General features: G+C 63.4%; 74 protein-coding genes and 1 tRNA gene. 41 read left to right on the forward strand and 34 right to left on the reverse strand.

Annotated features, from left to right (window positions below; all coding sequences use genetic code 11):
• From RT697_RS07835 to RT697_RS07845, 3 genes are all read right to left on the reverse strand, one after another.
• On the reverse strand, positions 1–1,172 hold a 1,172-nt coding region (locus RT697_RS07835), incomplete at its 3' end, for a WG repeat-containing protein (RefSeq protein WP_313697927.1).
• Positions 1,173–1,443: 271 nt separating this feature from the next.
• Positions 1,444–4,347: a WG repeat-containing protein gene (locus tag RT697_RS07840; protein WP_313697929.1), complete on the reverse strand. Its 2,904-nt coding sequence runs from the start codon at positions 4,345–4,347 to the stop codon at positions 1,444–1,446.
• A gap of 48 nt (positions 4,348–4,395) precedes the next feature.
• A complete protein-coding gene (locus tag RT697_RS07845; protein ID WP_313697931.1) occupies positions 4,396–6,459 on the reverse strand; it encodes a hypothetical protein in 2,064 nt (687 codons plus the stop codon).
• Here RT697_RS07845 and RT697_RS07850 point away from each other — a divergent pair.
• Positions 6,458–7,699 carry an MFS transporter gene (locus RT697_RS07850; RefSeq protein ID WP_313697933.1) on the forward strand — a complete coding sequence of 414 codons (1,242 nt, stop codon included), beginning with the start codon at positions 6,458–6,460 and terminating at the stop codon, positions 7,697–7,699. The two genes, RT697_RS07845 and RT697_RS07850, sit on opposite strands and share 2 nt — an antisense overlap.
• A gap of 15 nt (positions 7,700–7,714) precedes the next feature.
• On the opposite strand, the gene RT697_RS07855 is transcribed toward RT697_RS07850, so the two are convergent.
• Positions 7,715–8,095, reverse strand: coding sequence for a cupin domain-containing protein (locus tag RT697_RS07855; protein ID WP_313697934.1), 381 nt, complete (start codon positions 8,093–8,095; stop codon positions 7,715–7,717).
• Positions 8,096–8,200: 105 nt separating this feature from the next.
• Here RT697_RS07855 and RT697_RS07860 point away from each other — a divergent pair, with 105 nt between their 5' ends.
• Together RT697_RS07860 and RT697_RS07865 are read left to right on the forward strand one after the other, a co-directional pair.
• A complete protein-coding gene (locus RT697_RS07860; protein WP_105240860.1) occupies positions 8,201–8,434 on the forward strand; it encodes an Arm DNA-binding domain-containing protein in 234 nt (77 codons plus the stop codon).
• Positions 8,431–8,988, forward strand: coding sequence for an ureidoglycolate lyase (locus RT697_RS07865; RefSeq protein ID WP_313697936.1), 558 nt, complete (start codon positions 8,431–8,433; stop codon positions 8,986–8,988). Before RT697_RS07860 ends, RT697_RS07865 begins: the two co-directional genes overlap by 4 nt.
• A 7-nt stretch (positions 8,989–8,995) precedes the next feature.
• Here the strand turns inward: RT697_RS07865 and RT697_RS07870 are convergent, their stop codons facing one another.
• Positions 8,996–9,592, reverse strand: coding sequence for a hypothetical protein (locus RT697_RS07870; RefSeq protein WP_313697938.1), 597 nt, complete (start codon positions 9,590–9,592; stop codon positions 8,996–8,998).
• 150 nt (positions 9,593–9,742) lie between these two features.
• Here RT697_RS07870 and RT697_RS07875 point away from each other — a divergent pair, with 150 nt between their 5' ends.
• Entirely contained in the window at positions 9,743–10,840 is a 1,098-nt protein-coding gene (locus RT697_RS07875) for a DUF1254 domain-containing protein (RefSeq protein WP_313697939.1), read from the forward strand.
• An 11-nt stretch (positions 10,841–10,851) separates the two neighbouring features.
• Positions 10,852–11,778, forward strand: a complete 927-nt coding sequence (locus tag RT697_RS07880) for a LysR family transcriptional regulator (protein WP_313697941.1) — start codon at positions 10,852–10,854, stop codon at positions 11,776–11,778.
• A gap of 17 nt (positions 11,779–11,795) precedes the next feature.
• Here the strand turns inward: RT697_RS07880 and RT697_RS07885 are convergent, their stop codons facing one another.
• The 4 genes from RT697_RS07885 to RT697_RS07900 all read right to left on the reverse strand — a co-directional run bounded on the left by RT697_RS07885 (position 11,796) and on the right by RT697_RS07900 (position 15,310).
• The gene (locus RT697_RS07885) at positions 11,796–12,623 is read right to left on the reverse strand and encodes an SDR family oxidoreductase (protein WP_313697943.1); all 828 of its coding nucleotides are present in this window, start codon (positions 12,621–12,623) and stop codon (positions 11,796–11,798) included.
• Between the two features lie 4 nt (positions 12,624–12,627).
• Positions 12,628–13,827: an ABC transporter substrate-binding protein gene (locus RT697_RS07890; RefSeq protein ID WP_313697945.1), complete on the reverse strand. Its 1,200-nt coding sequence runs from the start codon at positions 13,825–13,827 to the stop codon at positions 12,628–12,630.
• A gap of 32 nt (positions 13,828–13,859) precedes the next feature.
• Positions 13,860–14,792 (reverse strand): 3-keto-5-aminohexanoate cleavage protein, encoded by a 933-nt coding sequence (locus RT697_RS07895; protein WP_313697947.1) that lies wholly within the window; start codon positions 14,790–14,792, stop codon positions 13,860–13,862.
• A 236-nt stretch (positions 14,793–15,028) separates the two neighbouring features.
• Complete coding sequence (locus RT697_RS07900) at positions 15,029–15,310, reverse strand: peptidylprolyl isomerase (protein WP_006385706.1); 282 nt, start codon at positions 15,308–15,310, stop codon at positions 15,029–15,031.
• A gap of 182 nt (positions 15,311–15,492) precedes the next feature.
• Here RT697_RS07900 and RT697_RS07905 point away from each other — a divergent pair, with 182 nt between their 5' ends.
• The 10 genes from RT697_RS07905 to RT697_RS07950 all read left to right on the forward strand — a co-directional run bounded on the left by RT697_RS07905 (position 15,493) and on the right by RT697_RS07950 (position 24,300).
• Positions 15,493–16,377: an HNH endonuclease gene (locus RT697_RS07905; RefSeq protein WP_313697949.1), complete on the forward strand. Its 885-nt coding sequence runs from the start codon at positions 15,493–15,495 to the stop codon at positions 16,375–16,377.
• 138 nt (positions 16,378–16,515) lie between these two features.
• Positions 16,516–17,436: a restriction endonuclease gene (locus RT697_RS07910; protein ID WP_313697950.1), complete on the forward strand. Its 921-nt coding sequence runs from the start codon at positions 16,516–16,518 to the stop codon at positions 17,434–17,436.
• Positions 17,437–17,710: 274 nt separating this feature from the next.
• A complete protein-coding gene (locus tag RT697_RS07915) occupies positions 17,711–18,448 on the forward strand; it encodes a FadR/GntR family transcriptional regulator (protein ID WP_313697952.1) in 738 nt (245 codons plus the stop codon).
• Positions 18,449–18,484: 36 nt separating this feature from the next.
• A complete protein-coding gene (locus RT697_RS07920; RefSeq protein WP_313697954.1) occupies positions 18,485–19,843 on the forward strand; it encodes a Rieske 2Fe-2S domain-containing protein in 1,359 nt (452 codons plus the stop codon).
• Positions 19,840–20,409 (forward strand): 3-phenylpropionate/cinnamic acid dioxygenase subunit beta, encoded by a 570-nt coding sequence (locus RT697_RS07925; RefSeq protein ID WP_313697956.1) that lies wholly within the window; start codon positions 19,840–19,842, stop codon positions 20,407–20,409. The genes RT697_RS07920 and RT697_RS07925 overlap by 4 nt, the downstream gene beginning before the upstream one ends.
• A 105-nt stretch (positions 20,410–20,514) precedes the next feature.
• Positions 20,515–21,507 (forward strand): tripartite tricarboxylate transporter substrate binding protein, encoded by a 993-nt coding sequence (locus tag RT697_RS07930; protein ID WP_313697958.1) that lies wholly within the window; start codon positions 20,515–20,517, stop codon positions 21,505–21,507.
• A gap of 5 nt (positions 21,508–21,512) precedes the next feature.
• Positions 21,513–22,706 carry an FAD-dependent oxidoreductase gene (locus RT697_RS07935; RefSeq protein ID WP_313697960.1) on the forward strand — a complete coding sequence of 398 codons (1,194 nt, stop codon included), beginning with the start codon at positions 21,513–21,515 and terminating at the stop codon, positions 22,704–22,706.
• 19 nt (positions 22,707–22,725) lie between these two features.
• Complete coding sequence (locus RT697_RS07940; protein WP_056324760.1) at positions 22,726–23,052, forward strand: 2Fe-2S iron-sulfur cluster-binding protein; 327 nt, start codon at positions 22,726–22,728, stop codon at positions 23,050–23,052.
• 44 nt (positions 23,053–23,096) lie between these two features.
• Positions 23,097–23,306: a hypothetical protein gene (locus RT697_RS07945; RefSeq protein WP_313697961.1), complete on the forward strand. Its 210-nt coding sequence runs from the start codon at positions 23,097–23,099 to the stop codon at positions 23,304–23,306.
• A 16-nt stretch (positions 23,307–23,322) separates the two neighbouring features.
• Complete coding sequence (locus RT697_RS07950) at positions 23,323–24,300, forward strand: D-glycerate dehydrogenase (protein WP_313697962.1); 978 nt, start codon at positions 23,323–23,325, stop codon at positions 24,298–24,300.
• A gap of 84 nt (positions 24,301–24,384) precedes the next feature.
• Here RT697_RS07950 and RT697_RS07955 read toward each other — a convergent pair whose 3' ends face one another.
• Together RT697_RS07955 and RT697_RS07960 are read right to left on the reverse strand one after the other, a co-directional pair.
• On the reverse strand, positions 24,385–25,377 hold the full coding sequence (locus tag RT697_RS07955) for a tripartite tricarboxylate transporter substrate binding protein (protein ID WP_313697964.1): 993 nt from the start codon (positions 25,375–25,377) through the stop codon (positions 24,385–24,387).
• 164 nt (positions 25,378–25,541) lie between these two features.
• Positions 25,542–26,558, reverse strand: coding sequence for an amino acid ABC transporter substrate-binding protein (locus tag RT697_RS07960; protein ID WP_191578642.1), 1,017 nt, complete (start codon positions 26,556–26,558; stop codon positions 25,542–25,544).
• A 144-nt stretch (positions 26,559–26,702) separates the two neighbouring features.
• On the opposite strand from RT697_RS07960, the gene RT697_RS07965 reads away from it, so the two are divergent.
• From RT697_RS07965 to RT697_RS07980, 4 genes are all read left to right on the forward strand, one after another.
• Positions 26,703–27,827, forward strand: coding sequence for an FUSC family protein (locus tag RT697_RS07965; protein WP_313697965.1), 1,125 nt, complete (start codon positions 26,703–26,705; stop codon positions 27,825–27,827).
• Positions 27,828–27,879: 52 nt separating this feature from the next.
• Positions 27,880–28,101: a hypothetical protein gene (locus RT697_RS07970; protein ID WP_313697966.1), complete on the forward strand. Its 222-nt coding sequence runs from the start codon at positions 27,880–27,882 to the stop codon at positions 28,099–28,101.
• A 123-nt stretch (positions 28,102–28,224) separates the two neighbouring features.
• Entirely contained in the window at positions 28,225–28,524 is a 300-nt protein-coding gene (locus tag RT697_RS07975; RefSeq protein ID WP_313697968.1) for a hypothetical protein, read from the forward strand.
• A gap of 46 nt (positions 28,525–28,570) precedes the next feature.
• Positions 28,571–29,548 carry a tripartite tricarboxylate transporter substrate binding protein gene (locus tag RT697_RS07980; protein ID WP_313697969.1) on the forward strand — a complete coding sequence of 326 codons (978 nt, stop codon included), beginning with the start codon at positions 28,571–28,573 and terminating at the stop codon, positions 29,546–29,548.
• 130 nt (positions 29,549–29,678) lie between these two features.
• On the opposite strand, the gene RT697_RS07985 is transcribed toward RT697_RS07980, so the two are convergent.
• Complete coding sequence (locus RT697_RS07985) at positions 29,679–30,674, reverse strand: LysR family transcriptional regulator (protein WP_313697970.1); 996 nt, start codon at positions 30,672–30,674, stop codon at positions 29,679–29,681.
• A gap of 199 nt (positions 30,675–30,873) precedes the next feature.
• Here RT697_RS07985 and RT697_RS07990 point away from each other — a divergent pair, with 199 nt between their 5' ends.
• The gene (locus RT697_RS07990) at positions 30,874–31,851 is read left to right on the forward strand and encodes a D-2-hydroxyacid dehydrogenase (protein ID WP_313697972.1); all 978 of its coding nucleotides are present in this window, start codon (positions 30,874–30,876) and stop codon (positions 31,849–31,851) included.
• Positions 31,852–31,906: 55 nt separating this feature from the next.
• Positions 31,907–33,109 (forward strand): pyridoxal phosphate-dependent aminotransferase, encoded by a 1,203-nt coding sequence (locus tag RT697_RS07995; RefSeq protein ID WP_313697973.1) that lies wholly within the window; start codon positions 31,907–31,909, stop codon positions 33,107–33,109.
• Positions 33,110–33,124: 15 nt separating this feature from the next.
• Here RT697_RS07995 and RT697_RS08000 read toward each other — a convergent pair whose 3' ends face one another.
• Positions 33,125–34,093: a LysR substrate-binding domain-containing protein gene (locus tag RT697_RS08000; protein ID WP_409517410.1), complete on the reverse strand. Its 969-nt coding sequence runs from the start codon at positions 34,091–34,093 to the stop codon at positions 33,125–33,127.
• Positions 34,094–34,269: 176 nt separating this feature from the next.
• Between RT697_RS08000 and RT697_RS08005 the strand changes: the two genes are divergently transcribed.
• The 4 genes from RT697_RS08005 (at position 34,270) to RT697_RS08020 (ending at position 41,242) form a co-directional block, all read left to right on the forward strand.
• Positions 34,270–35,499 carry an amidohydrolase family protein gene (locus RT697_RS08005; RefSeq protein WP_313697976.1) on the forward strand — a complete coding sequence of 410 codons (1,230 nt, stop codon included), beginning with the start codon at positions 34,270–34,272 and terminating at the stop codon, positions 35,497–35,499.
• A gap of 36 nt (positions 35,500–35,535) precedes the next feature.
• Positions 35,536–36,891, forward strand: coding sequence for an MFS transporter (locus RT697_RS08010; protein WP_313697977.1), 1,356 nt, complete (start codon positions 35,536–35,538; stop codon positions 36,889–36,891).
• Positions 36,888–37,433 (forward strand): GAF domain-containing protein, encoded by a 546-nt coding sequence (locus RT697_RS08015; protein WP_313697978.1) that lies wholly within the window; start codon positions 36,888–36,890, stop codon positions 37,431–37,433. The genes RT697_RS08010 and RT697_RS08015 overlap by 4 nt, the downstream gene beginning before the upstream one ends.
• 317 nt (positions 37,434–37,750) lie before the next feature.
• Positions 37,751–41,242 carry an autotransporter outer membrane beta-barrel domain-containing protein gene (locus RT697_RS08020; RefSeq protein ID WP_313697980.1) on the forward strand — a complete coding sequence of 1,164 codons (3,492 nt, stop codon included), beginning with the start codon at positions 37,751–37,753 and terminating at the stop codon, positions 41,240–41,242.
• Positions 41,243–41,325: 83 nt separating this feature from the next.
• Here the strand turns inward: RT697_RS08020 and RT697_RS08025 are convergent, their stop codons facing one another.
• Together RT697_RS08025 and RT697_RS08030 are read right to left on the reverse strand one after the other, a co-directional pair.
• Entirely contained in the window at positions 41,326–42,171 is an 846-nt protein-coding gene (locus tag RT697_RS08025) for a DMT family transporter (RefSeq protein WP_313697982.1), read from the reverse strand.
• Positions 42,172–42,213: 42 nt separating this feature from the next.
• The gene (locus RT697_RS08030; protein WP_313697983.1) at positions 42,214–43,107 is read right to left on the reverse strand and encodes a LysR family transcriptional regulator; all 894 of its coding nucleotides are present in this window, start codon (positions 43,105–43,107) and stop codon (positions 42,214–42,216) included.
• Between the two features lie 109 nt (positions 43,108–43,216).
• Here RT697_RS08030 and RT697_RS08035 point away from each other — a divergent pair, with 109 nt between their 5' ends.
• The 3 genes from RT697_RS08035 (at position 43,217) to RT697_RS08045 (ending at position 45,693) form a co-directional block, all read left to right on the forward strand.
• Positions 43,217–44,221, forward strand: coding sequence for a tripartite tricarboxylate transporter substrate binding protein (locus tag RT697_RS08035; protein WP_313697985.1), 1,005 nt, complete (start codon positions 43,217–43,219; stop codon positions 44,219–44,221).
• A 66-nt stretch (positions 44,222–44,287) separates the two neighbouring features.
• Entirely contained in the window at positions 44,288–45,007 is a 720-nt protein-coding gene (locus RT697_RS08040) for a PIG-L deacetylase family protein (protein ID WP_313697986.1), read from the forward strand.
• A complete protein-coding gene (locus tag RT697_RS08045) occupies positions 45,004–45,693 on the forward strand; it encodes a 4-carboxy-4-hydroxy-2-oxoadipate aldolase/oxaloacetate decarboxylase (protein ID WP_313697987.1) in 690 nt (229 codons plus the stop codon). The genes RT697_RS08040 and RT697_RS08045 overlap by 4 nt, the downstream gene beginning before the upstream one ends.
• 14 nt (positions 45,694–45,707) lie before the next feature.
• Here the strand turns inward: RT697_RS08045 and RT697_RS08050 are convergent, their stop codons facing one another.
• Positions 45,708–46,307 carry a hypothetical protein gene (locus RT697_RS08050; RefSeq protein WP_313697989.1) on the reverse strand — a complete coding sequence of 200 codons (600 nt, stop codon included), beginning with the start codon at positions 46,305–46,307 and terminating at the stop codon, positions 45,708–45,710.
• Positions 46,308–46,697: 390 nt separating this feature from the next.
• On the opposite strand from RT697_RS08050, the gene RT697_RS08055 reads away from it, so the two are divergent.
• Genes RT697_RS08055 through RT697_RS08065 form a run of 3 tightly spaced genes read left to right on the forward strand, consistent with a single transcriptional unit; the run spans position 46,698 to position 50,228 of the window.
• Complete coding sequence (locus RT697_RS08055; RefSeq protein ID WP_313697990.1) at positions 46,698–48,839, forward strand: TonB-dependent receptor; 2,142 nt, start codon at positions 46,698–46,700, stop codon at positions 48,837–48,839.
• Positions 48,840–48,849: 10 nt separating this feature from the next.
• Entirely contained in the window at positions 48,850–50,019 is a 1,170-nt protein-coding gene (locus RT697_RS08060; protein WP_313697992.1) for a PepSY domain-containing protein, read from the forward strand.
• Complete coding sequence (locus RT697_RS08065) at positions 50,016–50,228, forward strand: hypothetical protein (protein ID WP_313697994.1); 213 nt, start codon at positions 50,016–50,018, stop codon at positions 50,226–50,228. Before RT697_RS08060 ends, RT697_RS08065 begins: the two co-directional genes overlap by 4 nt.
• Before the next feature lie 28 nt (positions 50,229–50,256).
• Here RT697_RS08065 and RT697_RS08070 read toward each other — a convergent pair whose 3' ends face one another.
• The gene (locus RT697_RS08070) at positions 50,257–50,886 is read right to left on the reverse strand and encodes an HAD family hydrolase (RefSeq protein WP_313697996.1); all 630 of its coding nucleotides are present in this window, start codon (positions 50,884–50,886) and stop codon (positions 50,257–50,259) included.
• A 270-nt stretch (positions 50,887–51,156) separates the two neighbouring features.
• On the opposite strand from RT697_RS08070, the gene RT697_RS08075 reads away from it, so the two are divergent.
• From RT697_RS08075 to RT697_RS08085, 3 genes are all read left to right on the forward strand, one after another.
• Entirely contained in the window at positions 51,157–51,654 is a 498-nt protein-coding gene (locus RT697_RS08075) for an RNA polymerase sigma factor (RefSeq protein ID WP_313697997.1), read from the forward strand.
• Positions 51,655–51,793: 139 nt separating this feature from the next.
• On the forward strand, positions 51,794–52,903 hold the full coding sequence (locus RT697_RS08080; protein ID WP_313697999.1) for a FecR family protein: 1,110 nt from the start codon (positions 51,794–51,796) through the stop codon (positions 52,901–52,903).
• Between the two features lie 130 nt (positions 52,904–53,033).
• On the forward strand, positions 53,034–55,457 hold the full coding sequence (locus RT697_RS08085) for a TonB-dependent receptor (RefSeq protein ID WP_313698001.1): 2,424 nt from the start codon (positions 53,034–53,036) through the stop codon (positions 55,455–55,457).
• 48 nt (positions 55,458–55,505) lie between these two features.
• Here RT697_RS08085 and RT697_RS08090 read toward each other — a convergent pair whose 3' ends face one another.
• A complete protein-coding gene (locus RT697_RS08090; protein WP_313698003.1) occupies positions 55,506–57,653 on the reverse strand; it encodes a LamG-like jellyroll fold domain-containing protein in 2,148 nt (715 codons plus the stop codon).
• Between the two features lie 254 nt (positions 57,654–57,907).
• On the opposite strand from RT697_RS08090, the gene RT697_RS08095 reads away from it, so the two are divergent.
• Both RT697_RS08095 and RT697_RS08100 read left to right on the forward strand, forming a co-directional pair.
• Positions 57,908–58,924, forward strand: coding sequence for a hypothetical protein (locus RT697_RS08095; protein ID WP_313698005.1), 1,017 nt, complete (start codon positions 57,908–57,910; stop codon positions 58,922–58,924).
• Positions 58,921–59,460 carry a hypothetical protein gene (locus RT697_RS08100; RefSeq protein WP_313698006.1) on the forward strand — a complete coding sequence of 180 codons (540 nt, stop codon included), beginning with the start codon at positions 58,921–58,923 and terminating at the stop codon, positions 59,458–59,460. Before RT697_RS08095 ends, RT697_RS08100 begins: the two co-directional genes overlap by 4 nt.
• 177 nt (positions 59,461–59,637) lie before the next feature.
• Here the strand turns inward: RT697_RS08100 and RT697_RS08105 are convergent, their stop codons facing one another.
• The 3 genes from RT697_RS08105 to RT697_RS08115 all read right to left on the reverse strand — a co-directional run bounded on the left by RT697_RS08105 (position 59,638) and on the right by RT697_RS08115 (position 62,696).
• Positions 59,638–60,585: an Abi family protein gene (locus RT697_RS08105; RefSeq protein WP_313698008.1), complete on the reverse strand. Its 948-nt coding sequence runs from the start codon at positions 60,583–60,585 to the stop codon at positions 59,638–59,640.
• A gap of 467 nt (positions 60,586–61,052) precedes the next feature.
• Positions 61,053–61,137 (reverse strand) — tRNA-Leu (locus RT697_RS08110).
• Positions 61,138–61,292: 155 nt separating this feature from the next.
• Positions 61,293–62,696, reverse strand: a complete 1,404-nt coding sequence (locus tag RT697_RS08115) for a uracil-xanthine permease family protein (protein ID WP_313698010.1) — start codon at positions 62,694–62,696, stop codon at positions 61,293–61,295.
• A 207-nt stretch (positions 62,697–62,903) separates the two neighbouring features.
• On the opposite strand from RT697_RS08115, the gene htpG reads away from it, so the two are divergent.
• The 4 genes from htpG to RT697_RS08135 all read left to right on the forward strand — a co-directional run bounded on the left by htpG (position 62,904) and on the right by RT697_RS08135 (position 67,943).
• A complete protein-coding gene (gene htpG / locus RT697_RS08120; protein ID WP_175137927.1) occupies positions 62,904–64,802 on the forward strand; it encodes a molecular chaperone HtpG in 1,899 nt (632 codons plus the stop codon).
• Positions 64,803–65,037: 235 nt separating this feature from the next.
• On the forward strand, positions 65,038–65,289 hold the full coding sequence (locus RT697_RS08125) for a type II toxin-antitoxin system Y4mF family antitoxin (protein ID WP_313698012.1): 252 nt from the start codon (positions 65,038–65,040) through the stop codon (positions 65,287–65,289).
• Positions 65,286–66,551, forward strand: a complete 1,266-nt coding sequence (locus tag RT697_RS08130) for a type II toxin-antitoxin system HipA family toxin (RefSeq protein WP_313698013.1) — start codon at positions 65,286–65,288, stop codon at positions 66,549–66,551. The genes RT697_RS08125 and RT697_RS08130 overlap by 4 nt, the downstream gene beginning before the upstream one ends.
• 192 nt (positions 66,552–66,743) lie before the next feature.
• Positions 66,744–67,943 carry an MFS transporter gene (locus tag RT697_RS08135; RefSeq protein WP_313698014.1) on the forward strand — a complete coding sequence of 400 codons (1,200 nt, stop codon included), beginning with the start codon at positions 66,744–66,746 and terminating at the stop codon, positions 67,941–67,943.
• 91 nt (positions 67,944–68,034) lie between these two features.
• Here the strand turns inward: RT697_RS08135 and RT697_RS08140 are convergent, their stop codons facing one another.
• From RT697_RS08140 to RT697_RS08155, 4 genes are read right to left on the reverse strand one after another with little or no spacing between them, the layout of a single operon-like run.
• Positions 68,035–69,345, reverse strand: coding sequence for an MFS transporter (locus RT697_RS08140; RefSeq protein ID WP_313698015.1), 1,311 nt, complete (start codon positions 69,343–69,345; stop codon positions 68,035–68,037).
• A 26-nt stretch (positions 69,346–69,371) separates the two neighbouring features.
• Positions 69,372–70,520 (reverse strand): galactonate dehydratase, encoded by a 1,149-nt coding sequence (dgoD, locus tag RT697_RS08145; RefSeq protein WP_056559450.1) that lies wholly within the window; start codon positions 70,518–70,520, stop codon positions 69,372–69,374.
• Complete coding sequence (locus tag RT697_RS08150) at positions 70,517–71,170, reverse strand: 2-dehydro-3-deoxy-6-phosphogalactonate aldolase (RefSeq protein ID WP_313698017.1); 654 nt, start codon at positions 71,168–71,170, stop codon at positions 70,517–70,519. Before RT697_RS08150 ends, dgoD begins: the two co-directional genes overlap by 4 nt.
• Positions 71,171–71,179: 9 nt before the next feature.
• Positions 71,180–72,187: a 2-dehydro-3-deoxygalactonokinase gene (locus RT697_RS08155; RefSeq protein WP_313698019.1), complete on the reverse strand. Its 1,008-nt coding sequence runs from the start codon at positions 72,185–72,187 to the stop codon at positions 71,180–71,182.
• Positions 72,188–72,411: 224 nt separating this feature from the next.
• On the opposite strand from RT697_RS08155, the gene RT697_RS08160 reads away from it, so the two are divergent.
• The gene (locus tag RT697_RS08160) at positions 72,412–73,233 is read left to right on the forward strand and encodes an IclR family transcriptional regulator (protein ID WP_313698021.1); all 822 of its coding nucleotides are present in this window, start codon (positions 72,412–72,414) and stop codon (positions 73,231–73,233) included.
• A gap of 3 nt (positions 73,234–73,236) precedes the next feature.
• On the opposite strand, the gene RT697_RS08165 is transcribed toward RT697_RS08160, so the two are convergent.
• The 9 genes from RT697_RS08165 to RT697_RS08205 form a co-directional block, all read right to left on the reverse strand.
• Positions 73,237–73,527 carry a PAAR domain-containing protein gene (locus RT697_RS08165; protein ID WP_313698023.1) on the reverse strand — a complete coding sequence of 97 codons (291 nt, stop codon included), beginning with the start codon at positions 73,525–73,527 and terminating at the stop codon, positions 73,237–73,239.
• Positions 73,528–73,543: 16 nt separating this feature from the next.
• Positions 73,544–74,722 carry a type VI immunity family protein gene (locus tag RT697_RS08170; RefSeq protein WP_313698025.1) on the reverse strand — a complete coding sequence of 393 codons (1,179 nt, stop codon included), beginning with the start codon at positions 74,720–74,722 and terminating at the stop codon, positions 73,544–73,546.
• A complete protein-coding gene (locus RT697_RS08175; RefSeq protein ID WP_313698026.1) occupies positions 74,719–76,119 on the reverse strand; it encodes a hypothetical protein in 1,401 nt (466 codons plus the stop codon). The genes RT697_RS08170 and RT697_RS08175 overlap by 4 nt, the downstream gene beginning before the upstream one ends.
• 18 nt (positions 76,120–76,137) lie before the next feature.
• On the reverse strand, positions 76,138–77,316 hold the full coding sequence (locus tag RT697_RS08180) for a type VI immunity family protein (RefSeq protein WP_313698028.1): 1,179 nt from the start codon (positions 77,314–77,316) through the stop codon (positions 76,138–76,140).
• A complete protein-coding gene (locus tag RT697_RS08185) occupies positions 77,313–78,641 on the reverse strand; it encodes a hypothetical protein (RefSeq protein WP_313698030.1) in 1,329 nt (442 codons plus the stop codon). Before RT697_RS08185 ends, RT697_RS08180 begins: the two co-directional genes overlap by 4 nt.
• Positions 78,642–78,728: 87 nt before the next feature.
• The gene (locus RT697_RS08190) at positions 78,729–79,907 is read right to left on the reverse strand and encodes a type VI immunity family protein (RefSeq protein WP_313698032.1); all 1,179 of its coding nucleotides are present in this window, start codon (positions 79,905–79,907) and stop codon (positions 78,729–78,731) included.
• Positions 79,904–80,326: a hypothetical protein gene (locus tag RT697_RS08195; protein ID WP_313698033.1), complete on the reverse strand. Its 423-nt coding sequence runs from the start codon at positions 80,324–80,326 to the stop codon at positions 79,904–79,906. The genes RT697_RS08190 and RT697_RS08195 overlap by 4 nt, the downstream gene beginning before the upstream one ends.
• Positions 80,326–81,231 carry a hypothetical protein gene (locus RT697_RS08200; protein WP_313698035.1) on the reverse strand — a complete coding sequence of 302 codons (906 nt, stop codon included), beginning with the start codon at positions 81,229–81,231 and terminating at the stop codon, positions 80,326–80,328. Before RT697_RS08200 ends, RT697_RS08195 begins: the two co-directional genes overlap by 1 nt.
• A 15-nt stretch (positions 81,232–81,246) precedes the next feature.
• Positions 81,247–82,755 (reverse strand): DUF2345 domain-containing protein (locus tag RT697_RS08205; protein ID WP_313698037.1); only part of this gene is annotated, 1,509 nt, incomplete at its 5' end.

Below are 82,755 nucleotides of genomic sequence, written 5' to 3' on the forward strand. Positions count from 1 at the left end.
TGCACCGCGGCGGCCGCTGCGGCCGCGCGGGCCTCGTCTTCCGCGCTCATGTCGTCGCCGGCGGCGTCCAGGCCGGCAGCCGGTGCGCCTGCGGCAGGCACGCCATACACCCACGCGCGTCCTTGATGAATCTTGACCTCGCCATTGCGCAAGGCGATCAGCTGCAAACGGTCCTCGGGATCGATCAGCAGGGTCATGCCGGGTTCGGCGGCATAGCGCCAACCATCCTGCTTTTGCACGCCCATGTAGTCGCTCTTGAAGGCGTGCAGCGTTTCAAGCCTGCCATCCAGCAGCGATGTGCCGCCCTGGGCGGCGCGCACCAGCCACACGCCCGGCGCCAGCAATTCCACGCGTTCGTAACGCTGCGCCGACAGCGGCTCGCCGCGCGCGTCCACGAACTCCCAGGCGCGGTCCCGGTTCACGGCCAGCACGTCGCCATCGCGCAGCGGCGGGGCGAGGGAGCGCAGCACTTGCGGACTGATCGCCCATGCGCCGCTTTGGTCCAGCAATCCCCACCAGCCCCCATAGCGCGAGTCGCGCGTCTGCGCCGGCAGATAGTCGCCGGTCGGCTCGGCCAGGGCCATCACCCCGTCGGGCAGCGCGGCCGGTTTGCCCGTGGTCATGTTCACAAGGCGAGGCGGCGTTGGAAGCTCCATCGCCGCCAGCTTCTGGCCGGCTTCAAAACCCCGGGTGCGCGTGCCCAGCGGAAAGGTCTTCACGACCTTGCCCTGGCGGTCGATCAGCACGTCGTGGCCGTCCTCTTCCGCCAGCGCGGTGCCTTCGGCGTTGAACCCGGTGGCGTCGCTGAAGCGCGGAGGGATCACCCAGCGTCCGCGGCTGTCGATGTAACCCCACACATCATCCTGGCTGACGGCGGCCAGCCCGTTCTGAAAGGCGCCGGCTTCCGTGAAAGCCGGCGCAATGGCCATGACGCCTTGCTTGTCGATATAGCCCCAGGCCGCGGAGTCGCCATCGGCGGTACCCACGAAGACGGCGGCCAAGCCTTCCTGGAAAGGCCGATGGCAAGACATGCCGGCGCCTTCGCCGAAGTTGTTGTACGCGCATTGCTGCATCCCGCTGGGTTGCGCATGCGCATTGCCCGCCGCCAGCAGCGCCGTGCCAGCCAGCGCCGCAACGAGCGCCAGCGGCTTGAACAGGGACGCCGCCGTCATTGCTTGCGGGCGCGGGCGAGAACCGCGGAAACGAAAATGCCAGACCGGGCGTGCCACATGATTCGATGCCTGCCGAAATGAGGGGAAGGCAGCACTGTAACCAGGGGTACCCGGGGACGGATCGGGAGATGTAACTGTTGAAAACCAAGCGTTAGCAACACCTTGGGTTGCACGCGAAAAATTGACCAACATCCGGCAATAGCGCCTAACGTGCGATCTTTTGCTCATCTTTGAAGCGCATTTTGGGCGCTGAGCCGTCGACTGCTCCGCCTCACTTTTCTACCCTGCTTGCGGAGGGTGACGGGGGCTTGCAACCCTGAGGCATCCGCACCGGCCAGAGCCGCTGTCCGGACGCGCCATGCAACGTGCGCACGCCGCACTGAATCTGGACGTACGCGAGCGCTCGGCCAGTGGGATCGATGATCCGCGATTCATTCGCGGTCGATACCACGGCGCGCCGGTTCGTGAACCCGGATACCACCTGGTACTGGGCCGGGATGACGAACTGGCCGTTGTGGCCGACGAATCCGTAGCCGCCGTCTGCGTAAGCGGGAGCCAGGCCCTCGCGTTGCGCGCCCAGTTCCCTGAACGCCGGGCCGTTCACTTTGCCCTTCAGGTCAACCGCACGCTGCCCGTCGTCCGGCAAATCCGTGACGGCGCGTCCGCCAGAAAACCCTGAAGCATGACCCTCGACGCTGAGCACGGTTTTGCCGTTCAGGTCCGCATAGTTCGTGGTCTTCCAGCCATCCGTCCAAGTATGTCGGAGCAGCCATGCGGAGCCGGGCGGCCATCGCCATTGGTCGCCCGCCAGGGTGGCGAGCGTGTTGCCGCTGGCGTCCATCACGTGCGTGGTCTTTCCATCCAGACGCAGGGCTCGGGCTGGCGAACCTTGGAAGGGCGTCACCGATGCCGGCGAGGGCGCGATTTGCCAGTTGCCCTGTCCATCCAGAAAACCCTGGCGCCTGCCGCGAATAACGGTCATCCAGTTACCTTTGTGGAAAAAGCTGGCGTCTTGCATGTCGATAGCGCTAGAGCCGTCGGACGAAATGATCCATCCCTGGCGGCCGTTGCCGGCATCGATGGCGCCGCTGCGTGATCGGGTGACATCAAGCCTGGGCTCGAACGAGGTCAATGCCCTGCCGTCCGAGTTGAAGAATGCGGCGAAGCGCTCGTCTGGAACGTCATCCACCCGCGAAATCAGCCACAGGTTGGCGTTGACGCGCCTGGCGCTCCGATGGGTGGGCGGGACGACCCATTTGCCCTGCAGGTCAATGACGCCCAGACGGTCGGTCCCAAGCGACGCGACCGCCTGACCATCGCGGAAGTCGGCGATGCTGCGAAATTGGGGTGCTGCCAGCTCCTTGCCCGCCACAAAATCGTACAGACCCCACGGTTCGCCATGAGCGGAAGTTTTCAAGTAGCGCGCAACGCCTGGCCCCACCACTTGCGCGTCAAAGCTCTCGGGAAGATCGTAGGCGTTGCCGTTGATGTCGATCATCCGGGCCACGCCATTGCCATAAATCGGTGCGTAGCCGTGGCGGAACATGCCGATGTGCTGCTGTTCTTGCAGATCGAGGGGGTTGCCGCGCTCGTCGAGCAACACCATGCCTGTCGCCGTACTGGCGGCGTACCGCAATGGGAATGGCCCCCCGTGCGTTGCGTTGTCATCCTCCTCGTCGCGTAGCACGATCAGTTCGATCCACGACGGATTCATCACAAGGGAGCCGTCTCCGAGTATCAAGCCGACGCCATTGCCGGATCCCTCGCACTGGCAGGAATCGGGCATGGATTTCACGATGGCCAGGGGGGCGTCCGGCGCGATCGCAGGGAACGATTTGACGCGCATCGTCTGTGCGGCCTTGACGGCTGGCGGCGAGAACAAGGTCTTGCCGTCCTTGTCCACGACAGTGAGCAGCTTGTTTTGCGCATCGAATAGCCAGAGCCGGTCATGCCGCATCGACACGCTATGGACTTGGGGCACCCAGTCCGCGCCCGACCCCGCCTGCAGCCAGGCGCCCGTGGGCGTCAGCAATCCGGCATTCGATTCGTTACTGTCGACCAATAGCAGAAATCCATCCTCAACCAGGGAAACGCGCACATCCTGTCCCAGCGCAATCGGGGCGGCTTGGCCGGGCACGAGGGCCATGGTGTTGCCGCCAGCGACGTAGAGGATTGTGTCGGTATACAACTGCGAGGTTTCAGCGTCCTGCGGCGTCAATGTGGCGACTTCGACGCCGTCGCCATTGAGGACGGCGTGGCCGCTGCCATCTCGCAGCGTTGCCGACCAGAACGCGCTGCCCACCAGATTCATGCTGGTGTAACGGTGGTCCGCGCCTATCAGCTTGCCTTGGGCCGTCACCATCACCCAACCCTCAGGCCCGTAACCGACTGCCGGCCCATCGGCGTGGCGGACATCGAGCCTGCGATAAACGGGCTGGACAATCCAGTTCCAATCATCGTCGATGACGCCGTACGTGCCATGGCGGTTCGAGGCGACGTACAGGCCGTTTTTACCGAGAGGCCGTTCCTCGATGATGCCCTTTCCGCCGTAGTGGTGCTCGCCCGTAACCGAACGGTGCTCGGGTAGGTAATCGATCGTGGCTCGCGCGGGAACGCCGTCGGAAATATGCACGGAGTACACGACTTCCTCGAATGGAGATCCCACGGGATTGCCCTGCCGATCGATCAGTAGCAGTCGTCCGTCAAGGAGGGCCACCGCAAGTCCGACCTCCGTCATGTCCTCTAACGTGTCGAACCGCGGGCGTACCGCCATCCGGCCGTTCTTATCGATGAATCCCCATTTGCCCTGCCATCGCACGGCGGCCAGGCCGTGGCGGAAGTCGCTTACCGCCTCGAAGATCGGCCGGATCGCCACACGGCCCTTTTCGTCCAGGAATCCCCAGGCGTGAGGTGCCGTGGACCGGTCGACGGGCAGGCCGTCGGTGGTTTCGAGGGCTGACGGCAGCAGTACGGCCGCCCGGCCGCCGGCGATGTCGCGGATGCAGCCGTTGGCGTAGCCGGGACGCGAGGCGGCGTAGTCCAGGAAAAAAGCGGGCGTGAACTTGGGGTTGCCCAGGCAGCTTTCGCGGTGGGATTGCGCCTGCGAGGGTAGTGCGGCGCTCGTCGCGGCGAGGGCGGCGGCGATACGGATAGTCAGTTGAATACGGGACGTCATGTTCATTCTGCAGCGGCGTTGGAAGTCAGCGGTCCGAATTTTCATTTCTCACCGCACATCAGCGGCGCCGTGGCGCTTTTCGTACGACGTGTAGAACCAGTCGCCGAACTGTTCATGCGTTTTCGGTGCTCTGTCGGACACGTGCTTGGCACGCCCTTTCGAGTCCAGCAGCACTAGCGTGCCATCGGGTCGCCTTCCCAGAAAAAGTCCGTTCTTGAGCGCATCCGGCTTGTCGATGTAGGCTTCGCTGGCGCGACCGGTGCGAAGATTGACGAGGTGATACTCGGTGTCACGACCGTAGGGGCGCGTGCCCGCTGAAACGTGCACGCTGACCGACATCATTCCCTGGCCCAGATATTGCAATTTGTGGGAGTCGTGCGTGGCGGGAATCACCCAGCGGCCCTCGCGGTTGACGACGCCCCAGCGTCCTTTATGCCGTGCCATGGCCCAGTCGCCGTCAATGGCTTGAATGTCTTCATGCACGGGCTTGATAACCAACGCGCCCTTGCGTATGTCCCAGATCCCCCAACGTTTCAACCGGTTCTCGTCCGTCGCCCGAAAGCGAAGCAAATCGCCTTCGATGAAGGATTCGCCTTCCATGACCATCGCGGGAACTGCCACTTTTTCGCCGCGAGCATCGATCAGGACGGCCTTTACGGGTTTCCGCTGGTGCAGGAATGCCCACGTGTAGGATCCGCTAAATTTGTTCATGCCGCGGTACAGCGGCTGCACAGCCCAGGACCCGTCCGGCGCGATCGCGCCGACGTTCCGGTCCTTCGTTATCGCCAACAGCGGCATCGTGACTCTGTACGTTTCGATGCGATGCCATTCCTCGTTGGTGACAAGCATTCCCGCCGCGGTCAGCAAACTGATTGGCGTGTCGAAATTCTTGCCCTGAACGACCGCCAACGGCATGTCTTTGTCGGTCTGCCGGTCCCCATAGTCGGGGTAGATCATGTCGATCAGATTTCCGCGCAGGGCTGCCACGGTCGCGTCATCGAGCAATGCACGACCATCCCGGCCGTAGATCTGGAAGAGCGCCACTTCGCTTGCGTGATCGTTTTTGGCCGTGTCTGCGTCTGGCTCGGCGCCGTCAGGCGTTTGCACGATACTGCCGAACACCCACGCGTAACCCCGGTGGATTTTCACCCGGCCGTTTCGCAATGGCAGGACGTGGACGCTGCCGGCCGGGTTGGCGAGTACGGTTGATTCCTTGCCTTCGGTGTAATGCCAACCTTCGTCCTCGGTCATTCGGAATTGCGCCGCAGCCAGCGTATGGATCAGTTCGAGGTTTCCGTCGAGCAGCATGGGGGCGCCGGCGTCGGGGTGCGCCAACCACAGGCCGGGCGACAGCAGAGCGATGCGTCGGTACGGACCAGACGGCAGGACCTCTCCGCGCGTGTCGAAGAACTGCCAGTGACCCTCACGCTGGGCCGCCACGACGCTGCCAGATTGGATTGGGGGGTTTGCGGCGCGCAGCACCTGCGGCGTGATCGTCCATCCTTTCTCAACGTGCAGCAGTCCCCACCGACTGCGGTAGCCCGGCGCTGACGTGCAGCCTGGAAAGTGGCTGTCCCCGGCGGCCTGGGGCGCGGCCAACGCGACGACATCGTGCGGCAGCTTGGCGGACTTGCGGGTCGCGGTATTGAAGAGGTGCGGGGGAGCCCGCATGTCAGCGGGGGCGATTGGCATGCACCATTCGGCCGTCGCTTCCAAGGGCAGCATCGACAGACCCGCCAACGCCGAGGCGACCGTGAACGACTTGAACGCGCATCCGGACTGCACCGCGCGTTGTCGAATCGTGTCGGAAACACCAACTACACCTGCTTGGATGAAGCTGAACGCCATGAGTAAGCCCGCGAAATGAAGGAACAGCGGACTGTAATAACGGCTCGGGCTGCAGCCTTCGGGAATATGTAATGGCGCGACGCTGAAAATCGTGAAAAGTAAACCGAATAACGCTCTCGAAGCCAAACGTGCTACCGCGTAATCAGATTCCCCCCATGCATGCAACCGACAAAAAATAATCGGTTGAATCTCCCGCGCGCCGGTTCTGTAATACACCCACTGCCTGCCCCGACGGGGCGACGTTCCCTGCAAGAGGTTCGCCATGCCAACCCCCCAAAAAACCTCCCTGGACGCATCCCAGCTCTGGCTGCTGGTCCTCGCCGGCGGCGTCGTCATGGGCCTTGCCCTGGGCGTGCGCCATGTACAGGGCCTGTTTCTCCTGCCCGTCACGATGGACCGGGGCTGGAGCCGAGAAACCTTCGCCATCGCCCTGGCCGTGCAGAACCTGACGTGGGGCATCGTGCAGCCCTTTACCGGCATGATTGCCGACCGATATGGCTCGGCCAAGGTGATTGCCGGCGGGCTGGTGTTCTACGCGCTGGGCCTTGCCGGCATGGCGCATGCCACGACGCCCGCAGCCTTCATGTGGACGGCGGGCGTGTGCATCGGGATCGCGCTGTCCGGCACGGCGTTCGCGGCCATTTACGGCGCGCTCAGCCGCCTGGTGCCGCCGGAGCGCCGCAGCTGGGCGCTGGGCGTGGCCGGGGCGGTCGGCGGACTGGGACAGTTCACGATGGTGCCGGCGGCCCAATGGCTGATCGGCGGCTGGGGCTGGGTCGCGGCGTTGCTGGCGTTCGCGGTGGTGTTGATGATCTTGCTGCCGCTGGCGTTTCCGCTGCGCGAGCCCGCGAACCGCGTGCGCGATGCGGCCGCGCCCGATGCAAACCTGTCGCTGACGGACGCCATCCGCGAGGCCTTCACGCGCCCCGGCTTCTGGCTGCTGAATCTGGGGTTCCTGGCGTGCGGATTCCAGCTTGCGTTCATCGGCACCCACTTGCCCGCCTACCTGATGGACAAGGGCTTGCGCGCGTCGGACGCGGTGGCGGCGCTGGCCATCATTGCGCTCACCAACGTCATGGGCACGTATGTCTGCGGCATCCTGGGCGCGCATCATCGGCGCAAGTATCTGCTTGCGGGCATCTACCTGGTGCGGACCGCGGCCATTGCACTCTTCGTGCTCGTGCCGCTATCCACGTGGTCGGTCTACGCGTTCGCGGCCGTGATGGGATTTGTGTGGCTGGGCACGGTGCCGCTCACCAATGGCCTTATCTCGCAGGTGTTCGGCGTGCGCTACATCACGACGCTCTTCGGCTTCGTGTTCTTCGGCCATCAGGTCGGTTCGTTTCTAGGCGTGTGGCTGGGCGGCGTGGTGTTCGAGGCCACGCGTTCCTATGACCTGATCTGGCTGGGCGCGATGGCGCTGGGCGTGCTGTCGGCCGCCTTGCACTGGCCGATCGACGACCGCGAGATCCAGCGCGTGCGTCCGGCAGGCGCTGTCGGATAGCCAGTGGGGGCGCGGCTAAGCCAGCCGGTGCTGCGTGCCCGCGCCCATGGTGATGTGCAGCATCCGGCAGGGTTCCATGACCTTGACCGTGTGCCATGCGCCCTTGGGAATGACGTAGGCGTCGCCGGCCAGCATCTTTACGATCTGGATGCCGGTGGGCCATTCAAGGTGCAGTTCCGCCGCGCCGGCCATCAGGCGTACGATCTCGTCGGCGCCCGGGTGCATCTCCCATTGCGGCCAGTCCGCCGCGAACTCGTATTCGGACACCAGCCAGCCGCGCCCGTATTTTTCAAGGTCTACCGGGGATTGGGACCAGAATTCGTCGCCGCCCGTCACGGTGGCGGCGGCGCCGGAGGCGTCCAGGTACACATAGTGCGACGTCAGGTCGATAGCCATGTTGCGCGTCCTCGGGTGTGGGGATCAGGGCAGTGTATGTCAGCGCGCGGGCTGTCACATCGTTGCGTTTATCATGTCTGCCATCGGCAACAGGGAGAGCACGCGATGAGCAAGGGATTCGAAGGGGTGCGCCCCGCATCCGAATCGTCCATCGAGATCGGTTTCTTCTTTGACGGCCGGCATTGTGTCGAGCGTATCCGGGTCAAGCCCACCGCCGCCAACCTCAAGCGTGCCGCTGACCGGCGCGTTGCCATCCTGGAGGCCATTGCGCGCGGGGACTTCGACTACGACGCCGAATTCCCCAAACGCGGCGCTAAGCCATCACAGGGTCCCGCATGACGAGCAACACGCAGCTTGAAATCCACGATCTGTCGCCTGATGCCTTCAACGCCTACGGGTGGATGCTGGGCAAGCCCATGCCGGACGGCAACGGCGTCCCGCTGTACACGCACCCGGCCACCGACTTCTGGCACGAACACCTTTTCAACACCGGCGCAGGCGGCGACGCTGAATTGCTGTGGGTCAATTACCGCAGCCAGTCCTTCGAGGTCGCCAGCCTTGAAAAGCATCTGCTGACGCAGCAGGCAATCGTTCCGCTGACCGGCAGCATCATCCAGATCGTGGCGCGCAGCGCCGCCGACGGCACGCCGGACCTGTCCACGCTTGCGGCCTTTCATGTGGCGCAGGGGCAGGGCGTGTGCATGCGGCCGGGCTGCTGGCACGCCACCCGCGTGGCGGGCGACGAGGTGACCTGCATGATGCTGACGCGGCGCTCGACGACGGTTGATCTGATCCAGCATCTGACCACTGACGCCAACGCCACCGAAAGCGCCATCACCGCGATTCCGGCACGCCAACTGGACGTGCCTCAGGATCTGTTGCAAAGCGCCTGAGGCAGGGTCATTCCGCTTCGCTGCAGTCGTACCCCAGGCGCGCGAACAAGGGCCATTTGTTGCGATAGCTGTCCGTCCAGCACATGCCGAAAAATGCGGCGAGCGGCGCATCGATCCGTTGCACTGACACTTGCGCGGCGGCTGCGGCATCCTTTGGGCAAAAGGCCTGGCCCGGCGTCGGGTATAGCGCGCCGTCCCAGATCGGCTGGTCGCAATGCTCGCAGAAATTGGACCATTCGCCGGACCGGGCCGGGTTTTCGCGGTAGAACGGCGCGATCGTGCGCAGGGTCTGCACCACCTCGGGGGCGAGCGCCCGGGTCGACGAGATCATCGCCGGACCGGGCATCGCCTGCCATTGCGCCGGCCCAAACAGCCAGTCACGAAACGCCTGCGGATCCAGGCCGGGGCTGTCCGCGTCGTCCTCGTCCAGTTCCAGTTCGCCCTCGGTGCTTTCATGGCCGGGCGGCACGGCCAGCGCCGCCACGCGCGTCAGTTTGCCGCAGGCCGCGCAGGGGTGCTCGGCCTGCAGCACAAAGTACGACGACGCGCGAATATTGAAAGCCTCTCCGTCCGGACCGGTCGTGCTGGAGTCTTGCGTTGCCATGCTGCTGTGTCTTTCCTGTTGCGTCGGCACGGTGCGCCGTTTCTTTGATATGCGGGGGAAATATGCCAGAATCCCCGGGAATTCGAGCCTGGCGCAGTACACGCCGCCGTCACCGGGCGCCCGCGCCATCCCGTCATGCCGGAGCCCTGAATGCGCCACCGCCAGATTAGCACCGCATTTCGCCGCGCCACCTGCCGTCCGTTCATCGGCCTCGTTGCCGCCGTCGCATTGGCGGGCGCCATGGCCGGATGCACCTTCAGGTCACCCGACGCCGCTTCCGGCTCGCAGTGGGTCGGCATCGAAGGCGTCACGGCGCAACAGGCGCGCAGCATCGCCCGCGAATCGTACCTGTACGGCGCGCCCATGGTCGCCAGTTACCAGGCCATGTATGTCTACAGCATCGACAAGACCGGCGCGCAGTACAAAGGGCCGCTGAACACCATCAATCCCATGGGAACCGCAGCCGCCGCGGCGGCCGGGCTGGATCCCGCCTATCTGTATTCGTACGCGGCCCTGGACCTGCGCGCCGAACCCGTCGTGGTCACCGTGCCCCGCTTGGAAAAGCGGCGCGATGTCTCGTTGCAGGTGATGGATCTGTACATGCACCACATCGGCGACCTTGGCTCGCGCGGGTTGGGCGGCGGCGCTTTTCTGGTTGCAGGACCGTCCTGGAAGGGCAAGGTTCCGCCCGGCATCACGAAGGTGATTCGCTCCGAGACCGAACTTGCCACGCTGGTGGCCCGCACGCAGCGCTTCAATCCCGCCGACCATGACAACGCCAAGGGCATCCAGTCGCGCTTCAAGGTCCAGACCTTGTCCGCGTTCCGCAACCGGGCTGCGCCTGCCGCGCCCGCGCGGGTGGAATGGATGGCGCCGGTTCCGCGCGCGCAGATGTATTCGTCGCTCGAGTTCTATGACGAACTGGCCTTCCTGTTGCGGTTCGCACCCGCGCACAAGTCCGAGACGATGCTGCGCGAGCGCATCGACAGCCTGGGATTGCGGCCCGGCGAGACCTACGACACGGCGACGTTGAATCCCGCGTTGCGGCGCGCGCTGCAAGAAGGCATGCACGATGCCCAGAACGATATCGACAAGAACCGTGCGGCAAAGGGCGCCGATACGGCCGCGCTGTTTGGCGATCGGGAGTCGTTGAAGAACAACTACCTTTCGCGCGCGACCGGTGCGCAGATGGGGTTGTTTGCGTTCGGCGGCCTGAGCGCGCCTAAGACGCCGCCCAAGCCACGGTAGGCGCGCATCGCATGAAGCGCAACTTCAACATCCACGACCTGCGCATCTTCTACGCCGTGGTCATGACTGGCTCGACGCGGCAGGCGGCGCTTGCCATGCACCTGACGCAGCCGGCGATCAGCCACGCGATCTCACGCCTCGAAAGCGCGACGGGCGTTCAGCTGTTCGACCGGTCGCACAAGACCCTGCGTCCCACGGAGGCAGGGCAGTACCTCTACAGCGAGGCCAAGTTCGTGCTCGATGAACTCGTGCGCATCGACGAGGCCTTGCACAGCATCGAACAATTCGGCGGGCGCGGACTGCGCATTGCTTCGTCGCCCGCGTTGGCGTTGGGCTATGCGCCCGACGCAGTGCGCCGCTATCTGGACATCAATGGCACGCGACCGTTCTCCATCGACGTGGAGTCTTCGATGCAAGTCATCAGCGCGGTGGAGACGATGCGCGCCGATTTCGGCCTGGGCGCCGTCGGCCGCGACAGCACGCGGCTGACCTTCACGCCGTTCCTGCGCGCGGACGTCATGGCGATTGCCCACTGCGAACACCCGCTGGCCGGACGCGACGCCATCACGGTCCTGGATATTCCGCCGGACACCTACGTCAAGCCGTTGTGGTCCGACTACGTCGTGGCGCAGGGCGACATCGCCGACTCGCTGCTGCTGCGGTCCGGTATGCAGGCGCACATGTCGTTGCTGCCGGGCACGGTGCGCGCGGTCAAGGGCATCAGCCTGGTCAACGCGTTGTCCGCGTCGGATATCGTGGCGTCGTTTCCGGACCTGGTGGCGGTGCCGCTCGCCTCGCGGCAATGGTTCGACTTCCTGCTCATCACGCGCGCCGAATCGCGCAACAACGAGCTGACCGCGCGGCTGCTGGATGCCTTGAGATCCACGGCGCAGGCGCGGCGGCAGGGCGTCTATGCGGAGACGATCGCGCTGCTGTAGCGGCGATCGGCTCCCCTTCATTGCGCCGGCGGCTGCCACGGCAGCGATTGCAGATCGCCGTCGATGCTGATTGCCTGGCCGCTGACCATGGCCCCGAAGGGACTGGCCAGAAACAACGCCATGTTGGCGATGTCCGCGGCGCGCACGAACTGCCGCAGGCTCACGCCTGACAGCTCCAGCCGGGTCTGTTCCTCCACTGACAAACCCATGTTCTTAGCTCGAGCCGCAATCACGCGGTCGATGCGCGGTCCGGCCACCAGTCCCGGCAGCAGCGCATTGACCCGGATGTTCAGCGGCCCCAGCTCCATCGCAAGCGATCGGGTCAGCCCCACGACGCCCCACTTCGTGGCGGCATACGGCGTGCGCATTGGCAGGCCCATCCGGCCCGCCACCGAACTGATGTTGATGATGCTGCCGCCGCCAGCCTCGCGCAGCGCGGGCAGCGCATGCCGCACGGTGTGGAATTGCGAGGCCAGGTTGATGTCCAGCGTCGCGTCCAGCTCCGCTTCCGTGATGTCGGCGATCCCGGCCGTGGGGCCTGCGATGCCGGCGTTGTTCACCAGCACGTCAAGCCCGCCAAGCTGCGACAGCGCGGTCTGCATGTAGCGGTCGATCTCGGCGCGGCTGCTGACGTCCGCGCGCGCCCAGGGGTGACGGCAGGTGGCCAGGGCCTGTTCATCGACATCGCACAGATGCACGTGTGCGCCGCGTTCCGCAAAGGCGTCGGCGAGCGCAGCGCCGATCCCCGAGGCGCCGGCCGTGACGATGACGCGTATTCCGGACAGATCGACGGGCAGGGTGGTGATGACTTCGGGCGTGCTCATAGGGGTGTTGGATTGGTTCATGGCATCAGGGCTTCATCAAGCGGCAGGTCGATTCCGCGGGCGACGTGTACACCTGATCGCCCGGCACGCGCGCCACCAGCTTGTAGTAATCCCACGGCGCCTTCGATTCCGCCGGCGTCTTCACCTGCATCAGGAACATGTCGTGCACCATCAGTCCGTCCGCGCGAATCTTGCCGTCCTTGACGAAGAAGTCGTTCACCGGATTGGCCTTCAGCCACTTCATGATGGTGTCGCCGTCGGTGCTCTTGGTGGCTTCCACCGCTTTCAGATAGGTCGTCGCCGCGGAATAGTCGCCGGCCTGCAGCATCGAAGGCTTCTTCTTCATCACGGCCTCGAAGCGCGACGCCCATTTGCGCGACGCGTCGTCCTGATCCCAGTACCACGCCGTGGTCAGGTACATGTTCTGCGCCGCTTGCAGGCCCAGCGCATGCACGTCGGTGATCAGCACCAGCAGACCGGCGATCTTCATCTTGGGCGTCAGGCCGAACTCGTTGGCCGCCTTGACCGCATTGCTGGTGTCGCTGGCGGAATTGGCCAGCCCCAGCACCTGAGCGCCTGAGGCCTGCGCCTGCAGAATGAACGACGAGAAATCGGCCGTATTCAACGGATGCCGCACCCGGCCCTTGGCGTTGCCGCCGTCGTCCTGCACCACCTTCGAGGCGTCCCGCTCCAGCGCATGGCCAAACGCGTGGTCCACCGTCAAGAAAAACCAGTCCTTGTTGCCTTCCTTCATCATCGCGCGCGCCGTACCGCGCGCCAGCGATACCGTGTCGTAGACGTAATGCACCGTGTAGGGCGTGCACTGCGAATTCGTCAGTTCCGACGCGCCCGCGCTCACCACGAAGAACGGCGTCTTCTTCTCCTCGGCCACCTTCGCCATCGCCAGCGCCGCCGCCGAATTTGCGCCTGCGATCAGCATGTTCACGCCGCGCTGATCCAGCCATTCGCGGGCACGTGACGATGCAATATCCGCCCGGTTCTGATGGTCCGCGACCAGCACCTCCACCTTCTTGCCGGCCACCGTGCCGCCCAAGTCCGCGATCGCCATCTTGATCGCCTCGGCGCCGCCCGGTCCATCGGCGTCGGCCGACAGCCCCGACATATCCGTGATGAATCCGATTCGGATGACCCCGTCATCGGCTTGGGCCACGCCCGCCATACCCAACAGCGCGGCCAAGGCCGTCGCGTGCAACGTCTTTTTCATGTCTCGTCTCTCCACTGGATGGATGTGTATTTTCAGAACGCGACGTTGCCGCGTCCCTTCAGTTGCAGCGTCTCGCGCGCATCGTCAGGCGTCGCGATCTGCAAGCACAGATCTTCCAGAATGCGCCGGATGCGGCGCACCTGGTCTGCGTTGGACTGTGCCAGTTCGCCGGGACCGTCCCACAACGAATCCTCCAGTCCCACGCGCACGTTCCCGCCCATCGTGGCCGCCATCGTGGCCAGCGGCGTCTGCTTGCGCCCCGCGGCCAGCACCGACCAGATGTAATCGTCGCCAAACAAACGGTCTGCCGTGCGCTTCATCATCATCACGTCCTCGGGATGCGTGCCGATGCCGCCGCGGATGCCGAACACCGACTGGATCAGAAACGGCGGCTTGAGCAGCTTGCGGTCCACGAAATGCGCGGCGGTGTACAGGTGGCCGATGTCGTAGCACTCGATCTCGAAGCGCGTCCCGTTGTCGCTGCAAGACGTGAGGATGTGCTCGATGTCCTTGAACGTGTTGCGAAAGATCAGGTCATTGCTGCCTTCGAGATAAGGCCGTTCCCAGGCGTGCTTGAATTCCTTGAACCGTTCCAGCAGTTCATACATCCCGAAGTTCATCGACCCCATGTTCAGCGACGCCACCTCGGGCTTGAACCGCAGCGCCGGCGCCATGCGCTCGGCGATCGGCAGCACCGGCGAACCGCCGGTCGTGATGTTGACCACCACATCCGACGCCTCCTTGATGCGCGGCAGGAACTGCGCGTACAAGGCCGGATCCTGCGTAGGCTGGCCGGTGGCCGGCTGCCGCGCGTGCAGATGCACGATGGCCGCGCCCGCCGCGGCGGCATCCAGCGCGGACTGTGCGATCTGGTCGGGGGTGACGGGCAGATGGGGCGACATCGACGGCGTGTGGACCGAACCGGTGATGGCGCAGGTGATGATGACCTTCCTGGACTTTTTCATGGGCCTCTGGCGCGGTGTGATCGCGCTGTGGATTCTTGTGGCCCCGGCTGTCTCCTCCGGGTGTGGGCCATTCTGTCGCAGGCCTTCGGGTCCTGTCACCTGAACAGAAATTATCAATTGATAGGAAATCCGGTGCTGCGGTGCAGCGTGCGGGGTGCGCTGGCGCCAGGCGAAAAAAAGCCGCCGCCAGGATCGCTCCTGGCGGCGGCTTTTTGAACCGATATGGCTGCGGGACCTTAGTCCTTGCGGCTGGTCACTTCAACCAGGTGGTAGCCGAACTGGGTCTTCACCGGACCTTGCACTTCGCCGACCGGGGCGCTGAACACGACGGTGTCGAATTCCTTGACCATCTGGCCCGGGCCGAAGGTGCCCAGATTGCCACCGTCGCGGCTCGACGGGCAGCTCGAGTTTTCCTTGGCGAGCTGGGCGAAGTCAGCGCCATTCTCGATGGCGGTCTTGAGTTCGTTGGCCTTCGCTTCGGTGGAAACGAGGATGTGACGGGCGGAGGCTTGTGCCATGAGGGAACTCCTTGCAGACTGATTTGGGGAGGGGAGAGTAACGCATTTGGGCGTCCTGACTACGTTGCCATCATAAATCGGGTTCATGACGACGCCGGTCGATACTTCTACTTCTTGCACGAGCTTTCAATTGATTCTTAAGACTTCGCTACTATTACAAAAGATAACAATAGGAGCGAAGGATGAATTTCTGGTGGGTGAATCACAGCAAGTCTTACCGCGCTGAACTTGCGGGCGGATATATCTGGTGCCCGCAAGTTCATCCCGGAGATGTACAGCGGACACCGTGGCTCAACGTCGCAAGAGTTCTTCCGGGCGACATGATCATCTCCTACGCCAAGCAACACGTTCGAGCCGTTGGTATTGCGACATCGGCGGCGTTTGATTCGCCACCTAAGCCTGGGTACGCGGAGAACGGCTGGAAGGACTTGGGGTGGGAGGTAACAGTGAAGTGGGAGTTGTTGCCGTTACCCTTCTCGTTGAAGCCCTTCGTCGAGACCATCAGCTCATTCTTAGCTTCGAAGAACGCGCCTTTAAAGTCCAATGGCGATGCACAGTTGGCATACCTAACGTCAATCAGTAGACAGTTTGGGGACTGGCTAATTCGAAATGTAGGTGTAAACGAGGCTTTGGTCCTCGATATGTCCGTGGAAGCGGAGGTCAATGCCGAAGATGTTCCACCCACTCAAAAGGTCCGGTTGTACCAGGCTCGCTTAGGACAAGGCATTTATCGACGGGAAGTATTGCTGTTGGAACCCAGATGCCGGCTCACAGGGGTTTCCAATCCGAATTTCCTGATCGCAAGTCATATCAAGCCATGGCGGGATAGCTCTAACTCTGAGCGATTGGATGGGCACAATGGATTGATGCTGGCTCCGCACGTGGACCGACTTTTTGACCAAGGTTGGATTTCGTTCGAAGACTCTGGGAGGCTGTTGGCCGTCCCTGAAGTCGAGCCGATCATTACAGCGTGGGGACTCACTGCAAGATCAAACGTCGGCGTCTTTTCTCGCCAAACTTCGGGATACCTCAAGTTTCATCGAGATCAAGTATTCAGAGGCCACTAACCCCCCCTTGAAATTGCGAGAACCAGATCTGTAGGATGTGTAAGACGTCAGACGCTATTTCCCCATTTTCGCGCTCGTACCACGTGCAACTGGTTGGAGAAGTATCGAGATGACCGACTAAAAGCTAAAAGGGTTTTCATGTCTGTTCCAACCTATGATCAGTTTATTGAGCCGATCCTCCGCTTCCTCGCTTCTAAGCCGGACGGGTCTCCTACCCACGAGGTTCACGAAGCGGCGGCAGCGGCATTAGACCTAACAGCTGAGCAGAAGCAAAAGCTCATTAGTAGCGGACAGCCCACCTATAAGAACCGCGCGAATTGGGCGCACGATCGACTGAAGCGTGCGGGGCTTTCTACAAGCGAACGGCGTGGATATTGGAAGCTGACTGACAAGGGGCACGCGTTCGCCGGTGAGCACTCGACCCCGCTGTCTGGCGACACTGTTGCGCATTTGGCCGTTGATTATTTGGCCGTTAGATTAAAGGCAGGCGAAGGCTCAATTGGCACAGGGAATGCAGTTGACGACGACGTTGTCGACTCTCCTGTCACGATGAGTCCGGATGATCGTTTAGAACAAGCGCTAAAGGAGCTACGCGCGGCAACGGCGGCAAGTCTTATCGAACGTCTTCTTCAGGTATCCCCCACACGCTTCGAATTGATCGTGCTGGACGTGTTGCATAGTCTCGGTTATGGCGCCAGCAGAGACGATGTGCGACGCGTTGGTGGTTCAGGAGACGGGGGAATAGACGGTGTGATTGCCTTGGATAAATTAGGCTTGGACAAAGTGTACGTTCAAGCGAAACGCTGGCAGGGCTCGGTAGGCAGGGTCGAAGTGCAGAATTTTTATGGCGCGTTAGCGGGCCAAAAGGCAAAGCGCGGCGTGTTCATTACCACTTCTACTTTCAATTCGAATGCCATCGAATATGGCAAGTCTGTTGAAGGGATCGTTCTCGTCGATGGACTCGAGCTCGTCGGGCTCATGATGGACCATGAGGTGGGCGTCTCGTCTCGATCCCTCAAAATTCCGAAGTTGGACTCAGACTACTTCGACGACGATTGATCCCAAGTGGGGAGCAAGAGGCAGGCCCCCACGGCCACGTTGAAGAACGTGCCGGGAGCGGAAGGGAGGATCGTTCGCTCGCCGCCGAGGGAGCTGACGTTCGACGGTTTCCCACATCCGCACTTCCCCTAATACCTCCCCCATCCTTATACGATTATCGTATTTTCAACGCGCCCTCCCGGGGAGCGTCCACAGCCGAGGCAACGCGGGCTGGCAATGAGATGCACGTTTTCGGACGAGACTTCCTATGCCTGATTCAGCTTCCCGAGTACTGTTGAAAAGAGAGTCGGTCGCGCCGTTCTCGTCGGAGCCCAATCTGACGGACCGCGTCACCGAGATGCTGCTGGATGAGATTACCAGCGGCGACTACCAAGTTGGCGAGGTCTTGCCGCCTGAGCAGACCATCGCAAACCGGCTTGGCGTTTCGCGCACCGTGCTGCGCGAAGCGGTTTCCCGCCTGAAGGGCGATGGCATCGTACAAAGCAAGCAGGGCCGTGGGCTGACCGTCATGCAGACGGCGCGGCCGTCTGTGTTGCGCATGCAGGCGGCGGATATTGGCGATGCGGATCAGGTGTTGCGCATCGTGGAGTTGCGCCGGGGCTTCGAGATCGAGGCGGCGCCGCTGGCGGCGGCTCGGCGGGACGAGGACGATCTGGCCGCGATGCGGCTGGCGCTGCGCAAGATGGCCGACGCGATTGCGTCCGGCGACGTGGCGGTCGGGGTGGATGCCGACATGGAGTTCCACCGCTGCGTGGCGCGCGCCACGCGCAATGAACACTATCTGAATTTCTTCGATTTCCTGGCGGTGTTGCTCAAGAAGAACTTGCGCGTCTCGCGCTCGCGTTCGGCCAAGATCGCGGGGCGCGGGGCGCAGGCGCAGAAGGAGCATGAAGCGCTGTTTGCCGCCATTGAGAAAGGCGACGTGGAGTTGGCGCGGCAGCACGCGCGCATGCACGTCGACAACACGGAAGCACGTCTGCGTACAGCGGCGGCCACGGCGGACAAGCCGTAGGCGCCCATTAAGGGCATCCTCCAAGGGGAAGTGGTGATGGGTCAGAAGACGATCGATGAGTTGGTGCGCGCCGACGAGGGACTGGTCAGCCGGTCCATCTTCGTGGACGACGAGATCTTTCAGCAGGAGCTGAAGCAGATCTTCTCGCGAGCGTGGCTGTTTGTGGGGCACGAAAGCCTGGTCCCCAAGCCGGACGACTACTTTGTCTCGCGCATGGGCACGGAATCCGTGATCCTGACGCGCGACCGGCAGGGGCAGATCCAGGTCATGCTCAATAGCTGTGCGCATCGCGGCATGAAGCTGTGTCGCTATGACCACGGCAACAACCGGACCTTCACCTGTCCGTACCATGGCTGGAGTTTTTCCACCGACGGCAAGCTCGTGGAGCGGCCCGGCGAGCTGGTGGGCGTACCCGGCCACGCGACGCACTACAAGGGCGAGCTCGACAAAAAGCAGTGGGGCCTGAAGACGGTGGCGCAGGTGGTGAATTACAAGGGCGCCATCTGGGCAACGTGGGATCCCAACGCGCCGCCGTTCCTGGACTACATCGGCAATATGCGCCTGTACCTGGATGCGGCGCTGGATCATCGCAATGGCAGCCCGGGCGGCTCCGAGGTGATCGGCGGCGTGCAGAAGTGGCGCGTGAAGTGCAATTGGAAGTTCGCGCCCGAAAACTTCATTGGCGATCTGTACCACGACATCAGCCACCGCTCGGTGGACATCGTGGGCATCGGACCGGGTGGCGGAAAAGGCCGGCGTGATGCGTCGGCCACGCGCTCGGCGATCTGTTTTCCGGAGCTGGGGCACGGTCTTCTGGGCCGCTTGCCGTTCTACGAAGAAGGCCCCTACGCGCCGCAATACGGCCGCTATCCGGAGGTGGAAGCCTACTACCGCGAGATCCATGAACAGCGCGAACGCACGCTGGGTTCGGCGATGCGGGTGCAGACCAGCGTCGGCACGATCTTCCCGAACATGTCGTTCCACGGCCGCCAGCCGCGCACGCTGGCGGTGTTTCATCCGATCAGCTCGACCGAGATGGAAATGTGGCGCATGTATCTGGTGGACAAGGATGCGCCGGAAGCCGTCAAGGAAGCGGCGCGGCATTATTTCCTGCGCTATTCCGGGCCGGGCGGCATGACGGAATCGGACGACATGGAGAACTGGACCGGCGCCACCGAGGCCAGCATGGGTGCGATGGCGCGCGAGCTCTTCTTCAACTACCAGATGGGCGTGGGCCATCGGCAGGACGTGCCCGAGATTCCCGGCTGTGCGGTCAACGGGGAATACACCGAGGAAAACGCGCGGATCTACTACCGGCGCTGGGCGCAGTTCATGAACGGCCTGTCCTGGGACCAACTGATGGCGGGCGCGGCGCGCCTGGAGGAGGCGGCATGAACGCACCCATCGAGAACGCGCCGCCCGTGGCGCAGGACGACAGCGTGGACGACATGCTGCTGTGGTGGGAAGCGCAGCGCTTTCTGCACTACGAGGCCGATCTGCTGGACCACCGCGAGTTCGACAAGTGGCTCAGCCTCTTGGACGAGGCCATCATGTATCGCATGCCGCTGACGCGCAACGTTCGCCGCGACGCGATGGCGCAGGAATACTCGGGCAGGCAGGATGCCGCCTGGTTCGACGAAGGCATCGACACGCTGCGCCAGCGCGTCGCGCAGATCAAGACGGGCATTCACTGGGCCGAAGAGCCGGCCTCGCGCGTGTCCCATCTGGTGACCAACATCCGCGTGCTGGACGTGACGCCAGACGATAACGGCGGCGACCTGGTGCGCGTGCGGTCGCGCTTTCTGATCTACCAGAACCGCCTGCAATCCGAAGTGAATCTGTTCGTGGGCAAGCGCGAGGACGTGCTGCGCAGGCGCGACGGGCGCTTCACGATTCTGTCGCGGGAAATCCACCTGGACCAGAACGTTCTCTTATCGAAGGCGCTGACGATCTTCTTCTAGCGCGCCATTGCCGGAGCCGGCCCGTCTGCCGGCGTTCGATGGTTTTCCTTCCACTCGGGGCCTGACCGCCGACAGGACGCGCTCGCCCATACCTGGAGTTGCAGCATGCAAAGACGTACTGTACTGAAGGCCATTGCCGGCGCGGCCGCGATGACGGCGACGGGAATTTCGTGGGGCGCCGACGCGGCGTATCCCAGCAAGCCGATCCGCCTGATCGTGCCGTATCCGCCGGGCGGCGTCACGGACGTGGCGGGACGCCTGGCCGGCGAGATCCTCACCCGCAAGTTCGGCCAACCGGTGGTGGTGGAAAACCGGCCGGGCGCGAACGGCATGATCGGCAGCCAGCAGGTGGCGTCCGCACCGCCGGACGGCTATACGCTGCTGCTCAATGGCCTGGGCGGCATGGTGCTGCCGATGGCCACGGTGACCGGGCTGCCGCTGGACACGGCGCGCGCCTTCACGCCGATTGCGCAGATGGCAGAGTTCATCAACGTGCTGATCGTGCGCGCCGACTCGCCGATACGCAGCGTCGACGACCTGATCGCCACGGCGCGCAAGCGCAGCAAGGATGGTCTGAATTACGGATCGAACGGCATCGGCTCGTCGGTGCATCTGACCACGGCGTTCTTCGCGCAGCACACCGGCACCAACCTCTTGCACGTGCCGTACAAGGGCAGCGGCGAGATGCTGGTGGACGTGGTGAACGGCAACCTGGACTTCAGCTTCAGCAACCTGCCGCCGGTGATGGGCCTGATCCGCAAGGGCTCGATTCGTCCGATCGCGGTGACCAGCAGCTATCGCAGCAAGCAGTTGCCGGACGTGCCGACGATGGCCGAGCAGGGCGTGGCCGACTTTGATGTGACGAGCTGGCTGGGTGTGTATGGCCCCGCAGGCATGGCGCCGGACGTGGTGCAGAAAATCAGCGCGGCCTTGCAGGAAGGCATGGCGCAGCCGCAGTCGGTGGAAACCTTGACCGCCGCAGGCTTCGAGCCCAAGCCTCGAGGCGCCGACGCCTTCGCGGAGCTGAACCGGGCCGAGCTGACGCGGTGGAAGCAGGTGGCCACCAAGGCCAGCATTTCCCTGAAATTCGGAGCCTGAGCATCATGGAAACCTCATCTGCTCCGCAGCGTGTCCACACGGCCATCATCGGCGCGGGGCATGCGGGCGTGGAGTGTGCGTGGGCCTTGCGCGCCGCCGGCGTTGACGGCGATATCGCGCTCTTCGGCGCGGAAACGCATGCTCCCTATGAACGGCCGCCGCTTTCCAAGGCCCTGCTGACCGGCTCGACCAGCGCCGAGCGCATCGCGTTGCGCGCGGGCGCCGCCTACGAGAAGTCGCGAGTGATCGTGGTGGCGGGGGATCCGGTGGCCGCCATCGACACTGCGGCGCACACGCTGCGCACGGCGTCGGGCCGCGAGGTGGCCTATGATCACTGCGTGCTTGCCACCGGCGCCAGCGCGCGCGGCATTGCCGACGTGGCGGGCGAGCAGGTGTTTTCGGTGCGGGGCCTGGACGATGCGCATCGGCTGCGCGAGGCGCTGCGGCCGGGCATCCGGCTGCTCGTCGTGGGAGCGGGGTATCTGGGGCTGGAGGCGGCCTGCTCGGCGCGCAAGCTGGGCGCGGCGGTGCTGGTGCTGGAGCAGGGCGGCAACGTGATGGCGGGCAAGGTGTCCGAATCCACCGCCACGCGCATCGGCGACTTGCACCGCGAGGCCGGCATCGAGATCCGCCACGGCGCGGCGGTGCGGCGCTGGGAGCGCACGGCGACGGGTTGGCGCGCGCATCTGGCCAGCGGCGACCCCATCGACGCTGAACTCGTGCTGGTGTCCATCGGCGCGGTCGCCGAGACGGCGCTTGCCGAAGCCGCGGGCCTGATCTGCCTGGACGGCGTTGTCGTGGATGAATGCTGCCGGACCTCGGCGCCCGGCGTCTATGCCATTGGCGACTGTGCCAGCGCCTTTCGCGGCGAGCTGCAGCGTTATGCCCGCATCGAAAGCGTCCAGAACGCACTGGCGCAGGCACGCACGGCGGCGGCCGCCATCGCCGGCAAGACGCCGCCCGCCGCGCGTCCGCCCACCTTCTGGTCCGAACAGCAGGGCCGCCGTCTGCAGATGGCCGGACTGGTCGATCCGGCCGCGCCTTGCCGCGACGTGCTAGTGCCCACCGCCAATGGTTGGCTGGTCGAGCGCTATCAGCACGGCCGCTTGGCCGCGATCGAGGCGGTCGACAGCCCGGTGGAATTCATCAAGGGCGTGCCGCGCATCGGCGCGCCCGAAGCGGTTCCGGCCGCGGTGTAAACGAACCCTTGGAGACAACATGCCCGTTGCGATATTTGAATTGCCCGATGGCGCTGAACAGGTGCTGGACGTGCCCGACGACTGGTCGCTGATGGAAGCCGCGCGGCGCGATGGCCTGGAAGGCATCGTTGCCGAATGCGGTGGCGGCGCCATCTGCGGCACCTGCCATGTGCAGGTGGACGCGGACTGGCACGCGCGGCTGGAGCCGCCCGGCATGGCCGAGGAGGCGCTGCTGGAAGTCGTGCCGGAGCGCTGCCCGACCAGCCGCCTGTCCTGTCAGGTCATCATGACGCCCGAGCTGGACGGCATCCGCGTGCGCGTCCCGTCCTCGCAGCTTGAACTGTAGCCGCGGTGCCTGAACCGCAAGACGCGACCGCAAGGAGCAACCGCATGGCCGACAACAAATCCCTCAACCTCGTCGATCTGCAACCCGGCGTGCGCGTGCGCATGGCGGGCGGCGCGTTGGCCGAGATCGTCGAGAACCCGCAAGACGGCTTCTGGCTGATCGTCCGTTACCTGGACCATCCCGCCGAGCCCGCGCTGGTCGACGCCGGTGAGCAGCAGGTGTTTGCCACCGACGTCGAAGCCATCGAACCCTGACCCCACTGGAGCCACCATGAATCAAAAGCCCAAAGTCATCGTCTCCGCGCCCGTGCCGCCGGACCTGCGCGATCGCCTCGCCGAACGTTGTGAAATCGTCGAAGTGCCCACCGGACAGAATCCGGCCGAGGTGCTGGGCGCGGACGAGCGCGCGCAGATCGAAGGCATGGTGTGCACGGTGCGCACCAAGGTCGATCAGGCGTTGCTGGACGCCTTGCCCGCGCTGAAGGTCAGCTCGAACTTCGCCGTGGGGTTCGACAACGTCGACCTGGCGGCCGCCACGCGGCGCAAGGTGCTGATCTGCAATACGCCGGGCGTGCTGGATGGCGCGGTGGCTGACGTGACCATCGGCCTGGTGCTGTGCCTGTCGCGCAATCTGGTGGCGGGCGACGCCTTTGTGCGCAGCGGCGCGTGGACCAAAGGCGCCTTTCCGCTGACGCGCGACATCCGTGGCAAGACGCTGGGCCTCTTGGGCATGGGCCGCATCGGCCGTGTCGTGGCGCGCGCGGCGCAGGCCTTCGACATGAAGGTTATCTATCACAACCGCCGCGAAGATCCGCAGGCCGAAGGCCTGGCCACTTATGTGGATCGCGACGAACTCTTCAAGACGTCGGACGTGCTCAGCGTGCACATCCCACTGTCCGCCGAGACGCGCCACTCCGTCGGCAAGCGCGAGCTGGAACTGATGAAGCCCACGGCGTACCTCATCAACACCGCGCGCGGCCCGGTCATCGACGAGGCCGCTTTGGTCGAGGCGCTACGCGCCGGCACCATCGCGGGCGCGGGGCTGGACGTGATGGAGCAGGAACCGCTGCCGGCCGACAGCCCGCTGTGCGCCTTGCCGAACGTGGTGCTGCAGGCCCACGTGGGCAGCGCCACGCACGAAACGCGGCGCGCGATGATCGATCTGGCAGTGGCCAACCTGATGGATGCGCTAGGCGGCCAGAAGCCGCAGGCCATGGTCAACGCCGAGGTTTGGCAGGCGCGCGCCTGACGGCACTCCTGCGATAGATGCGGGCTTCGCCATTGTGAGGCTGGCGGGGGCGGGACCGGCGCAGGCAGCCGGTCCCGCCTTTCCCTATTTACCGCCGTAATCCACCACGATCCCCGCCTGTTGCGCGACCTCGCTCCAGCGCTTGAGCTCCGCCTTGGAGAACGCCTGGAACTGCGCGGCATTGCGCAGCTTCGGTTCGAAGCCCGCGCCGATAATGCGCGCCTGGTATTCAGGCGTCGCCAGCCCGGTGACGATGGTGTCGGACAGCTGGGCGATGATCGCCGGATCAACCTGGGCGGGCGCGTACATCCCCAGCCAGCTCGTGACGTCGAAGTCCTTCATGCCCTGTTCCTGCATCGTCGGCACGTTGGGCAACTGCCGCGCGCGGTAGGCGCTGGTCACCGCCAACGCCTTCAGGCGCTTGCCGTCCACCATGGGCAGCGTGGGCGGCAGGTTCATGAAACAGAGGTCCAGATCGCCATTGGCCGTGCCCACCAGCGCCTCGCTGGCGCCCTTGTACGGCACATGATCGAATTTCAGGCCCGTGCGCATGGCAAAGAGCTCGGCCGTCATCTGCGACGAGCTGCCGACGCCGTTGCTGCCGTACAGCGGCTTGCGTTTGGTGGCGCGCAGGTATTCGATCAGTTCGGGCACGGTGTTGGCGGGATGGTCCACACGCACGACAAGTGCGTTGACGAACTCGGCCACCTGGGCGATGGGAAGCAGTGCGGTAGGGATGTCGATGGGCAGCCCGCGCAGCGTGGCGGGCGGCAGCACGTTGTGACCGAGCCCCCCGGTTGTGAGGGTGTAGCCGTCCGGCTTGGAGGCGGCCGCGGCCTGCATGCCGATGACGCCACCGGCGCCGGCGCGGTTTTCGATCACCACGCTCTGGCCGTACTTGGCGAAGAGCAGGTCGCCGACCAGCCGGCCCGCAAGATCGGTGGCGCTGCCTGGGGTGGATGAGACGATGATCTTGATGACGCGGGACGGATACGGCCCGCTTTGTGCCCAGCTTGCGCCGGTCAGGTGCAGGCCAGCGGCGGCCCCCATCAGCTTCAACGCACTGCGACGTTTCATGACGACTTCCCCTTGGGTTATAGACCTACTGCTTCACGTGCTGCTCCAGAAATGTGACCCGACTTTGTACGATAAACATATTTCTCGTACGGTACGGGGCACACAAGAGCACGCAAATTGCGGCTAACCCTAGGGGAGTCGTTACGGGCCTTGCGGCCCGTTTTCTAGCGCACCGGCCAGCCGTACATCAGGCCGCCGTTGCGGTACGAGGCGTTAAGCCCGCGTTCCAGTTTCAGCGGGCTGTTGGGGCCCAGGTTCTTCTCGAAGCTTTCGCCGTAATTGCCGACGGTCTTGATGATGTTGTAGGCCCACTTGTCATCGACGCCCAGGTTCTTGCCCATGCCCGGCGTCACGCCCAGCAGGCGCTGGATGTTCGGGTTGGTGCTCTTCAGCATCTCGTCCACGTTCTTGGACGTGACGCCGTATTCCTCGGCTTCCAGCATGGCGTTCATGGTCCAGCGGACCAGGTTGAACCACTGTTCGTCGCCCTGGCGGACCATGGGGCCGAGCGGTTCCTTCGAGAAGTTCTCCGGCAGGATGTCGTACTTTTCCGGGTTCTCCAGGTTGCTGCGCGCGGCGGCGAGCTGCGACTTGTCGCCGGTGAACGCGTCGCAACGGCCCACGGCGAAGGCGCGGATGATCTCGTCCAGGCGCTCGACGACGACCGGCTTGAAGTTGACGTTCTGCGAGCGGAACCAGTCGGCCAGGTTCAATTCGGTGGTGGTGCCCGGCTGCACGCAGACGGTGGCGCCTTCCAGTTCCTTGGCGCTCTTCACGCCCAGGGACTTGTTCACCATGATGCCCTGGCTGTCGTAGTAGTTGACGCCCACGCCGATCAGGCCCAGCGTCGTGTCGCGCGTCAGCGTCAGGGTGGTGTTGCGGGTCAGCACGTCGACTTCGCCGGATTGCAGGGCGGTGAAGCGCTGCACGGCGCTGATCGCCTGGATCTTGGCCTTGGACGCGTCGCCGAACAGGGCGATGGCCAGCGCGCGGCACAGGTCCACATCCAGGCCGATCCAACCGCCCTTGCTGTCGTTCACGGAAAAGCCCGCGACGCCCGTGGATACGCCGCAGTGGACGAAGCCCTTGCTCTTGACCGCGTCGAAGGTCGCGCCCGCGTGGGCGGTCCAGGACGAAATGAACAAGGCGGTTCCTGCCGCAGCCAGTTTGAGTGCTTTCATGGTGTCTCCGCGCAGCGTTGCGCATGTTTATCGCTCAGCCGAAGGCTGAAGTGCGGCGCATAGTACCAGTGGGTCCGGGAGGGAGAATTGGGGAATTCCCCTTAAATCCGAGTGGCGGAATTTGATGAGGCATAGAATCGCCCTATGAAACGACATGAAGACCCCGCAGGGCCGGACGACCGCCCGAGGCGCCCCTTCGCCTTCGTCAAGGATCAGCTGCACGGCACGTGGTCCGAGCTGACCCGGGTCAACGCCAGCGACCGCCCCTGGGAAATGCCGCTGGCCGCCGCGCTGTCGTCGGGCCTGCCGCTGATGGTCGGTGCGTATTTCGGACGCATGGACTACGGGCTGATGTCCAGCCTGGGCGGCATGGTGTTCTTGAGCCTGCCCAACGCCTCGCTGCAGATCCGCATGATGATGCTGCTGGCCGCGTCGTTCGGCATGGTGGCCTGCTATGCGCTGGGCGCGCTGACGCAGTTCTGGCCGACGGCCACCATCGCGGCGCTGACGCTGATCGCAATGGTGGTGAACATGGTGTGCCGCTGCTATCGCCTGGGACCGCCGGGCAGCCTGTTCTTCATCATGGCCACGGCGATTGCCGCGTACACGCCCGGCAGCGTCCACGACGTTCCGCTGCGCGTGGGCATGGTGGCGCTGGGCTGCCTGGTCGCCTGCCTGGTGGCCTTTGCGTATTCGCTGCATATGACGCGCGTCGCGCCGCCGCCCGCGCCCATGGAACTGCCCAAGCCGACCTTCGATTTCGTGGTCTATGACTCCGTCATCATCGGCCTGTTCGTCGGCGTCTCGTTGCTGGTGGCGGAACTGCTGCAGCTTCAGCGGCCGTATTGGGTGCCGGTGAGCTGCCTGGCGATCATCCAGGGCGCCAGCCTGCGCGCGGCATGGAGCCGGCAGATGCACCGCATTCTCGGCACCGCGGTGGGGTTGTGCGTGGCATGGGCGTTGCTCAGCCTGCCGCTGAACGTCTGGACGCTGAGCCTGGTGATGATGGCGCTGTCCTTCGGCATCGAGACACTGGTGGTGCGGCACTACGCCAGCGCGGTCGTGCTGATCACGCCATTGACCATCTTCCTGGCCGAAGCGCCGCATCTGGGGCAGGGCTATCCCATCGACGTCATCGAGGCGCGTTTCGTGGACACGGTGCTGGGCGCCTTCATCGGCGTGCTGGGCGCGGTGCTGCTGCATAACCAGCGCATCCGCCCCGTGCTGTCGCGGTGGATGCGCGCCGTGCTGCCCCGCCGGGTGAATTGACGCCGCCGCGCCAACGCGGCAGCATGGGCTTTCCGCAACCCTGGAGGCACTCATGGATTGTTCTGTTGAAGGAAAGGTCGCGTTCGCCGACGGCCAGTCGTATCACTTCGCGACCGTGGACGCGGCGCTGGCATTCGCCGAATGCGTCAAAAGCAGCCAGAACCCCGCGCAGTGCGCCGCGACGCACGGCAGCACCAGTCAGGTCAAGCTTGAAGACGTGGCCGCGCAGGAAGACGCCGAGCGGCGCGAGCAGGATCCGGGCGCCGGCGCTTGATCGAGGGCCAGCGCCCGCCAATTGAATCCGGGACCATCGTGCCATCGCCCCGAGGCGCTCTACGACTTTGGTCGGATGGCCGCCCATGGGCGCACGCCTACCACCTTGCCGACACGCATCAGGATGCAGCAGGAACTCAGCAAGCTGCCTGGCGGATACAAAAGCAACATGCATCGCAAGGGGCACCAACCCTACGATCTGGCGCAGGCGAGCCAGCGCCAGGTCGTTAGGGCCGGTACCACGCTGGCGTTCTGGCTGGATGATGCCTGCAACTCGACCGGCGTTCCCCGGCACCACAAGAACCCCTTCCGAGGCTCTGGCATGATCCGAATCGAGAACATCCGGGCATACCCGGATATATTCGCGCGGACGATTAATACGCCGGAATTTCTCATTTGTTGCGCTCGTTGCCGCTCCCTATGATCGACAGGGTTGCTTCACCAGCAACCCAAAAATCAAGGGGAAAACAATGGGAAAGTGGAAACTGGCCGGCGCGGCGCTGGCTGTGATGTCCTGCGTGGCCGCAACGTCAAACGCTGACACCACGGCTTATCCAAAAGGGCCGGTCACGCTGGTCGTTCCGTTCGCGCCCGGCGGATCGACGGACGTGATCGGGCGGTTGCTGGCCGAGCGGCTGGCCGTCGCGCTCAAGCAACCGGTGGTCGTCGAGAACCGCTCGGGTGCGGGCGGCAATATCGGCGCGACCATGGTGGCCAAGTCCGCGCCCGACGGCCAGACGCTGCTTTTCGGCACGACGGGCATCATGGCTATCAACGAGTTCCTGTACAAGAACCCGGGATACAGGGCCGACCGGGACCTGAAGCCCGTGGCGTACACCGCATCCATCAGCAACGTGCTGATCGTGAACAACGACATGCCCGTCTCCAACGTGGCCGACCTGATCAAGCTGGCCAAGGCGAATCCCGGCAAGTATTCCTTCGCATCGTCGGGCGCTGGCAGCTCGACCCACCTGTCGGGCGAACTGTTCAAGAACATGGCGGGCGTGGACCTGATGCACGTGCCATACAAAGGTAGCGGCCAGGCGCTGGTGGACCTGGTCGGCGGGCAGATCAACATGATCTTCGACAACGCCCCATCGGCCGTGCCGCTGGCGCAATCCGGCAAGGTCAAGGCGCTGGCCGTCACCAGCGCCACGCCGCTATCGGTGCTGCCGGGCGTGCCGCCCCTGACCGAGGTGGGCCTGAAGGGCTACGAGTCCCTGTCCTGGACCGGCGTCGTCGCACCGGCCGGCACGCCGCAATCCGTGGTGGACCGGCTGAATAAGGAACTGAACGCGATTCTTGCCGACGAGGCCGTGCGCAAGAAATTGACGGAACTCGGCGCGCAGGCCACGGGCGGCACCCCGCAGGACTTCACCACGCACATCGAAGCGGAACGCGCCAAGTGGGGCAAGCTGGTGAAGGAAGCGAACATTGCCGTGCAGTAGCCAACGGCTTTGGTGTCAGACACCTGTGTAGGTAGGTGTCTGACACCCCTGAGGCAGCCGCGCATGATGTAGACCAACTCTCACGGGTGTCAGACACCGGCGGTGGAGTGCATGGGACTGTTTTGGGGGCTCAGACACCCGCAGCCGCCGCCTTCCTGGTCCTTTTCCCCAGCACCTTCACCCCCGCCGGCACCGGCTTTTCGTTGATCACGTCCCGCATGTACTGCAGGAACAGCTCCGAGCTCGCCGACAGCGATCGCAATTTCCGCGTAATCAGACAGACCTCTCGCGACAACCGGGGCGAACTCAATTCCCGGAACACGAACATCCCCGGTTCGCTCCCCCGCGTCTGCGGTGGCGCGATGGAGCTTGCCGCCAGCGCCGGCAGGATCGAATAGCGCCCGCCGCCGCGCAGCACGGCGTGCAGCGACGACGTCCGCGACACTTCATCGTGCTGCTGCTCAAAGAACCCCGGTTTGCCCGCATGCGCGCGCAGGAACGCCCCGATGCCCGTGTCCTCGGTAAACCCCACATACTCCGCCGGATCCAGGTCGGCCCATTTCAACGGCTTTGAGCCTTGCGCGTACGGATACGACGCCGCGCAGATCACGCCGTAGCGGTCCTCGAACAGCGGCGTGTAGACCAACTCGTCAAATCCGTGATGCGAGGTCGAGATCGCGAAATCGATGTCCCCGTTGGCGATCATCTTCTCGACCAGCTCCGAGCCGGCGTCGTGCAACGAAAATGTGATCTTGGGATAGGCCTGGCGGAACGCCGCAATGGCGTCGCCCAGAAAGTAGTTGGTGACCGACGCCACCACCGCGATCCGCACGTGTCCCTGGCGGCCCTGCGACAGCGCCTCCAGGTCGCTCAGCGCGCCGTCGAACTGGCTCAGGATGCGCTCGGCCTCGGCCTTGAAGCGCGCGGCCTCCGGCGTCATCACCACGCGGCGCGTGCTGCGATCGAACAGTTTGACGCCCACGGCGTCCTCAAACTGCTGGATCGTCGCCGTCAACGAGGACTGCGTCAGAAAGAGCTGCGACGCCGCCACGGTGAACGAGCCGGTGTTGGCCACCGCCACGAAACTGCGGAAGTGCCGCAGGGTGATGCTGCGTTTGGTCGACATGTTTCGCCACCGCTGGATATATTGGCAAAACCGAATAATAAGCAAAAACCAACAATTTGTAGTGAAGAAAACGGCAATCTAGAATTTCCCTCGACGCGGCGACCTGCCGCCGTCATCGCGTGCAACCGCGAGCAAACCGACATGCGCAGTGCAGGCATATCGCAGACCGAATCTTTCTTTCCGAAGTCAAGCAGCCCCAATGACGACATCACGACCACCCCTGCGCATCCTCATATCGGAACCGACGCTGAACCGGATCGGCGACGCGATCGCGCAGGTGCTGGACGGCCGCGCGTTCGAACCCGTCATCGCAGCGCAGACACACGGCAGCGAACCCGCCGACGTCGACATCGCGTTCATCTCGCGCGATGTGACCGGCCTGTCGACCAAGCACCGCGTCCTGGAGCCGCTGGAGGCCTTTTACGTCTCGCTGCGCCAGTCGCCGAAGCTGGCGTGGGTGCACGTGCATTCTGCGGGGGCGGACAGGCCGATCTTCGGCGAATTGAAGTCCCGTGGCGTGCGCGTCACCACCTCCACCGGCGCCAATGCGCAGGTGGTGGCCCAGACTGCGCTGGCCGGGATTCTGGCGCTGGCGCGCGAGTTTCCGCGCCTGTTCGACGCCCAGCGCGCGCAGACCTGGGCGCCGTTGATCGGCGACCGGATGCCGCGTGACCTGGCCGGGAAGACCGCCGTAATCGTGGGTTGGGGCCCGATCGGCCGCGAGCTGGGCGGATACCTCCGGATGCTGGGCCTGAACGTCATCGCCGTGCGCAGCGCAGCCGCGCCAACCGCCGACGGCGTGGAGACCTACGCATTCGAAGACCTGCCGCGCATCGCCGGCCGAGCAGACTGGCTGGTGTTGGCGTGCCCCTTGAGCGACCGCACGCGCGGCCTGGTGAATGCCGACGTGTTGCGGGCGCTGTCGCCGCACGCCCGGCTCATCAATGTCGCGCGCGGTGAAGTCGTCGCCGAAGCCGACCTGATCGCCGCGCTGCGCGCGAACGCGCTGGCCGGCGCCTATCTGGATGTGTTCGAGCACGAACCGCTGGATGCCGCCTCGCACCTCTGGACGTTGCCGAACGTCATCGCCACGCCGCATTCGGCGGGACATTCCGACGGCAATGAAGCGCGCGTGGACCGCATCTTCCTCGACTTCCTGCGCGATTGGCGGCAATGACGCCGACATGACCCCGCTCGCGATTTCACTCGGCCAGACCCTTTCAGGACCCCTCATGATCCAGACCGCCGCGCGCATCCAGCGCATCAAACCCTCGCCCAGTTCCATGGCTGGCCAGCGCGCACGCGAACTGCGCGCCACCGGCCGAGACATCGTCGCGCTGACGGCCGGCGAGCCCGACTTCGACACGCCCGCCAACGTCACCGAGGCCGTCGTGCGCGCGATGGCGCAGTCGCGCACCAAGTACACCGATGTGGGCGGCACGCCAGAACTGAAGGCCGCCATCCGCGAGAAGTTCCGCCGTGACAACGGCCTGGACTATGCCGCCAGCGAGATCATCGTCGGCAACGGCGGCAAGCAGATCATCTTCAACGCGCTGCTCGCCACGGTTGAAGAGGGCGACGAGGTGATCGTGCCCACGCCGTATTGGGTGTCATACCCGGACATCGTGCTGCTGGCGGGCGGCACGCCGGTCTTCGTGGCCTGCCCGCCCGCGCAGGGGTTCAAGCTGCAGCCCGCCGATCTCGACAAGGCCATCACCGCGCGCACGCGCTGGGTGATCCTGAACGGTCCCAACAACCCAAGCGGCGCGGCCTATTCGCGCGAGGAATTGCTGGCGCTGGCCGAGGTGCTGCGGCGTCACCCGCACGTCTGGCTGATGACCGACGACATCTACGAACACATCCTGTACGACGGCCGCCAGTTCGCCACCATGGCGCAGGTGGCGCCTGACCTGAAGCCGCGCACGCTCACCATCAACGGCGTGTCGAAGGCCTACGCCATGACGGGCTGGCGGATCGGCTACGGCGCGGCGCCGGCCGATCTGATCAAGGCGATGACCAAGCTGCAATCGCAGAGCACGTCCAACCCGTCCTCGATCAGCCAGGCGGCCGCGCAGGAAGCGCTGTCGGGACCGCAGGAATTCATGGCCGAGCGCACACGCATCTTCCAGGCGCGACGCGACATGATCGTCGCCAGCCTGAACCGGATCGACGGCATCACTTGCCATGTGCCTGAGGGCGCCTTTTACGTGTTTCCGTCGTGCGAAGGCCTGCTGGGCCGCACCACGCCCGCCGGCAAGCAACTGAAGACCGACGAGGACTTCATCATGTACTTGCTGGACGAGGAGAATCTGGCGGTGCTGCAGGGCGCGGCGTATGGGGTGTCGCCGTTCTTCCGGATCTCGTACGCGGCGTCGATGGATCAGCTGGAAGAGGGCTGCGCGCGCATCAGGCGGGCTTGCGCGAAGCTGGGGTGAACCGCAGGCCGGGCACTACCCGGCCGCCACGCAATACGGGCAATCGGTGGCGCACGGTTGTCCGTTGGCAGGAGTGCCAAGGTCCGGCTTTCCCGTTGTCTGCCCCGCGGGCTCCGTGCCGCCGCCATGAAAGCACTCATGCGCCAACCACTGGCTCAGCCGTTCGTAGCTTTCCATGTTGCTACGCCAGTTCGGTGCGCAAAGATAATAGCCAAGCGGGCTTTCAAAGGTGCGATCGAATATGTCGACCAACTGCCCCGTGGCCAATTCCTTCTCGATCAGGCAGTGCGGCATCAGCGCCACGCCAAAGCCGGACGACGCGGCCTGGATAATCATCGAAAACAGATTGAACCCGGGACCAAAACGGGCCCGGTCATAATCGCCCAGGTACGTCGAAAACCAATATTCCCAGGACAGCGGAATCTCGATGTGCTGCAGCAGCGTGCATTGTTTGATGTCTTCCAGGCTGCTGATCGGATGCTGATCCAGGTATTCCCGCGAGCAAACCAGGCGGGTTTCGCGCCCGGTCAGGTATTTGGCGGCGCCGTCGTGCCAGTCGCCGTATCCATATTGAATGGATGCGTCGAAGTCGAGTTCGGTGCTTTTGTAATCCGCGACGCTGTAGCGCACGAAGTTGATGGAGATATCTGGATTGACCTCGCGGAAGGTCTTCAAACGCGGAAACAGCCATTGCGCCGCAAAGGTCGGCGCGGCCGAGACATTCAGGGATTTTGCCGACTGCTGCGTCGCCATGACCTGCGACGTGGCGCTTTCCAGCGTATGCAGGGCCGGCCGGATCAGGCTGAGGTAGGTGGCGCCCATGCGGGTCAGCTGCAGCCCATTCGTTCCCCGAATAAACAGCGCGTGGCCAAGATAGCTTTCCAGCGTGGCGATATGCCGGCTGATGGCGCTTTGCGTGACGAACAGTTCCTTGCCCGCCTTCGAGAAAGACAGGTGCCGCGCGGCGGCGGAGAACGCGTTCAACTCGGAAAGGGTGGGGCAGCGGCGTCTCATAGGGGGGTATGAGTAAAGCTCATAAGGCTCTTCAAATTTGTGTCGAACGCATAGGGGGAGACCCGGTATCGGACCCCCGAATTGTACCGGTAGAGTTCGGCATGCCGTGATTTCCCGGCGTTTTGAACTGTTTATGTGGTCGATTTATGAATCCGGTTGTCATCAAGAATTGCAGGATCCTCAATACCCGAACCTTGGCCCTCGAAGCCGCCTCGACCGTCCTGGTCGAGGACGGGGTCATCACCCGCATCGGCGCCGACGCAACGGCGCCGGCGGATGCGCAGGTGGTGGACGCCAAGGGCATGACCTTGATGCCCGGCATGATCGACTGCCACGTGCACGTGGTGGCATCGTCGTTCAACCTGGGCCGCGTCGCGGCTCTGCCCAACGCGCTGGCGCTGCTGCGCGCGCTGCCCATCATGCAGGGCATGCTGGACCGCGGCTTCACCTCGGTGCGTGACGCCGGCGGCGCCGACTGGGCGCTGGCGCAGGCCGTGCTGGACGGCACCATCGACGGCCCCCGTTTGTTCTGCTCGGGCAAGGCCCTGTCGCAGACCGGCGGCCACGGCGACTTCCGCCAGCGCAACGACGAGCTGGATCCTTGCCCGTGCTCGGTCAAGATCGGCAACATCGGCCGCGTGGTCGACGGCGTCGACAACTGCCGCCTGGCCGTGCGCGAGGAAATCCTCAAGGGCGCCACGCAGATCAAGGTCATGGCGTCCGGCGGCGTGGCTTCGCCCAACGATCCCATCCAGAACCTGGGCTTCTCCGAGGCCGAACTGATCGCCATCGTGGAAGAGGCCAACAACGCCAACACCTACGTGATGGCCCACGCCTACACCCCGCGCGCCATCACGCGCGCCGTGCGCTGCGGCGTGCGCACCATCGAGCACGGCAACCTCGTCGACCACGAAGCCGCGCAGGTCATGAAGGAACACGGCGCCTACATGGTGCCCACGCTGATCACGTACGAAGGCCTGGCCAACGACGGCGAGCGCTACGGCCTGCCGCTGGACTCGGTCAGGAAGATCGCCACCGTGCGCACGCAAGGCCTGACCGCGCTGGAAATCCTGGACGAAGTCGGCGTGAAGATGGGCTACGGCAGCGACCTGCTGGGCGAAACCCACTACATGCAGTCCGACGAACTGGTGCTGCGCAGCCGCGTGCTGGGCAACGCCAAGGTCATCCAGCAGGCCACGCTCATCGGCGCCGAAATCCTGAACCAGGAAGGCCTGCTCGGTGAAGTGTGCGAAGGCGCCTACGCCGACCTGCTGCTGATCGACGGCAATCCGCTGGACGACATCGAACTGCTCACCAAGCCCGATTCGATCAAGCTCATCATGAACCGCGGCCTGCTGCACAAGAACGCCTGCTGACGTTCCTCCACTTCCTAACTCCGGGACTTCCCCACCATGTTTTCCGTATCCGACCGCCTGGAGCGGTTGCCCTTCAGCAGCTTTCATTTCCGGCTGCTGATGATCGGCGGCCTCGGGCTCGCCTTCGAAGCGCTGGACGCCGGCATCATCGCCTTCATCATCCCCTCGCTGCGCACGCAGTGGGGCCTGACCACCGGCCAGATCGGCTGGATCGCCAGCAGCACCTACGTCGGCTTCCTGGTCGGCGCGCTGTTCTCCGGCATCCTGGGCGACCGTTACGGCCGCAAGAAGATCATGATGTGGGCGCTGCTGCTGTTCTGCGTCGCCACGTTCTTCAACGCCTTTGCGCGCAACTATCACGAGTTCTACATCCTGCGCATGATCGCGGGCATCGGCATGGGCGCTGAAGGCGCCATCATCGCGCCGTACCTGGCCGAATTCGTCAGCAGCAAGTATCGCGGCCGCTTCACCGGCGCGCTGGCGGGCTTCTTCTCGTTTGGTTTCGTGATGTCGGCGCTCTTGGGCTACTTCATCGTGCCGATGAGCGAAGACGGCTGGCGCTGGATCATGATCATCGCCTCCGTGCCTGTCGTGTTCCTGCTGTGGTGGCGCAAGTCGCTGTTCGAATCGCCGCGCTGGCTTGAACACACCGGCCAGACCGCTGAAGCCAACCGCATCTGCGAGGCGATTGAAGCCGAAGTCCTGAAAAGCACCGGCCGCCCGCTGCCCACGCCCGTTGCCACGCGCAAGGCCACTGCCACTAGCGCGCCGCAGCAGACCGCGATGGCCAAGCTGGCGCAGCTGTTCTCGCAGGAATACCTGGGCACGACCGTGCTGGTGTGGGTGTTCTGGATCACCGTGCTGTTCTGCTATTACGCCTTCCTGGTGTGGATTCCCAGCCTGCTGGTCGAGCGCGGCTTCACCATCACCAAGAGCTTCTCGTACACCATCCTGATCTACCTGTCGCAGATCCCCGGCTACTTCTCTGCCGCGTACTTCAACGACAAGATCGGCCGCAAGTACACCATCCTGGCCTACATGCTGCTGTCGTGCCTGTCCGCGCTGGGCCTGGCGCTGGCAACCGGCGAGCAACAGATCATCATGCTGAGCATGCTGCTGTCCTTCGGCATGAATGGCGTGATTGCCGGCCAATACACGTACACCGCCGAAATCTATCCCACGTCGATCCGTGCGACCGGCATGGGCGCGGCCTCGGCCTTCGCCCGCATCGGCTCCATCGCATCGCCGACCATCGTCGGCGTCGCCTACCCGGTCCTGGGTTTTGCCGGCGTGTTCGCCATGATGACCGCCATCCTGCTGGTCGGCGGCCTGGGCATCCTGTTCTACGGCAAGAACACGCGTGGCGTCGTGCTCGAGGAGATCAACGCATGACGAAGGCCTCCGCATTCCGGCCGCTGGCCGGCCACGCCCGCGATCTGGCGCTGGCTGCGGACCGGCAGGCGCAGTGGGGCGTGATCTCCGATCTGCTTCAAGCCTGCTTTGGCCACAAGCTGTTCACCGCGTTGCTGTACCTGCAGGATCATCGTCTGATGAAGCGTCTGCATACGTCGGACGAAAGCATCAGCCCGCTCGGCGGCTTCAAGGCCACCGGCAACGGTCCGTGGTCCCGGCTGGTGCTGGAAGAAGGCCGCCTGTACGTCGCCAGCAACGAAGACGACGTGCGTACCGTGTTCTCCGAGGCCCCGATGCTGATCGAGCGCGGGCTGCAGTCGGCCTTCAACATTCCGGTGCGGCATGAGGGGCGTGTGATCGGCTCGCTGAACATGCTGGCCGGGCGTCATGCCTATGACGACATCGATCCGGACCTCGCGGCAGTTGTTGCCGGGCTGTGCGCGCCGGTCTTCATCGAAGAGATGAAGGACGCGGCGTCCGCGGCAGCTAGCGTGGACCGGTCTGCGCTGGATAGCGTGTGATGGTTTGAATTTGAGTATCCGTCCCGGTGCGGGACTGGGTTTGCGGGCCGCTTGCCGGAGTGGCTCGTTTTTTTTTGGGATTGCCTCGCGTGGCGATCCCTTTTTTTTGCGCATTGTTGCGGGTATTGGTCCGAATTGTTGCGTGTCACTGCATTTTTGCAAGGGGTGGAATCGGTTTTAGAAATCTTTCGATGTGCGGGGGTGCGCAGCGTCAAGAGAATGGTCGCTTTTTTTCGTGGCGGTTCGGCGTTGCTGCACTTGGCTGGCATCTAGCTTTTTGGCATCTCCGAGGCCGCGCACGGGTTACGGAGCTTGCGATGCATTTCCCCCTTTCCCCGGTTGTCGCGGCGATTCTCGCCGCCACGATCCCGGCCTTTCCCTTGATGGTGCTGGCGGCGCCGATGCCGCCGATCCTCATTGATGACCCGGAAGGCAACACGTCGATGGAGGTGTTCCCCGGAGCGAGCATTACCGTCAGCTCCGGAGACGCAATCCGCGTCAACAACCACGGCAACAGCGTCTTCGTAAACGGCATCACTGTGACCGCAGAGGCAGACGCCGGAGGTGCGCATGCCCAAGGCGGTGGCTCGATCACGATCACGGACAGTACGATCCAGACGCAAGCCGGGGCTGCGTTGTCCGCGTCCCAGGAAAACAGTTTCGTCCACGCCGACTTCTCCCTCCTCTCCTCGGAGGCAACGACCCTGCTCGCGACCGATGGGGGCCGCATCGAACTGGTTGGCGGAACCGTGTCGGGATCGGGCGGTTTCCAGGGAACCGTCCGGGCTTCCGACGGGGGCGTCATCACGGCAAGTGACCTGGAGATCAAGAGTATTGATCGCAATGGCGTCAACAACTATGGCGTGCGCGTCCAGTCAGGCGGGCGCGTCGAACTGTCCAACGTCATTGTGTCCAGCGTGGATGACATGGGCGCGGCGACGGGGGCGGACCTTTCGGTGCAAGAAGGCACGCTGTTGCTGACCGATAGTCACGTCAAGGCAGGAAACACGGAAAACGCCACGGCGGCAACCATGCATATCTCGCAAAATGCCATCGTCACCGTTCAAGGAAGCACCATTGAAGGCCAGATATCCGTTATCGACGGTTCCAACCTGACCATGACGGATACGGTGGTTGCCGGTCCGCATGCGGTGGGCTTCGGCGTGCTCTTGTATAACGAGGCGACGCAAACCGGTGTGTCTTCGGCGTCTTTGACGAACGTGACAATCGGCAGCGAAGCTGTCGCGGTCAACGAGGGCGTCACGGTGATGAACAACCATGTGATGACGGGACAGAACCTGGACATCCGTGCGGACTTGTATGCGATCCGAAGCCGCAATGGGGCGGTACAGATTGAAGGCGGTACCTTACGCGGAAGACGGGCCGGCCTGTATGCGCACTCGACCGATAACACGGCGACAACAACGATCGACGCGGTGGGAACGCATATCCTGGCCGAAGCCACGAATGCGGTAGGCGTGAATGCCAACCATCGCGGCACGCAAGTGACATTGGACGGCGTTACCGTGGACGTGTCCGGCAGCGCGCGAACTGCGCTTCGGGCAACCGACGAGGCACGCATCGACGCGGTCAATTCACAGTTGAACGGGCAATCCACAGGCTCGATCGGCGTGCATATGCTTGGCAACATCGGCGCCGGCGACACGGCGGTTTCGCTGAGCGACACGCAAGTCATCATGACGGGTCAGAACGCAAACGGCGCGCAGAGCGAGCGCTACGAGCCGCAGGGCGCCAACTCGCTCGTATTGTCGGACGGCAGCGACCTTCAAACCCACGACGGTGTGGGGTTTCTCGTCAGGGGCGGTGATCACGACATCACCGTCCAGAACGCCACCGTGGTGGCCCGAGCCGGTGGCGACGAAGCCAGCGGCATCCTGCTTGGAACGCAGGCGACGCCCAACGCGGGAATCGTCCCCGGGCAACCATACCAGACGCAACGCGTCACCCTGAACGCCACAGGCGCGCTCATGACGGGCGACGTGTTGACCTCCGACAGCGGCCGCGTCGACATCGGCTTGGCGACCGGCAGCGAGTGGACCGGCGCGGTTCGCGTGGGGCAGGGTTCGGTGGACAGCGTCTCGATAGACGGTAGCAGCGTCTGGAACATGCGCGGCGATTCGGCCGTGAAAACCCTGACCAACGCGGGCGTCGTGCGGTTCGTGTCTCCCGGTGCGCAATCCGGATTCAAGACGCTTACCGTCGCCGACTACATCGGCGGCGGCACCTTGGTCATGAATACCCACCTGGGCGACGATACGTCTCTGACCGACCGGCTCGTCGTGGACGGCGGAGCGGTCACGGGCACCACCGGGCTGCGTGTCTTGAACGCCGGCGGCGCAGGCGCGTTGACCACGCAAGGCATCCGGCTCGTGCAGGCGACCAACGGGGCCACGATTTCAGGCGATTCTTTCTATCTGGATGCGAACTCGTCCGGCTACAGGCCCTCAACCGCCAGCCTCGGTTTGAATGGCTACGACTATTTCCTCGTCCAGGGCGGCATTGGCGGCGTGGCGTCCGATTGGTATCTGACGTCAACGACGCCGCCGGAAGAAGGCGGCGCCACGGACCCGGGCGGTCAGACGCCGCCCGGCAGTGGCGTTGAGACACCTCCCGGCAGCGGCATTGAAACGCCTCCGGGCAGTGGCACCGAGACGCCGCCGGGCAGCGGCACTGAAACGCCTCCCGGCAGCGGTACTGAGACACCGCCGGGCAGCGGTACTGAAACGCCTCCCGGCAGTGGCACCGAAACGCCTCCCGGCAGTGGCGGTGGCACTACCGTTCCTGCCCCGGGCGAGCTGCAGAATGTCTCACCGGAGAGCGGTGCGCACATCGGCAACCAGTTCGCAGCGACCCGTATGTTCGTACATCGCCTCGCGGACCGAACCGTGGCGCAAACGTCGGCCGGCCAATCTGCGCCCGCTAGTGCGGCGTCCCGGCAGTTGTGGGCACGTACCGAGGGCGCGCGGCATACCGGCATGAAACTTCAGCAAGGCCAGGTAAGCATCGACACCGACACCGCCATGCTGCAAATGGGCGCCGACCTCGTGAGCACGCGACTGGGTCAGCAAGGCGTCCTCAAGGCAGGCGTCATGGCCGGTGCGGGCGATGCGCGCACGAACGCCACTTCCCACCTCATCCACCCGAGCACCGGCACGGCGATGCATGTCGATGCCCGAGGCAAGGTCACCGGGTATTCGGTGGGCATCTATGCCACCGCTTACGCCGACGATGCCACCCGCTTGGGTGCGTACGCCGATTCGTGGTTGCAGTTCGGACGCTACTCCAACGAGATCAACAGCGAACTGGGCTCGGCGCGATATCGTTCGAACACCTGGACTGCGTCGGTGGAAGCGGGATATGCGCTCAAGCCCTTCGCCGTCGATTCCGCGTTGGGCGCGATGGTCGTCGTGCCGCAAGCGCAACTGGCCTACACGCGCTACAACGCCCAGGACGCTGTGCTGCCCAGCATGACGCTGAAAAACTCGCCCGCCAGTTCAGTCAGTTCGCGCGTGGGTGTCCGCGCTTACCCGCTTGGCAACGACGCCGCCACGACCTTGGTGCGGCCTTTCGTGGAAGCCAATTGGCTGCATAACTCGGGCAGCGCGAAAGCCAACGTGGGCGCATCGACCTTCCAGGCAACGCCGATGCGCGACGCCGCTGAATTGCGAATCGGCGTGGCAGGCAATGTCCGCGAGTCGTTGCAGGTTAGCGGAGAGCTGTTCGGCCAAGCTGGAAATGGCGGTCAGCGGGGCTACGGCGGCATGCTGAATGTCGGGTATCGCTGGTAGCCACAAGCCGTGCAGGCCAGGTCCTACGGACCGTCGTTTATAGCCGGGGCCGTCTGCTGTCCCTCGTCACACACCCCGGCGATTCACGCCGCGCGCTTGTTGAAGATCACCAGCGACACGCCCGCCAGCACCAGCGCCGACGCCGCGACCAGCAGCGCCGTCAACGGCTCATCCAGTAGCAGCGTCCCGCCTAGCGCCGCCAGCACCGGCACGCTGAGCTGCACGGTGGCGGCGCGCGTCACGTTCAGCTGCTTGAGCGCCGCGTACCAGAGGATGTAGCCGAGCCCCGAAGTCACCGCGCCCGACGCCACCGCGTAGCCCGCGCCGGCGGCGTCGATCCGGACGTGTGACGCGACGAACTGCGCCAGCAGCAACGCCAGCGCGACCGGCGCCGCGCGAATGAAGTTTCCGGCCGTCGCGGCGGCCGGATTCTTCGCGCCCCGGCCCAGCAGCGAATAGATGCTCCACGCCACGCCGGACAGGATCATCAGGAATCCGTAGAACGCCGGCGGCGCGTCCGCGCTGGGCAGCATCAACGCCACCAGCCCGGTCACCGCCAACGCCATGCCCGCGCATTGCAGCGGCGACAACCGCTCGCCAATCGCCAGGCCGTACAGGATCATGCTGATCTGAATCGCGCCAAACAGCAGCAATGCGCCCGTGCCAGCCGGAATGTGCGTGTAGGCATAAGAGAACGCCATCGCGTACGCCAGCAACGCCAGCGCGCCCGCCCAAGTGCCTTCCAATCGCGTGGACTGCCGCCGCAGCGCCAGCACCAGCCACAGCATCAACGCGCCCGACACGATGCGGATGGCGACGAAGGTCGTGGGGTCGATGGCCGTCTGCTTGAGCGCAATCCGGCACAGGAGCGAATTGCCAGCAAAGGCCAGCATGGCGAAAAGGGTGAGCGCGAAGAGGCGGAAGGTCATGGCGGGCCTTTCAATGACCGCTGCAAATCTGCCTTGCGCCGATTACGGCGTGGCCCGGGCGGTCTCGCGGAACCGCTGCACCAGCGGGGAGCCGTCTTCCGAACGATACGCCAGCAGGACCTGGCTTTGGGCGTCCGGCGTATCCAGTTCGCGATAGGCCACGCCCGGAATGCCCGTCTTCATATACGTATCGGGCAGGACCGAAATGCCCATCCCCGCCGCGACCAGCCCGATGATGGTCGCGCCTTCGCGCGCCTCCTGGCCGACTTGCGGGGCGAAGCCCGCCCGGCTGGCCAGCACGCCCACGTGGTCGAACAGGCCGCAGCCCAGCCCGCGCGGGAACAGGATGAAGGATTCGTCCGCCAGGTCCGTCATCGACAGCGGCGTGTTGCGGCGCGCCAGCGGATGCGATTGCGGCAGGGCGGCCATCAGCCGGTCGGTCCACAGCGGCAGCGTTGCGATGTTGGGCGGCGGCACGAACAGGATGGATGGCCGCAGAAATCCCACGTCGATGTCCTTGGAAGCGAGCGCGCGCAATTGCTGGCCCGTCGATTGATGGCTCAGGTCCACGCCCACGCCGGGAAAGTCCGTGCGAAAGGCATGCACGATGCGGGGAAAGGCGTCGAACATCGGCACCGAAGCCGTGAACGCCACGCGAATCTCGCCCGTTTCTCCCAGCGCCGACTGCCGGACGACTTCGCCGGCGCGTTCCAGGTGGGCCAGCGCGCGGCGCGCCTGGTCCAGGAATAGCGCGCCCGCCTGCGTCAATTCCACGCTGCGGCTCGTGCGCGTCAGGAGCGGCGCGCCGAGTTCTTCTTCCAGTGCCTTGATCTGCAGGCTGAGCGGCGGCTGGCTGACGTGCAGCCGGCGCGCGGCTTGGCTGAAGCTCAGTTCCTCGGCGACGGCGACGAAGTAACGCAGTTGGCGGAAATCCATATTGATTTGGAAAGCAAATAGATGGTCGTGGAAAACGGTATTGGACGATATGAGTGTACGCCCGCATCATGCCGCCATACCAACACGTATAACGACACAGGAGACAACCATGACGGCATTCAAGCCCTTCCGATCCCGCCGCACGTCTGCCGCCGCCGCAGGCGTGGGCGCACTGATCGCCGCCATGCTGGCGCCGCTGCCGGCCTCCGCGCAGGCCAACTACCCCGACAAGCCGATCCGCATCGTGGTGCCGTATGCCGCCGGCGGTGGCGTGGACATCGTCACCCGCCTCGTCAGCCAGAAAATGGGTGATGCGCTGAAGCAGACGATCATCGTCGAAAACCGGCCCGGCGCGGCTACCAATATCGGCATGGACACCGTGGCGCGCGCCCCGGCGGACGGCTACACGCTGCTGACCGCGTCGAACACGCTGGCTGCGAATGGTGCGCTGTTCTCCAAACTGACCTTCGACCCGGCGCATGACTTCACACCCGTGGGCGCCATCGGTTACGCGCCGCTGGCCGTGGTGGTGCCGGTCGAGTCGTCGTTCAAGACCTTGAAGGATCTGACGGACTATGGCCGCGCACATCCCGACAAGCTGACCTACGCGTCGGCCGGCAACGGCAGCTCCGGTCATCTGGCCAGCGAACTGCTCAAGCGCGAGAGCGGCATGAAGGCGCTGCATGTGCCGTACAAGGGCGGTTCACCCGCGGTGACGGACCTGTTGGGACAGCGCATCTCCTTCATGTCCATCAACCCGCTGGAAGTCGTCTCGCACGTGAAGGCGGGCAAACTGCGCGCATTGGCCGTGCTGGACGACGAGCCGGCAAGCATGCTGCCCGAGGTGCCCACGGTGGTCTCGCAAGGCCTGCCGGGCGCGATGGCCACGGTGTGGTGGGGTTTGATCGGCCCCAAGGATTTGCCGCCCGAGGTCACGGAAAAGCTGAACGCCGCGCTGCAAACCGCATTGAAGGATCCTGCCGTGAAGCAGCGCTTCGGCGAGATGGGCGCGGTCGTCACGCCCGGTACGGACAAACAGTTCGGCCAATTCGTCGCGGCGGAAACCACCAAGTGGACCAAGGTCATCAAGGACGCGGGCATCAAGGCTGATTGACCGCGCTCGCGCTGGTACGGGTCCGCAGGGCGGATCCGGCCGGCAAACATGCATAGAGGAACTGAAATGGAACGGCAAAAGAACGGGCTGGTGGTCAGCGCGCACTCCGCGGACTTCGTCTGGCGCGCGGGCGGCGCCATCGCCCTGTACGCCAAGCGCGGCTGGAAAATGACCGTGGTCTGCCTGTCGTTCGGCGAACGCGGGGAATCCGCCAAGCTGTGGAAGCAGCCGGGCATGACGCTGGAGCGGGTCAAGGCCGACCGCCGCGACGAAGCGCGTCTGGCGGCCGACATCCTTGGCGCGGATATTCGCTTCATGGACTGCGGCGACTATCCGCTGCGCGTGTCGGACGAGGCGCTTTTTGAACTGGTGGATGTGTACCGCGAACTGCAGCCGGAATTCGTGCTGACGCACTCGCAGAAGGACCCCTACAACTTCGATCATCCGCTTGCCACGCACGTCGCACAGGAAGCCCGCGTGATTGCGCAGGCGCACGGGCATCATCCCGAACAAAAGGTGCTGGGCGCGCCGCCCGTTTTCCTGTTCGAGCCGCATCAGCCCGAGCAGTGCGAGTGGAAGCCCGAAGTGCTGCTGGACATCTCCGAGGTCTGGGACCAGAAGCGCCGCGCCTTCGAAACCATGGCCGCGCAGGAACACCTGTGGGAGTACTACACCCGCGTCGCCTTGCAGCGCGGCGTGCAGGCATCGCGCAACTCGAACCTGAAGATCAAATACGCGGAAGGCTACCAGCGCGTGTTCCCGCAAGTCACCGGAGAGCTGGCATGAGCATCGCCGTCAGGAACATCGACCGCGCCGACAGCACGGTCATCGCGCGCCTGGCGTCGGCCGGCGTCGCCACCGCGCACGAAGCGCAGCAGCGCACCGGCCTGCTGCAACCCTACCTGCGGCCCGTTTACGCCGGCGCATCCATCGCAGGCAGCGCCGTCACGGTGCTGGCGCAGCCGGGCGACAACTGGATGCTGCACGTCGCGATCGAACTCTGCCGGCCGGGGGATATCGTCGTCGTGGCCTGCGCATCGTCGAGCGAGGACGGCATGTTCGGAGAACTGCTGGCCACCTCGATGCGCACGCGCGGCGTGCGGGGACTGGTCATCGACGCAGGCTGTCGCGATGTCGCGGCGCTGAAGGACATGCAGTTTCCGGTGTGGTCCAAGTGCGTGTCCGCCAAAGGCACGGTCAAGGCGACGCCAGGTTCGGTGAACGTGCCGGTCGTGTGCGCGGGGGCGCTTGTGCAGCCCGGAGACGTCGTCATTGCCGACGATGACGGCGTGTGCGTCGTGCCGCGCGAACGTGCGGCGCAGGTCGCCCACGCCTGCGATGCGCGCTTGGTCAACGAGACGGCCAAGCGCAAGCGCTTGGCCGCCGGGGAACTGGGGCTGGATATCTACGGCATGCGGGAGAAGCTGGCCGCCGCGGGACTGGTGTATGTGGACAGCCACCCCGGGGTCTGAAACGCAGACGCCACCTACCGCGTCGTGCAGCTCACCGCATTGCCATACCGGTAGCAGTCCGTGGTGGTGGGCCGCGGGTTCATATACGGCCTCATCAGCATCATGTTCTGATCGCGCTGCGCCTGCTGCTGCGCGGCGATCTGCTGAGCCTTGTCCAGCTCTGCCTGCACGGTCTTCTGCGACTCGGTCAGCAGTTTCGCGGCCTTCGTGTTGTAGTCGCCGAAGGTGATCTTCTTTGCCCACAACTGCGCCCGCAGCGATTTGCTGTCGGTCTGCAGGATGTCGAAGAGCGCGACAACGCTGCCCGTCGTGTAGGTCTTCAGGTACGTGCGGCGCATTTCGAAGCACTGCGCCATCACCGGGTCGAAATCGCTGATGGCCTGCTGCTGCGCCGGCGTGGCCAGGCTGGAATCGGCCAGCTGCGCCAATGTCGCGTCCGGCGCCTTCACCGGCAGTTTCGTCCGAAGGGGATCGAGCCGGATATCGGCCCATGCATTGGTGCAAAAGGCCTCGACGTTATCGGAATCCACTTTCTGCTGGTTGACGCGTTGGCCCTCAGGAAACGCGCACCCGCCCAGAATGCCAGCCATGAACAGCGCGGCAATTGCTCTCATTCTTACCAATCCGTTAAATACCTGCGCCTGTCGAACACGCCCTTGCGTGGGTGTCTTGGCGACATCGCAAAGGGGATTCAAATCGTCGCGTCATCCGGGCGCTCGGATGACGCAACGGTGTGGATCATAGGCGATCTCTCCAGAACGGCTGGGCAGAAGCCTGAAACGCCGGCCTCGAGCGACGGATGAGGCCATTTGGATGATTTTTGCTGCCGCCCTGTGCGCCGGAGCCCTCATCTGATGCGCCAACGCCACATCCAGACAAACCCCGTAGCGATATCGAATAAGAATGCTTATCATGCGCGTTTTACATAAAAGAACGCATGGGGTGGGGTTGTGGGTAAAGCATCGAAAGGCCGTCAAGGCAGGCAGAAGGGCGTCGCCCTGGCCGTGAAACAAGCGTTGGCGGGCAGCGCCGCTTTATATGCCGCGTCGGTATCGGCGCAGGCGCAGCCGGCGGCGCCGGCTCCGATCACCGTCCTGCCCACCGTCACGGTGACCAGCGCACCCGTCGCCCTCGGCGAGGCGCCCGCGCCCATCGCCGGCGGCCTGATCGGCGGCGGCGCCCGCATGGGCATCCTGGGCAACACGTCCGTCATGGACACGCCCTTCAGCGTCACCAGCTATACCGCCCAGACCATCGAGAACGAGCAGGCGCGATCCGTGGCCGACGTCGCCACCATGGATCCGTCCGTGCGTATGAGCAGCGCACGCTCGAACATCAACGAAGACCTCACCATCCGCGGCTTCAATGTCCCGACCGCGGACTTCGCGTTCAACGGCATGTTCGGGCTGACGCCGTATTGGCGCGCACCGGTCGAAACCCTGGAGCGCGTGGAGATCATCAAGGGCCCTTCCGCGGCGCTCTTCGGCATGACGCCGGGCGGCAGCGTGGGCGGCGTGGTCAACCTGGTGCCCAAGCGCGCCACCGATGAACCCATCACCCGGCTCACCGGCTCGGTCATGTCGGACTCCGTCTTCGGTGTGCATGCCGACGTCGGCCGCCGCTTCGGCGAGGGCAACGCATTCGGCATCCGCGTGAACGGCATGCTGCGCGACGGCGACACCCCCATCAAGGACCAGTCCACGCGCGAAGCGCTGGGCTCGGTCGCGCTGGACTATCGCGGTCAGAAACTGCGCTCGTCCCTGGACCTGATCTGGCAGAAAGAACGCATCGACAACGTCGTGCGCCAGTTCCAGCTTGGCGCCGACCTGACCTCGATTCCCGAGGCGCCCGCCAACAAGAATCCGTATCCCGGGCTGGGTTGGAGCGACGGCCGCAACACCGCCGGCGTCTTCAAGATTGAATACGACATCACGGACTACCTGACTGCCTATGCGGGCTACGGCCAGCGCAAGCTGGACTGGGACGCCTTTGCTGCAAACCCCGTGCTGCAGAATTCGCAGGGCGACTACTCCTTTTTCGGCGGCTGGCAACGGATGACGGTGGACAGCAAGTCCACCGAGGCCGGCCTGCGCAGCAATTTCAAGACCGGCCCCGTGAGCCACAAGGTCGCCTTCAGCTACACGCTGCTGGACCAGAAGTCCGACCTGGGCTTCAACACCGGTTTCCCGCCCGGCAACTCCAACATCTACGCGGGCAACGTCTTCGATACGCCGTCCATCTCTGGCGTCAGCAATCCGCTGAACCGTTATCAGAGCGTCAAACTGACCAGCTACGCGCTGGCCGACACCCTGGGCTTCATGGACGACCGGCTGCAACTGACGCTGGGGGCGCGCCGCCAGAACGTGCAGGGGCAGAACTACAACTTCACCAACGGCGAGCCCAGCGGCCCGCGCTATGACAAGAGCGCGACCACGCCGCTGGCCGGTGTCGTCTTCAAGGTCCGGCCGGACCTGTCGGTCTATGCCAGCTACGTCGAGGGCCTGTCCCAGGGCGACACCGCGCCCACCAGCGCGGCCATCACCAATCCGGGCGAAACGCTCTCACCGTTCAAGTCCAAGCAGAAGGAAATCGGCGTCAAGTACAACCTGAACGACGACATGCTGGCCACCGTCGCGCTGTTTGAGCTGACGCGGCCCAGCTCCGGCATTTCGGGCAACACGTTCGGCGAATTCGGCGAACAGCGCAACCGCGGCGTCGAAGCCAGCTTTGCCGGCGAAGTCACCAAGGGCGTGCGCCTGTTGGGCGGCATCAGCTACATCGACGCCGTCATCAACAAGGCCACCACGCCCGACCTGCAGGGCAACAAGGCCATCGGCGTGCCGGACTGGCAGTTCAACCTGGGCGCCGAGTGGGACACCCCCTTCGTCCCGGGCTTGACGGTGCTGGGCCGCGTCATCTACACCGACAGGACCTATGCCAACGCCGACAACAGCCTGTCGGTGCCAAGCTGGACCCGCGTCGACGCCGGCGCCCGCTACGAAACCAAGATCAGCGGCACCCCCGTCACCTTCCGCTTCAACGTCGAGAACCTGTTCAACCGGAACTACTGGGGCACCGCCACGGCCGGTTATCTGTTCGTAGGCTCGCCGCGCACCTACACGCTCTCGACCAGCATCGCCTTCTAAGGAGGCCGAGATGTCCACGCAAGCCTGGTCCTGGATACACAAGTGGAGCAGTCTGGTCTGCACGGTCTTTATGCTGCTGCTGTGCCTGACCGGACTGCCCCTGATCTTTCATGAAGAGATCGAGCACCTGTCTGGCGTGGTCGAAGCGCCGCCCATGCCCGCCGGCACGCCCAACGCCAGCATGGACCAGATCGCCCAGACCGCGCTGGAGCGTCGCCCGGGCGAAGTCATCCGCTACATGTTCTGGGATCAGGATGAGCATCCCGACATCACGTACGTGTCGATGGCCAGCGCCGTCGACGCACCGCCCGAGGAAAACAACGCCGTCGTCATCGACTCGCGCACGGCCAAGGTCCTGGACGAGCCGGCAACCGACGAAGGCTTCATGTACGTCATGCTCAAGCTGCATACGGACATGTTCGCCGGCCTGCCGGGCATGCTGTTTCTGGGCGCGATGGGCCTGTTGATGGTGGTCGCCATCGTGTCCGGCGTGGTGTTGTACTCCCCCTTCATGCGACGCCTGAAGTTCGGCGCGCTGCGCACCCAGCGCAGCACCCGCGTCAAATGGCTGGACTGGCACAACCTGCTCGGCATCGTCACCGTCGTCTGGCTGCTTGTCGTCGGCATCACCGGCAGCATCAACACCTTGAACCGCGTCGTGCTCAGCCTCTGGCAGATGGATCAGATGGCGGAGATGACCGCGCCATTCCGCGGCCTGCCGCCCGTCACACAGCCTGCGCATCTGGAAGACTCCATCCGCACCGCGCGTGACGCCGTGCCGGACATGGCGGTAAGTCTGGTGGCGTTTCCGGGGACGATGTTCTCCAGCCCGCATCACTACACGTTCTTCATGAAGGGCAATACGCCGGTGACCTCTCGGCTGCTCAAGCCCGCGCTGGTGGACGCGACGAATGGAAAGCTGACCGACACGCGCGACATGCCGTGGTACGTGAAGACCTTGTTCCTGTCGCAGCCGCTGCATTTTGGGGATTACGGAGGTTTGCCGTTGAAGATCCTCTGGGCGGTGCTGGATATCTTCGCGATCGTGGTGCTGGGTAGCGGGCTGTATTTGTGGTTGCGCAAGCCCAAGGCGGCGACGGCTGCCAAGCCCTTGGCGGATGATGCCGCCGAAACCGCCACTGCGCTGCGCCAAAGCGACCGTCAGGAGGCCGCGCAATGAACAAGACGAGCGAACCGCGCAGCGCGCGCACCGAGAACCTGCAGTCGGCGGGCGAGGTGTTCCACATGCCGATCTGGCTGGGCTTGGCGTCGGTGGTTGGGTTGGTGTCGGCGCTGCTTGGGGACGGGGTTTGGGACGGGGTGTCCTGGTTGGCGATCTTTGCGCCGATCGGGGCGGTGTGGTGGGCTTGGCGGGGGCGGGGCGGATGAAGTCTCTTTCATCGCGCCGCCGGCCTTGTCAGTGGCGCGCGGCCATCAGCGTAAGCACATCGCTCAGTGATCGCACGGACTCCGCGCAATTCGATGTGGCCGCGTGCCTGTCCAAGTGATATCCATGCATGCCGAATTTCCGAGGCCCGATCATGTCGGCCTCGATGGTGTCGCCGATCATCAGGACTTCATCGGGCCGGCACGCAATGCCATCACAAAGGTATTGGTAGATCTCGGCTTGCGGCTTCACGGCGCCGGCTTCGTACGACCACGCGCAGAAGTCCGGCTCGATGGGCAGCAAATCCAGCACCGGCGGCCCATACGGCGCTGCCAGGTTGGAGCAGAGCGCCACCTTGATGCCGCGCGCCTTCAATGCAAGCAGGGTGGGCGTGGCATCCGCGAAAAGCGAGATCGATTGAATTTCTTCACGCAATTCGGCTTCCAGGGCGTTCAGGTCCGCGTCGCTCACGACTCCCCCAAACAGGCTGGCCGCCTGTCGCAGGTCGATCGCATTGCTCATCGCCCGAATGCCGTCGTCGCGTTGCCGCGGGCGGCCCGCCTCGTGCAGCAGGCGGACCAGCTTGCGGAACGGCCGGGTCGGCCGTTCGATGTGGACCAAGGTTCCAAATACGTCGAATGCCACGGCCTTGATTGCCATTGATACTCCCGCTCGCCAAAGAGGCCATCCACTGTTCGGTCGGCCATCGGGGCCAACTTCGTTGCGAGGGATTCTAGCGGCTAAGTCTTGCCGCATTCCGTGGGGCTAGCGGGCGGATCGTTGTTTTTACATGAGAATTATTATCATTTGTTCGATATAATCATTGATCGTCCGTTCGTCCCCTCCCTATCGCGCCACCGATTCAGCCGCAGAACATTGCCGCAATGCGCACGACGCGTAACGTCGTTTATTCAAGACCATGACTGAACCGTGTTAGCCCGCTATTACGGAGACCTGCTGAACTTCTGCATGCGGAAGGTGCGAGACCGCGACACGGCCGCTGACCTGGCGCAGGAAAGTTATGCGCGCGTGCTGTCCATGCAGCAGGCCGGGCGAGTGATCCGGGAACCTGCGGCCTTGCTCAGGCAGGTGGCGCTGAACGCCAAGATCGACCTGGACCGCCGTGCCGCCATTCGTCAGCACGACGACATCCATGCCCTGAGCGATGCGGACCACCCCATTGCTCCCCAGTGCCTCCAACCTGAAGAGGCCTATGTCGTGCATCAGACCGTTCAGGCATACCTCGACACCATTGAGGCGTTGCCCCCGCGATGCCGCGAGGCGTATTCCATGTACCTTTTCGATGAATTGCCCTACAAGGAAATCGCCGAACGCATGGGGGTATCCCTGAGCCTGGTGGACCGCTACATCAAGCGCGGCAAACTCGCCTGCATGGCCCGCAGGGAGGCGCTTCGCAATGACGAATGAAAACCGGCAATATTCGGGGCATCCCTTTTTCTGCCGAGGTGTGGTTTTGCCCCCCCTCGTGCGTCTTTACCAATAAATGAGCCGCTTTTCTTCAACATCCTCCCGCACTGTTTCAGCCTCGTTTGACGAGGCTGCGGAGATGCGCGAGCTTGACGAGTTCTTTCGCCAGCAAGACCCCGTGAATGTGGCTGCGGTGGATTGGCACTCCCGCCGGGAACAGGGCCTGACTGCTGACGAGCAACAAGAATTCCGGCAATGGCTGGCCGCCAGCCCTAGCCATGCCGCCGCCTATCAAGAGCTGGATCACAGCGTGGGGGCGCTGCGCGCCGTCTCGGCGGAAGACGCCGCGCGGGTCCTTGCGGGCCATTCGGCAACGTCGACCGACGAGACGGTGCAGCCAGATCCAATCTCGAAATCGGGCGCCGGACCCAAGCGCGCGAGCGGGTGGGCCAGTCGGTGGGCCAGCCACTGGTCCTCGTTCGTCGCCCCTCGGCCGCGCCGGGCCTGGCTGGCCTTCTGTTGCGTGGCCGTTCTGACGGCAGGCATAGGCTGGCATCAATGGGACCAGCGCATTTTCTCTCACAGCTATGTGATCGAGCGTGGGCAGCGCCAGACCGTGACGTTGCCCGATGGCTCCGAATTGGCTTTCGACGCCGAGACGCAGGCGCAAGTCGTCTTGTTTCACGACCGCCGCGAAGTGCGCATCACGGAGGGGCAGATCATGTTCTCGGTCGCGCCGGACAGCACGAAACCTTTTCAGGTTCTGGCTGGGCCTGCGCGCGTCACCGTGGTGGGCACGCGCTTCTCGGTGCGGTATCGCCTTGACGGCATGGATACGAATACCGTCAACGTCGCAGTGGAAAAGGGCCATGTGAGGGTGGCGGACACCCACGGCCTGCTGCCTGATGGTTCAACGGCAGAGGTCGATCTGGTGGCCGGCCAGGGGCTTACCGTGTCGGCGGATGGCGCGATCGGGAAGGTCTCGAAGGTGGCGCCAGGCAGCATCGCGCCGTGGCGTAAAGGCCTGGTGCACTTCGAAAACACCTCGTTGAGCAATGCCCTGCTGGAACTGGAGCGCTACGGCGCCACCGGGCTGACGATCAGCGATCCCGTCGTGGCAGCGATGCCCATCGGCGGCAGTTTCCAGATCGGACGCCCCGAGGCGTTCGCCCAGATGATCGTACAGATCCTTCCCGTCAAGCTGGTCAAAGGCGACGGCGGCAAGACAGAGATCGCCCGCGCGCAATAAGTCCGGCGAGGCCCACGGGGACGCCTGAAAAAAGTTTGCGCGACGAGGTGTAGATTTCACCGGGCTGGTGCGTCTTTATGGGTAGTGAGTTTGATTGTTATTCATTACTCGATTCGTAAAGGACGCCTCCATGCGGCTGACGCACCCTCGCTTTCATCCCGTTCCCTTTGTCCTGGCCATCGCCATGGCATTCGCTGCGCCGGGGATCACTCTGGCGCAGGCCGCTTCCAGCGGCTCCAAACCTGTCTCCCTCTCCATCGCTGCCCAGCCGCTCGGCTCGGCGCTGAACGAACTTTCGGCGGCCACAGGCACGCCCATCGGGTTTTCGCCGGCGCTTGTCGAAGGCAGGACGGCACGCGCGGTCCACGGCAATCTCACTGTGTTGCAGGCGGTAGGTCAAATGCTTGCCGGCAGCGGGCTGGTTGCCGTGCAGGAAGCAGGCGGCATCATCATTAAGGCGGCTGGGTCGACCGGAGGCGTGACAACCCTGGATACCGTGACGGTGGTCGCCCAGGCCGACCGTGGCAATGGCCTGCCCGAAGTCTATGCCGGCGGGCAGGTCGCGCGCGGCGGGCGGCTTGGCATGCTCGGCAACAAGGACGTGATGGATACGCCCTTCAACATTACCAACTACACGGCTCAGTTGATCGAGGATCAGCAGGCGGAAACGGTGTTGGATGTGTTGAGGAACGAGCCCTCGATCCGGCAAACGGCGCCGGCAGGAAATCCGGCCGAAGCGTCCTTCAAGATTCGCGGCTTCAGCCTCACTCCCGGCTCGGTCACCTTCGATGGGTTGCACGGCATGGCGCCGGACACGGGAAACCTGTCGGTGGAGTTTGCCGAACGGGTAGAGGTCATCAAGGGACCGGCCGCCCTGCTTTACGGCATGTCGCCCAGCGGCGCGGTGGGCGGTTCCGTCAATCTCGTGCCCAAGCGGGCGGGTGACGTGCCCTTGACACGCCTGACGCTGGGTGTGGAAGGGAAGGATCTGTGGAGGGCCCAGGTGGACACGGGGCGCCGTTTTGGCGCCAACAATGAATGGGGCCTGCGTTTCAACGGCCGCTACAAAGATGGCGACAAGTATGTCGATGGCGCGAGGAACGGAGGCAACCTCGGCGCTCTGGCGCTGGACTACCGTGGCGAGCGTCTGCGCCTGACGCTGGACGCCTATCGGCTGGAGGAAAAGCAGCGCGGCGGCGGCACGATTGCCATCTACCGCTTCGACGGCGGGCTGACGTCCATGCCCGCTCCCCCCGACGCCCGCACCAATATGTATCCCGGCTCCCCCGAGAGCAAAGAGACGACGGAAGCCGTCATCCTCGGCGGCGAGTACGACTTCAACGACCACTGGACCGGCTTCGCCAAGGTCGGCGCACAGCGCTCGGAGTTTGACGGCCCCATCAACGGATGGCTCACAGACATTCAAGCCAATGGCGATGCGACGGTGACCACCGACCAGAGCGCCTCCTTCGCCAAGACAAAAAGCGCCGAAACGGGCCTGCGCGGCCAGTTCCACACGGGGCCGGTCAGTCATTTCGTGGCGCTGAGCGCGTCCTATCTGAATCGCGAGAACGGCAGTGCGCTGGCATTCATGCCGTTCGACCAGCCGTCCAATATCTACAACCCGTCGCGTCTCGTCTGGCCTGATGCGCCGGGCAGCCCCCCGAAGGCTTCGGAAAGCACCCTCAGCGGCGTTGCTCTCGCCGACACGCTGGGCTTCATGGATGACCGCGTTCTGCTGACGCTGGGCATCCGGCGGCAGAACGTGAAGTCGAGGAACTTCGACGACACCACCGGCGCCGAGAATTCAAGCTACGACGCCAGCGCCTGGACGCCGATGGCCGGGCTGGTCGTCAAGCCAACCGAGGATCTGTCGCTGTATGCCAATTACATCCAGGGCTTGTCGCCGGGCACGACGGTCGGCGACACCTATCAAAACGCGGGCGAGGTCTTCCCGCCCTACAAGACTGACCAGGTCGAAGTGGGCGCCAAGCTACAGACGGGCAGCTTCACCAACACCATCAGCCTGTTCCAGATAGCCAAGCCCAGCACGACGGCCGACTACAGCACCACGCCGCTGCCCACGCTGCGCCTGGACGGCGAACAGCGTAACCGGGGCGTCGAGTGGACGATTTTCGGGGAACTGACACACGGCCTGCGCATGCTGGGCGGTGTGACCTACCTGCAAAGCACGCTGACCCAGACGCAGGACGGCCTGCAGAATGGAAACCGGGCGGCCGGCTCGCCGCCGTGGGCCGCCAACCTGGGGCTGGATTGGGACGTGCCGGGCGTGCCCGGTCTGGCCTTGAACGGCCGCGTTATCTATACCAGCTCGCAGTACGTGAACAGCGACAACACGTTGAAGATGCCGTCGTGGACCCGACTGGACCTGGGCGCGCGCTATGCGACCAAACTTGGCGGCCAGCGCGTGGTGTTCCGCGCGGGCGTGGACAATGTGTTCAACCGGAACTACTGGGAAAGCGTCTGGAACGACAACGCCGTCAACCTGGGTGCGCCGCGCACGTTCCGACTGTCAGCCAGCATCGATTTCTGACACGCGCAGACGCGCCGCCGCCGGACCGGCCGGCGGCGCGTGCGCCGATTAACGCCGGCGCGCGGTCAGCCAGTCGATCGGCTGAAGGGCGTGATCGACGATACGGACTTCACCGACGCTGCCGAAGAACCCATCAGCCCGCGCGCCATCCCACGAACCGGCGCCGACGATCCACGGCATGTTGGCCGCCAGCGTCGCCAGTCCGCGAGCGCCCGAGGTATTACGCAGCACCGGCGCGCCTTCCACGTACAGGATGGTTTCGTGCGTCGTGTCGTCGTTCACCACGGCAACGTGCATCCACTTGTCGGGGATGATCTCGCCCGACCAGTTCGCCTTGGGACCACGCGTTCCGGTGTCGTCCGGCACCACTTCCCACTGGATCTCGCGCAGGCTCGACACGGCGAACAGCAACGGCGGGGATTCGGGGTCTCCGCCCGAGAAGCCCGCCAGATCGCCGCGCTTGCCGTCGCGCGTCATGATGTTCATCCACGCGTGCTTGGACGCAACCCAGTCACGGTCGATCTTGATGAACGCTTCCACGGTGTAGCCATTGGGTGCGGTTTGACCGTTGATGATGGCTGCCGCATCCGTCGTGAAGTAGCTCATGCGCGCCGTGTTCTTGTCGGTGTTCAGGAAACGCACCGAGCCGGGGGCGGCCGACAGGTAATGGTGATCGTCGGACCAGACCACGTCGCCCAACTGCGCACCGGCCACGCCGTCAATGTTCAGCGCGGCGCGGCGCATCGGATTCAGACCGGTACGGTCGGCGATCACCTCGCCCACCGGCACGGCCTGCCCATTGGCGCCGCCAAAGAAGCGCCAGTGCGCCAGCGTGCCCGACACCTGCGGATAGTCTTCCGCATCGGCGGCAGGCTTTTGCTCGGCGGCGACCGGATCCGTGTAGTTCGCCAGGATCAACGCGCGGGCCTGGTCGATCAGCGCGGTGTGCGACGGCGTGGCCGCCTTGAATTCCTTGTTGAAGCCGCCAAAGCGCTTCGCAAAATCCATCTTGATGGTGAACTGCTCGTTCGCGCCGGTCAGAATTGCCTGGTCAAACGTGTTGAGCGTGTTCTTCGGTTTCTGCGGCACCCACGGCGAGAACGACAGCACGCGGATCTCGTTGTTGCTCAGGTCGAATTCGTACAGACGCATCAGGCCGTTCCCGCCCTGATAAGCCATCTGGTAGTCCACCACCATTTCCTCGACGGGGTTGCCAAACGCATTGGTCTTGGTCAGATGCGCGGCGCCGTGATAGTGGCCGTTCAACGTCATGAAGATCTGATCGTTGTCGCGGATCAGCTTGTCCCACAGCATCAGGCCGTAGGGCACTTCCAGCGGCGTGACGCCATCCTTGTCGATGTTCAGCAACTGGTGGTTGACCAGAATCACCGGCAGCGTCGGGTTCGTGCGAATGACTTGGTTGGCCCAGGTCAATGCGTCATCGGAGATGCGCCACGACAGCGACAGCACCATGAACTTCTGGCCCTCGGCTTCGAACACGTGATACTCGTGGAAGCCGCTGGGGTCGCGGCCGCCAAACGTGGCCTGGTTCTTGGCGCGATCGGCGCTGAAGGTCTTCAGATAAGGCTCATTGGCCAGATTGCGCTGCGCATCTGTGGCGCTGCCCTGGCTACTGGCGTCGACGTAGTCACGGTCCAGGATCACGTCGTGGTTGCCGGCCAGGATCGAGTACGGGACCTTGGCGTCTTCCAAAATCGCCATGGCCGCATCGGCCACCTTCCACTGGTCGGGCTTGCCCTGTTGATCGACGACGTCGCCCAGGTGGATCAGGAACGGGATGCCGAGCGTTTTGGAATGATCGGCCACCCACTGCGTCTGCGCCTTGAACGGCTCGCTGCCGTACTTGCGCATGAACTGCTGGTTTTCGTCGTCGGTCGCGTAGCGCGAGTAGAACTGCGTGTCGGGCAGCACTGCTACAGCGAAGCTGGAGATGTTGACGGGTTGGGGTTGCGGTTCGGGTTGGGGCTGAGGTTGCGTTCCGGGCGTTTCCGGCGACGCGGTGTCGTCATCGTCGTCGCTGGAGCAGGCAGACAGCAGCAACGACCCGCCGACCGGCAGGAACGTGGCGCCGAAACCGGCCTTGAGCAGACTGCGACGGCGCGGATCCGCCTCCGTCGGCAATGCCGCGAGTTTGTTGGCAACCTCAAGTTTGCCGTCGTGCTTGTCGTTCGCCATCTGTGCTGCCCTTCAGAAAAAGCGGGAAGCTTAGGTAGGGCGGATGACGGGATGATGAAAGTTGGCGGGCGAATTTTCGTGGGAGGACTCAGGCGTCTGTGATTGCTTTGCGACTGCCAATGCAAGCCGCTTGAGATCGCTCGCCCACGGAATACGCTAAATAGGGTATGGATTGCCCCACCTCGCTTAATTATCTTTCGCTCCTATGTACAGGCTCGAAGCGCAGAGACGAAGCGCAAGACTGGCGGACGATCATGACGCAAGAATGCAAGGTGCATGTGGTGAATCGCTGGTGGCGGGGGCTTTGGGCGCTGGCTTTGCTGGGCTGCACGCTTGGAGGCTGTACTGCTCTGCCGGATACGCGCGGCTTTACGGTGGCCACCATCCAACTCAAGGAGGCGATGGGAACAACCGGCGAGGTGGTTAAAGCGGAGGTCGCGTCCGCGAGCAGCGCCGGCGCTGTACCACGCGACGACGACTCGATCAAGAAATTGGACGCCGCGTGGTCGGCAACCATGAGGTCGCTGGATGCGATGGTCGCCTACGCCAAATCCATCGAAGAGATTGTTGACGCGGGCAATAGAGGGGCCGAGAGCGCAAGAGACGTGGCGGATTCTGTCAAGCGTCTGCTAGACACAGTCAGCATTGATGTGGCGACGAGCGCTAGCGCGGAAGTTGTGGGTGTCGCGACAGACACCATTGCTTTTGTCTATGGGGAATATGCCAAGCACGTCGCTGCACAGTCCCTCGAGGAAGCATTAGCTAATTTTGGTCCTTCGATGGTCCGGATCTCCGCCTTGATTAATGCGCAGGTCACAGATGCACGGCGTCTGTTCGTTCTGCAAATCGAGTTCCAGGTTCATCACCTGAATAAACCCGAATTGTATGGAGAATGGATCGCGCTAAACGATGAACTCAGTAAGCTGCAGGACAGCGCCACGCTGCAATTGTTCGCGTTGATCTCGGAAGGGCCAGCGAGACAGCCAGCCAAGATCAACGAGCTGAAAGCCCAGCTCGCCCAACTGGACATCGTCCACCAGAATTTCGCCCCGCATATAGCTGAGTACAACGAGAAGCTCAAAGCGATTCGGCAACGCGAGAAGGCTGGGCTGTCGATAATTGGGGCTGCCGAGAATGCGCTCGCCATCTGGGGGGCGACGCAGTTGCAGTTGGCAAAAGCGGTGAAGGAACGCAAACCTGTCAATTTGGATTCGCTCATCGCGGCGGTCGCCGAAGTCAGGACCCTTACGCAAAGGTGGCGTGAACTATGAGCAAGATCATTGGATTCGAGGCATGTAATGCAGAGCTGAAGAAACTGCTTGACGATGTTGCTCAGCAGATTATTGCTGCTAAAGACAAGGGCGCGGCAGTGCTTGATGCGGAGGTGATTAAACAGTCGAAAAGACTCGTGGACTTTACGAATCAGACTCGGCCCAAGAACATCTCCGATAAGGAGGAAGTGGAGAGCATCAGACGCATTGACGAGCAAGCGGAAGCAGCACGACAAAAGCTGATTGGAAAAGCCGCTGCAGAAATTATCAACGGTATGCATGGCCGGATTGCGGCGCTGAACCAGCTCGAGAAGACGGTAAAGCAGCAAACCGCTGAAAACGAGCATAACGCCAAGCGGATCCGCTTGATCCCGGTACGCAATGCAATTGACGCCGTCACCGAAACGATTGACGCCTTCAAGAAGGCCAGAGACGCATTGGCCGACGACAACCCGAACGAAGCGAACGTCAAAGCGAAAATCGACGCCTTCCTGCGTGCGATCAGCGCGGTGGAGAAGGCCGCCCAGGAGCTATAGCGTCGCGTTGCGACCCGGTGGTTCCCATTCGCGGTGCGGTGAACACTTGAGCATGGTCGAGGTGTCCGACACCGGCACTTATGCCACTGTTTAGAGTATTACGCGCGGCCGAAAATGGATTGTGTCGATCTGGTCGACGCTGGCGAAAGTGGCTTCGATATTCTGCGCTTGACGTCGTTAAGTAGTCTGCGGCGCAAGCAGCAAACCTGCCTGTGCAAACGGCTCGCGCGGTAGCGAGGACATGCCGCGGTCGAAACCCATGGCATAACGGTCGCAACCAGGAAGTTGTGGCCACGCCTCAATCAGCGCTGCAACTTGGTCGAGCCACTGCGAGTTGGGCCCAATCTGCTTGATCAAGAACCAGATCACAGCGATAAGGCCGAAAAGGCGGCCGCGCGCGTGGTCGGACAGTGTGAGCACATTGAAATAGGGGTGAGGAAGGTGCGCGAGAGTGTTGCTGGATGACTGGTTCCAAACTCGTGCGTGATGCGCACATCGGTTCCGCAAAGTGTTGATCTGCTGCAACCAGTCCTTCAGAACCAGGCTGTTTGCAACCCCTAGTCGATTTGAAATTCGCTGTCTGTGCTTTCCGCGAAGCATCTCGAAGTACTTGGATAGGAGACCAAAGTCCCAGGCTTCGACCGCGACCCAGAACGGAATGGCTCTCCTATTTTCGCGATGCCATACGATGCAGTCTTCCCGGGATCGGTTGAGTTGCGAGCGCTGGCGTTCAGACCATTCTCGCCATTGGTTGCGGACCCTACCTTTGTGCGCATAGTCGGCACAGGCGCGGGGCATGATGAAGCGATCCTGTTCGTACGCCATTGGATCGTGGAAACCGACCTCGTGGGCAATTACCGACCGAAGGTGCACTTCAATCCGCTCGATAGCGTCGAGCGCAAGAAGTCTTAGACGCTTATCGAAAAGGTATAGGTTGAAGACATCGTGGAATGCAGTGCCTGGCAAGAAGCGATCTGCGCGCAACGGCCGGCCTGCGTGACCGGTAACTTGTTGCCCGTGCTGATCTCTGCACGGTACCCGGCACGGATACCAATATCCGCTCAGCCGGTAATAGCCGACCTGGGAGAGTTTCCGTTGAGTGCGGCCTGCGTCACCAATGTCCATGCCGCGCTCTGCAAGCACGCTCGCGAGTTCGACGTACGTCTTATGCGGTTTTGGCGGTGCCGTCTGAACCAAGGCAATGCCTCAGAAATGAGAAGGCCCAAACATGCAGCCGGACAAGCCGACTGCAGAGGTTTGGGCGCGATTGCAGTGATTGTTGTCTCTATCGTCGGTAGGGGTCAAGCGTTTGGCCGGATCTCAGTTGGGTAGGTCGCCAAAACAAGACGAGTCTGACGAGAAACTGGGACGTCGTCCCTTTCGTGCCTTGTACAGAGCTCAAGTTCGGATCTCGGCGCGGTCAACGGACGAGCCACATCGACTCGGCGATATACGCGGGGCGACGCTGTTATGCAGACACAGGCCGAAAGCGGACTGAACCGTCAGCAAGGGCGGCCCTGCAGGGGGAAAACACGACTTTGGGGGGGGCGCAGAGATGAGCGCTTTTAACGCGTCACCGCACATGGAATTCGTGGTGCCCGGGGCCGGAATCGAACCGGCACGCCTTGCGGCGGGGGATTTTGAGTCCCCTGCGTCTACCAATTTCACCACCCGGGCTAGGGGGTCGCGAGCGCGTCCAGGTGACGGCTGCGGGAGATGCGAAGACCGCGATTATATGCGGTCTTTCTCATCTTGTCAGGCGACGGCCGGGCGGGCCTGCCGTCCAAGGGGCAGGCCGGGGCTGCTAAACCCCGACCGCACCCCCAAAATCCTCACTTCTTCTCGGGCAAGAACCAGTTCATCACCAGCGCGCAGATACCGCCGGTTGCCACGCCCGATTCCAGCACGCTCTTCACCGAGTGCGGCAGGTGCGACAGAATTTCCGGCACCTGCGACACGCCCAGGCCCAGCGCCAGGGACACGGCAATGATAAGCAGCGCGCGGCGATCCAGCTGGATGCCCGCCAGGATGTTGATCCCGGAAGCGGCCACCGCGCCAAACATCACCATCGCAGCGCCACCCAGGACGGGCTCAGGCACGGCTTGCAGGACACCCGCAACGACCGGGAACAGTCCCAGCAGGATCAGCATCCCGGCGATCCACACGCCAACATGGCGGCTGGCGATGCCAGTCAGCTGAATGACGCCGTTGTTCTGGGCAAACACCGAGCTGGGGAACGTATTGAACACGCCAGCCAGCAGCGAATTCGCGCCATTGACCAGCACGCCGCCCTTGATGCGCTGCATCCAGAGTGGACCTTCAACCGGCTGCTTCGACACCTTGCTGGTGGCCGTGACGTCCCCAATCGCTTCCAGGGACGTGACCAGGTAGATGATCAGCATCGGCACGAACAGGGCCCACGAGAAGCCCAGGCCGAAGTGCAGCGGAACCGGAACCTGGAAGACGGCGGCCTCGCGGGCGCCGGTGAAATCCAGGCGTCCCATATAGGCGGCGGCGATGTAGCCGACCGCCAGCGCCAAGACCAGGGCCGTGCTGCGAATCCACACGACCGGCACGCGGTTGAGCAGGATGATAGTGCCCAGGACGAGGCCGGACAGGGTCAGGTTCTCGGCGCTGGCAAAGGTGCCGTTGGCCATCGCGCCAAAGCCGCCGCCCATGCTGATGAGGCCGACCTTGATGAGGGTCAGGCCGATCAGCAGCACGACGATGCCGGTGACGAGCGGGGTAATCAGGCGTTTGACGAAGGGCAGGATGCGGCTGATGCCCATCTCAACAAAGGACCCGGCGATGACGACGCCGAAGATCGCGGCCATGACGGCTTCGACCGGGGTGCCTTGCTTGACCATGACCGAGCCGCCGGCGATCAGCGGGCCGACAAAGTTGAAGCTGGTGCCCTGCACGATGAGCAATCCCGCGCCCAGGGGGCCGAAGCGCTTGCACTGGACGTAGGTGGCGATGCCGGAGATCACCAGCGACATGGAGACGATCAGCGTGGTGTCGCGGCTGCTGACGCCCAGGGCCTGGCAGATGAGCAGGCCGGGGGTGACGATGGGGACCAGGATGGCCAGCAGGTGCTGCAGGGCGGCGACGAAGGCGACGGGAGGCGCGGGGCGGTCGTCGGGGCCGTAGACCAGGTCGTGGCTGGTGTCGGCGTCATCGGAGGAGCCGGGGTTGGCTTTGCTGGGTGCGGGTTGGGTCAGGGAGGCGGGTTGCATGGCGGGAGGGCCGGCCGGGGAGGGGTAGGTGAGAAAAGTGCGGGATTTTACCGGGGACAGCCGCCTGTCAGGTTGCTTCTCCGCCACCCGGTCTTGAAAAGTTCCCATTGGCCCCCACATCAGTAGGGTTTCCCGGCGGCCGCGCGGGCGCATTGCCCCAGCCGACCGATATTTGTCCCTAATTTATTTTCCGAGCTACGTAGAACCATGAGCCAAACCGCCACGAATTCCGCGTCCGAAACCCTGGGGTTCCAGGCCGAGGTGAAGCAACTGCTTCATCTGATGATCCATTCGCTGTACAGCAACAAGGAAATCTTCCTGCGCGAGCTGGTGTCGAACGCGTCGGACGCCTGCGACAAGCTGCGCTTCGAAGCCATCGACCAGCCGGAACTCCTGGAAGGCAACGGCGAACTGGCCATCACGGTCAGCTATGACAAGGCCGCCCGCACCATCACGATCTCCGACAACGGCATCGGCCTGTCGCGCGAAGAGGCGGTGGCCAACCTGGGCACGATCGCCCGCTCCGGCACGCGCGAGTTCTTCTCGCAGCTGACCGGCGACAAGCAAAAGGATGCGCAGCTCATCGGCCAATTCGGCGTGGGCTTTTATTCGTCGTTCATCGTGGCGGACAAGGTGACGGTGGTGAGCCGCCGCGCCGGTTCCACGGACGCGATCCAATGGGAATCCGACGGTCAGGGCGAGTTCACGATTGCCGCCGCTGAAAAGGCCAGCCGCGGCACGGACGTGACGCTGCACCTGCGCGCGGACGAGGACGAACTCCTGAACGGCTGGAAACTGCGCGAGATCCTGCGCCGCTATTCCGACCACATCTCGCTGCCGATCCGCATGGCCAAGGAAGAGTGGGATCAAGAGAAGGGCGAGCAGGTCAAGACCGACGAACTGGAAACGGTGAACCAGGCGAACGCGCTGTGGGCCCGCAACAAGTCCGAGGTGACGGAAGAGCAGTACCGCGAGTTCTACAAGACGGTCTCGCACGACTACGACGATCCGCTGGCGTGGACGCACAACCGCGTCGAAGGCCGCAGCGAGTACACGCAGCTTCTGTACGTGCCCAAGCACGCGCCCATGGACATGTGGGACCGCGACGGCCGCCACGGCGTGAAGCTGTACGTGAAGCGCGTCTTCATCATGGACGACGCCGACCAGCTCCTGCCGTCGTACCTGCGCTTCGTGCGCGGCGTGATCGATTCCGCGGACCTGCCGCTGAACGTATCGCGCGAGATCCTGCAGGAAAGCCGCGATGTGCGCGCCATCCGCGAGGGTTCGGCCAAGCGCATCCTGTCGCTGCTGGAAGACCTGGCCGAGAACAAGCCGGAAGACTACGCGACGTTCTGGTCGGAATTCGGCCAGGTGCTGAAGGAAGGCGCGGGCGAGGATTCGGCAAATCTGGAGCGCATCGCCAAGCTGATGCGTTTTGCGTCGACGAATTCCGGCGATCAGGCGCAGACGGTGTCGTTTGCCGACTACGTGTCGCGCATGAAGGAAGGCCAGGACAAGATCTACTACGTCACGGCGGACACGTTCGCCGCGGCCAGCAACAGCCCGCACCTTGAGATCTTCCGCAAGAAGGGCATCGAAGTCTTGCTGCTGTCCGATCGCGTCGACGAGTGGATGCTGTCGTACCTGCGCGAATTTGACGGCAAGTCGCTGGTGTCGGTGGCCAAGGGCGGCCTCGACTTGGCGGAACTGGCCGACGAGGAAGAAAAGAAGCACCAGGCCGAAGTGGCCGAAGACTTCAAGCCGCTGGTCGAGCGCCTGCAAAAGACGCTGGAAGACCAGGTCAAGGAAGTGCGCGTGACGTTGCGTCTGGTGGATTCGCCGGCGTGCGTGGTGGTGGGTCAGAACGAACTCAGCCCGCACTTGTTGCGCATGCTGAAGGCTGCGGGGCAGGAAGCGCCGAATGTTAAGCCGGTGCTGGAGATCAACCCCGAGCATCCGTTGCTGGCGCGTATTCGTGCGGCTGAAGATGGCGAGTTCGATCAGTGGGCGCGTTTGCTGCTCGATCAGGCGCTGCTGGCTGAGGGCGCGCAGATTGCGGACCCGGCGGCGTTCGTGAAGCGGTTGAATGCGCTGCTGCTGAAGTAAGCGGCGGGTTGTGTGAAGAGGGGCGTCCTTGAGGACGCCCTTTTTCGTTGGCTCCCGGATTCCCGAGCGGGAATTTATTCCGGTAAACCATGCGTTAGAAGCCAAATTATTACCGATCGGTAATATGCGCTGGTTTTGTTCCAATGTTTGCCGAAAAATTCCCGATCGGGAATATTTCGATGCCAATCTCCCAAAATCTGGCTAAACTTCCCGAACGGTAAAAACGGAGGTCGCTATGGGATCAAAAGTCGACGCCTTTCCAGTAACGGTGCAGTCATCGTCCGAGTTGGGCGAATTGGTGAAAACCGTCCGGCGTTCTCAAGGTTTGCTGCAAGCGGATCTGGCCGGGTTATCCGGTACGGGCAATCGCTTCGTGGTGGATCTCGAGCGGGGCAAGCCCACGCTGCAATTGCAGAAGGTGCTGGATACGCTGGACCTGCTCGGCCTGGAAGTGCAGATCGTGCCCAAGCGCGCGAGGCTCCCATGATCAAGGCGGACGCACTCGATCTCTATCAGGATGGCCACAAAGTCGGGCGGCTGTTCGATGAGCAGCCGTTGCGCTTTGTTTATGACGACGCATGGCTGAGCCATCGGGACGCGCGTCCGATCTCGCCATCGATACCGCTTCTGCATGGCGACCAATCAAGCGAAGCCGTTCACGCCTTCTTCGAAAACCTGCTGCCCGAAGGTCACGTGCGCAAGTTCCTGCAGGCCAGCCGGCATGCGACGACGGTGTTCGGACTGCTGCGCAGCGTGGGCGGCGACACCGCCAGCGGGTTGACGATATTGCCGCAAGGGGAAGCGCCCAAGCCCGCTCATTATCGGCCCGTCACTTGGACGGACATTGCCGCGCGCCTGAAGCAAACGGGCGTGCCGGCGCTGGTAGCCGAGAACGAGGAAGGAACCCGGATTTCGCTGGCCGGTGCGCAAGACAAACTTCTGCTGACCGTATTGCCCGACGGATCGCCCGCGCTGCCCGAAGGCGCGGCGCCGTCCACGCACATCCTCAAGCCGGATATCCGCGGACTGGATGGTGTGTGGGCATCGGCGCTGAACGAGACGCTGGTCATGCAACTGGCGGCAAGACTTGGCTTGGGGGTGGCGCAAGCCGGTTATCAACCGGACACACGCGCATGTCTGATTCAGCGCTATGACCGTGTACCGGATGGACAAGGCGGCTTGCAACGGTTGCATCAACTGGATCTATGCCAGCTGGCGGGCAAGCCCTCGAACGTGAAGTACGAATCGGATGGTGGTCCGACGTTGGCGGATTGCCGCAAGCTGCTGGCAGCCACGGGTGTCGGGGGCTCGGACGTAAAGCGTTTTCTGCAGTGGATTCTGTTCAATCTGATGGTGGGCAACAACGACAGCCATGCGAAGAATTTGTCGGTGCTCCTGAACGACGACGGGAAGTACGTCCTGGCGCCGTTCTATGACCTGATGTGCACGGCTATTTATCCGGGGTTGAGCGCGCGATTCGCGTTTGCCATTGGCGGGGAAGACAAACCGGGCGCCATTGGCAAGGGGCAACTGGATGCCATGGCGATCGAGCTGGGTTTCAATCCGCGCTATGTCGCTACGGTGGCGAAATCTCTTGTTGGAGCATTGCCGGATGCGATGGCGCAGGTAAAGGCCGGCTTGTGGGACGTGGCACGGTTGGGCACCGAACGGACGCTTCTGGAGCGACTGGCGCAATGGATCACATCGAACACGCGCAGGCACGCAAAGCGCTGGGGACTGCAAACCTGAAGACGCGTCCGAGGGCGGATCGTGCCCCAACGGATTAATGACCTGAAGTCAAAAGTGTTTGCCCGCCAAATGGCTTTTTCTGCAAGTATCCGGCCGTCATACTGCAGCCCTGTCTATCCGATGCGCCGGCCATGTCAGGCCGGGCGCGCCCCGGGAGCTCCCCGCCGGCGCCATCGAACCCAAGGAACTTGCATGAATCCCCAAGAAACCCAGCCGGTGAAGGCCGGCCCGCCGTTGTTGGCGCTCGCCGTCGGTGCATTTGGCATCGGCGTGACCGAGTTTTCTCCCATGGGCCTGTTGCCCGTCATCGCCGAGGGGGTGAACGTGTCCATCCCCAGCGCCGGCATGCTGGTCAGCGCCTACGCGATCGGCGTGATGGTCGGCGCGCCGCTGATGACGTTGGCGTTCTCGCGCTGGTCGCGGCGCAAGGCGCTGATCCTGTTGATGGCGATCTTCACCATCGGCAACATCCTGTCGGCGCTGTCGCCCAACTACACGACGCTGCTGCTGGCCCGCCTGGTGACCAGCCTGAACCATGGCGCGTTCTTTGGCCTGGGCTCGCTGGTGGCCGCGAGCGTGGTTCCGCGTCACAAGCAGGCCAGTGCGGTGGCGACGATGTTCATGGGCCTGACCATTGCCAACGTGGGCGGCGTGCCGGCTGCGACGTGGCTGGGTCAGACGATCGGCTGGCGGATGTCGTTCTTTGCGACGGCGGTGCTGGGCCTGATTGCAATGCTGTCGCTGTGGTTCGCGCTGCCGGCGGGCGAGGCGGGCCGGCGTCCCAACGTGCGTCATGAACTGGCCGTGCTGCGCAGCCCTGCGGTATTGCTGGCGCTGTTGACGACGGTGCTGGGCGCGGGCGCGATGTTCACGCTGTACACGTACATCGCCCCGACGCTGGCCGAAATTACCGGCGCGTCCCCGGCGTTCGTGACGGGCATGCTGGTGCTGATCGGCCTGGGCTTTACGTTGGGCAATGGCGTCGGCGGACGCATGGCCGACCGCTCGCTGGACGGCACGCTGATTTTCTTCCTGGTGCTGGTCATCGTGGACCTGCTGGCATTCCCGTGGCTGGCGTCCACGCCGGTCGGCGCGGCAGTAGCGCTGCTGATCTTCGGCGTCGCGACGTTCGCGGTGGTGCCGCCCCTGCAAATGGGCGTGATGCGCGCCGCGACCGATGCGCCGGGGCTGGCCTCGTCGATGAACGTGGGCGCGTTCAACCTGGGCAACGCGGTGGGCGCGGCGGCCGGGGGCGCGGTGATCTCGGCGGGCATGGGCTACGCGGCGGTGCCGATTGCCGGCGCGGTGATCGCGACGGCGGGACTGGGGCTGGTGCTGGTGCAGCGCGCCGGGAACGTGCGCCGGCGCAAGCTGGCGGTGCAGGGCTGCTGAGGCTCGGCCTGCGATTCGCCCCACATGAAAAAAGGGCGTCCCGCAGGACGCCCCTTCATTCAAAGCCGGAGTTCAAATCCAGGCCAAGCCATCAAGCCTCGATCCGCTCCACCTTCCCAACTAGCAGGATGTACGACAGCGCGCCCAGCAACGCCAGCGACGACACGTACACAATCGCCGGCGCAAAGCTGTCCTTGGACACCAGCAAGCCAATCACGATGGGCGTGCAGATCGACGACAGGTTGCCGACGAAGTTGAACACGCCGCCGGTCAGGCCCAGGAGGCGAACCGGCGCCAGCGTGGATACCAGCGACCACGTGATCGACGCCAGGCCGTTGCCAAAGAACGCCACGGCGAGGAAGAAGATGACCCACGGCGTGGAGTCCGTGAAGTTCGCGCCGATCATGGACGTGGAGATCAGCAGGCCCAGGATGATGGGCAGCTTGCGCGCCAGGCCGACGGTGGCGCCGCGGCGGATCAGGAAGTCGGACAGCACGCCCGAGCACAGCACGCCGATGAAGGCGGCCAGAAAGGGCACGGACGCCAGGAAGCCGGACTTGATGAAGTCCATGCCGCGGTACTTGACCAGGTACGTGGGGAACCAGGTCAGGAAGAACCACAGCGTGGAGGTCAGGCAGAACTGGCCGAGGTACACGCCCCACAGCTTGCGCTTGCTCATGACCAGGCCCAGGTCGTTCCAGTTGAACGGGGCCTTCTTTTCGCGCACGCGCGTGTCCAGGTCGACGACGCCGCCGCCTTGCTGGATCAGTTCGATCTCCGCTGCGTTGGCGCCCTTGAACTGGCGCGGCTCGCGGTAGATCATGAACCACAGCACGCCCCAGATGATGCCCAGGAGGCCGGTGCTGACGAACACCATGTGCCAGCCGTAGTGGTGCTGCAGCCAGGCCAGCACGGGCGTCAGGAACGCCAGGCCGACGAACTGGCCCGACGTGTAGAAGCCGATCGCGGTGGCGCGTTCGCGTTCCGGGAACCAGGTGGTGACGACGCGGTTGTTGATGGGGTAGGCCGGGGCTTCCAGCGCGCCCACGGCCAGGCGCAGGACGAACAGGATGACGAAGCTGCCGGCAAAGCCCATGAAGAACGTGGCCGCGGACCACAGGATCAGCGCGGCGGCGTACAGCACGCGGGGTGACACGCGGTCCACCAGCCAGCCGCCGGGGATCTGCATGGCGGCGTAGGTCCAGCCGAAGGCCGACAGGATCAGGCCTTCATGCCAGGTGTCCAGGCCGAACTCGTCCTTCAGGGCGGGCGCGGCGATGGACAGGTTGCTGCGGTCAAGGTAGTTGATGACGACGGTGATGAACAGCATCACCATGATGATGTAGCGGCTGCGGGTGGGGCGCTGAGCGCTCTGCAGGCCGGCTTGGGCGGCGGTGGACAATGGTGTCTCCTCTCTCTTTTATCGGCTTACCATTCGGCGAAGCTGCCATCGGCGTGACGCCAGATGGGATTGCGCCAGCGGTGGCCCACTGCCGCGCGTTCTTTGACGTATTCCTCGTTCACTTCGATGCCCAGGCCCGGCCCTTGCGGGATCGCGACCATGCCGTCCTCGTAGGCGAAGACCTCGCGGTTGCTGACATAGTCGAGCAGGTCGTTGGCGGCGTTGTAATGGATGCCCAGGCTCTGTTCCTGGATGAACGCGTTGTAGCAGCCGGCGTCGATCTGCAGGCAGGTGGCCAGCGCGATGGGGCCGAGCGGGCAGTGCAGGGCCAGCGCGACGTCATAGGCTTCGGCCATCGCGGCGATCTTGCGCGTTTCGGTGATGCCGCCGGCGTGCGACGGGTCGGGCTGGATGATGTCGACGTAGCCTTCGGACAGCACACGCTTGAAGTCCCAGCGCGAGAACAGGCGTTCGCCCAGCGCGATCGGCGTGGACGTCAGCGGCGCAAGTTCCTTCAGCGCTTCGTAGTGTTCGCTCAGCACGGGTTCTTCGATGAACATGAGCTTGAACGGATCAAGTTCCTTCATCAGCACCTTGGCCATGGGCTTGTGCACGCGGCCGTGGAAGTCGACGCCGATGCCCACGTTGGGGCCGACGGCGTCGCGCACGGCGGCGACGTTCTCCAGGCATTTTTCAACCTTGTCGAACGAGTCGATGTACTGCAGCTCTTCGGTGCCGTTCATCTTGACGGCGGTGAAGCCGCGCTCGACGGCGCTCTTGGCGGCCGCGGCGGTGTCGGCGGGACGGTCGCCGCCGATCCACGAGTACACGCGGATGCGGTCGCGCACGTTGCCGCCCAGCAGTTGCGACACGGGCACGCCAAGGTGCTTGCCCTTGATGTCCCACAGCGCCTGGTCGATGCCGGCCAGCGCGCTCATGTGGATGGCGCCGCCGCGGTAGAAGCCGCCGCGGTACAGGACCGTCCAGTGGTCTTCGATGTTGCGGGGATCCTTGCCGATCAGGTAGTCGGACAGTTCTTCGACGGCGGCGGCAACGGAGTGCGCGCGGCCTTCGACGACGGGTTCGCCCCAGCCGACGATGCCTTCGTCCGTTTCAATCTTCAGGAAGCACCACCGGGGCGGCACGATGTAGGTGGTGAGCTTGGTGATCTTCATGCTTGTGTCTCCTGGGCAGGATAGGCGCGTTGCCAGGCCGCGACGAATGCGCGTGCGTTCTGGCCGGTTGCTTCGGCCGACAGGCCGGGTTTGTACAAGGCGGAGCCCAGGCCGAAGCCGCTGGCGCCCGCCTGGGCGTAATTCGAAAGGTTGTCGGGCGTGATGCCGCCCACGGGAACCAGTGCGATCGGCAGGCGCATCACCGCGCGCCAGGCCTTGAGCACGGCCGGGCCGAGCTGCTCGGCCGGAAACATCTTCAACACGTCGGCGCCCGCAGCCAGCGCGGCAAAGGCTTCGGTGGGCGTGGCGACGCCAGGGCACGACGCCATGCCCAGCTTCTTGGCTTGGCGGATGACGGCCGGGTCGCTGTGCGGCATGACGATGAGTTCGCCGCCGGCCTGCTGGACGCGCGCGCAGTCGTCGGGATTGAGGACGGTGCCGGCGCCGATGAGGCAGTCGGTGGGCAGCGCGGCGCGCATGGCGCGGATGCTGTCCAGCGGATCCGGAGAATTCAGCGGCACTTCGATCAGGCGGAAGCCTGCGTCGTACAGCGCTTGCCCGACGGACTCGGCTTCGGCAGGGGTGATGCCGCGCAGGATGGCGATCAGGCCGCAGTGGGCCATGGCGGTTTGCAGACCGGGATGGTTCATCGAAGATTCCTAGGCGGAGAGCGGGGTGGAAGAGGAGACGAGCCCGGCGCAGATGGCCAGATGCCACAGGCCGCGCTCGGTGGCGTTCTGCGCCTGCTCGGGCGTGCCCAGTCCGTAATGCTGCATGGCCAGGATGTAGCGCTTGCACAGCGCGGGCTCGCCGCACAGCACGATGCGGGGCAGTTCGCCCTGCTGGCGCAGCATTTCGGCCAGCGCGGCGACTTCATGGCCGATCAAGAGGCCCGACAGGTAGTCGGCCTGCGATTCAGGCGCGAGTTCGCCGGTCAGGCCCAGCGCGCGCGTGCTGAAGATGGTGGACATCACGCCGGCCCGGCCGGCGGGCGCGCCCGCAACCTTGACGCCGCGTTCGAAGGCGGCCATGTCGGCATTGGGGGCGTCGGCCATCGTGCGGCCGAGGATGGTGTGGCCACGCAGCGCCGCGTAGACCTCGCCGGTCATGAAAGTGTCGAAGTGGGTGACGCGGCCGCGGCGCGCGTTGACCCATTTGGAGTGCGTGCCGGGCAACCCGATGAGCACGCTGTCGGCGTTGGCGCTGGCCTCGTCGGCCATTACGCCGAAGACCTGGGTCTCTTCGCCGCGCATCACGTTGGGCAGGCCGTGGCGCTGGATGAGGCCGGGCACGATGTGAACGGGGGTGCCGCCGGGGCGCTCCACCACCGTCAGCAGCGTGCCGATGCGTTCCAGGTCGACGGGTACGTCCAGGTAGGCCGCTTCCTTCCAACCCTGCGCGCTGCCGACCATGCCGCAGGCGATGACGGGCAGGGCGGGTTCCGCGCGCAGCCAGTCGCCGCATGCCTGTTCAAAAGCGAGTTCAAAGCCGGACAACGTGGTGGTGGCGGCGCCGTCCTGCAGCGGCTGCGGCAGGCGCATGATGCCCCAGGGCAGATGGCGCGTATCGAGCGTGCGGCCCGTGGCATCCAGGCGGTAGGCGCGCAGTGAAGAGGTGCCCCAATCCAGCGCGATGAGAGCCGCACGGGCGGGCGATCCGGTATTCATCAGAGTCTGTCTCGTCTCTGTCCGCGCATCCGGCTGCCGGCATGGCGCCGTGATGGCGCGTGGGACTAGCGGAGAGGGCGCGGACCTTGTTGTCTGAAATCTGCCGTGTGCGCGCGGAAGACGCGCAGCGCACGATGGCAAAAATTCTAGTTCAGCGCTTGAAAAATCTCAAAATATAGAATTAAATCCCACATACAGGGAATATTCCGCCACCGCACCGCAACATGACCGCCACTACGCTGCCCCCCGAGAAACCGTCCGCGCTTGACCCCGATGCCGCGGCACCCGCAGGCACGCAGACACTGATGCGCGGTCTTGCCGTCGTGCAGGCCGTGGCCGATGGCGCACGCGACTTGAAGGAAATCTGCGCCCGCATCGGCGTGGCGCGCAGCACCACGCACCGGCTGGCAAGCTGCCTGGTGCAAGAGCGCTATCTGCGCGCGTTGCCGGGTGTGGGTTACGTGCTGGGACCCAAGCTGATCGAGCTGGGTTTCCAGGCGCGCGAGGCCTTTCCGCTGGCGACGCTGGCGCGTCCCTATCTGGACAGCCTGGCCGACATGACCGGCGACACGATTCATCTGGCAGTGCGCGACAACAACGACGTGCTGTACCTGGAAAAAATCCCGGGCAAGAAGGGATTGGAAATGCGATCGCGGGTGGGCCACCGCATGCCGCTCGCCGCGACCGGCGTGGGCAAGGCGTTGCTGCTGGACGCGGACGAGCCGCAGTGGAAGGCGCTGCATCGCGTCGGCGCACCGGTGTCGTCGCGCGCACTCGGCGGACAGCAAGGCTGGGAGGCATTCCGCGACCGCATGCGCGATTACGCGTCGCAGGGCTACGCGTTCGACCTGGAAGACAACGAGCCGTCGATCCGCTGCGTGGCGGCGCCCGTGCGCGACGCCTCCAGCGGCATCGTCGCCGCCATCAGCGTGTCGAGCACCGTGCCTTATATGTCGCTGGAGCGCATGCGCGAGATGGTGCCGGTGGTGCAGGGTGCCGCTGCGGGGATATCGGCCGAGATGGGATGGAAGGTTGAGCGGAGTTGAGGGCTACTCAGGGTGATGATCCCGGACCGCGTGACCTTCGACCCGCGCTTTCGAGCCGCTGGCGAGCAGACGGGCGCCGCACGCCGTCTTCATGCCGTGCAGCGCAACCGGGACGCCATCGACTTTGTACGTAGGGCTTCCCTCCACGATGGGGAAGACGCCCTTGCACTTGGGGCATGAGACTTGATGGCCGACGCCGGCCATGGGTCTGCCGTTGAGGTTGGTGTGCGGGAACCCCTCCAGCACCGACCCGCCGTGGTCGGTGCTGTCGTCTTTGCGGATGATTTCTGGCATTTGTTTGGAGCCTGCGTTATAGCGCTTTGACCAGACGCCAGGTAACCACCTGCCCGTTCACGTGCGGCAAGATCTCGTTGTGCATGAACGTCTGTCTTCCCTGTGACGGATCCTCCTCGCAGATCCAGATGCCAGGCCATGGGCAAGGTGTGCCCGAGGGCATGCGCAGGAAGTGACGCTCCTCTGCTTTGACGTTGCCCGCCTCGTCGATTACGGCCTTGATTTCCTGCGGCGTATCGAAGCGGCGCAGCCAGAGGTTGCTGGTCAGCGGATTGAAGCGGACCTCGCCGGCGATGGAGCCGTAGTGCAGTGATCTGATGTCTTGCACGCGCAATGAACGGATGGCCTTGTTGACCTTTACGTACAGCTCGGGGGTGGGGTCTGTCTCGGCTTTGCCGAGTGCGGGCCAATCGCCTGCACGGATGGCGGTGCCCCATTCGTAAGGGAGGAGCGCGATGCGTTTGTCGTTGAGCTTGGTCTTCAATTCTTCCGGCGTGCCCAACGTGGCGATCCAGTGATGGGCTAGGAACGTGTACCAGTTGAGATTCTTGTAGCCCTCGCGCAAGTTCTTCTTTCCGGTCGGTCCACAGACGTCTACCCCTCGATATGCCCAGGCTGTCTCGTGTTCGAGAGTTTGGTAGTCCTCCCAATCGTGGCACTCCTGAATCCCAAGTCCTGCCGCACCATGAAGAGGACGAAGCAATGCACAGCACTGCAACAAGAAATCCTCGAATCGAGCTTTCCCTTCGCCCGCAAGCTCTTCTATAGGCAAATACACCCTTACCGTGGTGAGAGGTTTGTGAACTTGCTCATACCATCCGGCAGGAGAATAGACCCCAAACATATAGTCACTGACATGCCCCAGACTTAACTTGGACATGCATTTGAACTCGACGACTCCCATGGGACTGGTGTCCACGATGTAGTCTCGATAGGCCACAAAGTCCATTTTGGCAAAAGGTCGGACGATCATGCGCTTATCTTCGCGATAACCGCCCTTGAGTTTGTCTCCATAGATCTCGTAGTAGAGCGAGAATGCCTCCGCGATGCCTTTGCGGCGAACCGGCAGATAGGCGTCAACGAGATGAAAGATTGCAACGATCCCGACCTGCTGGACGAGTGATGTGTTGTCGGCCTCATCTGCAAAGGTGAAGTACCAGCGTTCGGCGTCGAACTCCTTAAAGAAATCGGTCATTTTTTCGTCTCCGGCGCGTCGGGCCAGAACAGATACAGCTGTTCTGTGCGCGGTTGGTGTCGTTGGCTGGCTTCCCATTCCTGATAGGCCTGCCATTGGCGTTGAAACTCGGGAGTTAGTACAGGCGCGGAACTGCCGTCTTCGGATTGTGCATATGCCACAGCGGCTCCTGTTGAACCAGTTCCTCCGATGAGACGGCCCCAGCCGACTAGGCGGCCGTAGTGCACCACTCTTGGACCTGCGCTGGCGGTCAGCGTTGAACCGGGGATCGCTGCACTGCCTCCAGCGACCGCTGCCATGCCGGCGCCGATACCTGCCGCGCCTGCAAATAAGAACGGGGCGACAAGCGAAATCTCGATTTGCGCTCGCGCCTGCGCGGCCCGCCCATTGGCCTCTCGGATGTCGGGGCCGGCGCTCATCACTGGGGTTCCCGGTGGCGGCGGACTGACTTCAAGAACCTGCCGAGCAGCTTGGTGTTCGGCATCGATCAGCCCAACGACCAACCCGTGTGGATCGGCCGAAGCTCTCAAGGGGAGCGACATGACTTGCGACACGGGTTTATAGACCGGTTCGTTCTCGGCAGCGGTCATCCACTCGCGACGCTGACGCCTGTCGGCTCCGTTGCACCGGTCGGTATGGAGGAGGCGAAATTTTTCGCTATGGCCTGCGATGTACTCGTAAGCAAACTTCTGTTCTTTTGTCAGCGAGTCCGATCCGAACTTCATTTCAATAACGCTGGCCAGATTCGGCTGACTGTATTGCGGCGCACCTCCCAACGTGTGGTTGATGACCCGAACAACGTCGGGAATCCGCATCGGGCTTGTCGGCGGTTTCTGAATATCCCGCCAAATTCCGGTTTCGACATCCGAAGGTAACGGCACCGGAATTATTTGCTCTAGCTCCTTCAGCCCCAACAGGTCCACCACGACCTCAAGACTGCTGTACTGTGGAAACAGCCGACTGCTGATCCGCTTGTATTGAGACAACGGGAACGAACTAGGCCGATGCGGTTGCCTTTTGCTCATGATCGGCGCCGGAGGCGTCTTCGTCATGTCGTAGCCGACTTCGGCGCAGTACGGCCAGCGATACTCAAATAGCTCGTTGTCCGCCCGGATCATCAACGCGACTGTGCGTTGGTACATGGGCGCTTCATCGCTGGCACGCCGGTACGGATTGGCGCTGGCATAGCGTGCCTTCTCGCATAGGTACCAGAGATCAAGCGGATTGGTCACGGGCAGCACTTGGCCCGATGCGTCAGGTTTGGTCGAGCCCCGGGCGCTTCCGCCGGGATTCTTTGGCCCGGGGCGTACAGATTGGGTGGCCATGGTTAAGCCTTCCTTCTTCTTGGGGTTGCTGATGAGTTGCACAGGGCTATGTTTGTCGGTGCGCTTACGCACGGACGTGTAGATGGGTCCCTACAACGCTTTGACCAGACGCCAGGTGACCACCTGCCCGTTCACGTCCGGCAAGATCTCGTTGTGCATGAACGTCTGTCTTCCTTGTGACGGATCCTCCTCGCAGATCCAGATGCCAGGCCATGGACAAGGTGTGCCCGAGGGCATGCGCAGGAAGTGACGCTCCTCTGCTTTGACGTTGCCCGCCTCGTCGATTACGGCCTTGATTTCCTGCGGCGTATCGAAGCGGCGCAGCCAGAGGTTGCTGGTCAGCGGGTTAAAGCGAACCTCGCCGGCGATGGAGCCGTAGTGCAGCGATCCGATGTCTTGCACGCGCAATGATCGGATGGCGTTGTTGACCTTCACATACAGTTCGGGAACGGGGTCTGTTTCGGCTTTTCCGAGTGCAGGCCAATCACCTGCGCGGATGGCGGTTCCCCATTTGTAGGGAAGGAGCGCGATGCGATCGTCATTGAGCTTGGCCTTCAATTCTTCCGGCGTGCCCAACGTGGCAATCCAGTGGTGGGCCAGGAAGGTGTACCAGTTGAGATTGGAGTAGCCTTCGCGCCATGCTTCGTTTCCTGTCGGACTGCACACATCCACTCCCCTGTATGCCCAAGCTGTTTCGTATTCGATGGTCTGGTAGTCCTCCCAATCGTGGCATCCTTGAATGCCCAACCCGGCCGCGCCATGAAGAGGGCGAAGCAGCGCACAACATTGCAGTAGGAACCTTTCGAGCTTTTGCTTGCCTTCCCCTGCAAGTTCTTCAATTGGCAGATAAATGCGAACGGTGGTGAGTGCTTTGTGTATCTGCTCGATCCAACCGGCTGGAGAGTAGACGCCGAACATATAGTCGCTGACATGTCCGAGGCTCAATCTGGACATGCAATCGAATTCGACGACCTTCATCGGACTGGTGTTCACGATGTAGTCTCGATAGGCTTCAAAGCCCATTTTGGCGAAGGGTCGGACGATCATGCGCTTATCTTCGCGATAACCGCCCTTGAGCTTGTCTCCATAGAGTTCGTGGTAAAGCGAGAATGCCTCCGCGATGCCTTTGCGGCGAACTGGTAAATAGGCGTCCACGAGATGAAAGACTGCAACGATCCCGACTTGCTGGACGAGTAATGTGTTGTCGTCCTCATCGGCGAAGGTGAAGTACCACCGTTCGGCGTCGAACTCATTGAAGAAATCGGTCATTTTTTCGTCTCCGGCGCGTCGGGCCAGAACAGATAAAGCTGTTCCGTGCGCGGCTGGTATCGTTGGCTGACTTCCCATTCCTGATAGGCCTGCCATTGGCGTTGAAGTTCGGGAATCAGTACAGGTGCGGAGCTGCCGTCTTCTGATTGTGCATATGCCACAGCGGCTCCTGCTGAACCAGTTCCTCCCATGAGACGGCCCCAGCCGACAAGGCGGCCGTAGTGCACCACTCTTGGGCCCGCTCTTGCAGTCAGCGTTGAGCCGGGGATCGCTGCACTGCCTCCAGCGACCGTTGCCATGCCGGCGCCGATACCTGCTGCGCCTACAAATAGGAACGGCGCGGCAAGCGCTATCTCGATTTGCGCTCGCGCCTGAGCGGCCCGCCTATTGGCCTCTCGAATGTCGGGGCCGGCTCTCATCACTGGGTTTCCTGGAGGCGGCGGACTGATTTCAAGGATTTGCCGTGCAGCTTGGTGTTCGGCATCAATCAGCCCGACGACCAACCCGTGTGGATCGGCCGAAGCTCTTAAGGGGAGCGACATGACTTGTGACACGGGTCTATAGACCGGTTCGTTCTGGGCAGCGGTCATCCATTCGCGACGCTGGTGCCTGTCGGCTGTATTGCATCGTTCGGTATGAAGCAATCGAAACTTGAGTCTGTCGCCGGCGATTCTTTCGTAGGCCCATTTCTGATCTTTAGAGAGTGAATCCGCGCCGAATTTCATCTCGATCACACTTGCCAGATTGGACTGACTGTATTGAGGTTCTCCCCCCAATGCGTGGTTGATGATCCTGATGACATCGGGAATTCGCAACGGGCTTTCTCTTCTTACATGAATATCTTGCCAAATCCCTTCCTCGATGTTCGACGGCAACGGCACCGGAAGCATCTCTTCGAGCTCTTCCAAACTTAGTAGGTCCACCACAACCTCAAGACTGCTGTACTGCGGAAATTGCCGGCTGCTGATGCGCTTGTATTGGGAAAGCGGAAAGGAACTCGGCCGATGCGGATGTTTCCTGCTCATGATCGGCGCCGGGGGCGTCTTCGTCATGTCATAGCCAACCTCGGCACAGTACGGCCAGCGATACTCAAATAGCTCGTTATCCGCCCGAATCATCAACGCGACTGTGCGTTGGTACATGGGCGCTTCATCGCTGGCACGCTGGTACGGATTGGCGCTGGCATAACGTGCCTTCTCGCATAGGTACCAAAGGTCAAGCGGATTGGTCACGGGCAGCACCTGGCCCGATGCGTCAGGTTTGGTCGAGCCTCGGGCGCTTCCGCCGGGATTCTTTGGCCCGGTACGTACGTTCTGGGTGGCCATGGTTCAGCCTTCCTCCTTGATGGGATTGCGGATGAATCGGGGGATGTGTGAGTCGGTGCGCGTACGCCTGGACCTATAGCTGTATCCCTACCACGCTTTGACCAGACGCCAGGTGACCACCTGCCCGTTCACGTCCGGCAAGATCTCGTTGTGCATGAACGTCTGTCTTCCTTGTGACGGATCCTCCTCGCAGATCCAGATGCCAGGCCATGGACAAGGTGTGCCCGAGGGCATGCGCAGGAAGTGACGCTCCTCTGCTTTGACGTTGCCCGCCTCGTCGATCACGGCCTTGATTTCCTGCGGCGTATCGAAGCGTCGCAGCCAGAGGTTGCTGGTCAGCGGATTGAAGCGAACCTCGCCTGCGATGGAGCCGTAGTGCAGTGATCCGATGTCTTGCACGCGCAATGAACGGATGGCGTTGTTGACCTTTACGTACAGTTCGGGAGCGGGGTCTGTCTCGGCTTTGCCGAGTGCAGGCCAATCACCTGCGCGGATGGCGGTTCCCCATTTGTAGGGGAGGAGCGCGATCCGTTCGTCGTTCAGTTTGGCCTTCAACTCTTCGGGCGTGCCTAGGGTGGCAATCCAGTGATGGGCCAGGAAGGTGTACCAGTTGAGATTTTTGTAGCCCTCGCGCAAGTTTTTCTTTTCGGACGGTCCACATAGATCTACTCCTCTGTATGCCCACGCAGTCTCGTGTTCAAGGGTTTGATAGTCCTCCCAATCGTGGCATTCCTGAATCCCGAGTCCGGCAGCGCCATGGAGAGGACGAAGCAATTCGCAGCACTTCAATAGGAAGCTCTCGAATCGTGCTCTCCCTTCGCCAACAAGTTCTTCCACCGGTAGGTAGACCCGTACAGTCGTAAGCCTTTTATGGACTTGCTCATACCAGCCGGCGGGAGAGAAAACACCAAACATGTAATCGCTCGCGTGCCCCAAGCTGAGCGTGGACATGCAGTCGAACTCGATGACATCCATCGGGCTGGTATCCGCGACGTAGTCCCTATAAGATTCGAAGCCCATCTTGGAGAACGGGCGAACTATCATGCGCTTATCTGCGCGGTATCCACCTTTGAGCTTGTCGCCATAGAGTTCATAGTAGAGAGAAAACGCCTCCGCGATGCCTTTGCGGCGAACCGGTAGATAGGCGTCGACAAGATGAAAAACTGCAACGATCCCGACCTGTTGAACGATGAGTGTGTTGTCGTCTTCATCTGCAAAGGTGAAGTACCAGCGTTCGGCGTCGAACTCCTTAAAGAAATCGGTCATTTTTTCGTCTCCGGCGCGTCGGGCCAGAACAGATACAGCTGTTCTGTGCGCGGTTGGTGTCGTTGGCTGGCTTCCCATTCCTGATAGGCCTGCCATTGGCGTTGAATTTCGGGATTCTGTACGGGCGCGGAGCTGCCGTCTTCTGATTGTGCATAGGCCAGTGCGGCTCCTGCTGAACCAGTCCCTCCGATGAGACGGCTCCAGCTGACAAGGCGGCCGTAGTGCACCACTCTTGGGCCAGCGCTTGCAGTCAGCGTTAAACCGGGGATCGCTGCACTGCCTCCAGCAACCGTTGCCGCGCCGGCGCCGATACCTGCCGCGCCTACGAATAAGAACGGGGCGGCAAGCGAAAGCTCGATCTGCGCTCGCGCCTGAGCGGCCTGCCCATTGGCCTCTCGGATGTCGGGGCCGGCGCTCATCACTGGGGTTCCCGGAGGCGGCGGACTGACTTCAAGAACCTGCCGTGCAGCGCGATGCTCGGCATGATTAGTCCAACCACCAAGCCGTGTGGATTGGCCGAAGCGCGCGAGGGGAGCGACATGACCTGGGACACGGGTTTGTAGACTGGTTCGCTCTGTGCTGCGGTCATCCACTCTCGACGTTGGCGCCGATCTGCTCTGTCGCACCGATCGGTATTGAGCAGGCGAAATCTGTCGCTTTTCCCGGCAATGTCCTCATAAGCTGCCTTTTGCTCTGTTGACAGAGCATCTCTTCCAAACTTCATTTCAATCACACCAGCGAGATTAGGCTGACTGTATTGACGCTCGCCTCCCATCGTGTGGTCGATGACACGCACAACGTCAGGGATCCGCAAGGGGCGTTGCTGGACTACCTGGATATCCTGCCAAATTCCGTTTTCGGCATCTGGGGGCAGCGGCACCGGAATCATTTCCTCAAGCTCATCCAGTCCCAAAATGTCCACCACAACCTCAACGCTGCTGTACTGCGGAAACTGTCGGCTACTGATCCGCTTGTACTGAGACAGCGGAAAGGAACTCGGCCGATGCGGCTGCTTCTTGCTCATGATCGGCGCCGGTGGCGTCTTCGTCATGTCGTAGCCGACTTCGGCGCAGTAAGGCCACCGATACTCAAAGAGTTCGTTATCCGCCCGGATCATCAGCGCAACTGTGCGTTGATACATGGGCGCTTCATCGTTGGCACGCCGGTACGGATTAGCGCTGGCATAGCGCGCTTTCTCGCACAGGTACCAAAGGTCAAGGGGATTAGTGACGGGCAGCACCTGGCCCGACGCGTCAGGTTTGGTTGAGCCCCGACTACTCCCTCCCGGATTCTTCGGCCCGGGACGTACATTTTGGGTGGCCATGATTCAGCCTGTCTCCTATTTGGGATTGCGAAGAAAATCCAGCGAATAGCTCCCACCACCATCCCAATAGCTGGCGTCCAGATGCAAGAGATCATCAGGGTCCGGCATTGCCGAGACTTCCAAAGGTTCTCTTGCGTCGCTGGTGACGACCTGCGTCCGGCCCTGCGCATCGGTTCGTCCGCGTACGATGTCTCCGCTGGCGCGGACGATCTCGTAGGCGTGATCCGGCAGAGCTTTGTTCGTGCTTGCGTCGCGCAGCACGAAGAACTCTTTAAAAGGGCCAGGCAGGCCAGAGAATTGGCCCAGCGTGGGCACCATCGTTCCCGGCCCCGTGAAGTTGTGGCCCGTTGCCTTGACGGTGAAGGCGCCGGGCATCCCCATTTCGATGTTGCCGCCGGCCATCTTGATATACGCGCCGCCACACAACAGGGTGATGTGCGCTTCAGCGGAGACCGTGACATGGTTGTTGTTGGCGCGAACCTCCACGCTCTTGTCGGCGTCGAGATGGATGTTGTTGTGTTGCGCCTGCAAGCGCAGCTGGCCGGTATGCGCGATGTGGCGCATGTCTCCCCGTTGCGCGAACGTGCCCAGGCCGTTGCCGGCGTTGACGACCACGCGTTCACCAGCCGTCAACTGGAGGTTTGCGTGGGCGACTGCATCAAATTGTTCGCCCGCGCCTAATGCAATGGAGAAGGGGGTTCCGGCAGCAATACCGGCGGGAGCAGACAGCGCCATGACGGGCGCCGCGCCTTCGCCGGTCCCGCTGCTCTGGTCGTTGGCGCCATGGCCCAGCTCTCGCACCAACGTGGTCAGGTCGCGGCGCGGCTCGGCGTCGTGAGGGGTTCCTTGATGGTCGCCGGCGTAATTACCCAGGCTGCGGGCGAGTTGTAGCGCTGCCTCCAGGACGGCCACGATTTCTGCGCGATCGAGTTGGCCACCCTGGGCGTTGGTTTGTGTCTCCGTGGTCAACAGCAGGCCTTGCGCCGCGCGCAGCGTTCCGTGCAAATCCGTGCGCAGCTCGAAGCCTTCGCCGCGCGGCGCGCCGCCCTTGGGACGCGGATGGGTCAGATAACCCAGGTGCAGGTGGCTGGCGCCATGATCGTTCATCAGTGCGGCGCTGATCTGAGATGGCGTATCGTCCAGCCGCAGTTCACTGGCTCGGTTGCCTTTGTGCTCCTTGCTCTTGATCGTTGCCAGGTCTTTGAACTTCGGCAGTTCGTAGGGCGGCAACTGCAGGCGGTTGTAGACGCGGCCGGTGATTACGGGTTGGTCCGGGTCCCCGTCGAAATGCGAGACGATTACTTCCTGGCCGATGCGAGGGATGGCCATGTGGCCCCAGGTGGCGCCGGCGATGTTCTGCGATACACGGATCCAGCAGGAGCTGTGTTCATCCTGCCTGCCTTCACGGTCCCAGGGGAATTGGACCTTTACGCGTCCGTATTCGTCGGTAAAGATCTCTTGATTGGGCGGCCCGACGACCACGGCATTCTGTGGCCCGTCGATGCGGGGTTTGGGCAGCGGCTC

It is taken from the genome of Achromobacter sp., from assembly GCF_032113835.1.
GTDB lineage: Bacteria > Pseudomonadota > Gammaproteobacteria > Burkholderiales > Burkholderiaceae_B > Achromobacter.

Bases quoted from the DNA above. Each gene is read 5' to 3' on its own strand.
- RT697_RS07925 (WP_313697956.1), top strand. From the start codon at position 19,840: ATGAACGCACCCATCGAGAACGCGCCGCCCGTGGCGCAGGACGACAGC.
- RT697_RS08095 (WP_313698005.1), top strand. From the start codon at position 57,908: ATGACGCAAGAATGCAAGGTGCATGTGGTGAATCGCTGGTGGCGGGGG.
- RT697_RS08160 (WP_313698021.1), top strand. From the start codon at position 72,412: ATGACCGCCACTACGCTGCCCCCCGAGAAACCGTCCGCGCTTGACCCC.
- RT697_RS08015 (WP_313697978.1), top strand. From the start codon at position 36,888: ATGACGAAGGCCTCCGCATTCCGGCCGCTGGCCGGCCACGCCCGCGAT.
- RT697_RS07905 (WP_313697949.1), top strand. From the start codon at position 15,493: ATGAATTTCTGGTGGGTGAATCACAGCAAGTCTTACCGCGCTGAACTT.
- RT697_RS07995 (WP_313697973.1), top strand. From the start codon at position 31,907: ATGATCCAGACCGCCGCGCGCATCCAGCGCATCAAACCCTCGCCCAGT.
- RT697_RS07945 (WP_313697961.1), top strand. From the start codon at position 23,097: ATGGCCGACAACAAATCCCTCAACCTCGTCGATCTGCAACCCGGCGTG.
- RT697_RS07920 (WP_313697954.1), top strand. From the start codon at position 18,485: ATGGGTCAGAAGACGATCGATGAGTTGGTGCGCGCCGACGAGGGACTG.
- RT697_RS07875 (WP_313697939.1), top strand. From the start codon at position 9,743: ATGCGCCACCGCCAGATTAGCACCGCATTTCGCCGCGCCACCTGCCGT.
- RT697_RS07950 (WP_313697962.1), top strand. From the start codon at position 23,323: ATGAATCAAAAGCCCAAAGTCATCGTCTCCGCGCCCGTGCCGCCGGAC.
- RT697_RS08190 (WP_313698032.1), bottom strand. From the start codon at position 79,907: ATGACCGATTTCTTTAAGGAGTTCGACGCCGAACGCTGGTACTTCACC.
- RT697_RS07980 (WP_313697969.1), top strand. From the start codon at position 28,571: ATGGGAAAGTGGAAACTGGCCGGCGCGGCGCTGGCTGTGATGTCCTGC.
- RT697_RS07965 (WP_313697965.1), top strand. From the start codon at position 26,703: ATGAAACGACATGAAGACCCCGCAGGGCCGGACGACCGCCCGAGGCGC.
- RT697_RS08135 (WP_313698014.1), top strand. From the start codon at position 66,744: ATGAATCCCCAAGAAACCCAGCCGGTGAAGGCCGGCCCGCCGTTGTTG.
- RT697_RS08105 (WP_313698008.1), bottom strand. From the start codon at position 60,585: ATGGACATTGGTGACGCAGGCCGCACTCAACGGAAACTCTCCCAGGTC.
- RT697_RS08125 (WP_313698012.1), top strand. From the start codon at position 65,038: ATGGGATCAAAAGTCGACGCCTTTCCAGTAACGGTGCAGTCATCGTCC.
- RT697_RS07970 (WP_313697966.1), top strand. From the start codon at position 27,880: ATGGATTGTTCTGTTGAAGGAAAGGTCGCGTTCGCCGACGGCCAGTCG.
- RT697_RS07870 (WP_313697938.1), bottom strand. From the start codon at position 9,592: ATGGCAACGCAAGACTCCAGCACGACCGGTCCGGACGGAGAGGCTTTC.
- dgoD (WP_056559450.1), bottom strand. From the start codon at position 70,520: ATGAAGATCACCAAGCTCACCACCTACATCGTGCCGCCCCGGTGGTGC.
- RT697_RS08165 (WP_313698023.1), bottom strand. From the start codon at position 73,527: ATGCCAGAAATCATCCGCAAAGACGACAGCACCGACCACGGCGGGTCG.
- RT697_RS08030 (WP_313697983.1), bottom strand. From the start codon at position 43,107: ATGGATTTCCGCCAACTGCGTTACTTCGTCGCCGTCGCCGAGGAACTG.
- RT697_RS08115 (WP_313698010.1), bottom strand. From the start codon at position 62,696: ATGCAACCCGCCTCCCTGACCCAACCCGCACCCAGCAAAGCCAACCCC.
- RT697_RS07890 (WP_313697945.1), bottom strand. From the start codon at position 13,827: ATGAAAAAGACGTTGCACGCGACGGCCTTGGCCGCGCTGTTGGGTATG.
- RT697_RS08080 (WP_313697999.1), top strand. From the start codon at position 51,794: ATGCGCGAGCTTGACGAGTTCTTTCGCCAGCAAGACCCCGTGAATGTG.
- RT697_RS08040 (WP_313697986.1), top strand. From the start codon at position 44,288: ATGGAACGGCAAAAGAACGGGCTGGTGGTCAGCGCGCACTCCGCGGAC.
- RT697_RS08195 (WP_313698033.1), bottom strand. From the start codon at position 80,326: ATGAGCGCCGGCCCCGACATCCGAGAGGCCAATGGGCAGGCCGCTCAG.
- RT697_RS07960 (WP_191578642.1), bottom strand. From the start codon at position 26,558: ATGAAAGCACTCAAACTGGCTGCGGCAGGAACCGCCTTGTTCATTTCG.
- RT697_RS08185 (WP_313698030.1), bottom strand. From the start codon at position 78,641: ATGGCCACCCAGAACGTACGTACCGGGCCAAAGAATCCCGGCGGAAGC.
- RT697_RS08065 (WP_313697994.1), top strand. From the start codon at position 50,016: ATGAACAAGACGAGCGAACCGCGCAGCGCGCGCACCGAGAACCTGCAG.
- RT697_RS07880 (WP_313697941.1), top strand. From the start codon at position 10,852: ATGAAGCGCAACTTCAACATCCACGACCTGCGCATCTTCTACGCCGTG.
- RT697_RS08170 (WP_313698025.1), bottom strand. From the start codon at position 74,722: ATGACCGATTTCTTTAAGGAGTTCGACGCCGAACGCTGGTACTTCACC.
- RT697_RS07850 (WP_313697933.1), top strand. From the start codon at position 6,458: ATGCCAACCCCCCAAAAAACCTCCCTGGACGCATCCCAGCTCTGGCTG.
- RT697_RS08005 (WP_313697976.1), top strand. From the start codon at position 34,270: ATGAATCCGGTTGTCATCAAGAATTGCAGGATCCTCAATACCCGAACC.
- RT697_RS08130 (WP_313698013.1), top strand. From the start codon at position 65,286: ATGATCAAGGCGGACGCACTCGATCTCTATCAGGATGGCCACAAAGTC.
- RT697_RS07865 (WP_313697936.1), top strand. From the start codon at position 8,431: ATGACGAGCAACACGCAGCTTGAAATCCACGATCTGTCGCCTGATGCC.
- RT697_RS08200 (WP_313698035.1), bottom strand. From the start codon at position 81,231: ATGGCCACCCAAAATGTACGTCCCGGGCCGAAGAATCCGGGAGGGAGT.
- RT697_RS07940 (WP_056324760.1), top strand. From the start codon at position 22,726: ATGCCCGTTGCGATATTTGAATTGCCCGATGGCGCTGAACAGGTGCTG.
- htpG (WP_175137927.1), top strand. From the start codon at position 62,904: ATGAGCCAAACCGCCACGAATTCCGCGTCCGAAACCCTGGGGTTCCAG.
- RT697_RS07895 (WP_313697947.1), bottom strand. From the start codon at position 14,792: ATGAAAAAGTCCAGGAAGGTCATCATCACCTGCGCCATCACCGGTTCG.
- RT697_RS08025 (WP_313697982.1), bottom strand. From the start codon at position 42,171: ATGACCTTCCGCCTCTTCGCGCTCACCCTTTTCGCCATGCTGGCCTTT.
- RT697_RS08010 (WP_313697977.1), top strand. From the start codon at position 35,536: ATGTTTTCCGTATCCGACCGCCTGGAGCGGTTGCCCTTCAGCAGCTTT.
- RT697_RS07840 (WP_313697929.1), bottom strand. From the start codon at position 4,347: ATGACGTCCCGTATTCAACTGACTATCCGTATCGCCGCCGCCCTCGCC.
- RT697_RS07955 (WP_313697964.1), bottom strand. From the start codon at position 25,377: ATGAAACGTCGCAGTGCGTTGAAGCTGATGGGGGCCGCCGCTGGCCTG.
- RT697_RS08090 (WP_313698003.1), bottom strand. From the start codon at position 57,653: ATGGCGAACGACAAGCACGACGGCAAACTTGAGGTTGCCAACAAACTC.
- RT697_RS07910 (WP_313697950.1), top strand. From the start codon at position 16,516: ATGTCTGTTCCAACCTATGATCAGTTTATTGAGCCGATCCTCCGCTTC.
- RT697_RS08050 (WP_313697989.1), bottom strand. From the start codon at position 46,307: ATGAGAGCAATTGCCGCGCTGTTCATGGCTGGCATTCTGGGCGGGTGC.
- RT697_RS08060 (WP_313697992.1), top strand. From the start codon at position 48,850: ATGTCCACGCAAGCCTGGTCCTGGATACACAAGTGGAGCAGTCTGGTC.
- RT697_RS08180 (WP_313698028.1), bottom strand. From the start codon at position 77,316: ATGACCGATTTCTTCAATGAGTTCGACGCCGAACGGTGGTACTTCACC.
- RT697_RS07900 (WP_006385706.1), bottom strand. From the start codon at position 15,310: ATGGCACAAGCCTCCGCCCGTCACATCCTCGTTTCCACCGAAGCGAAG.
- RT697_RS08150 (WP_313698017.1), bottom strand. From the start codon at position 71,170: ATGAACCATCCCGGTCTGCAAACCGCCATGGCCCACTGCGGCCTGATC.
- RT697_RS07885 (WP_313697943.1), bottom strand. From the start codon at position 12,623: ATGAACCAATCCAACACCCCTATGAGCACGCCCGAAGTCATCACCACC.
- RT697_RS08035 (WP_313697985.1), top strand. From the start codon at position 43,217: ATGACGGCATTCAAGCCCTTCCGATCCCGCCGCACGTCTGCCGCCGCC.
- RT697_RS08085 (WP_313698001.1), top strand. From the start codon at position 53,034: ATGCGGCTGACGCACCCTCGCTTTCATCCCGTTCCCTTTGTCCTGGCC.
- RT697_RS07855 (WP_313697934.1), bottom strand. From the start codon at position 8,095: ATGGCTATCGACCTGACGTCGCACTATGTGTACCTGGACGCCTCCGGC.
- RT697_RS07860 (WP_105240860.1), top strand. From the start codon at position 8,201: ATGAGCAAGGGATTCGAAGGGGTGCGCCCCGCATCCGAATCGTCCATC.
- RT697_RS08100 (WP_313698006.1), top strand. From the start codon at position 58,921: ATGAGCAAGATCATTGGATTCGAGGCATGTAATGCAGAGCTGAAGAAA.
- RT697_RS08155 (WP_313698019.1), bottom strand. From the start codon at position 72,187: ATGAATACCGGATCGCCCGCCCGTGCGGCTCTCATCGCGCTGGATTGG.
- RT697_RS07975 (WP_313697968.1), top strand. From the start codon at position 28,225: ATGCAGCAGGAACTCAGCAAGCTGCCTGGCGGATACAAAAGCAACATG.
- RT697_RS07985 (WP_313697970.1), bottom strand. From the start codon at position 30,674: ATGTCGACCAAACGCAGCATCACCCTGCGGCACTTCCGCAGTTTCGTG.
- RT697_RS08070 (WP_313697996.1), bottom strand. From the start codon at position 50,886: ATGGCAATCAAGGCCGTGGCATTCGACGTATTTGGAACCTTGGTCCAC.
- RT697_RS08045 (WP_313697987.1), top strand. From the start codon at position 45,004: ATGAGCATCGCCGTCAGGAACATCGACCGCGCCGACAGCACGGTCATC.
- RT697_RS07930 (WP_313697958.1), top strand. From the start codon at position 20,515: ATGCAAAGACGTACTGTACTGAAGGCCATTGCCGGCGCGGCCGCGATG.
- RT697_RS07845 (WP_313697931.1), bottom strand. From the start codon at position 6,459: ATGGCGAACCTCTTGCAGGGAACGTCGCCCCGTCGGGGCAGGCAGTGG.
- RT697_RS08020 (WP_313697980.1), top strand. From the start codon at position 37,751: ATGCATTTCCCCCTTTCCCCGGTTGTCGCGGCGATTCTCGCCGCCACG.
- RT697_RS07935 (WP_313697960.1), top strand. From the start codon at position 21,513: ATGGAAACCTCATCTGCTCCGCAGCGTGTCCACACGGCCATCATCGGC.
- RT697_RS07990 (WP_313697972.1), top strand. From the start codon at position 30,874: ATGACGACATCACGACCACCCCTGCGCATCCTCATATCGGAACCGACG.